This window comes from Pseudomonas bharatica CSV86, assembly GCF_000319305.2.
Lineage (GTDB): Bacteria > Pseudomonadota > Gammaproteobacteria > Pseudomonadales > Pseudomonadaceae > Aquipseudomonas > Aquipseudomonas bharatica.
Window position 1 is genome coordinate 1,655,185 of sequence record NZ_AMWJ02000002.1, and the last position, 89,816, is coordinate 1,745,000.

68 protein-coding genes, 2 rRNA genes and 7 pseudogenes (2 of these 77 only partly in view) are annotated in these 89,816 nt (G+C 63.7%); 30 read left to right on the top strand and 47 right to left on the bottom strand.

Annotated elements, in window-relative coordinates:
- From proB to rplU, 4 genes are all read right to left on the bottom strand, one after another.
- Window positions 1-174: the 5' portion of a glutamate 5-kinase gene (gene proB / locus CSV86_RS21495; protein WP_009398993.1), read on the bottom strand. 945 nt of this gene lie to the left of the window's left edge; only the first 174 of its 1,119 coding nucleotides appear in the window; the start codon lies at window positions 172-174; the stop codon falls past the left edge of the window.
- A gap of 84 nt (window positions 175-258) precedes the next feature.
- Window positions 259-1,482 carry an Obg family GTPase CgtA gene (cgtA, locus tag CSV86_RS21500; protein WP_009398992.1) on the bottom strand — a complete coding sequence of 408 codons (1,224 nt, stop codon included), beginning with the start codon at window positions 1,480-1,482 and terminating at the stop codon, window positions 259-261.
- Between the two features lie 186 nt (window positions 1,483-1,668).
- Entirely contained in the window at window positions 1,669-1,926 is a 258-nt protein-coding gene (rpmA, locus tag CSV86_RS21505) for a 50S ribosomal protein L27 (protein WP_009398991.1), read from the bottom strand.
- Window positions 1,927-1,961: 35 nt separating this feature from the next.
- Window positions 1,962-2,276 carry a 50S ribosomal protein L21 gene (rplU, locus tag CSV86_RS21510; protein WP_009398990.1) on the bottom strand — a complete coding sequence of 105 codons (315 nt, stop codon included), beginning with the start codon at window positions 2,274-2,276 and terminating at the stop codon, window positions 1,962-1,964.
- Between the two features lie 249 nt (window positions 2,277-2,525).
- On the opposite strand from rplU, the gene CSV86_RS21515 reads away from it, so the two are divergent.
- The 3 genes from CSV86_RS21515 to CSV86_RS21525 all read left to right on the top strand — a co-directional run bounded on the left by CSV86_RS21515 (window position 2,526) and on the right by CSV86_RS21525 (window position 4,318).
- Window positions 2,526-3,494, top strand: coding sequence for a polyprenyl synthetase family protein (locus CSV86_RS21515; RefSeq protein WP_009398989.1), 969 nt, complete (start codon window positions 2,526-2,528; stop codon window positions 3,492-3,494).
- Window positions 3,495-3,593: 99 nt separating this feature from the next.
- The gene (locus CSV86_RS21520) at window positions 3,594-3,935 is read left to right on the top strand and encodes a zinc ribbon domain-containing protein YjdM (protein ID WP_009398988.1); all 342 of its coding nucleotides are present in this window, start codon (window positions 3,594-3,596) and stop codon (window positions 3,933-3,935) included.
- Between the two features lie 134 nt (window positions 3,936-4,069).
- The gene (locus tag CSV86_RS21525) at window positions 4,070-4,318 is read left to right on the top strand and encodes a PA4570 family protein (RefSeq protein ID WP_009398987.1); all 249 of its coding nucleotides are present in this window, start codon (window positions 4,070-4,072) and stop codon (window positions 4,316-4,318) included.
- A 113-nt stretch (window positions 4,319-4,431) separates the two neighbouring features.
- Here CSV86_RS21525 and bamJ read toward each other — a convergent pair whose 3' ends face one another.
- The 5 genes and pseudogenes from bamJ to CSV86_RS21550 form a co-directional block, all read right to left on the bottom strand.
- Window positions 4,432-5,049, bottom strand: a complete 618-nt coding sequence (bamJ, locus tag CSV86_RS21530; protein WP_009398986.1) for a BamJ family beta-barrel-assembly machinery protein — start codon at window positions 5,047-5,049, stop codon at window positions 4,432-4,434.
- An 86-nt stretch (window positions 5,050-5,135) separates the two neighbouring features.
- Window positions 5,136-5,441 (bottom strand): DUF6482 family protein, encoded by a 306-nt coding sequence (locus tag CSV86_RS21535; protein ID WP_009398985.1) that lies wholly within the window; start codon window positions 5,439-5,441, stop codon window positions 5,136-5,138.
- 124 nt (window positions 5,442-5,565) lie between these two features.
- Window positions 5,566-6,054 (bottom strand): TIGR00645 family protein, encoded by a 489-nt coding sequence (locus CSV86_RS21540; RefSeq protein ID WP_009398984.1) that lies wholly within the window; start codon window positions 6,052-6,054, stop codon window positions 5,566-5,568.
- A gap of 93 nt (window positions 6,055-6,147) precedes the next feature.
- Window positions 6,148-6,456, bottom strand: a complete 309-nt coding sequence (locus tag CSV86_RS21545) for a PA4575 family protein (RefSeq protein ID WP_009398983.1) — start codon at window positions 6,454-6,456, stop codon at window positions 6,148-6,150.
- 167 nt (window positions 6,457-6,623) lie between these two features.
- A pseudogene (locus CSV86_RS21550) lies at window positions 6,624-9,061 on the bottom strand (Lon protease family protein).
- A 273-nt stretch (window positions 9,062-9,334) separates the two neighbouring features.
- Here CSV86_RS21550 and CSV86_RS21555 point away from each other — a divergent pair.
- The 4 genes from CSV86_RS21555 to CSV86_RS21570 all read left to right on the top strand — a co-directional run bounded on the left by CSV86_RS21555 (window position 9,335) and on the right by CSV86_RS21570 (window position 12,854).
- On the top strand, window positions 9,335-9,823 hold the full coding sequence (locus CSV86_RS21555; protein ID WP_009398981.1) for a DUF3015 domain-containing protein: 489 nt from the start codon (window positions 9,335-9,337) through the stop codon (window positions 9,821-9,823).
- Window positions 9,824-9,904: 81 nt separating this feature from the next.
- Window positions 9,905-11,758 carry an Lnb N-terminal periplasmic domain-containing protein gene (locus CSV86_RS21560; protein WP_009398980.1) on the top strand — a complete coding sequence of 618 codons (1,854 nt, stop codon included), beginning with the start codon at window positions 9,905-9,907 and terminating at the stop codon, window positions 11,756-11,758.
- A gap of 174 nt (window positions 11,759-11,932) precedes the next feature.
- Complete coding sequence (locus CSV86_RS21565; protein ID WP_009398979.1) at window positions 11,933-12,280, top strand: lipoprotein; 348 nt, start codon at window positions 11,933-11,935, stop codon at window positions 12,278-12,280.
- Window positions 12,281-12,350: 70 nt separating this feature from the next.
- Window positions 12,351-12,854, top strand: a complete 504-nt coding sequence (locus CSV86_RS21570; protein WP_009398978.1) for a GreA/GreB family elongation factor — start codon at window positions 12,351-12,353, stop codon at window positions 12,852-12,854.
- On the opposite strand, the gene gdhA is transcribed toward CSV86_RS21570, so the two are convergent.
- Window positions 12,851-14,188, bottom strand: a complete 1,338-nt coding sequence (gene gdhA / locus CSV86_RS21575; RefSeq protein WP_009398976.1) for an NADP-specific glutamate dehydrogenase — start codon at window positions 14,186-14,188, stop codon at window positions 12,851-12,853. The two genes, CSV86_RS21570 and gdhA, sit on opposite strands and share 4 nt — an antisense overlap.
- Before the next feature lie 294 nt (window positions 14,189-14,482).
- Window positions 14,483-16,147, bottom strand: coding sequence for an energy-dependent translational throttle protein EttA (gene ettA, locus CSV86_RS21580; RefSeq protein ID WP_009398974.1), 1,665 nt, complete (start codon window positions 16,145-16,147; stop codon window positions 14,483-14,485).
- Between the two features lie 329 nt (window positions 16,148-16,476).
- Here ettA and CSV86_RS21585 point away from each other — a divergent pair, with 329 nt between their 5' ends.
- Window positions 16,477-20,319, top strand: a complete 3,843-nt coding sequence (locus tag CSV86_RS21585) for a sensor domain-containing protein (protein WP_009398972.1) — start codon at window positions 16,477-16,479, stop codon at window positions 20,317-20,319.
- 119 nt (window positions 20,320-20,438) lie between these two features.
- Window positions 20,439-21,692: a serine hydroxymethyltransferase gene (glyA, locus tag CSV86_RS21590; protein ID WP_009398971.1), complete on the top strand. Its 1,254-nt coding sequence runs from the start codon at window positions 20,439-20,441 to the stop codon at window positions 21,690-21,692.
- A gap of 105 nt (window positions 21,693-21,797) precedes the next feature.
- On the opposite strand, the gene yjiA is transcribed toward glyA, so the two are convergent.
- The 3 genes from yjiA to CSV86_RS21605 form a co-directional block, all read right to left on the bottom strand.
- Complete coding sequence (gene yjiA / locus CSV86_RS21595; RefSeq protein WP_009398970.1) at window positions 21,798-22,766, bottom strand: GTPase; 969 nt, start codon at window positions 22,764-22,766, stop codon at window positions 21,798-21,800.
- Between the two features lie 80 nt (window positions 22,767-22,846).
- The gene (locus tag CSV86_RS21600; RefSeq protein ID WP_009398969.1) at window positions 22,847-23,044 is read right to left on the bottom strand and encodes a YbdD/YjiX family protein; all 198 of its coding nucleotides are present in this window, start codon (window positions 23,042-23,044) and stop codon (window positions 22,847-22,849) included.
- A 15-nt stretch (window positions 23,045-23,059) separates the two neighbouring features.
- The gene (locus tag CSV86_RS21605) at window positions 23,060-25,126 is read right to left on the bottom strand and encodes a carbon starvation CstA family protein (RefSeq protein ID WP_009398968.1); all 2,067 of its coding nucleotides are present in this window, start codon (window positions 25,124-25,126) and stop codon (window positions 23,060-23,062) included.
- A 182-nt stretch (window positions 25,127-25,308) separates the two neighbouring features.
- Here CSV86_RS21605 and CSV86_RS21610 point away from each other — a divergent pair, with 182 nt between their 5' ends.
- From CSV86_RS21610 to CSV86_RS21625, 4 genes are all read left to right on the top strand, one after another.
- Entirely contained in the window at window positions 25,309-25,692 is a 384-nt protein-coding gene (locus CSV86_RS21610; protein WP_009398967.1) for a PilZ domain-containing protein, read from the top strand.
- 245 nt (window positions 25,693-25,937) lie between these two features.
- Complete coding sequence (locus CSV86_RS21615) at window positions 25,938-27,461, top strand: nucleobase:cation symporter-2 family protein (protein ID WP_037060104.1); 1,524 nt, start codon at window positions 25,938-25,940, stop codon at window positions 27,459-27,461.
- 176 nt (window positions 27,462-27,637) lie between these two features.
- Window positions 27,638-29,173 (top strand): tyrosinase family protein, encoded by a 1,536-nt coding sequence (locus tag CSV86_RS21620; RefSeq protein ID WP_009398965.1) that lies wholly within the window; start codon window positions 27,638-27,640, stop codon window positions 29,171-29,173.
- Between the two features lie 2 nt (window positions 29,174-29,175).
- A complete protein-coding gene (locus CSV86_RS21625; RefSeq protein WP_009398964.1) occupies window positions 29,176-29,988 on the top strand; it encodes a copper chaperone in 813 nt (270 codons plus the stop codon).
- On the opposite strand, the gene CSV86_RS21630 is transcribed toward CSV86_RS21625, so the two are convergent.
- The 9 genes from CSV86_RS21630 to radA form a co-directional block, all read right to left on the bottom strand.
- A complete protein-coding gene (locus CSV86_RS21630; protein ID WP_009398963.1) occupies window positions 29,898-31,247 on the bottom strand; it encodes a TolC family outer membrane protein in 1,350 nt (449 codons plus the stop codon). The genes CSV86_RS21625 and CSV86_RS21630 overlap by 91 nt on opposite strands.
- Complete coding sequence (locus tag CSV86_RS21635) at window positions 31,247-32,566, bottom strand: HlyD family type I secretion periplasmic adaptor subunit (protein ID WP_037060101.1); 1,320 nt, start codon at window positions 32,564-32,566, stop codon at window positions 31,247-31,249. Before CSV86_RS21635 ends, CSV86_RS21630 begins: the two co-directional genes overlap by 1 nt.
- Before the next feature lie 3 nt (window positions 32,567-32,569).
- On the bottom strand, window positions 32,570-32,908 hold the full coding sequence (locus CSV86_RS33910) for a hypothetical protein (RefSeq protein ID WP_512700233.1): 339 nt from the start codon (window positions 32,906-32,908) through the stop codon (window positions 32,570-32,572).
- Window positions 32,869-34,335: a type I secretion system permease/ATPase gene (locus CSV86_RS21640; protein ID WP_512700232.1), complete on the bottom strand. Its 1,467-nt coding sequence runs from the start codon at window positions 34,333-34,335 to the stop codon at window positions 32,869-32,871. Before CSV86_RS21640 ends, CSV86_RS33910 begins: the two co-directional genes overlap by 40 nt.
- Before the next feature lie 168 nt (window positions 34,336-34,503).
- Window positions 34,504-35,109 (bottom strand): heme acquisition protein HasA, encoded by a 606-nt coding sequence (locus CSV86_RS21645; protein WP_009398960.1) that lies wholly within the window; start codon window positions 35,107-35,109, stop codon window positions 34,504-34,506.
- A 101-nt stretch (window positions 35,110-35,210) separates the two neighbouring features.
- Complete coding sequence (locus tag CSV86_RS21650; protein ID WP_080604752.1) at window positions 35,211-37,886, bottom strand: TonB-dependent receptor; 2,676 nt, start codon at window positions 37,884-37,886, stop codon at window positions 35,211-35,213.
- 310 nt (window positions 37,887-38,196) lie between these two features.
- Window positions 38,197-39,195, bottom strand: a complete 999-nt coding sequence (locus tag CSV86_RS21655) for a FecR family protein (RefSeq protein ID WP_009398958.1) — start codon at window positions 39,193-39,195, stop codon at window positions 38,197-38,199.
- Window positions 39,196-39,263: 68 nt separating this feature from the next.
- Window positions 39,264-39,767: an RNA polymerase sigma factor gene (locus CSV86_RS21660; protein WP_009398957.1), complete on the bottom strand. Its 504-nt coding sequence runs from the start codon at window positions 39,765-39,767 to the stop codon at window positions 39,264-39,266.
- A gap of 82 nt (window positions 39,768-39,849) precedes the next feature.
- Complete coding sequence (gene radA, locus CSV86_RS21665; RefSeq protein WP_009398956.1) at window positions 39,850-41,220, bottom strand: DNA repair protein RadA; 1,371 nt, start codon at window positions 41,218-41,220, stop codon at window positions 39,850-39,852.
- Window positions 41,221-41,388: 168 nt separating this feature from the next.
- Between radA and mscL the strand changes: the two genes are divergently transcribed.
- Window positions 41,389-41,802 (top strand): large-conductance mechanosensitive channel protein MscL, encoded by a 414-nt coding sequence (gene mscL / locus CSV86_RS21670; protein ID WP_009398955.1) that lies wholly within the window; start codon window positions 41,389-41,391, stop codon window positions 41,800-41,802.
- A gap of 103 nt (window positions 41,803-41,905) precedes the next feature.
- Here the strand turns inward: mscL and CSV86_RS21675 are convergent, their stop codons facing one another.
- On the bottom strand, window positions 41,906-42,682 hold the full coding sequence (locus CSV86_RS21675; RefSeq protein ID WP_009398954.1) for a ferredoxin--NADP reductase: 777 nt from the start codon (window positions 42,680-42,682) through the stop codon (window positions 41,906-41,908).
- Between the two features lie 248 nt (window positions 42,683-42,930).
- Between CSV86_RS21675 and CSV86_RS21680 the strand changes: the two genes are divergently transcribed.
- Together CSV86_RS21680 and CSV86_RS21685 are read left to right on the top strand one after the other, a co-directional pair.
- The gene (locus CSV86_RS21680; RefSeq protein ID WP_009398953.1) at window positions 42,931-43,635 is read left to right on the top strand and encodes an autoinducer binding domain-containing protein; all 705 of its coding nucleotides are present in this window, start codon (window positions 42,931-42,933) and stop codon (window positions 43,633-43,635) included.
- 84 nt (window positions 43,636-43,719) lie between these two features.
- Window positions 43,720-44,844, top strand: coding sequence for a methyltransferase (locus tag CSV86_RS21685; protein WP_009398952.1), 1,125 nt, complete (start codon window positions 43,720-43,722; stop codon window positions 44,842-44,844).
- A gap of 113 nt (window positions 44,845-44,957) precedes the next feature.
- Here the strand turns inward: CSV86_RS21685 and CSV86_RS21690 are convergent, their stop codons facing one another.
- From CSV86_RS21690 to CSV86_RS21700, 3 genes are read right to left on the bottom strand one after another with little or no spacing between them, the layout of a single operon-like run.
- Window positions 44,958-45,113: a DUF2474 domain-containing protein gene (locus CSV86_RS21690; RefSeq protein ID WP_009398951.1), complete on the bottom strand. Its 156-nt coding sequence runs from the start codon at window positions 45,111-45,113 to the stop codon at window positions 44,958-44,960.
- 13 nt (window positions 45,114-45,126) lie between these two features.
- Window positions 45,127-46,134, bottom strand: coding sequence for a cytochrome d ubiquinol oxidase subunit II (cydB, locus tag CSV86_RS21695; RefSeq protein WP_009398950.1), 1,008 nt, complete (start codon window positions 46,132-46,134; stop codon window positions 45,127-45,129).
- Between the two features lie 3 nt (window positions 46,135-46,137).
- Window positions 46,138-47,577 (bottom strand): cytochrome ubiquinol oxidase subunit I, encoded by a 1,440-nt coding sequence (locus CSV86_RS21700; protein ID WP_009398949.1) that lies wholly within the window; start codon window positions 47,575-47,577, stop codon window positions 46,138-46,140.
- Between the two features lie 379 nt (window positions 47,578-47,956).
- On the opposite strand from CSV86_RS21700, the gene CSV86_RS21705 reads away from it, so the two are divergent.
- The 3 genes from CSV86_RS21705 (at window position 47,957) to trmA (ending at window position 51,851) form a co-directional block, all read left to right on the top strand.
- Window positions 47,957-49,189 (top strand): MFS transporter, encoded by a 1,233-nt coding sequence (locus tag CSV86_RS21705; protein ID WP_009398948.1) that lies wholly within the window; start codon window positions 47,957-47,959, stop codon window positions 49,187-49,189.
- A 284-nt stretch (window positions 49,190-49,473) separates the two neighbouring features.
- A complete protein-coding gene (locus CSV86_RS21710; RefSeq protein WP_009398947.1) occupies window positions 49,474-50,769 on the top strand; it encodes an NCS2 family permease in 1,296 nt (431 codons plus the stop codon).
- Window positions 50,766-51,851, top strand: a complete 1,086-nt coding sequence (gene trmA, locus CSV86_RS21715) for a tRNA (uridine(54)-C5)-methyltransferase TrmA (RefSeq protein ID WP_009398946.1) — start codon at window positions 50,766-50,768, stop codon at window positions 51,849-51,851. Before CSV86_RS21710 ends, trmA begins: the two co-directional genes overlap by 4 nt.
- Before the next feature lie 143 nt (window positions 51,852-51,994).
- Here trmA and CSV86_RS21720 read toward each other — a convergent pair whose 3' ends face one another.
- Entirely contained in the window at window positions 51,995-53,149 is a 1,155-nt protein-coding gene (locus tag CSV86_RS21720; protein WP_037060095.1) for an alkaline phosphatase family protein, read from the bottom strand.
- Between the two features lie 157 nt (window positions 53,150-53,306).
- Between CSV86_RS21720 and CSV86_RS21725 the strand changes: the two genes are divergently transcribed.
- Complete coding sequence (locus tag CSV86_RS21725) at window positions 53,307-54,167, top strand: shikimate dehydrogenase (RefSeq protein WP_009398944.1); 861 nt, start codon at window positions 53,307-53,309, stop codon at window positions 54,165-54,167.
- A 36-nt stretch (window positions 54,168-54,203) separates the two neighbouring features.
- Here the strand turns inward: CSV86_RS21725 and CSV86_RS21730 are convergent, their stop codons facing one another.
- Entirely contained in the window at window positions 54,204-54,872 is a 669-nt protein-coding gene (locus CSV86_RS21730; protein ID WP_009398943.1) for a TetR/AcrR family transcriptional regulator, read from the bottom strand.
- Window positions 54,873-55,075: 203 nt separating this feature from the next.
- Entirely contained in the window at window positions 55,076-56,992 is a 1,917-nt protein-coding gene (gene quiC / locus CSV86_RS21735) for a 3-dehydroshikimate dehydratase QuiC (protein ID WP_009398942.1), read from the bottom strand.
- 286 nt (window positions 56,993-57,278) lie between these two features.
- Between quiC and CSV86_RS21740 the strand changes: the two genes are divergently transcribed.
- On the top strand, window positions 57,279-58,619 hold the full coding sequence (locus CSV86_RS21740; RefSeq protein WP_009398941.1) for an MFS transporter: 1,341 nt from the start codon (window positions 57,279-57,281) through the stop codon (window positions 58,617-58,619).
- Window positions 58,620-58,678: 59 nt separating this feature from the next.
- Here CSV86_RS21740 and CSV86_RS21745 read toward each other — a convergent pair whose 3' ends face one another.
- From CSV86_RS21745 to CSV86_RS21755, 3 genes and pseudogenes are all read right to left on the bottom strand, one after another.
- Window positions 58,679-59,539, bottom strand: a complete 861-nt coding sequence (locus CSV86_RS21745) for a DMT family transporter (RefSeq protein ID WP_009398940.1) — start codon at window positions 59,537-59,539, stop codon at window positions 58,679-58,681.
- Between the two features lie 31 nt (window positions 59,540-59,570).
- Window positions 59,571-60,386, bottom strand: a complete 816-nt coding sequence (locus CSV86_RS21750) for a sugar phosphate isomerase/epimerase family protein (RefSeq protein ID WP_009398939.1) — start codon at window positions 60,384-60,386, stop codon at window positions 59,571-59,573.
- Between the two features lie 367 nt (window positions 60,387-60,753).
- Window positions 60,754-61,529 (bottom strand): annotated as a pseudogene (locus CSV86_RS21755) (IclR family transcriptional regulator).
- A 162-nt stretch (window positions 61,530-61,691) separates the two neighbouring features.
- Here CSV86_RS21755 and CSV86_RS21760 point away from each other — a divergent pair.
- Window positions 61,692-63,407 (top strand): FAD-dependent oxidoreductase, encoded by a 1,716-nt coding sequence (locus tag CSV86_RS21760; protein ID WP_009398937.1) that lies wholly within the window; start codon window positions 61,692-61,694, stop codon window positions 63,405-63,407.
- Here the strand turns inward: CSV86_RS21760 and CSV86_RS21765 are convergent, their stop codons facing one another.
- On the bottom strand, window positions 63,408-63,812 hold the full coding sequence (locus tag CSV86_RS21765) for a VOC family protein (protein ID WP_009398936.1): 405 nt from the start codon (window positions 63,810-63,812) through the stop codon (window positions 63,408-63,410).
- A 60-nt stretch (window positions 63,813-63,872) separates the two neighbouring features.
- Between CSV86_RS21765 and CSV86_RS21770 the strand changes: the two genes are divergently transcribed.
- Window positions 63,873-64,178, top strand: a complete 306-nt coding sequence (locus tag CSV86_RS21770) for a putative quinol monooxygenase (protein WP_009398935.1) — start codon at window positions 63,873-63,875, stop codon at window positions 64,176-64,178.
- A gap of 99 nt (window positions 64,179-64,277) precedes the next feature.
- On the opposite strand, the gene pcaG is transcribed toward CSV86_RS21770, so the two are convergent.
- Window positions 64,278-64,883 carry a protocatechuate 3,4-dioxygenase subunit alpha gene (gene pcaG, locus CSV86_RS21775; protein WP_009398934.1) on the bottom strand — a complete coding sequence of 202 codons (606 nt, stop codon included), beginning with the start codon at window positions 64,881-64,883 and terminating at the stop codon, window positions 64,278-64,280.
- A gap of 11 nt (window positions 64,884-64,894) precedes the next feature.
- Window positions 64,895-65,614: a protocatechuate 3,4-dioxygenase subunit beta gene (gene pcaH, locus CSV86_RS21780; protein ID WP_009398933.1), complete on the bottom strand. Its 720-nt coding sequence runs from the start codon at window positions 65,612-65,614 to the stop codon at window positions 64,895-64,897.
- A 194-nt stretch (window positions 65,615-65,808) separates the two neighbouring features.
- Here pcaH and ypfJ point away from each other — a divergent pair, with 194 nt between their 5' ends.
- From ypfJ to CSV86_RS33530, 3 genes and pseudogenes are all read left to right on the top strand, one after another.
- Window positions 65,809-66,687 (top strand): KPN_02809 family neutral zinc metallopeptidase, encoded by an 879-nt coding sequence (gene ypfJ / locus CSV86_RS21785; protein WP_009398932.1) that lies wholly within the window; start codon window positions 65,809-65,811, stop codon window positions 66,685-66,687.
- 442 nt (window positions 66,688-67,129) lie between these two features.
- Window positions 67,130-68,011: pseudogene (locus tag CSV86_RS33525) on the top strand (methyl-accepting chemotaxis protein); the annotation flags it as partial.
- Window positions 68,012-68,209: 198 nt separating this feature from the next.
- Window positions 68,210-68,914, top strand: a complete 705-nt coding sequence (locus CSV86_RS33530; protein WP_376699770.1) for a methyl-accepting chemotaxis protein — start codon at window positions 68,210-68,212, stop codon at window positions 68,912-68,914.
- A gap of 124 nt (window positions 68,915-69,038) precedes the next feature.
- Here the strand turns inward: CSV86_RS33530 and ggt are convergent, their stop codons facing one another.
- From ggt to mdaB, 3 genes are all read right to left on the bottom strand, one after another.
- Entirely contained in the window at window positions 69,039-70,706 is a 1,668-nt protein-coding gene (gene ggt, locus CSV86_RS21795; RefSeq protein ID WP_170394993.1) for a gamma-glutamyltransferase, read from the bottom strand.
- A gap of 81 nt (window positions 70,707-70,787) precedes the next feature.
- Complete coding sequence (locus tag CSV86_RS21800; protein WP_009397680.1) at window positions 70,788-71,684, bottom strand: LysR family transcriptional regulator; 897 nt, start codon at window positions 71,682-71,684, stop codon at window positions 70,788-70,790.
- Between the two features lie 67 nt (window positions 71,685-71,751).
- Window positions 71,752-72,342, bottom strand: a complete 591-nt coding sequence (gene mdaB / locus CSV86_RS21805; protein ID WP_009397679.1) for an NADPH:quinone oxidoreductase MdaB — start codon at window positions 72,340-72,342, stop codon at window positions 71,752-71,754.
- 184 nt (window positions 72,343-72,526) lie between these two features.
- Here mdaB and CSV86_RS21810 point away from each other — a divergent pair, with 184 nt between their 5' ends.
- The gene (locus CSV86_RS21810) at window positions 72,527-72,841 is read left to right on the top strand and encodes a putative quinol monooxygenase (protein ID WP_009397677.1); all 315 of its coding nucleotides are present in this window, start codon (window positions 72,527-72,529) and stop codon (window positions 72,839-72,841) included.
- Here the strand turns inward: CSV86_RS21810 and CSV86_RS21815 are convergent.
- Window positions 72,831-73,595: a sulfite exporter TauE/SafE family protein gene (locus CSV86_RS21815; protein WP_009397675.1), complete on the bottom strand. Its 765-nt coding sequence runs from the start codon at window positions 73,593-73,595 to the stop codon at window positions 72,831-72,833. The genes CSV86_RS21810 and CSV86_RS21815 overlap by 11 nt on opposite strands.
- 111 nt (window positions 73,596-73,706) lie before the next feature.
- Here CSV86_RS21815 and CSV86_RS21820 point away from each other — a divergent pair, with 111 nt between their 5' ends.
- Both CSV86_RS21820 and CSV86_RS21825 read left to right on the top strand, forming a co-directional pair.
- On the top strand, window positions 73,707-74,594 hold the full coding sequence (locus CSV86_RS21820) for a LysR substrate-binding domain-containing protein (protein WP_009397673.1): 888 nt from the start codon (window positions 73,707-73,709) through the stop codon (window positions 74,592-74,594).
- A gap of 84 nt (window positions 74,595-74,678) precedes the next feature.
- Window positions 74,679-75,023, top strand: coding sequence for a cupin domain-containing protein (locus CSV86_RS21825; RefSeq protein ID WP_009397672.1), 345 nt, complete (start codon window positions 74,679-74,681; stop codon window positions 75,021-75,023).
- A gap of 89 nt (window positions 75,024-75,112) precedes the next feature.
- On the opposite strand, the gene mmsB is transcribed toward CSV86_RS21825, so the two are convergent.
- Together mmsB and CSV86_RS21835 are read right to left on the bottom strand one after the other, a co-directional pair.
- Window positions 75,113-76,000 carry a 3-hydroxyisobutyrate dehydrogenase gene (mmsB, locus tag CSV86_RS21830; protein WP_009397671.1) on the bottom strand — a complete coding sequence of 296 codons (888 nt, stop codon included), beginning with the start codon at window positions 75,998-76,000 and terminating at the stop codon, window positions 75,113-75,115.
- A 10-nt stretch (window positions 76,001-76,010) separates the two neighbouring features.
- Window positions 76,011-77,536: pseudogene (locus CSV86_RS21835) on the bottom strand (CoA-acylating methylmalonate-semialdehyde dehydrogenase).
- A 131-nt stretch (window positions 77,537-77,667) separates the two neighbouring features.
- Between CSV86_RS21835 and CSV86_RS21840 the strand changes: the two are divergent.
- Entirely contained in the window at window positions 77,668-78,615 is a 948-nt protein-coding gene (locus tag CSV86_RS21840; protein ID WP_009397668.1) for a LysR family transcriptional regulator, read from the top strand.
- Window positions 78,616-78,626: 11 nt separating this feature from the next.
- On the opposite strand, the pseudogene recD reads toward CSV86_RS21840, so the two are convergent.
- The 5 genes and pseudogenes from recD to CSV86_RS21865 form a co-directional block, all read right to left on the bottom strand.
- Window positions 78,627-80,707 (bottom strand): annotated as a pseudogene (gene recD, locus CSV86_RS21845) (exodeoxyribonuclease V subunit alpha).
- A pseudogene (gene recB, locus CSV86_RS21850) lies at window positions 80,704-84,392 on the bottom strand (exodeoxyribonuclease V subunit beta). Before recB ends, recD begins: the two co-directional pseudogenes overlap by 4 nt.
- Window positions 84,389-87,864, bottom strand: a pseudogene (gene recC / locus CSV86_RS21855) (exodeoxyribonuclease V subunit gamma). Before recC ends, recB begins: the two co-directional pseudogenes overlap by 4 nt.
- Window positions 87,865-88,008: 144 nt before the next feature.
- Window positions 88,009-88,124: ribosomal RNA gene (gene rrf, locus CSV86_RS21860) — 5S ribosomal RNA — on the bottom strand.
- 136 nt (window positions 88,125-88,260) lie between these two features.
- Window positions 88,261-89,816 (bottom strand): 23S ribosomal RNA (locus tag CSV86_RS21865) (it continues 1,333 nt past the right edge of the window).

Sequence of the window (89,816 nt, forward strand, 5' to 3'; positions counted from 1 at the left end):
AGCCACGGCTCCCGAGGAGACCAGCACCAACTCGACGCCCGCTTCGCGCAGGGCCACCATCTGTTCAACCCAGACACCCATCGCCGCGCGATCCAGGCCCTTGCCATCCGCCGTCAGCAGGGCACTGCCAATCTTCACGACCCAGCGCTGGGCACCTGTCACCTTGCTCCGCATCTTCTTCCAACCTATCGATCTGTGTGGATTCTGTAGATAACAAAACGCCGCTTGAAAAAGCGGCGTTCAGTGTACTGCAACGGATCAGTCGCGCACGTAAATGATTTCCGGGCCGTCTTCGTCGTCCTCGTCGCCCCAGAAGTCATCGTCGTCGCTGACATCGTCGACGCTCTTGACGCCGGTACGGCGCAGGGTGCGTGCATCGTCCAGGGCCTGCAGCTGGGCGCGGGCCTCGTCTTCGATGCGCTGGTCGAGGTCGGCCAGCTCGGCGGCGTAGGCCGGGTCGGCGGCCAGGCGGTCGGCGCGGTCTTCCAGGTAGCGCATCAGGTCGTGGCTGATCTGCTCGGTACCCTGGCGCGAGATGGCCGAGATCAGGTAGACCGGGCCTTCCCATTGCAGGCGATCGACCACTTCCTTGACCCGTGCTTCACGCTCGTCTTCCGGGATCATGTCCGCCTTGTTCAGCACCAGCCAGCGCTCGCGCTCGCACAGCGACGGGCTGAAGCGCTCCAACTCGTTGACGATGACTTCGGCGGCATCGGCCGGGCTGCTTTCGTCCAGCGGCGCAAGGTCCACCAGGTGCAGCAGCACGCGGGTACGCGCCAGGTGCTTGAGGAAGCGGATGCCCAGGCCGGCACCGTCGGAAGCACCTTCGATCAGGCCGGGGATGTCGGCGATGACGAAGCTCTTCCAGCGATCGACGCTGACCACGCCCAGGTTCGGCACCAGGGTGGTGAACGGGTAGTCGGCGACCTTCGGCTTGGCGGCCGAGACGGCACGGATGAAAGTGCTCTTGCCGGCGTTCGGCAGGCCCAGCAGGCCAACATCGGCCAGGACCTTCATCTCCAGCTTGAGGTCACGCTGCTCGCCCGGCTTGCCCGGGGTGGTCTGGCGTGGCGCACGGTTGGTACTGGATTTGAAACGGGTGTTGCCCAGGCCGTGCCAGCCGCCCTGCACCACCATCAGCTTCTGGCCTGGCTTGACCAGGTCGCCGATGATTTCCTGGGTGCTGGCGTCGATCACGGTGGTACCCACCGGAACGCGCAGGATCAGGTCATCGCCTTTCTTGCCGGTGCAGTCGGTGCTGCCGCCGTTGGAGCCACGCTGGGCCTCGAAGTGACGGGTGTAGCGATAGTCGACCAGGGTGTTGAGGTTCTCGTCGGCAACCATGAACACCGAACCGCCGTCACCACCGTCACCGCCGTTGGGGCCGCCGTTCTCGATGAACTTTTCGCGGCGGAAGCTCATGCAACCGTTCCCGCCATCACCGGCCTTGACCCGGATCGATACTTCGTCAACAAACTTCATAAAAACCGCCTCTCGTCAGACCGACGAGCTGAATGACCAGATACGTAAGGCTCTTGCAAAAATGAGCGCGGCTAACCCGTCAAGCGAATACAGCGCCGGCAGCCCATGCGGACAGCTTTGCAAGAGACTCACTCCATAAACGAAAAAGCCCCGTCGCAAGACAGGGCTTTCCCAGCGTTCGCACGATTACTCGGCGACAACGCTCACGTAACGACGACCGAAGGCGCCTTTTACTTCGAACTTGATCTTGCCAGCGATCTTGGCGAACAAGGTGTGATCCTTGCCCATGCCAACGCCGTAGCCAGCGTGGAACTGGGTGCCGCGCTGACGGACGATGATGTTGCCTGGAACGATAGCCTGGCCGCCATACATCTTCACGCCAAGGCGTTTGGCTTCTGAGTCGCGACCGTTACGGGTACTACCACCAGCTTTTTTGTGTGCCATGAGTTCAATTCTCCTGAAGGGGGATTAGGCTGGAATTAAGCCTGAATACCGGTGATTTTGATCTCGGTGAACCACTGGCGGTGGCCCATACGCTTCATGTGGTGCTTACGGCGGCGGAACTTGATGATGCGCACTTTGTCGTGACGACCTTGGGAGATCACTTCAGCAACAACCTTTGCACCAGCAACGACTGGAGCGCCGATGTTCACGTCGTCGCCATTGGCAACCAGCAGAACGCGGTCGAAAGTAACGGATTCGCCGGTAGCGACTTCCAGTTTCTCGATCTTCAGGTATTCACCTTCGGCGACTTTGTACTGCTTGCCACCGGTAACAATTACTGCGTAAGACATGGTATTTCTCCGATAATCCTGCTCACCCAGCGCTTTATAGGAAGAGTATTGGCTGGCATGGCTGCACGAGGCTGGAACGGCCCGGTGCAATTGCGTAAGGCAGGTGCTGCCCAGGAAGTAGGGTGCGCGATTGTACGCAAGCCCGCCGGGCCTTGCAAGTGGCGCCCGGGGCCGCCGGGCCGGGCGCCTTGACAGGCCGGGACCCGCAACCTAGCATGCCGCGCAACCTATATGGAGCACCTGTGGCCGATGCAACCCCAAGCTTTCTACCGCGCGGTAGCGGACGATTTCAGCGCCGTTGACGAGATCATCAAGAAACAGCTGACTTCGCGCGTTCCGCTGGTATCGAAAATCGGCGACTACATTACCTCGGCCGGCGGCAAGCGCCTGCGTCCGCTGCTGGTACTGCTCTGCGGCAAGGCCCTGGGCCGTGAAGGCGACGACCTGCGCCTGCTCGCCGCCACCATCGAATTTCTCCACACCGCCACCCTGCTGCACGACGACGTGGTCGACATGTCCGGCATGCGCCGTGGCCGCTCCACCGCCAACGCCCTGTGGGGCAACGCGCCGAGCGTGCTGGTGGGCGACTTCCTTTATTCGCGCTCGTTCGAAATGATGGTCGAGCTCGGCTCGATGCCGGTCATGCAGATCCTGTCGAAGGCCACCCGGGTCATCGCCGAGGGTGAGGTGCTGCAACTGTCGCGGGTGCGCGATGCCAGCACCACCGAAGAAATCTACATGGACGTGATCCGCGGCAAGACCGCGATGCTGTTCGAAGCCTCGACCCACAGCGCCGCCGCCCTGGCCAATGCCAGCGAAGAACAGCGCGAGGCCCTGCGCACCTTCGGCGACCACCTGGGCGTGGCCTTCCAGCTGGTCGACGACCTGCTCGACTACAAGGGCGACGCGCAGACCCTGGGCAAGAACGTCGGCGACGACCTCGCCGAAGGCAAGCCGACCCTGCCGCTGATCTACACCATGCGCGAAGGCACCCCTGAACAGGCCGCACTGGTTCGCCAGGCGATCCAGAAAGGCGGGATCGAGGACCTGGAGCGCATCCGCGAAGCCGTGGAAGCCTCGGGTTCGCTGGACTACACGGCAAAACTGGCCCGCGACTACGTGGCCCGCGCCATCGCCTGCCTCGAAGTGCTGCCGGCCAGCGAATACCGCGATGCGCTGGTCGAGCTCAGCGAATTCGCCGTAGCCCGCACCCACTGACCCCCCCTCCGGCCCGTCGCTCGACGGGCCTGCTTTTCCTCTGCCGGGCAAAACCCTATACAATGTGGGCTTTCTGCACGCATGACCCGAGGAAACTTAGTGAGCACCTTGCCACCCTGCCCCAAATGCAACTCCGAATACACCTATGAAGACGGCACCCAGCTGATCTGCCCCGAGTGCGCCCACGAGTGGTCGGCCGGCGGCAACGCCGAGGCGGCCAACGATGACGTAGTGAAGAAGGACGCGGTGGGCAACGTCCTGCAGGACGGCGACACCATCACCGTGATCAAGGACCTCAAGGTCAAGGGCACCTCCCTGGTGGTCAAGGTCGGCACCAAGGTCAAGAACATCCGCCTGTGCGATGGCGACCACGATATCGACTGCAAGATCGACGGCATCGGTCCGATGAAGCTGAAGTCCGAGTTCGTCCGCAAGGTCTGAACCCCACCTCATTCCAGGTGCGCGCTGCCATACGGGCGCGCACTTCGGCAGAAAATGCAAACTATTCCCAATTGCCACTTGCTATTTCGATAATAAGAATTATTCTCACTGAAAGTTTTTCAAGGAGAATAGCCATGACTTATCTGATCGACGCCTGGCTGGACCGTCCCCACCCTTACCTGCGCATCCTCCACCGTGAAACCGGCGAAGTCTGTGCCGTGCTCGAAGAAGCGGCACTGGACGAACTGCGTGAACAGGGCGACCTGGATCTGAACGGATTGAATTCGAGTGAGCCGATCGTGCTCAAGGAGCTGGTGAGGAACCTGTTCCTGTTCTGCTATGCCCGGGCCTTGCGCCCGAACACCCCGCATGCGGGGTTCTAGCCCATTTCTTTGCTGGTCTTTAGGGCCTCATCGCCGGCAACGCCGGCTCCAACAGGTTTCGCGGTGTGCAAACCCTGTGGGAGCCGGCGTTGCCGGCGATGAGGCCAGAAGCCTTACAGAACGTCCAGCAACTCGACGTCGAACACCAGCACGCTGTGCGGCGGGATGCTACCGACGCCTTGGGCGCCGTAGGCCAGCTCGCTCGGTACGTACAGGCGCCATTTGCTGCCGGCGTTCATCAGTTGCAGGGCTTCGGTCCAGCCGGCGATCACGCCGCCAACCGGGAATTCGGCCGGCTGGCCACGGTCGTAGGAGCTGTCGAACACGGTGCCGTCGATCAGGGTGCCGTGGTAGTGGGTGCGCACGCTGTCTTCGCGAGTCGGCTTGGCGCCTTCGCCTGCGGTCAGTACTTCGTACTGCAGGCCGGAAGCCAGGCTGGTGATGCCTTCGCGCTTGGCGTTCTGGGCCAGGAATTCCTTGCCGGCCGCTGCAGCGGCTTCGGCCTTGGCAGCCTGCTGGGCCTGCATGACTTCACGAATGACCTTGAAGCTGGCCGACAGGTCTTCTTCGCTGACGCGGCTGGCCGCACCGTTGAAAGCGTCGGTCAGACCGGCCAGGATGGCTTCCAGGCTCACACCCGGTGGCGGGTTGTCACGCAGTTGGCCACCCAGCTGACGGCCGATGCCGTAGCTGACGCGGGTTTCGTCGGTGGACAGATTGATTTCGGACATTGGCTTGCTCCGCAGCAGGGCGCACGACAACCGCGCCCTTTATGAAAAGGGCTCGCAGCCTAGCACACTGCGGCGAAGCGAATCAGCTATCGGGCACTACGGCTGGACAACGGCACTTTAAGGTCTTCCTCGACAACGCTGGCCATCCCGCACATTTCGTCCTGTACCGACCAGTGCACCAGGTGCATCGGCATCTGTGGCAACCCCTCGAGCAGCAGGTGCGCCTGCTCCACCGAATGCACTTTCAGACGCGTGCCACGGGCGTCGGTAAGGGCGTGGGCATGGCCATGGGAACGCGCTTCCAGCAAATAGTCGCCGCCTTCGATGGCGATCAGGTTGAGCTCGTCGATACGGCCCGCTCGGGCCTGGGTGTTCAGTTCGTGCAGGTTCATGGGCGCACCTCGCGACGTTGACCGCTCATTTTTTGTACAGCCCATTGCAAAGCACAAGAGCGAAACGCAACCGCCCGTCCGTTTTGCAACGGACGGGCGGTCGGTGACGCAGGCGACGCCTTGCTCAGTGCTTGGTGACCTTGTCCAGGTAACCCATGGCAAAGGCCGACACCACGAAGGTCATGTGGATGATCACGTACCACATCAGGTAGTTCGACGAGATGTTCTGCGCATCCATGAACACCCGCAGCAAGTGGATCGAGGAAATCGCCACGATCGACGCCGCTACCTTCATTTTCAACGACGAGGAGTCCATCTTGCCCAGCCAGTTGAGCTTTTCCTTGTCCTCGTCGATGTCCAGTTGCGAAACGAAGTTCTCGTAGCCGGAAATCATCACCATCACCAGCAGGCCACCGACCAGGGCCATGTCGATCAGCGACAGCAGCACCAGGATCAGGTCGGATTCGGCCAGGGAGAAGACGTTCGGCAGAACGTGGAAGATTTCCTGGAAGAACTTGAGCGCCAGCGCCAGCAAGCCCAGCGACAATCCAAAGTAGATCGGTGCGAGCAGCCAGCGCGAGGCGTACATCGCATTTTCGATAAAGCGTTCCATTGAGCTAGTCACCTGAAGGCGGGGGAAAATCGGCCGGGAGTATATCAGCCGGACGTGAAGGAAAAAGCCCGCGACGCGCTGCCGCAGGCTCCCTCAGTGATGGACGTGGCCATTGACCCGACGCAGTTGGGCTTGCAGGTGCACGCTCCAGATCTGCGGGTCATCGGCCAGCTGGTAGCCGTGCAGGGTCAGGCTGTCGACGATGGCGTTGAGTACCGACTCGGCCACGAAGGGCCCATGGAATGGTCCCTGGGCCTTGATCGCGGAAGGTTGTTCGCCTGCCATGCCGGCGGCGAAGAGAAGGGTCCACATGCCGTTGTCGCCGGCCAGCGGACGGATGCTGCATTCGATGCGGGTCACCAGACCCAGGCATTGGCGGGTAAGGCTGAGGCTGCGCGGCATGGCGAAGACCCTCGGTAGAACCTCGTTCAGCCTTCGACAAGGCTGTTTCCATCCTGTACCGACGACTATCCATGCTCTGAAGGATAGAAGAAAACCGGCCAGTACAAGCGCCTCACGGGGAACGGGCGCCGAATGGTCATGCCACCGCGACGCCCGCGCCCGGCCCGTCAGGCCGGCTTCACTTCGGCAAGTGCCTGTTCGGCCTGCTCTTTTTCCGCCTCCTTGAACTCCTCCTCGCTGATCATCTCGGCGATCACCCGCAGACGCTCTACCACCCGGGCATTGACGCTGCCCTCAGGGAACTGGCCGTCGGCATCCGGCTCGCCGGCAGGCTCGCCCACCAGCAGGCTCAGGGCTTCGTCGGCCTGGCTCACCGCATAGACATGGAACTGCCCGGCGCGCACAGCCTGGAGCACCCGCTCGTCGAGCATCAGGGTGGAGACGTTGGCTTTCGGGATGATCGCCCCCTGCTCCCCGGTCAGGCCACGGGCCTCGCACAGGCGGAAGAAGCCCTCGATCTTCTCGTTGACCCCGCCCACCGCCTGCACTTCACCGAACTGGTTGATCGAGCCGGTGATGGCGAAGCATTGCTTGAGCGGAGTCTTCGACAGGGCCGAGATCAGCGTGCAGGCCTCGCCCAGGGACGCGCTGTCGCCATCGACATAACCGTAGGACTGCTCCAGGGCAATGCTCGCGGAAATCGCCAGCGGGAACTCCTGGGCGTAGCGGCTGCCAAGGTAGCCGGTGAGGATCATCACGCCCTTGGAGTGAATCGGCTGGCCAAGGTTGACCTCGCGCTCGATATCGACGATCCCGCTGCCCCCGGGTACACCGTGGCGGAAATCCGCGCCGGCACACCGAAGGCCGAATCGCCCACTTCCAGCACTGTCAGGCCGTTGCACTTGCCGACGGCGGCACCCTCGGTGTCGATCAGGATGATCCCGGCGAGCATGTCGTCGAGAATCCGCGCCGAGACCCGACCGGTCCGGGTGGCCTTGGCCTTGAGCGCGCGCTCGATATGACCGACGTCGGTCATCTCGTCGTTGGCCAGGTGACGGATGAAATCCGCCTCGCTGACCAACTGGAACAGATCGCCGATGCGCGCCGACAGACGCTTCTGGTTTTCCGCCAGGCGCGCGCTGTAGGTCGCCAGGCGCGCCACCGCGTCGGCAGTCAGCGGCGCCATGCCTTCCTCGCTGGTGCGGGTCTTCAGCAACTGGGCGAACTGCTCCAGGCTTTCGTCGTGCATCGGGATTTCCTCATCGAAATCCACCAGCACGCGGAACATCTCCTGGAAGTCCGGATCATGGTCCTGCAGCGCGTAGTAGAGCTGGCGCGCGCCGATGATGATGACCTTGACCTGCAACGGGATCATCTGCGGGGTCAGGGTCACGGTGGCGATGCGCCCCAGTTCGCCCAGGGGCGACTCCATCTTCAGCTTGCGCGACTGCAGGGCACGCTTGAGCGCGTCCCACACGAACGGTTCGCCGAGCATCTTCTCCGCTTCGAGAATCAGGAAACCGCCATTGGCGCGGTGCAGCGCACCCGGGCGCAACTGCCGATAGTTGGTGTACAGCGCGCCTTGGTCGGTGCTGTATTCGATGCGACCGAACAGATTGTCGTAGGTCGGATGCGGCTCGAACACCACCGGTGCCCCGCCATTGACCGAATGACCGACCACCAGGCTCGGCGACAACTGCTCTTCGAGCATCTTGCGCGCCACGGCATCGACCTTGCTGTCATCCACCAGCTGTTCGACCACCGTACGCAGCAGGTGCACCTGCATGGCCTGCAGGTAAGCGCAGACCTCGGCATTTTCCGAGTACTTTTCCGACAACGGGCCGAGCAGCGGCTGCAGGGCCAGGGTGATGGTTTCTTCGTTGAGCTGGCGCAACTGGTTGTTCGACTCGCGCTTCCATTGCGGCAGGCTGGCCAGCTCTTCGTTGAGCCGCTCCTCGAGCTCGGCGATGTCGTTGTGGAAGCGCTCGCGCTCGGCTTCCGGCAACTGGGCGAACTCCGCCTCGTCCAGTGCCTTGCCGTCGCTCATCGGGGTGAAGGCGACGTTGCTGCTGTCGCGATACAGCGCCACGTCCTTCTCCAGCGAGGCACGTTCGATGATATCGAGGGCGCGGTCGTAGCGCTGGTTGAAGGCGCGGTCGATGGCGCTCTTCTTCTGCTGGTAGGACGGGTGTTCGAAGACTGCCGGGAAGGTGACCACCAGGTTGTCGATCAAAGCGCCGATATCGGCGATGAAGGTGTTCGCACTACCGGGCGCCAGCTCGACGGCGCGCGGTTCGCGCGGCTCGTCGAAATTGTTCACATAGACCCAGTCGGAAGGCGTCTGCAGGCGCTTGCCTTCGGCCTTGAGGTAGCGTTTGACGAACGAAAAGCGACCGGTCCCCGGTTCGCCCATGACGAAAACGTTGTATCCGGGGCGGGGCATGGCGACACCGAACTGCAGCGCCTCTACCGCGCGTTCCTGGCCCAGCACACCGCGAAATGGCTCCAGATCATTGGTTGTGGAAAAAGCGAACTGTTCAGCGGAAAACGGCCGGGTCAGGGCTTCGGGCGCAAGACGCAGGCTCGCAGCGACAGGATCGGGCATCGGGCTTCCTTACTTCGGCGGGGCAGATGCCGGCATTCTGGCGCTGCCCGCGCCCGGGTTGCAAGGCTCTTGGCGCAATTGCCTACAGGGGGCCAAAACGTGACGCACCGCCTATGTGAACGCAATATTTCGCAATTAACTACGGAACCTCAGGATCGTGCCTAAACTCTACACTGCGCGGCCGGGTAGATAACCGGACCCGATCCGGCAGCCGTTGCAAGGCACGCCGGAAACCCTGACCTTTGGTTTGCAAATCAGAAAGAGAACAAAGCTATGAAACGGATTCTTCTGGGTACTCTGTTCACCGCGGTTTCGATCAACGCCATGGCCCAGGCGCCAGGCGGCCCGGACTGCGGCTGGGGCAACATGCTGTTCGAAGGCCAACGCGGCACTCCCGCTCACTTCCTCGCTTCCACCACCAACGGCACCTCGGGCAACGCCACCTTCGGCATGACCTCGGGCACCAACGGTTGCTCGACCAACGCCGCGCTGACCTACGGTGGCAAATCCTGGTTCGCCATGAACGGCATGATGAACGAGCTCTCCGAAGACATGGCCAAGGGCCAGGGCGAAGCCCTGACCACCTACGCCGTGGTTCTCGGTGTGGCACCTGAAGACCGCGCGCACTTCGCCGCCGTCACCCACCAGCACTTCCAGGACATCTTCAAGACCGCGGACATCACCGCCGAAGACGTTCACAACAACACCCTCGCCGTCCTCAAGTCGGATGCTCGCCTGGCCAAGTACGCTACCCCGGCCTGAGCCTGACCTTGCGTCACCCCGCCTCGGCGACGAGGCGGGTTGTGTTTCCCATCGGCTTCATTCGAGAAGTAGTCGCCCGACATGCTCAAACGCCTCGCCTATCTGGCGCTCTGTGCCTGTGCACCGTTGCACGCGGCACCTTCCATGGACGAATCGCGCCTGCAGGCCCTGGCCGCCGATCCTTACTGGATCGCCCTGGGGCACTATGAAACGGGCAAGCTGGGCGGCTGGCGCAGCTACGTCGATGACGACCGCTTCTTCCTCGCCCAGGACGGTGCCCATCACCCGGATCGCGAGCTCGCCGCCACGCTCGAGGCACTCTACGCCCCGGCCAGCAAGGGCGACCAGCATGCCCAGTGCGTGTACCCGGCACGGACCCGCTGGCTGCGCGAACAATTGCAACTGAGCGATTTGCCCAGCCCTGATTGCGCCGAGTACAAACGCTGGTTCGAGGACGTGTCGCCCCACAGCGCCGTGCTGATCTTCCCCGCCGCCTACCTGAACAGCCCGTCGTCCATGTTCGGCCACACCCTGCTGCGCATCGACCAGGCCGACGTGCAAAGCAACGAGACCGCCCTGCTCAGTTATGCGGTCAACTTCGGGGCCTATATCGAAGGCAACGACAACAGCATTCTTTACGCCTGGAAGGGCCTGATGGGCGGTTATCCCGGCCTGTTCGCCTTCGTTCCCTACCAGGAAAAGCTTTCCGAGTACCGCAGCCTGGAAAACCGCGACCTGTGGGAGTACCGGCTGAACCTCACGCCCGAGGAAACCGGGCGCATGGTCGAGCATATCTGGGAACTCAAGCAGATCCGCTTCGACTATTTCTTCTTCGACGAGAACTGCTCCTACCGCCTGCTGGAACTGCTTCAGGTCGCCCGCCCGAGCCTGGACCTGACCTCGCACTTCCCGCTCACGGCGATTCCCACCGATACCGTGAAGGCGGTGAAGAAGGCCGGCCTGGTGGAACGCGTGGACTACCGGCCATCGCGGGAACGCGAACTGCTGGCCCGTGCCGAGCCACTGGACAAGGCCGAACAGCAACAGGTGCTGGCGGTGGCCGCCGATACCGGCAAGCTGCAAAGCCCCGAATTCACTGCCCTGCCCAAGCCCCGCCAGGCCTTGGTGCAGGATGCTGCCTACCGCCTGGAACGCTACCGCGCCACTGGCCAGGAGCGCGATGCGGACCAGGCCAGGCGCAGCTTCGAACTGCTGCGGGCAATCAATCGCAATCCACCGCCGCCGCTGGAGATCGAGCGCCCGGGCCTGCCCGAAGACGGTCATGAATCGCGCACCTGGCAACTCGGGGTCGGCACCCGGGAAGATCGTGCATTCGCCGAGTACGGCCTGCGCATGGCCTATCACGACCTCAATGACAATGCCTACGGGTTCCCCCTTGGTGCGCAGATCGAGATCCTCCAGCTCAAGCTGCGCCAGTACGAAGGCAATGACTGGCAGGTGCAGCGCCTGGACCTGGCGACCATTCGCTCGCTGACGCCGCGCAACGACCTGTTGAAGCCCTGGTCGTGGCAGGTTTCCGGCGGGCTGGAACGGGTACCGGGCAAGCATGACGACGAGGTGCTGGTCAGCCACGTCAATGGCGGCGCGGGCGGCACCTGGAAACTCGGTGACGACATGCTCGGCTTTGCCCTCGGCACGGTGCGCGTCGAGCATCACAACGACTTCGCCCAGTTCATCGCCCCGGCGGCCGGGTTCAACACCGGTGTGCTGTGGCGCAACGGGCTGGGCAACCTGAGCGTCGAGGCCAAGGGCGATTACTTCACCAATGGCGAGGTGCGGCGCAGCCTCAGCCTTAACCAGCAATGGGAGTTGAGTGACAGCCTCGGGTTGAGGTTGAGCGCCAAGCGCGAGTTCAGCCAGCTGGCGACGGCGCAGAACGAGGTGATGCTGGAATTGAAGTGGTACAACTACTGAGTTTGATGTCGCTCTCCGGGGCCTAATCGCTGGCAAGCCAGCTCCCACAGGGACACTGTGGGAGCTGGCTTGCCAGCGATTAGGCCCTTCCGGTCAGCGAGAGTTTCACGGCCTTTTGACACCACACTGACATTCCCCCACCTAGACTTTCCCCATCATGCGGAGAGTGTTGCGATGCGGCGGTACTGTTTTGTTGTGTTGTTGCTGTTGGCCGGTTGCCAGTCGACCCACCAGCAGTTGCTTGACCAGGGGTATCCGCCTGCCTACGCCGACGGTTTCCAGGACGGCTGCGGCAGCGGCCAGCAGGCCGCCGGGGTGATGGCGGGGGCGTTCCGCAAGAACGTGCCACGCTACCTGCACGAGTGCCAGTACGAAACCGGCTGGGACGACGGCTTCCGCCAATGCCAGGCGATGCGCCAGAACCAGGGCCAGCAACGCTACTACGACCGCCATTGGGACGAACGCGAGGAACGCTGGCAGCAGGAAAAGGACCGCGACGCCGCCAGGGCCTATCGGCGCTGAACAGGTCGTAATCGGACATCCACTGCAACCCCGGGCCTGTCAGCATGGTCTTCTGGCAAAGGAGACCTTCATGAGCCGAGCATTCGTCAACGAAGACCAGGCTGCCAACCAGGCCAGCCAGCCGGTCGAGCGCAGCATCAGCGAGCAGCCCAACTACGTGACCGCCCGCGGCCTGGCGCTTCTGCAGGAGCGCGTCGCGCAGCTCAATCGCCTGCGCAGCGAACTGCTGGCCCAGGGCGAACGGGGCGACAAGCAACGCCTGGCCGATACCGAGCGCGACCTGCGCTACTTCAGCGCACGGCAACAGAGCGCCCAGGTGGTGCCCACGGCGACTTCAAGGGAAAAGGTACAGATCGGCAGCCGCGTGACCTACGTCGATGAGCAGGATCGCGAGCACAGGGTGCAACTGGTGGGGGAAGACCAGGCCGACATCGCTGCCGGCCTGGTCAACTGGGGTTCCCCGCTGGGCCGGGCGCTGCTCGGAGCGGCGCCCGGTGACGAGGTGGTGTGGCGGCGACCGGCGGGCGATCAGTTGATCGAAGTCGTCACCATCGAGCCTGAGCCTGAAACCTAGACCACGCCCTGGGCCAGCATGGCATCGGCGACTTTCACGAAGCCGGCGATGTTGGCGCCCTTGACGTAGTTGATGCGGCCGTTTTCCTCACCATAGTGAACGCAGGCGTGGTGGATCGATTGTATGATGTTGTGCAGCTTGCTGTCCACTTCACCGGCGGTCCACAGCAGGCGCATGGCGTTCTGCGACATTTCCAGGCCGCTGACCGCAACGCCACCGGCGTTGGACGCCTTGCCCGGGGCGAACAGGATTCCCGCTTCGATGAACAGGTCGACCGCTTCCAGGGTGGTCGGCATGTTGGCGCCTTCGGCCACGCAGATGCAGCCGTTGGCCAGCAAGGCGCGGGCATCGTCCAGGTCCAGCTCGTTCTGGGTCGCACATGGCAGGGCGATGTCGCACGGCAGGTTCCAGGGGCGCTGGCCGGCGCGGAACTCCAGGCCGAGCTGGCCGGCCAGTTCGCTCAGGCGGCCGCGCTTGACGTTCTTGAGCTCCATCAGCGCATCCCACTGGGCGTCGGTGAGGCCGGCCTCGGCGAACAGGGTGCCTTCGGAGTCCGACAGCGAGATCACCTTGCCGCCCAGGTCCATGACCTTGCGCGCCGCGTACTGGGCAACGTTGCCAGAGCCCGAGATGGCCACGCGACGGCCATCGATGCGCTTGTCCTCGCGCTTGAGCATTTCCTCGGCGAAGTACACGCAGCCGTAGCCGGTGGCCTCTGGACGGATCAGGCTACCGCCGTAGGTCATGCCCTTGCCGGTCAGTACCGATGTGAACTGGTTGGCCAAGCGCTTGTACTGGCCGAACATGAAGCCGATCTCGCGCGCGCCGACACCGATGTCACCGGCCGGAACGTCAAGGTCGGCGCCGATGTGGCGATACAGCTCGCTCATGAAGGCCTGGCAGAAACGCATGACTTCCGCGTCGCTCTTGCCCTTCGGATCGAAGTCCGAACCACCCTTGCCGCCGCCCATGGGCAGGGAGGTGAGGGAGTTCTTGAACACTTGCTCGAACGCCAGGAACTTCAGCACGCCGATGTTCACCGACGGGTGGAAGCGCAGCCCGCCCTTGTACGGGCCGATGGCGCTGCTCATCTGGATGCGATAACCCCGGTTGACCTGGACCTTGCCTGCATCATCGACCCACGACACCCGGAACAGAATGGCGCGCTCGGGCTCGACCATGCGCTCGAGGATGCCGGCTTCGAGGTAGTGCGGGTTGGCTTCGAGGAACGGCCAGAGGCTGCGCAGGACTTCTTCGACAGCCTGGTGGAATTCGGGTTGGGCAGGGTCGCGTTGTTTCAGCCGTGCGAGGAAGTGATCGACAGATTCAGTCATGAGTAGACATCTCACCGAGGGAGTTGGACTTTTTGGTTTTTTCGGGACTTTACCAAGAAGCAATCGCACTGGAACAGGGCGAAATGTCGTTTTTATGAATTTTTTTGGTGCATTTCTGTAAATGTATACAGAACCTAAGGGCCTCATCGCTGGCAAGCCAGCTCCCACAAGTACGGTGCACGCAGCCCCTGTGGGAGCTGGCTTGCCAGCGATGGGCCACCATCGGCCTGAAATCCAGGCACAAAAATGGGGCCGATTAGGGCCCCATTCCTGTGCATCAATCGACCAGCCTTATCAGGCCAGCTTCTTGTGCCGTACCCGGTGCGGCTGGGCAGCAGCCTCGCCCAGGCGCTTCTTGCGATCGGCTTCGTACTCGGTGTAGTTACCCTCGAAGAACACCGCCTGCGAATCATCCTCGTAAGCCAGGATGTGGGTCGCGACACGGTCCAGGAACCAGCGATCGTGGGAAATCACGATGGCGGCGCCTGGGAAGTCCAGCAGGGCTTCCTCCAGCGAACGCAGGGTTTCCACGTCAAGGTCGTTGGACGGTTCGTCGAGCAGCAGGACGTTGGCGCCCTCTTTCAGGGTCAGGGCCAGGTGCAGACGGCCACGCTCACCACCGGACAGGTCCTTGACGAACTTCTGCTGGTCGCCGCCCTTGAAGTTGAAGCGACCGACGTAGGTGCGCGACGGAATCTCGTAGTTGCCGATACGGATCTGGTCGGAACCGTCGGAGATCTGCTGGAACACGGTCTTGTTGCCGTCCAGGTCCTCGCGGCTCTGGTCGACGCAGGCCAGTTGCACGGTTTCGCCGATCTCGATGCTGCCGGAGTCCGGTTGCTCCTTGCCCATCAGCATGCGGAACAGGGTCGATTTACCCGCGCCGTTACCGCCGATAACGCCGACGATCGCGCCTTTTGGCATGACGAACGACAGGTTGTCGATCAGTACGCGGTCGCCGTAGCCCTTGGTCACGTTCTTGAATTCGATGACCTTGTCGCCCAGGCGCGGACCGGCCGGGATGTAGATCTCGTTGGTTTCGCTGCGCTTCTGGAATTCCTGCGACTGCATTTCCTCGAAGCGTGCCAGGCGGGCCTTGGACTTGGACTGGCGAGCCTTGGCGCCTTTGCGCACCCACTCCAGCTCTTCCTTCATGGCCTTTTCATGGGCCGACTGCTGCTTGGATTCCTGGGCCAGACGCTCGGACTTGGCTTCCAGCCAGCCGGAGTAGTTGCCCTCGTAAGGAATACCGGCGCCGCGGTCGAGTTCGAGGATCCAGCCCGCGACGTTGTCCAGGAAGTAACGGTCGTGGGTGATCGCTACCACGGTGCCCGGGAAATCGTGGAGGAAGTGTTCCAGCCAGGCGACGGAGTCGGCGTCCAGGTGGTTGGTCGGTTCGTCGAGGAGCAGCATGTCCGGCGCGGACAGCAGCAGGCGGCACAGGGCGACGCGGCGCTTCTCACCACCCGACAGGTGCTCGACCTTGGCCTCCCAGGCCGGCAGGCGCAGGGCGTCGGCGGCGACTTCCAGCTGGCGCTCCAGGTTGTGGCCGTCGCTGGCCTGCAGGATGGCTTCCAGCTTGGCCTGTTCGGCGGCCAGCTTGTCGAAATCGGCATCCGGCTCGGCGTAGGCCGCGTAGACCTCGTCCAGGCGGGCCTGGGCGTCCTTGATCACGCTGACCGCTTCCTCGACCACTTCGCGCACGGTCTTGGAGGGATCCAGCTGCGGCTCCTGCGGCAGGTAGCCGACGTTCAGCTCCGGCATCGGGCGGGCTTCGCCGTCGAACTCGGTATCGACGCCGGCCATGATCTTCAGCAAGGTGGATTTGCCCGAGCCGTTCAGGCCCAGGACGCCGATCTTGGCGCCAGGGAAGAACGACAGGGAGATGTTCTTGAGAATTTCACGCTTGGGCGGAACAACCTTGCTCAGCCGGTGCATGGTGTAAACGTATTGAGCCAAAATGCGGACCTCGCTCGAATCGTTGGAAAAGCCCCGTCCACGGGACAGGGCTGGACAAAAACCGGGTATCGGGGTGGAGCGCCGTGTTCTGTCAGGGCAGGCTCACGGCGGGCACAGGCAGCGGCCTCACCCTCGGTAACGGATAATCGGAACCGCCAAGGTTACCCGAACTGGACGCCGCCGGGCAGGGGCAGCACACCCGGGCAGGTGCCGGCCCGATGAACAGGACTGGCACTTTGCCACAAGTCAGGGCATGCTAGCCGCCCTTCGGGCGTCCGGCTTATAGTGCGCGCTGCGACGACCAGCCAGCCATACCGCAGGAACACCGTTTGACCGACCTCAATCAGCCGCCTTCCTTGCGCAAAGCCGCCGTTGCGTCGGGTCAGCCCCTGCGCGGCTCGCTCAAGGGTGCCCTGGCCACCCTGGCCTTGCTGTTGCTGGCCCTGCTGCTGTGGCAAACCTTCGATCAATACCGCCGCACCGTCACCGAACGCCGCCAGCACAGCATCGATGCCAGCGCCGAGATTGCCGATCGCCTCAACCTGAGCCTGGCCCTGGAAGCCGAACGCATACGCAACCTGCTGCCGGTCGGTGCCACTGCACCAGATACCAACGTCCTGGCGGGGCTGTACGCCCGCCTGCACCAGCGTCAGCCCGCCCTCGCCAGCCTGGCCTGGCTCGATGGCGACGGGCGGATCCTGCGCGACAGCCTTGGCCCGTCGCCGGACCAGGCGGCCATGACCGAACTGCTGCGCCTGAACCACGAGCAGGATCATCACTTCAGCAATGCGCCCGGCAACGAGCGGGTCTATCTGCTGCTGCGCCAGCACGACGGCGCTGGCTACTGGCTGCTGCGCTTCGAACCGTCCTGGTACCAGCAACTGGCCGAACGCCTGGAGCCCGCCGACCATCTCCAGTGGCAACTGGAAAACGGCCAGACCGCCGCGATCATCCACCAGCACCTGCAACGCCAACAGGTGACGTCGCCGACGACCGAAACCGCACCGCTGCAAAGCGTAATGCTGGCCTTCGTCGATAACAGCGACTGGCAACTGCGCGGCTTCCACGATGCCGAGCGCACCCGCGGTGAACTGCTCCCGGCGCTGGTCGGCAAGGCCCTGCTCGGCCTGCTCTGCGCCCTGCTGCCCGTGCTGGCACTGTTCAACATGCGCCGGCGCAACCAGATGCTCCAGGCCGGGCGCCGCCGCTACCAGGACATCTTCGAAAGCACCGGCGTCGCCCTGTGCGTGCTGGACCTGTCGGGCCTGGACCCGATCCTCGACCGCCTGCGCCTGCGCAGCCGCCTGGAACTGGAACAACGCCTGGACGCCGACCCGACCTTGCGCGAGCAATTGCTGCGCGAGCTAAAGGTCACGGAAGTCAACCAGGTTGCCCTGCAGCTGCTGGGCGTCGATTGCTGCGAAGGCACCTGGCGGCACCTGATCGCCGGCAATGCCCTGGAAAACGGCGGCGTCGGCGTGCAACTGGTAGCGGCGGTGCTGGACCGCCAGGCACGCCTGGAACTGGAAGTCCGCTTGCCGACCGCGCATGGCCTGGACCAGCACCTGTGGCTGATGGTGCGCTTCCCCGAGCAACGCCGCGATTATCGGGCGGTGATCCTCAGCATCAGCGATATCACCAGCCGCAAGCGTGTCGAACTGTCGCTGCTGGAGCGCGAGAGTTTCTGGTCCGACGTGGTCCGCACCGTGCCGGACCAGCTCTACGTCCAGGACGTGCAAAGCCTGCGAATGATCTTCAGCAACCGCCATCTTGGCCAGACCCTCGGCTACGAGCGCCACGAGCTGGCGCGCATGGGCGAATTCTTCTGGGAGATCCTGCTGCACCCGGAAGACGCCGAGCTGTACCGCGACCTGCGCCGCCAGCAGCGGGAAAGCGGCTATGTCGAGCAACTGCATTGCCAGTTGCGCTTCCGCCATCACGACCAGCGCTGGCGCCGCTACGACATCCGCGAGCAGGTGCTGACCCGCGATGCCGCCGGCAACGTCACGCGGATCATCGGCGTGGCCAAGGACGTCACCGACCAGTTGGAGGCCAGCGAATCCCTGCGCGATAGCGAACAGCGCTATCGCATGCTCGCTGAAAGCATCAGCGACGTGATCTTCTCCACCGACGACCGCCTCCAGCTCAATTACGTCAGTCCTTCGGTGCAATCGGTGCTGGGCTACGACGTCGAGTGGATTTTCAGCAACGGCTGGCAGTCGACCATCGCCAACCCGGCACAACTGGCCGGGCTGTATACCCTGGTCGAGCGGGTCAACCGCGCGCTCGGCGATGCCGCGCAACTGGCCGCGCTGCGTACCCAGGTGCCGACCCAGTTGTTCCTCTTCGACTGCCTGCGCGCCGATGGCCGCAAGATCCCTATCGAACTGCGCCTGGTGCTGGTCTGGGACGAACATGACCAGTTCGGCGGGATCCTCGGCGTCGGTCGCGATATCAGCCAGCAGCGCCGTGCGGAAAAAGACCTGCGCATGGCCGCGACGGTCTTCGAGCATTCCACGTCGGCGATCCTGATCACCGATCCGGCCGGCTACATCGTCCAGGCCAACGAAGCCTTCAGCCGGGTCAGCGGCTATGCCGTGCGCGACGTGCTCGACCAGGTACCGAGCATGCTCACGGTCGACGGCCAGCAGGACTCCACCCTGCGCTACATCCTCAAGCAACTGCACCAGCACGGCACCTGGGAAGGCGAGATCTGGCTCAAGCGACGCAATGGCGAGCACTACCCGGCGTGGGTCGGCATCACCGCGGTGCTCGACGACGAAGGCGACCTGGCCAGCTACGTGTGCTTCTTCACCGATATCAGCGAGCGCAAGGCCAGCGAACAGCGCATCCATCGCCTGGCCTACTATGACGCCCTCACCCACCTGCCCAACCGCACGCTGTTCCAGGACCGCCTGTACACCGCGCTGCAGCAGGCCGAGCGGCACAAGTCGTGGGTGGTGCTGATGTTCCTCGACCTCGACCGCTTCAAGCCGATCAACGACTCCCTCGGCCATGCCGCCGGCGACCGCATGCTCAAGGACATGGCCGAGCGCCTGCTCGATTGCGTCGATGACGACGACACGGTGGCGCGCATGGGTGGCGACGAGTTCACCCTGCTCCTGCAGCCGCGGGCGACCCGGGAAATGGCGCTGCACCGCGCCGTGCATGTGGCCGAGCAAATCCTCACCAGCCTGGTGCGGCCGTTCGTCCTGGAGAACCGCGAGTTCTTCGTCACCGCCAGTATCGGCATCGCCCTCAGCCCGCAGGACGGCAGCGAGCTGAGCCAGTTGATGAAGAACGCCGACACCGCGATGTACCACGCCAAGGAACGCGGCAAGAACAACTTCCAGTTCTACCAGGCCGACATGAACGCCAGCGCCCTGGAGCGCCTGGAGCTGGAAAGCGACCTGCGCCATGCCCTGGAGCAGAACGAATTCATCCTCTATTACCAACCGCAGTTCAGCGGCGACGGCAAGCGCCTGACCGGAGCCGAGGCCCTGCTGCGCTGGCGGCATCCACAGCGCGGGCTGGTGCCGCCGGGGGATTTCATCCCGGTGATGGAAGAACTGGGCCTGGTGGTGGATGTAGGCGACTGGGTCATCGCCGAAGCCTCGCGCCAGCTCAAGGCCTGGCACCAGGCCAGGGTGCGGGTGCCGAAGGTCTCGGTGAACATCTCGGCGCGGCAGTTCTCCGACGGCCAGCTGGGCAACCGCATCGCCGCCATCCTCAAGGACACCGGCCTGCCGCCGGCGTGCCTGGAGCTGGAACTGACCGAAAGCATCCTGATGCGTGAAGTCCACGAGGCCATGCAGATCCTCGACAGCCTGAAGAACCTCGGCCTGAGCATCGCCGTCGACGATTTCGGTACCGGCTATTCGTCGCTCAACTACCTCAAGCAGTTCCCCATCGACGTGCTGAAGATCGACCGCACCTTCGTCGACGGCCTTCCCGAGGGCGAGCAGGACGCGCAGATCGCCCGGGCGATCATCGCCATGGCCCACAGCCTCAACCTGGCGGTGATCGCCGAGGGCGTGGAAACCCATGAACAGCTGGAATTCCTCCGCGAACATGGCTGCGACGAAGTCCAGGGCTATCTGTTCGGCCGGCCGATGCCGGCCCACCAGTTCGAGGCGCAATTCAGCAACGAAACCCTGTTCATGCTGGAATAGCAGCCGGTTTTCCCCTGCTTGAATCCCATTTGTCCGCCAGATGACGCCCTTTCATATGCCAGACAAAAGTCTATGGGGTAGAATGCCGGCCTATTTCAGCCCGATCCTTGAGGACCGCCATGTTCAGCCGTGATTTGACCATTGCCAAGTACGACGCCGAGCTCTTCGAAGCCATGCAGCAGGAAGCCCAGCGCCAGGAAGAGCACATCGAGCTGATCGCTTCGGAAAACTACACCAGCCCGGCCGTGATGGAGGCCCAGGGCTCGGTCCTGACCAACAAGTACGCCGAAGGCTACCCGGGCAAGCGCTACTACGGTGGTTGCGAGTACGTCGACGTGGTCGAGCAACTGGCCATCGATCGCGCCAAGGAACTGTTCGGTGCCGACTACGCCAACGTCCAGCCGCACGCCGGTTCCCAGGCCAACGCCGCGGTCTACCTGGCCCTGCTGTCGGCTGGCGACACCATCCTCGGCATGAGCCTGGCCCACGGTGGCCACCTGACCCACGGTGCGTCGGTAAGCTCGTCGGGCAAGCTGTACAACGCCATCCAGTACGGCATCGACGGTAACGGCCTGATCGACTACGACGAAGTCGAGCGCCTGGCGGTCGAGCACAAGCCGAAAATGATCGTTGCCGGCTTCTCGGCCTACTCGCAGGTCCTGGACTTCGCCCGCTTCCGCGCCATCGCCGACAAAGTGGGTGCCTACCTGTTCGTCGACATGGCCCACGTGGCCGGCCTGGTTGCCGCAGGCGTCTACCCGAACCCGGTTCCGTTCGCCGACGTCGTCACCACCACCACCCACAAGACCCTGCGTGGTCCGCGTGGCGGCCTGATCCTGGCCCGTGCCAACGCCGACATCGAGAAAAAGCTGAACTCCGCAGTCTTCCCGGGCGCCCAGGGCGGCCCGCTGGAGCACGTGATCGCGGCCAAGGCCATCTGCTTCAAGGAAGCGCTGCAGCCTGAGTTCAAGGCCTACCAGCAGCAGGTCGTGAAAAACGCCCAGGCCATGGCCAGCGTGTTCATCGAGCGTGGTTTCGACGTCGTTTCCGGCGGCACCCAGAACCACCTGTTCCTGCTTTCGCTGATCAAGCAGGAGATCTCCGGCAAAGATGCCGACGCTGCCCTGGGCCGCGCCTACATCACTGTCAACAAGAACTCCGTGCCTAACGACCCGCGCTCCCCGTTCGTCACTTCGGGCCTGCGCTTCGGTACTCCAGCCGTCACCACTCGCGGCTTCAAGGAAGCGGAGTGCAAGGAACTGGCTGGCTGGATCTGCGACATCCTGGCTGACCTGAACAACGAAGCGGTGATCGATGCCGTTCGCGAGAAGGTCAAGGCCATCTGCAAGAAGCTGCCTGTCTACGGCAACTGATTCAGGGTTGTACTGAAAAAACCGATGCCGGGTGACCGGCATCGGTTTTTTTGTGGCTGGAATTTGCGGTGTGGCTGATGGCCCGGGCCTGCGGTGTTCTCTGGATCAGCGACTCAACGCCTCGAACCCCGCCCGGATCTTCTCTTCCGGCAACTGATCGGCGATGAACACCATCACGCTTTCCCTCGTTTCGCCCTCGGCCCACTCGGTGTCCCAGTCGAAGCCATACAGCTTCAGCACGCCCTGGAACACCAGGCGCCGATCCTCCCCGGCGATATTCAGCACGCCCTTGTAGCGCAGCAGCTGCTTGCCATGCTCCTCCAGCAGCTCGTTCATGAACTCGCTGAGCCGGTCGATATCCAGAGGCGTTTCAGTGCGCAGCACCAGGCTGGAAATCCGGTCCGGGGTGGTGGTCGCCAGTACCGGCCGCAGGCTCATGCCGCCACCGAGGTCGGCATTGAGATTGAAACCCCGCACATCCAGCAATTCGGCCAGGTCGATCTGCCCGTGGTCCACCACCCGCACCGGCGCGCGACGGTTGATCCGGCCGAGCCGTGCCGTCAGCGCCTCGACCGTGGCGTCGTCCACCAGGTCAGTCTTGCTCAGCAGCAGGCGGTCGGCGAACCCGACCTGGGCCTGGGCGATGGCCTGGGTCAGGTGCAGGTCGGCATGGGCCGCGTCCACCAGGGTGATGATGCCATCGAGGATGTAGCGATCACGCAGTTCCTCATCGATGAAGAAGGTCTGCGCCACCGGCGCCGGGTCGGCCAGGCCGGTGCATTCGATCACCAGGCGGTCGAAGGCGATCTCACCGCTGTCCAGACGCTCCAGCAGCAGGAACAGGGCCTTGGTCAGGTCGGTGTGGATGCTGCAGCAGACGCAGCCGTTGGCCAGGGTCATGACCTCGACCGGCGCGTCGCCGAGCAGTTGGGTGTCTATGCCGGCATCGCTGAATTCGTTTTCGATGACGGCGATCTTCAGGCCGTGCTCCGCCTTGAGGATATGGCGCAGCAGGGTGGTCTTGCCGGCACCGAGAAAACCACTGAGCACGGTTACGGGAATGGGGGAATGCACACGAATTCTCCTGACGCTGAAAATGACTGTGGGAGCCCGGCGCCCCGGGCTCCCACAGGTTTGTCGCTAGCGGCCGAAGCTCAACAGCACTTCGGCCCACTCTTGCCGCCGTAACGGGCTTCCTGGCGTTCGCGGAAGAACGCCTCGTAGCTCATCACCGGCTGGTCCGGGTGCTTCTTCTGCATGTGCTCGACGTAGTTGTCGTAGTCGGGCATGCCGACCATCAGGCGGGCTGCCTGCCCCAGGTACTTACCCAGTCGACCCAGGTCGTTGAACATCACTGCATTCCTCTATCAAGCTTCCGGCTGGGCCTGGAACGGGGTTTCCTTGTCGCTGCGCTCCTTCTTGCCGAGGGCGGCGTAGCCGACCTTGAGGGCGAAGAACAGGATGCTGAAGACCACCACCAGGAACAGCACGGTCAGGGTTGCGTTGGTGTAGGCGTTGAAGATCACGTGCTGCATCTGCCCGATGTCCTTGGCCGGGGCCAGGACCTGGCCAGCGTCCAGCGCGGTGCTGTACTTCTTGGCCAGGGCCAGGAAGCCGACCGCCGGGTTCGGGTCGAACAGCTTGATCAGGCCCGCCGTGGTGGTGCAGATCAGCAGCCACACCGCAGGCACCAGGGTGACCCAGATGTACTGCTGGCGCTTCATCTTGATCAGCACCACGGTGCCGAGCATCAGGGCGATGCCGGCGAGCATCTGGTTGGAGATGCCGAACAGCGGCCACAGGGTGTTGATGCCTCCCAGCGGATCGATCACGCCCTGGTACAGCAGGTAACCCCAGAGCGCTACGCAGCCGGCAGTCGCGAGCAGGTTGGCGCCCCAGGACTCGGTACGTTTCAGCGCCGGGACGAAGCTGCCCAGCAGGTCCTGCAGCATGAAGCGACCGGCACGGGTACCGGCGTCCACCGCGGTGAGGATGAACAGCGCCTCGAAGAGGATCGCGAAGTGGTACCAGAAGGCCATGGTGTTTTCACCCGGCAATACCTGGTGGAGGATCTGCGCGATACCCACTGCGAGGGTCGGCGCACCACCGGCACGGGCCAGGATGGTGTGCTCGCCGATGTCGCGGGCGGTCGCTTCCAGTTGTTCGGGGGTGATGGTGAAGCCCCAGCTGCTGACCGTCTGCGCCACCGACACGACGTCGGCACCGACCACGGCGGCCGGGCTGTTCATGGCGAAGTAGACACCCGGCTCGATCACCGAGGCGGCGACCATGGCCATGATGGCAACGAACGACTCCATCAGCATGCCGCCGTAGCCGATGTAGCGGGCGTTGACTTCGTTATCCAGCAGCTTCGGCGTGGTCCCCGAAGAGATCAGCGCGTGGAAGCCGGACACCGCGCCACAGGCGATGGTGATGAACAGGAACGGGAACAGGGTGCCCTTCCAGACCGGGCCGGTACCGTCGGTGAACTGGGTCAGCGCCGGCATTTTCAGCTCTGGCGCGATGATCAGGATACCGATGGCCAGGCCGACGATGGTGCCGATCTTGAGGAAGGTGGAGAGGTAGTCACGCGGTGCCAGCACCAGCCATACCGGCAGTACGGCGGCGACGAAACCATAGCCCACCAGCATCCAGGTGATCTGCACGCCGGTGAAGGTGAATGCAGGGCCCCAGACCGGATCCGCGGCAACCTGGCCCCCCAGCCAGATGGACAGCAGCAGCAGGACCACGCCGATGATGGAGATTTCACCGATGCGGCCCGGGCGGATGTAGCGCATGTAGATGCCCATGAACATCGCGATCGGGATGGTCGCGATCACGGTGAACATGCCCCACGGGCTTTCAGCCAGGGCTTTCACCACGATCAGCGCCAGCACCGCGAGGATGATGATCATGATCAGGAAGCAGCCGAACAGGGCGATGGTGCCCGGGATCCGGCCCATCTCCTCGCGCACCATGTCGCCCAGGGAGCGACCGTTGCGACGGGTGGAGAGGAACAGGATCATGAAGTCCTGCACCGCACCGGCCAGCACGACGCCGGCGATCAGCCACAGGGTGCCGGGCAGGTAGCCCATCTGTGCGGCAAGCACCGGCCCGACCAGCGGCCCCGCGCCGGCGATGGCCGCGAAGTGGTGGCCGAAGAGGATGTGCTTGTTGGTCGGGACATAATCCAGGCCATCGTTGTTGAGCACCGCCGGAGTGGCCCGGCGAGGGTCCAGCTGCATCACCTTGGTGGCGATGAACAGGCTGTAGTAACGGTACGCGACCAGGTAGATCGCCACCGAGGCGACGACAATCCACAAGGCATTGATGGCTTCGCCACGCCGCAGGGCAACCACCCCGAGCGCACAGGCCCCTAGTACTGCCAGCACCAGCCAGGGGATATGGCGGGCCAGGCTATTATTGTTGTTCATGGTTCGCTTCCAGCAAATTGATTAAAGGTAGCGTTTCGAGTCTAGCGACACTGGCCGGAAAGGCCAGCCCCCACGTTGGTCTAGAGCCTCTGAAGCCCTTCGCCACTATCGAAGATTGCGCCCCTTGGGCGGTGCTGGCAAGGGCTGGACTATAGTTGTCGAACCCACCCGGAGGGCCGAGCATGAGCGAGCAGAACGAACGTCGACGCTTCAAACGCATTGCCTTCGATGCCCCTACCGAATTGATCCAGGGCGCCCGGCGCTGGAAGGCCGCGCTGGTCGACATCTCCCTCAAGGGGCTGCTGGTGGAGGTCCCGTCCAGTTGGGATGCCGATGGCGAACAGTTGTTCGACGCCGAGGTCACCCTCAGTCCCGACGCGAAGGTGCTGATGCAGGTGCAATTGCGCCATATAGAGGAAACCCAGCTGGGCTTCATCTGCCTGCACATCGACCTGGCGTCGATGGAGCACCTGCGCCGCCTTGTGGAGCTTAACCTGGCAGACCGCACCGAACTGGAGCGCGAATTCCATCAATTGATCGAAGATCAAGATCTTTTAGCGCCCTAACCTTTTCGCCCCGCCTGCATTTCCTGTCCAACCAGACAGCTTATTTAGCGCTGTACACGGTTTTTTCCTACACCGTGGTACAGCGTCTCGCCTTTTTGGAACGATTACTGCAACCGCAACCAGGCCAAATCAATGGCCTTACTGTTCCTGAGCCAATCGATAAATTGTATACAATTCCTCTGGCAATGTTTGGCAACAGATGTCTACAGTAGCGGCACAACAATAAATACCGAGATCCTGCTCCCATGAATACGTCCTCACCAAGCACGTCTTCCACTGCGCCTCGTCCGGAAGATGAAAACCTCGGCCTGGGTGCCAACGTCGCTTATGGTCTGCAACACGTTCTGACGATGTATGGCGGTATCGTTGCGGTGCCGCTGATTCTTGGCCAGGCTGCCGGCCTCGGCCCTGCCGAGATTGGCCTGCTGATCGCCGCATCGCTGTTCGCCGGTGGCCTGGCGACCCTGCTGCAAACCCTCGGCCTGCCGTTCTTCGGTTGCCAGTTGCCGCTGGTGCAGGGCGTGTCATTCGCCGGTGTGGCGACCATGGGCGCGATCCTCTCCACCGAAGGCGGCGGCGGCTTGCCAGGCGTGCTCGGGGCGGTGATGGCCGCCTCGTTCCTCGGTTTCCTGATCACCCCGATCTTCTCGCGCATTACCAAGTACTTCCCCCCGCTGGTGACCGGCATCGTCATCACCACCATCGGCCTGACCCTGATGCCGGTCGCGGCGCGCTGGGTGATGGGCGGCAACAGCAAGTCGCCGGAATTCGGCAGCATGGAGAACATCGGCCTGGCCGCCCTGACCTTCACCTTCGTGCTGGCGCTGAGCAAGCTCGGCAGCGCCTCGATCTCGCGCCTGTCGATCCTGCTGGCCATGATCATCGGCACCCTGATCGCCTGGTCGCTGGGCATGGCCGACTTCAGCAAGGTGCTGGACGGCCCGCTGGTGGCGATGCCGTCGCCGTTCCACTTCGGCATGCCGACCTTCCACATCGCCGCGATCCTGTCGATGTGCATCGTGATCATCGTGACCTTGGTGGAAACCTCGGCCGACATCCTCGCCGTCGGTGAAATCATCGACACCAAGGTCGATTCGCGCCGCCTCGGCGACGGCCTGCGCGCCGACATGGCGTCGAGCATCCTGGCGCCGATCTTCGGCTCCTTCACCCAGAGCGCCTTCGCCCAAAACGTCGGCCTGGTCGCAGTCACCGGCGTGAAAAGCCGCTACGTGGTGGCCACCGGTGGCGTGATCCTGGTGATCCTCGGCCTGCTGCCGATCATGGGCCGGGTGATTGCCGCAGTACCGACCTCGGTGCTGGGTGGCGCGGGCATCGTGCTGTTCGGCACCGTGGCGGCGAGCGGGATCCGCACCCTGTCCAAGGTGGAATACAAGAACAACATGAACCTGATCATCGTCGCCGCCTCCCTGGGCTTCGGCATGATCCCGATCGCCGCGCCGAACTTCTACGATCACTTCCCCAACTGGTTCGAGACCATCTTCCACTCGGGCATCAGTTCGGCGGCGATCATGGCGATTTCCCTGAACCTGCTGTTCAACCACTTCAAGATCGGCAACTCCGACCAGCAATCGGTGTTCGCAGCCGGTTATGAGCGCACCGTGGTCTATTCCGACATCTCCGCCCTGCGTGACGGCGACTACTTCAAGGACGGCAAGCTGTTCGATGCCGACGGCAAGGAAATCCCGATGGTGGCCGAGGATGAGCATGCCGCAACGGCGCCGCGACGAAAGGCCGTTGCCGAGCACTGATTACACGGCAGTCCCCAAGGGGCCGATGCGCAAGCATCGGCCCCTTTTCGTTTGGTTGGTGCACGTATATTTCCTTCAACATCCCGATGCGCGGATATGGCACTTTGATGCCACAGGCCTATCGTGAGCAGGCCCGTATGGAACATCCCCTCACATGGAATATGGAGAGCGTGAACATGACGTATGTGCGTAAGGATCTGTGGGATCTGGGAGACGGCTGGAACGACACCATGTTGTGGTACGCCAAGGCCGTACAGGAATTGCAGAAGCGACCGATCACCGACAACACCAGTTGGCAATTCCTCGGCGCTATCCATGGCTTCAAGAAAGACCTGTGGATCAGCCACTGGCAGATCGACGAAGAAACGCCCCTGCCCACGCAGAAGGACCAGGATCTGTTCTGGAACCAATGCCAGCACCAAAGCTGGTACTTCCTGCCCTGGCACCGTGGCTACCTGCTGGCGTTCGAAAACATCGTGCGCGAGACGATCATCAAGCTCAATGGCCCATCGGACTGGGCCCTGCCCTACTGGAACTACAACGAGATCGGCACCCGGTTGCACAGTGTCACCCTGCCGCACATCTTCTACGAAGCCAAGCTGCCCGACGGCACCGACAACCCGCTGGCCCTGCCGAAACTGCGCTTTGGCAACACGATCGACGGGCGAGTGGTTATCAACCCGCTGAAAATCAACCTCAAGTCCCTGGACATCGCCCTGTTCACCGGCGGCGCCACGGGCGGTACGCCTGGCTTCGGTGGCCCGGAAACCGTCTTCCATTTCGACGGCGACGTACAAGGCGGCCTGGAAAACAACCCGCATAACCCGGTGCACATCGCTGTAGGTGGCCACATCAACAGGCCCGGCGAGAAAGACCCGTTCGAAGGCCTGATGTCTGACCCGCAAATGGCCGGCCTGGATCCCGTATTCTGGCTCCACCATGCCAACATCGACCGCCTCTGGCAGGTCTGGCTCGATCGCAATCCGGCCCACAAGAACCCGGTCGATGATCCGGCCTGGGCCGAGGGTCCTCCTTCGGGTGGCCGCCCGTTCATCATGCCGGCACCGGACGGCAGCACCTACACCTATATCGTCTCGCAGATGCTCAGCCTGCAAGACCTGGGCTATACCTACCAGGACCTTCCAGCACCACCCCAGGCGAACCTCGCCACCGCGAAAGTGGAGGCAACGGCAGTGGCCGATACCAAAGTCACCGAACTGCTCGGCGCCAATGCCCAGCCGATCAAGCTGCTCGGCAGCCGTTTCGAAAGCCCTGTACGCCTGGACAAGCCCGGTATCGCCAAGGTCGCGCAGAAACTTGCCGCGCGCGGGCTGCTGACGGCCGGCAACGCGGCGCCGTTACCAGAGGAGCGGGTCTACCTGAACGTGGAGAATATTCGTGGCAAGCTCAACGCCGTGATCCTCTCGCTCTACGTCAACCTGCCCGATGGCGCGTCGCCGGAGGCCCATCCCGAACTCTACGCAGGCGACATCGGATTGTTCGGCGTACGGGTAGCCAGCCAGAAGGATGAAAGTCACGCCGGGGCCGGCCTGACAGCGGTCCTCGACATTACCGACATCGTCAACCGTCTGAATGTACAAGGTGACCTGAACCTGGATCATCTGCACATCAGCCTGTTCGCCAGCACCGACCTGACCCCGGCGGCCGATATCTCCATCGGTCGCATCAGCGTCTACCGCCAGGGCCAGTAACGATGTTCAACCGGCAATTCGCAGCGAGGCTGCTGCACGGCCCATGGCCCTGGCTGGCCGTGGCCAGTCTCGCCGGTTGGGCGGCAATGCTCGGGGCACCAGCACAGCTGATGCTCCCCGCATTCTGCGGTTCGGTGGCTTCGCGGGTCTCCGATGGGCTGTGGTCCGCCTGGACCCTGGCCCTGGCCTTCGACCCGCAAGGCCTGCTGGTCGCCTGGCTGCTGATGCTGCTGGCGATGATGCCGCTGTTGCTGGGGGGGCCGTTGGTCTACCTGTGGAAGCGTAGCCTGCGCCGCCGTCGCCCCTTGGCCATCGGGCTGTTCTTGCTCAGCTATTGCCTGGTGTGGACTGCCGCCGGGGTGCTTATCGCCCTGCTCAGTGTCACCGCGCAGTTGCTCGGCAGCGACAGCCCGTGGCTCATGCTGGGGCTGGTGTTCGTCCTGTGCATGCTCTGGCAGGCCTCGCCGACCAAGCAGCATTGCCTGAACAACTGCCACTATCCGCCGCGGATATCCGCCTTCGGCTGGCCCATGCTGCGGGATTGCCTGCGCTACGGGCTGACCAATGGTTTCTGGTGCATCGGCGCCTGCTGGCCGGCGATGCTGCTGCCCAGCCTGGTGCAACAGGGCCACAGCCTGCTGATGCTGGCGTGCATGGCCTGGCTTGCGTACGAGCGCCTGCTCCCGGCCCGCAAGGCTCGCTGGCGCTGGCCGTTGCCGGGCGGTCAACGGCTGGCGGATGCCCTTGCACCACGGCTGGCGAAGTACCTGTCCAGCCGCTGCAAGTCACTGGCCTCCAGGGTCCCCGCCAGATAGTGAACCTGCAACCAGGCCCGCAAGTAGTCATGGCGGGCCTGGGCCAGGTCACGCCGGGCGCCGTACAACTGCTGCTCGGCATCCAGCACATCGAGATTGACCCGTTCCCCGCCGGCCACGCTCTTGCGCGTCGCTTCGATCAGGCGATCCGCCGAGTCCACTGCGAGTTCATAGGCACGGATCTTCGCCACGCTGCTGGCACACAGGTTGAACTGCTTGCGCAGCTCGTTGAGGGTCTCGTTCAGCAGCCCATCCAACTGGTACTGCACCTGGTCGCGCTGCGCCGCCGCCTGCCGGGTCGCCGCCGACACACCGCCGCCGGCGAACAGCGGCACGTTCAACTGGATGCCGATGCTGTCGGTGTCATAGCGCTGGTTGTAGGTGCTCTCCGAACTGGAGCTGGAGCGCCCGGTACTGGCATAGGCGCTGAGGCTCGGCAGGTGTCCGGCGCGATTGCGTTCGATGCCCTGGTCCGCCGCTTCCACGGCATGTCGCTGGGCAATGAGCTGGGCGTTGTTGCTCACCGCCAGGTTGCGCCAATGTTCGAAATTGCCCGGCGCCAGCGGCTCCACCTGAAAGTCGTCCGCCAGCGGTGCAAGATCCTCCACCTCCAGCGGCTCGCCGACGATGGCCTGCAACGTGCGCAACGCGGCACCGAGATTGTCCGTAGACTCGATTTCCTGGGCCTTGGCCAGTTCATAGCGGGCGCGGGTTTCCAGGACATCGGTGCGGGTGCCCTCGCCGCCTTTGAGCAGCCGCTCGTTGAGGGTCAGTTGCTCGGCATAGGCCCGGCGCTGGGCCTGGGCCAGGGCAATCTGCTCGTTGGCGAACAGCGCCTCGCTGTAGGCCTGGAACAGACGCACCGCCAGTTCCTGCCCGCGCCCACGGAACTGCGCATCGGCCAGCAGGGCCTTGGCCACGCCCTGGCGATACTCGGCCCAGGCGCCGTAGTCGAACAGCGGCTGTTGCAGGGTCAGGGTCGAGGAGTAACTGCGGTAGTCGCGCTGCTGGGTGATATTCCCGGCGGTGGTCGACTGGGTCACCTCGGAGTCATTGCGCGCGCTGTTGTAGCGGTACGACAGGTTGGGCAACAGTTTCGCCCGGCCAATGGCCCGATACTCCAGTCCGGCATCGCGCTCGGCGATGGCGGCGTGGAAAGCCGGATCGTTGCGCAGGGCCAGGGCGAAGGCATCCCTCAGGTCGACTGCCGCAACCGGCAGGCTCAGGCCCAGCAACATGAAGCAGGACAGCAAACGCATCATTCCTCCGCCAGGGCAACATGGGCCCGGTCGGTCAAGGGCTTGAACAGGTAGTTGAGCATCGAGCGTTCACCCGTACGGACGAAGGCCTCCACCGGCATGCCCGGACGGATGTCCTGGCCGGCCAACTGCCCCAGCCCCTCTTCGCCAACCCGTACACGCACCTGGTAGTAAGGCTGTCCGCTGTGCTCATCGAGCAGGCGATCGGCAGAAACCAGGATCACCTCGCCCTCGACCCGGGGCGTGGTGCTCTGGTTGAAGGCAACGAACAGCAGCTCCACCGGCAGCCCCGGATGCAGGCGGTCCACCAGTTCCACCGAGGCCCGGGCATCCACCAGCAGCGGCACATCACGGGGGACAATTTCCATCAATGACTGCCCACGGGCGATCACCCCGCCGTTGGTAAACACGCTGGAACCGACCACCGTGCCGCTGGCCGGCGCCTTGACCTCGGTACTGGCCAGGTCGAAGGCGGCGCTGCGCAGGCGGTTGTCGAGATCGGCGGCAGTCGACTGCGCCTCGGCAAGCTGCTGGCTGACCTCGCGCCGGTACTCCTGCTGACGCTGGGCGATGCGCAGCTTCAGCTCCTGCAACTGGCGACGGGTGCGGCCGATAGTGCCCAGGTCTTCGGCAATCGATCCGTTGACCTGGGCGAACAGGCGCTCGTTTTCCAACAGCCGGTTGCGCGGGATATAACCGTCCCGGGCCAGCTCGCGCAGGCCGTGCAACTGCTCTTGCAAGGCGCTGCGCTGCTCCTGTTTTGCGGCCAGCGAGCCTTGCAGGCCGTCGAGGCTGGCCTGGGCGCCGGCGATGCTTTCGCGTACGCCGTCGAGTTCCATGTCCAGGGCCTGGCGGCGGCTGCTCAACAGTTGCCGCTGGGTCTCCAGGATCGCCGCCAGCCAGGGTTCGCTGGCGTCCTTCTGCAATTCGGCCGGGTACTGCACCGTCCTCTGCCCGTCACGCTCGGCGCTCAGGCGGGCCTGCATGGCCCGGGCAGTGAGCAATTGCACCCGCAACGACTCGTACTGGGCCCGGGCCTGGGTCGGATCCAGGCGCAACAGCACCTGGCCGGCCGTAACCTGGTCACCATCGCGCACCAGCAGTTGCTCGATCACGCCACCTGCAGGGTGTTGCACCGCCTGGCGGCTGCCAGCGACCACCACGTTGCCGGACAACGGCACCCCCTTGTCCAGCGGCGCCAGCGCGGCCCAGAGCATGAAGCCGCCGAAGCCGGCGATCACCATCCAGCGCCCGATACGCGCAGGGCGGCGCTCGTCCATGGCGAGGACATTGTTGGGAAGAGAAGCGGTTGCAGTCATCGATCAGGCTCTCGGTGTGCCGTAGCTCATGCTGACGCTGGCCGGGCTGCGCAGCGCGGTGGGGCCGGGGACCACGGCGGGACGGGCTGCTTTCTGCAGGTCCTGGAGCACCCGCACGGTGGGCCCGAAGGCCTGCAACTGGCCGTTCTGCAGGACCAGCAACTTCTCCAGGCCAGACAGCAATGCCGGCTTGTGGGTGATCAGGATCAGCGTGCGACGCGCTTCGCGCACCTTGGCCACCGCTGCGAGCAAGGCCTGTTCGCCGGCTTCGTCGAGGTTCGAATTGGGCTCGTCGAGGACGATCAGCGCAGGCAGCCGGTACAACGCCCGGGCCAGGCCGATGCGCTGGCGCTGGCCGCCGGAAAGACCGCTGCCGCCCTCCCCAGCACGGTGTCGTAGCCGGCCGGCAGCTTGAGGATCATGTCATGCACCCCGGCCAGTTGCGCCGCAGCGACCACGGCATCGGCATCCACCTGGCCAAGCCGGGCGATGTTCTCGGCGATGCTGCCGGCGAACAGTTGCACGTCTTGCGGCAAGTAGCCGATGTGCTGACCGAGCAGGCTTTTGTCCCAGCGTTGCAGGTCGGCGCCGTCGAGGCGCACCTTGCCGTCGAAGGGATTGGCAGCCCCCACCAGCAAGCGGGCCAGGGTCGACTTGCCGGAGCCGGACGCGCCGATGATGCCCAGGGAATCACCGGGCTCGAGGGCGAAGGCGAGATTGCTCAGGCAAGGTTTGCGCATTCCCGGCAGCAGCGCGGTGACCTGCTCGACGCACAGGCGGCCGCTGGGCGCCGGCAGCGGCATGCCCTCGGGACGCGGCGGCCGGGCCTGCAACAATTCAGTGAGGCGGACATAGGCCTGGCGTGCCGAACCCCACTGGCGCCATACCGCGATCAACTGGTCGATCGGTGCCAGTACCCGGCCCATCAGGATCGAGCCGGCGACCATCATTCCCGGACTGACCTGCTTCTCCAGTGCCAGCCAGGCACCGAGGCCAAGGACCAGGGATTGCAGGGTCAGGCGCAGGCTCCTGGATACGGCGGCCACCGCGGCGGCGCGCTCGCTGCCATGGTTTTGCAGACCGAGAAAGCCATGGTGCAGCACAGTCCAGCGCTGGCGCACCGCATCGAGCATGCCCATGGCTTCCATGGCCTCGGCGTTGCGCAGGTTGCCGCTGGCCTGCACACCGGCCTGCTGGGAGAGTCGCCCGGCGTCGGCGAACGGCTTCTGCGTCAGGCGTTCGTTCAAGCATGCCAGGGCAATCAGCAGCAGCGCGCCGGCCAGCGCCATCAACCCCAGCCAGGGGCTGAACAGGAACATCACCGCGAGGTAAACCGGAAACCACGGCGCATCGAAGAAGGCGAACAGTGCCTGGCCGGTGGCGAACTGACGCAGGCTGGTCAGGTCCGCCAGCACTTGCCCGGCGGCCCCCTTGCTGCCGGCCAGGCTGGCTTCATAGGCGGCCTGAAACACCCGGGGATTGAGGCCCAGGTCCATCTGCGTGCCGAGGCGGATCACCACCAGGCTGCGCACCCACTCCAGCAACCCCATGAAGGCGAACAGGCCAACGACCATCAGGCTGAGCATGAGCAGGGTCATCTCGTTGCCCGAGGACAGCACCCGGTCGTAGACCTGCAGCATGTACAGGGCCGGCGCCAGCATCAGCAGGTTGATCACCGCCGTGAACAGGCCGACATTGGCAAAGCCGGCGCGGCAGGCCTTGAGCGCCTGGCGCACTTCGTTGTTGGCCGAAACGGGAGCGGTTCCCATTGCTTGGATTCCTCGCAAACGGCGACGGCGGGCGATTGCAATCGCCGTACCCTCGCCACAGAATTCGCACCACCGCAGCCTGGGCCCGGCAAAGACACGGGCTGCGGGGTAATGCAGCAGATCAGCGAATGCCAGGGCAACCTGCCATTCGCTTTTTATTGACCGCTATCAGGCCGCCAGGGCGAGGTCGTCGACCTGCGCCTGGACGCCGACGGCGGTGGCCGAGGCCGCATTCAAGGCCGCGGTGATTTCGGCGAAGGTGTTGTCGGTAGACACGCTGTAGCTGGCCAGCAGGCTGTCGAGCACGCCTTCCAGGGCGGAGGTGTTGCCCTGCATCAGGCCGTAGATCACCTGGTGCACCTCGTTGCCGGTGCGGCCGGCACCCAGCACCGAGTCCAGGTCCAGGCCGGAGAAGGTCACAACGTCGTTGCCCAGCGCGAAGTTGCTGCCGTTGCCGCCAGACAGGTCATAGCCCAGGGAAACGTTGTCCAGCGAGCCATACAGGTAATGGTTCTGGTTGCTGCTGGCCGGCAGGGCCGGGTTGAACACGTAATGCAGGCCATTGGCGGTATCGCTGCCGGCAATGAACGCGTAGTCCGAACCGTTGGCGCCGTGGGTGGCGTACTGGCTACCGTTGAAACCGCCGTTGTTGAAACCACCGGTGTTGCTGGTGCCATGGCCTGCGGTGGCGAATCCGGTGGCCCACTCCGCCAGGTACTCGTCGACGGTGTAGTTGGCGAAAATGGCGGCATCGTAAGTAACGGAAATGCTCATGTCTGTTCCTCTGAACGTTGGGGTGGATTGACGAAGGCGCCTGCCTTCGTTTTTGTCCCGAAGGACAAAAGCGTTGCCAGCGGCCCGGGGGCCGTGTCATTTCAGAATCGGTATTCCAGCATTCCGGTCAGGGTGCGACCGCGAGCCAGGGACAGGTTGTTGACATCGCCCATGGCCACGAAATAGGCCTGGTCGGTGGCGTTCTCCAAGGCCAGCGACAGGTTCACCTGTGGCGTCATCCAGTAGCTGGCGAAAAGGTCGTAGACCTTGTATTTGGGCCACAGCGCCTGGTCGAGGGTGGCGTAGCCGGGGGTGTCGAGGTTGGCGCCATTGCCCTTGCTGTAGCGCAGGCGACCACCGACATCCAGGGTGTTGTCGAAGAAGCGCATGCCCAGGGTCAGCGAGCCACGGTCGGCGGGCATGTAGGTGGCATTGCCCATGATGTTGCCGCAGGTGATCTGGTTGCTCATGGCGTCGTTGGCCTGCGCCTCGCTGACCGGGAACTGGCGCATCACGATGCGGTTGCCAACCTGCACGGGGCGGGTCACGGTGCCGACCCTGACCACCTGCTTGGCGCCGCCCATGTAGAACTGCCGGGAACAGAAATCGTTGCTGCCGATCATGTGGGTGTAGGCCAGGCGTCCGTACCAGGCCCCGGCGTCGTAGTCCAGCGAGTACTCGACGCCCCGGAAGCGCGTGGTTTCCTCGTTGTTCTGGTAAGCCATGCGGCCCAGGCCGGTGCCCGAGGAGGTTTCGTCCGGCAGGTTGACGTTGACGTCGAGGAACGAGAAGTTGTCGATCCGGGTATCGAAGTAGGCCACCTTCAGGCCGAAGCGGTCACCGTCGCGCAACAACGACTCGCGGAAGATGTTGAAACCCAGTTCCCAGTCGTGGGAGGTCTCGGGCTTGAGGTACGGATTGGGGTAGACCATCTCGGAGGCGTTGCCGGCGTGCGGACGCCCGGTCATGAACACCTCGGTGACCGCCGGCGAGCGCCAGCCTCGACCCCAGCGGGTGTACAGCTGCAGCCAATCGACACCCGGTTTTACCGCGATGCCGAAGGTCGGCGAAAAATGCCCCTGTTCCGTCGTGTCATCGAAGAGCAGGGTTTGGCGGGTCTTCGTCGAAGCAGCACCTTCCCAGGTGCCCTCGGGGTACATCCACAGGGTCATGCCACTGGCGCCACTGAGGCGATAGAGGTCATAGCGCAGGCCGGCGTCGAGGGTCAGCCAGTCGCCGTGCTCATATTGAGCATTGGCGAACAGGCTTGCGGTCAGCTTCTTGCCCTCCGGCGTAGCACCCTCGACATACGGCAGCGCCTGCTCGTTGGTCGCGGCCACGCGATCGGTCGCCGGCTTGAAGCGGTCTTCGAAGAGCTCGGTACCGTAGTTGATGGTCAGCTTGTCCGCCGCGCCGATATAGAAGCGCGAGGTGTTCTGCAATTGCAGGCCCCAGGTGTCGGTCTGGAAACGGTCGTTGTATGCGCCGAACCAGTTGCCGCTGCCGGGGCTGGCGGTGCTCGCGGCGTTCCAGCGATCCATGCGGGTGCGCACGAAATAGACCTTCGCCTGCACATCGATCAGGTCGTTGTCGGGCGTGAAGCTGTAGTCGATCGAAGCGTTCTTCGCGTTGAGGTCGGTGGCGCCGCTGCGCTGGTAGTAAAAGGCGCTGAGATCGTCGGTGGGCCAGGTCCAGGCATCCTTGCTGTCGGTGTCGGTCTCGATGTAGTTGAACTGCAGGCGCTGGTCCTGGGGCAGGTTGACGCCGAGCTTGAACAGCCGCGAGCGGGTCACGCTGCCCATGTCGCCGACCTCGCTTTCCAGCCAGTTTTCCCAGGCCTGGGGCCAGACTTCACGGGCTCGGATCTGGGTGCCCAGGTTGTCCTTGTCGTTGGTACCGGCGCGGTAATCGCCGAAGTGGCGTTCGCTGACGCCAAGCAGCAGGTCGCCCGCTTCATTGCCGAAGGCGAACAGCGCGCTGCCATTGAAGTAGGTGCCATTGCCCAGCTCGCCAATACCGTGACCGGCACGGATACGACCACCGTACTCCTTGTCCGGCCCAAGGAATTCGCTGGCCTGCACGGTATTGAAGCTGGCAATGCCACCGAGCACGCCGGCGCCGCCCATGCCCGATTGCGAGCCCTTTTCGATTTCCACCGAGCTGATGAACTCCGGGTCCACCACCATGATGCCGTTGCGCTGCTGATGGCCGTTGACATTGAAGTTCTGGCGCATGCCGTCGATGTTCATGTTGACCCGACCGTAGTCCTGCACGCCGCGGATATTCACCGACAGGCCGGGGTCGCGCTGGTTGACCGCGGTATAGACACCGGCGGTTTCCTCCAGCATGTCGGCAGCATGGCGGGGCGGGCGCTTGTCGATCTGCTCGCGGGTGATCACCGCCACCGAGCGCGGCGCGGTGTAGACCCAATCGCCGTCACTCACCGAGCGGATCCGCGTGGCGCCCAGTTCCAGGGCCTTGCCGTCATCGCTCAGGCGCTCCAGGCCGACCTGGTCATTGCCGCCGAAGCGGTAGCGCACCGGGTTGGCCCCCAGCAGCAGGGCCAGGCCCTCGCGCGAGGTATGTTCGCCGTGCAGGCCTTCGCTGCGCAGGCCGGCCAGCTTGCGGCTGTCGAAGAACACCTGGACCTTGGCCTGCTCGGCGAAGGCCAGCACGGCGCTATCGAGGGGCTGGGCCGGGATATCGAAACGGATCAGGGCGCTGCGCTGGCTCGCGTCCGGGCCCGGCTCGGCCGCCTGTACCGCGCCGATCCCCATCGGCAGGGTGCAGACGCTCAGCAGCAGATTGCAGGCCAGGGCAATCCGGTTGAGGTGCAAGGGTCGTTGTTGTGGAGTGGTCACTTAAGGTGGCTCGCTGTGTTGGCATTTTCTAGTAATGAAAATCAATCTCAACAGTCAGACGAGCGGGGTGGGGAAAGTCAGTAAATAAATTTTGGGGAATTTTCAGCAGGGGGATTTTCGAGGGCCTCATCGCTGGCAAGCCAGCTCCCACAGGGTCAGCGGTGCATGCAATCCTTGTGGGAGCTGGCTTGCCAGCGATTACGCCCGAAAGAGCGACGAAAAGTTTTCAATAGATCAAGGTCAGCCCAGGCAAATCGACCCGCTTCACCTTCAGCTCTTCGGTCAGCATCACCAGCGCCTGGTCCAGGTTGTCCAGGCGGAACATGCCACTGACCTCCCGCCGCGCCAGCGCCGAATCGGTAATGACCACATGCCCGCCACGGTAGCGGTTGATCTGTTCGGCTACCTTCGCCAGCGGCTCGCGCTCGAAGATCAGCAGCCCGCGCTGCCAGGCACTGGCGCGGCGTACATCCTGTTCCGGCCAGGCGCGGATGCCATGCTGCGAGTCGTAGCGCAGGCTCTGGCCCTCTTCCAGCAGCCGCTCGGCAACGCCCCTGGCCGGCGGCTCGAGCAGGCTCACCCGGGTGCTGTGCTCGAGCATGCCGACCCAGCCACCCTGCCCTTCCCCACCGACCACGAAACGCGTGCCAAGCGCACGGGTCGTGGCGCCGGCGTATTCGACGACGAAAGGCCGCGTTTCCTTGCCACCGATCGGCACTGCGTCGAACAGCGCATCCCCCGACCACAAGCGCACGCGCCGCTCGCTATCGCTATAGGCCAGGCTGATGGCGCTGCCACTGTCGAGGTCGACCTTGCTGCCATCGGGCAGGACGACCTGGCGGATTTCCCCACGACTGGTGACGTAGTCGGCGTTCAGGCGCTGGACGGTATCCGGCCCGCGAACCACGGCGAACACCGCCAGCAGCACCGCCGCCGCACTCGCCGCCAGGCGCAGACGCGACCGGCGACGCCGGCCAGTGACCGGCCGCGGCAGTTGCGGCAGCAGCAGCGCCGCAGGCTGCGGCTCGTCCAGGGATCCCAGGCGTCCAAGATCGGCCCAGGTCGCCCGGGCGAACGCCAACGCCCGCGCATGACGCGGATCGCGTTCACACCATTCGGCCAATGCCTGTTCCTGCCCGGGGCTCAGGCATCCGGCCTCCAGCAATACCGCCCACTCGGCGGCCTGCTCGCGAATCGCTTGCTCTGGCGGGATCTGGCTGCTCACACGGTTCTCTCGAATTCTGCTTATGTAAGGGCTGACGTCCGAAGGCGTATTTCCCAGTAAACCGTTCGTCATCCCGGTTCCTGAAGACACTGCATGACATAGGCCAAAGCCTTGGAAAGGTGCTTCTGCACCGAGCTGTCGGAAATATCCAGGCGCCTGGCAACCTCGGCGTGGGTCAAGCCCTCGAGGCGGTTGAGGCGGAAGATTTCCCGGGTTCGTGGCGGCAACTCGTTCATCGCCGCACGCAGGCGGCGCATATGCTGCTCGGTCGCCGTGCTGTCTTCAAGGCCGGGGCTGTCTTCGACGATGCCTTCGAGGGCTTCGTGGGGAACCAGGTCGGTCTTGCGCCGCTGTTGCTGGCGCAGGTGGTCGATCATCAGGTTGTGCGCCGTGCGATAGAGATAGGCCGGCGTGTTGTCGATGCGCTCGCCGGCCTTCTGCTCGACCAGGCGCAGGAAGCTTTCCTGCACCAGGTCGGCGGCCAGTTGCGGGTCGCGTACCTTGCGTGTGAGCAGGCCCTGCAGGCTTTTCGCGTGCTTGAGGAACAGGCGCTTGAGGTCGGACTCCGCCACGCGAACTCCAGAGGGCTATCGGGATGGAGGCGCCATGCTACTCGCTAGTGAGAATCACTTGCAAGAAGGCCTTGCCGCCGCCCTACTCCTCGAAGAGTGCGTCGAGCGCCTGCTCCAAACGAGTAACGGCGATCACCTGGAGGCCCGCCGGCGCTTCCTTCGGCGCGTTGCCCTTGGGCACGATGGCACGCTTGAAGCCGTGCTTGGCAGCTTCCTTCAAGCGCTCCTGGCCGCTCGGCACCGGGCGCACCTCGCCTGACAGACCGATCTCGCCGAACACCAGCAAGCCCTGGGACAGTGGCTTGTTGCGCAGGCTGGACATCACGGCCGCGATCAGCGCCAGATCGGACGCGGTCTCCAACACCTTGACCCCGCCAACCACGTTGAGGAACACATCCTGGTCGTGGGTGGGAATTCCGCCATGCCGGTGCAGGACCGCCAGCAGCATGGCCAGGCGGTTCTGGTCGAGGCCGAGGGTCACCCGGCGCGGGTTGGCCAGGTGACTGTCATCGACCAGGGCCTGGACCTCCACGAGCATCGGCCGGGTACCCTCCCAGGTGGCCATGACCACGCTGCCCGGCACTTCCTCCTGGGTCCGGGTGAGGAAGATCGCCGAGGGGTTGGACACTTCCTTAAGGCCACGATCGGTCATGCCGAACACGCCGAGTTCATTGACCGCACCGAAGCGGTTCTTCACCGCCCGCAGCAGGCGCAGGCGGCCATCGGATTCACCTTCGAAATACAGCACGGTATCGACCATATGCTCCAGCACCCGCGGGCCGGCCAGGGCGCCTTCCTTGGTGACGTGGCCGACCAGGAAGATCGCCGTGCCGCTCTGCTTGGCGTAGCGCACCAGCAGCGCCGCGCTTTCACGCACCTGGGCAACCCCGCCGGGGGCCGATTGCAGTTGCTCGGTGAAGATGGTCTGGATCGAGTCGATCACCATCACCTTGGGCTTTTCGCTGCGCGCGGTGGCGATGATGCTTTCGATGCAGGTCTCGGTCATCACCCGCAGCTTGTCCAGCGGCAGGCCCAGGCGGCGGCCACGCATGGCCACCTGTTGCTGGGACTCCTCGCCGGTGACGTACAGCGCCGGCATGCGCGCGGCGATGTGGCAGAGGGTCTGCAGGAGGATGGTGGATTTGCCGATCCCGGGATCGCCGCCGATCAGCACCACCGAGCCGTCCACCAGGCCGCCGCCCAGGACGCGGTCGAGTTCGGCGCTGGCGGTGGAGAAGCGCGGGATTTCTTCGATGGACACTTCGGCCAGGGTCTTGATCTGCGCCTGCTGCCCGGCCCAGCCAGTGCGCCCGCTGGGTGCCGCCGCCCCGCCGCTTTCGATCATGGTCTCGGTGAGTGTGTTCCAGGCGCCGCATTCACTGCATTGGCCGGCCCATTTCGGGAAGGTCGCACCGCACTCGGTGCAGCCGTACAAGCGCTTGGCCTTGGCCATGGGCAATCTCCTGGAAAAAGTCGCCATGATAGCCGCCGTGCCGGGAAAGGTGCCAATCGCGACCAAACCATTGGCTATCAGCGGGGTCATTTGTTGCGACGCAGCGCATTAAGCCAGCAGCTGAATTACACTGCGTTGACCCCTTTCAATTGTTACAAGGAATAAACCATGGGCCTGATCAGTGAATTCAAAGCCTTTGCGGTCAAGGGCAATGTCGTCGATATGGCCGTCGGTATCATCATCGGCGCGGCATTCGGCAAGATTGTTTCCTCTTTCGTCGGCGATGTGGTGATGCCGCCGTTGGGCCTGTTGATTGGCGGGGTGGACTTCAGTGACCTGGCAGTGACGTTGAAGGCCGCCGAGGGCGATGCACCGGCGGTGGTGCTGGCCTATGGCAAGTTCATCCAGACGGTGGTGGACTTCGTGATCGTGGCGTTCGCGATCTTCATGGGTGTGAAGGCGATCAACCGCTTGAAGCGTGAGGAAGCCGTTGCGCCGTCGGTGCCGCCTGCGCCGACGCCGCAGGAGACGCTGCTGACCGAGATCCGGGATTTGCTGAAACAGCAGAACAACAAACCCTAAGATTTGCACGTACCCTGTGGGAGCGGGTTCACCCGCGATACGGTAGTGAATTCACCGACGTCATCGCGGGTGAACCCGCTCCCACAGGGGTCAGCGTACAGACTTACCAGTAAGTCTCGACCGCCACCTGCCCCGGCCGCCGGCTCAGGCTCAGGTTCAAGCCCCGAGCCTTGAGTACCTGCCGGGTGTCGTCGATCATCTGCGGGTTGCCGCACAACATCACCCGCGAGTGCTCGGGGCTCAGTTCCAGGCCCGCTGCCTGCTCCAGCTCGCCGTTCTCGATCAGGGTGGTGATCCGCCCGTTCAAGGCTCCCGGGTGCTGCTCACGGGTCACCACCGGAATGAACTGCAGCTTGCCGGCATGTTCGGCCAGGTACTCACGCTGCTCCAGGCCGGCGATCAGGTCCAGGTAGGCCAGTTCACGGGCTTCGCGCACCGAATACACCAGCTTGATGGTTTCGAAGCGCTCCCAGGCTTCGAAGTCCTGGAGGATCGAAAGGAACGGCGCGATCCCGGTGCCGGTCGCCAGCAACCAGAGATCACGGCCATCGACGAACCGGTCCAGGGTGAGGTAGCCGAACGCCTGACGATCGACCAGCAACTCGTCGCCCTCGCGCAGACGGCTCAGTTCGCTGGTGAACTCGCCGCCGGGCACGACGATGGAATAGAAGTCCAGATGCTCGTCGAACGGCGACGAAACCATCGAATACGCCCGCCAGACCACGCTGCCGTCGGCCTTGGCGACGCCCAGGCGAGCGAACTGGCCAGCACGGAAACGGAAACCGGCATCACGGGTGGTACGCAGGCTGAACAGGCTGGACGTCAGCGGCTGGACGTCGAGCAGGGTCTGGCGGGTGTATTTCTCCGCGCTGGCAGTCATGGTTCGCTCCACAAATCAGGTGCGCCCAGTTTCGCCCAAAGCCGTATGAATAAACACCACCGGTTTGTAGTGGCTTGCCAGAGTTGAGGGCGGAAACGCATACACATCGCGTTTACCCCAACTACACGTTACCGATCATGACCTGGATCAACTTATAGCGAAAAAAACCAATCATCTTGTAGGACGATTTCTATACTCAGCAGACGAAAAAGCGCAAGTTGGATCCATTCAAAGGGAGCGACACTCAAATGGCGCATTGGAAGCAGGAGCAGCTCGAAAGCCTGATCGCGGAGCAGGAACCCGAGCGCATCTTCGAATCCGCCCTGTCGCTGGCGCAGCAACTGGACATGGAGTACCTGAGCCTGGTGGTACAGAGCCAGGCCAGCGGAATGACCGCGCAGATCATCATGTTCAACAACTATTCGGCCGAGTGGAACACCCATTACCAGGCGTGCAACTACCTCGCCCAGGATCCGACCTTTCAGCACTGCCGGCACTCACTGATACCCCTGCTCTGGGAAGACGCTGTATTCGCCGAAACGCCCCAACTGCGTGAAGACGCCAGGACTCATGGGCTGACCCATGGCTGGAGCCAGGCCGCGCACGATATCCGCGGCAACAACAGCATGCTCAGCCTGGTGCGCAGCACAGGGGCGATCGACAGCTGCGAGTTCTACGACAAGACCGGCCAGGCCCTGTGGCTGTGCAATGTCATGCATACCGTCATGGTCGAACGCATCAACCCGTTACGCCCCAACGGCTTCGGCCTTTCCGACCGCGAGCGCGAAGTGCTGAAATGGTCCGCAGCGGGCAAGACCGCATCCGACATCGCCTGCATTCTCACCCTGTCGCAAAGCACGGTGAACTTTCATATCCGTAGCGTCATCACCAAGATGCGCGCCAACAACAAGGCCGGCGCCGTGGCCATCGCCGCCATGCACGGACTGCTCTGACCCCGCTATACGGCAAAGCCCTGTAGAATCGGCGCCTGTCTGACACTGCCCGGCAGTGCCACCCATGCCCCAGAGCCTCGTACCATGCCTTTGCTGACCAGCCCCTTCGCCGAACTCGACCTGATCCGCCAACCCGAATACGCCAACGATCCACTGCAAGCATTCGACGCCGCGGACGAATACCTGCTGGAGCATCTGGCGGCCCGCAACCTGCCGGCCAGCGCCCGGGTGCTGGTGCTAAACGACAGCTTCGGTGGCCTGGCGATCAGCCTGCGCGAGCGTTTCCCGGTAACCAGCAGTGGCGATTCGTTTCTCGCCCGCCTGGGCCTGGAAAAGAACCTTCCGCGCAATGGCCAGCCGTGGGATGGCGTAGCCTTCGTGCCGGCCAGCGAAGCGTGGCAGGGGCCTTTCGATCATGTATTGGTGCGGGTGCCAAAGACCCTGGCGCTGCTTGAGGAGCAACTGATCCGCCTGCAAGGGCACCTGACGCCAGGCGCGAAGGTGGTGGCCGGGGCGATGATCAAGCACTTGCCGCGGGCTGCAGGTGACTTGCTGGAGAGGTACATCGGCCCGATGCAGGCATCCCTGGCCCAGAAAAAGGCGCGCCTGCTGGTCGCCACTTTCGAAGAAAAACCTCGCGCCAGCTCGCCCTACCCGACCCGTTACCGGCTGGACAAGCCAGCGCTCGAACTGGTGAATCACGCCAACGTGTTCTGCCGCGAAGGGCTGGATATCGGTACTCGCGCCTTCCTCCCGCACTTGCCGCGCAACCTGGGCAATGCGCGGGTCGCCGACCTTGGCTGCGGCAACGGTGTATTGGCGATCGCCAGTGCACTGGAAAACCCGCAGGCGCACTACACGCTGGTGGACGAGTCGTACATGGCGGTGCAATCGGCGCAGGAAAACTGGCGAGCGGCCCTGGGCGAGCGCGAAGTGCAGATCCGTGCGGCCGATGGGCTGGCCGGACAGGCCGAGCAATCGCTGGATGTGGTGTTGTGCAACCCGCCGTTCCACCAGCAGCAGGTGGTCGGCGACTTCCTCGCCTGGCGCATGTTCCAGCAGGCCCGGGAGGCGCTGGTGGTGGGCGGGGCCCTGTATATCGTCGGTAACCGGCACCTGGGGTATCACACCAAGCTGGCGCGGCTGTTCCGTGGGGTGGAGCAGGTCGCGGCGACGCCGAAATTCGTGGTGCTCAAAGCGCGGAAATAGGCTGCGGTCGTACTGGCCCTATCGCTGGCAAGCCAGCTCCCACAGGTACTGCACAGACCTCAAGATTTGTGCTGACCCTGTGGGAGCTGGCTTGCCAGCGATAGGGCACAAGGTCAGTGTGTACTCAACCCCGCCGCACTCATGAACATCCGCATCAGCCACGCCACCACCGCCAGGCTCGCCACGCTCAGCGTCCAGATCAGCGCCAGCCAGCCGAGCCGCTGCCACAGCGGCTTCTTTTCCGGCTCGAAGGTGTCTTTCCCGGTCATGACCTGAACCCTCCTAGTGGTAACCATGCTCGTGGGTCACCTTGCCGCGGAACACGTAGTAGCTCCAGAAGGTGTAGCCGAGGATGAACGGCAGGATGAACAGCGTCCCCACCAGCATGAAGCCCTGGCTCTGCGACGGCGCGGCGGCGTCCCAGATCGTGATCGACGGCGGGATGATGTGCGGCCAGAGGCTGATTCCCAGCCCGCTGTAGCCAAGGAAGATCAGCACCAGGGTCAGCAGGAACGGCGTGTAGTGGGCGTTGCGCTTCACCGCCTGGAGCAAACCGTAGAAGGTGACCAGCACCAGCAACGGCACAGGCATGAACCAGAACAGGTTGGGCATGCTGAACCAGCGCTCGCCGATCTGGGGGTAGGCCAGCGGCGTCCACAGGCTGACGATGCCGATCACCAGCAGCAGCACCAGCGCCAGCGGCCGGCCAAGCGCGTGCATCTGCTCCTGCAGCTTGCCCTCGGTCTTCATGATCAGCCAGGTGCAGCCGAGCAGTGCGTAGGCCACGATCAGCCCCAGGCCACTGAAGATGCTGAACGGGGTCAGCCAGTCGAGCGTTCCGCCGGCATACTGGCGATCGACCACCTTGAACCCTTCGATGAAGGCGCCGAGGGCCACGCCCTGGAAGAAGGTCGCGGTCAGCGAGCCCCAGATGAATGCCTTGTCCCACAGGTGACGCTTGTCGGCCTTGGCCTTGAAGCGGAACTCGAAGGCCACGCCACGGAAGATCAGGCCGACCAGCATCAGCATCAGGGGCAGGTACAGCGCCGAAAGCACCACCGAGTAGGCCAGCGGGAAGGCGCCGAACAGCCCCGCGCCGCCGAGCACCAGCCAGGTTTCGTTGCCGTCCCATACTGGTGCCACGGTGTTCATCATCACATCACGGTCCTGCTCGCCCTTGACGAAGGGAAAGAGGATGCCGATGCCCAGGTCGAAACCGTCCATGACCACGTACATCATCACGCCGAAGATGATGATCACGGCCCAGATCAGTGAAAGATCGATTCCCATGATTCAGTGTCCTTCTTTGTTCAGGCTGACATCGCCGATGTCGTGTTCGTCCTTCGCCGCCGACAGCGGCCGCGCCGGTGTACGGGGCTGGCCAGGGCCGCCCGGGTTGCTCTCGTCGCCCTCGCCGGTCTTCGGCCCCTTGCGCACCAGGCGCATCATGTAGCCAAGGCCGGCGCCGAACAGGGCGAAATACACCACCACGAACATGATCAGGGTGAAGCCCAACTGGGCGTAACTGTGGTTGGAGGCACCGTCGGCGGTGCGCATCAGCCCGTAGACCACCCAGGGCTGGCGTCCGACCTCGGTGGTGAACCAGCCTGCCAGGATGGCGATAAGCCCGGACGGCCCCATCCACAACGCCAGGTGCAGGAACGGCCGCGAACTGTAAAGCGTGCCGCGCTTGCGCAGCCACAGGCTCCACAGGCCGACGAAGATCATCAGCATGCCCAGCCCGACCATGATGCGGAACGACCAGAACACCACGGTGGAGTTGGGCCGGTCCTCGGGCGGGAAGTCCTTCATCGCCGGCACCTGCTTGTCCAGGCTGTGGGTCAGGATCAGGCTGCCCAGGGCCGGTATTTCCAGCTTGAAGCGGGTGGTTTCGGCCTGCATGTCGGGAATGCCGAAGAGAATCAGCGGGGTCGGTTCATCACCGACGTTTTCCCAATGGCCTTCGATGGCGGCGATTTTCACCGGCTGGTGCTTGAGGGTGTTGAGGCCGTGGAAGTCGCCGATCACCGCCTGGATCGGCGCAACGATCAGGGCCATCCACATGGCCATCGACAGCATCTTGCGGATCGCCGGGTTATCGCGGCCACGCAGCAGGTGCCAGGCCGCCGAGGCGCCGACGAAGAAAGCGGTGGCGACGAAGGCGGCAGTGGCCATGTGCATCAGGCGGAACGGGAAGGACGGGTTGAAGATCACCGCCAGCCAGTCCACCGGGATCACCCGGCCGTCGACGATCTCGTACCCCTGGGGCGTGTGCATCCAGCTGTTGGACGCAAGGATCCAGAAGGTCGAGACCAGGGTGCCGAGGGCCACCATCACCGTGGAGAAGAAATGCAGGCCGCGGCCCACGCGGTTCCAGCCGAAGAGCATGACACCGAGGAAGCCGGCTTCGAGGAAGAACGCGGTCAGCACCTCGTAGGTCAGCAAGGGGCCGGTCACCGCGCCGGCGAAGTCGGAAAAGCGGCTCCAGTTGGTGCCGAACTGGTAGGCCATGACCAGCCCGGAGACCACGCCCATGCCGAAGTTGACGGCAAAGATCTTCGACCAGAAATGGTAAAGGTCGCGGTATACCGCTTCGTTGGTTTTCAGCCACAGGCCTTCGAGCACCGCCAGGTAGCTGGCCAGCCCGATGGTGATGGCAGGGAAAAGAATGTGAAAGGACACGGTGAACGCAAACTGCATTCGGGCGAGATCGAGAGCCTCTGATCCGAACATGGTGCTTCCTCTGTCAGGTAAACCGGCGTCAGGGTCCGTTGCCTTGACGTCAACTTGCCCCCTTGGTGGTGGAGTGCACTCGGCTGGATTTGTTCTGATTAATTTCCCACCGCAGGGATTGGCGGCCTGAATGGCCCGGCGCCGCTGATCAATCGTTGCAGATACAAGTATTGATACAGATCAACGTCAGGAGAAAAGGATAGTCCCGAAAGCCCCGCAGGGTTGTGTGGTCGTTTGCCGCGTGACCGGTTGCCTCACCCTCTTTACCGAAGGACGGATCGGTGCGCTGACCGCACGGGTTTTGCCGCTTCATGCAACCTTTTGTTACAGCCTGGTGTTACGCTGCAACACCCCTTCCCCGATAAAGACCCCGCGCTCGATGTCCGATCAGGCTCCGTTGTTGTTGCGTCATCACCGTCCGTTCCTGTCCTTCTGGCTGGCCCGGGTGTTTACCGCCAGCGGTTTCCAGATGCTCACCGTGGCCATCGGCTGGCACCTTTACCAATTGACCGGCAACGTGCTCGACCTGGGGCTGGTCGGCCTGGTGGAGTTCGCCCCGCGGGTGCTGTTCATGCTGCACACCGGGCATGTTGCCGACCGCTACGACCGGCGCCGCGTGGCCGCGCTGTGCCAGAGCCTGCAGGCGCTGATCGCCCTGTCGCTGGCGCTGGCCAGCAGCACCGGCTCGGTGACCCGCGAGCTGATCTTCATCCTCGCCTTCCTCCTTGGCGCCGCCCGCTCCTTCGAGATGCCCGCGACCCAGGCGCTGCTGCCCAACGTCGTCCCGCCAGGCCTGTTCCCCCGGGCAGTCGCGGCGTCGGCTTCGGCCATGCAATCGGCAACCATCGTCGCCCCGGCGCTGGGCGGGTTCCTGTATGCCTTCGGCAGCGTCTGGGTCTACGGGCCGACCGTCTGCCTCTACGTGATCGCCTGCTGCCTGACCTTGAGCCTGGCCTCGCGCCAGGTCCCGCTGGCCCAGGGGCGCGCCAGCATCGAGTCGCTGCTGGCGGGGATCCGCTTTATCCGCAGCCGCCCGGACATCCTCGGGGCGATCTCCCTGGACCTGTTCGCCGTACTGCTGGGCGGCGCTACCGCGCTGTTGCCGGTATTCGCCAAGGACATCCTGCTCACCGGCCCCTGGGGCCTGGGCCTGCTGCGCCCGGCACCGGCGGTGGGGGCGCTGCTGATGTCGCTGTGGCTGGCGCGCTTCCCCGTGGAACGCAAAGTGGGCCGGGTGATGTTCACGGCGGTCGGGGTGTTTGGCGTGGCGACCATCGCCTTCGGCCTGTCCACCTCGTTCTGGTTCTCGCTGGCGGTGCTGGCCGTGCTGGGTGCGGCGGACATGATCAGCATGGTGATCCGCGGCGCCTTCGTGCAACTGGAGACGCCGGACGAGATGCGCGGCCGGGTCAGCGCCGTGAACGGTTTGTTCATTGGTGCCTCGAACCAACTGGGCGAATTCGAGTCCGGCGTGACCGCACACTGGTTCGGCACGGTACCGGCGGTGGTGCTGGGCGGCGTCGGCACGCTGGTGGTGACCGGGGTATGGATCAAGCTGTTCCCGACGCTGGCGGGGCGGGATCATATGCATAGCCGGCGGTCGGACAACTGACTTCAGAACCCTGCAAAACCTGTGGGAGCTGGCTTGCCAGCGATAGGGCCGGCAGGGGCAAAGATGTTGTCAGCCCGGGCCTCATCGCTGGCAAGCCAGCTCCCACAGGGGCCAAGGTGTTCTCTCCTGTCCTTCCTGTTGGACGCATTACCCTCGGCCAGCCATGCTGGTATCATGCGCGGCTTTTTTCCGGCCCGGTCGAAACAGCACCAATGCGGTACGCTTTGTGCTTTCCTGACCGGGTCGACAATTTTTGGCGCCGATCGCGCCACGGGGAGCAGGACATGCTGGAAAGGCTGTTTCAACTGAAAGCCCACAATACGAATGTGCGGACCGAGATCCTGGCGGGCGTGACCACATTCCTGGCCATGGCCTACATTCTATTCGTCAACCCGAGCATCCTCGGCGAGACCGGCATGGACAAGGGCGCGTTGTTCGTCGCGACCTGCCTGGCTGCGGCCATCGGCTCCACCACCATGGGCATCATCGCCAACTACCCGATCGCCCTGGCCCCGGGCATGGGCCTGAACGCCTTCTTCACCTATACCGTGGTCCTGCACATGGGCCACACCTGGCAGGTGGCCCTGGGCGCAGTGTTCATCTCGGCGGTGCTGTTCTTCCTGCTGTCGATCTTCCGTATCCGCGAATGGATCGTGAACAGCATCCCGCTGCCGCTGCGCTCGGCCATCGCCGCCGGCATCGGCCTGTTCCTTGCGCTGATCGCGCTGCATAACGCCGGTATCGTCGTCGATAACCCGGCCACCCTGGTGGGCCTGGGCGACCTCAAGCAACCGGCACCGATCCTCGCTACCCTGGGCTTCTTCCTGATCGTTGCCCTGGAAGCCATGAAGGTCCGCGGCGCCGTGCTGATCGGCATCCTCGCTGTCACCATCGCCTCCATCGCCCTGGGTGTCACCCCGTTCGGCGGCGTGGTGTCGATGCCGCCATCGCTGGCCCCGACCTTCCTGCAACTGGACATCAAGGGCGCCCTGGACGTCGGCCTGGTCAGCGTGATCTTCGCCTTCCTGTTCGTCGACCTGTTCGACAACTCCGGCACCCTGATCGGCGTCGCCAAGCGCGCCGGCCTGATGCGCAAGGACGGCCATATGCCGAAGATGGGCCGCGCCCTGATCGCCGACAGCACCGCGGCCATGGCCGGTTCGCTGCTGGGTACCTCGACCACCACCAGCTACATCGAATCGGCAGCGGGCGTCAGCGCCGGCGGCCGCACCGGCCTGACCGCCATCGTCGTCGCCATCCTGTTCCTCCTGGCGCTGTTCTTCGCCCCGCTGGCCGGTAGCGTGCCGGCCTTCGCCACCGCCCCGGCGCTGCTGTTCGTCGCCGTGCTGATGGCCTCGGGCCTGGCGGAAATCGACTGGGAAGACATCACCGAAGCCGCTCCGGTAATGATCACCGCACTGGCCATGCCGCTGACCTACTCGATCGCCAACGGCATCGCCTTCGGCTTCATTTCCTGGACCGCCATCAAGCTGCTGTCCGGCCGCCGCCAGGACCTCAACCCGGCGCTGGTCATCCTCTCCATCCTGTTCGTCATCAAGCTGGGCTGGTTCAACGCATGAGTGCTGTCTTCGACCCCTCCACTTACGACCAGCAGCTCGCGGCCAAGGTAGAACGCCTGCGTGCGCTGCTGGCGCCGTTCGATGCGCCGCAGCCGGCCGTCTTCGACTCGCCCCGCGAGCACTATCGCCTGCGTGCCGAGTTCCGCCTGTGGCGCCAGGATGGCCAGCGCCACTACGCGATGTTCGCCCCGGGCGAGAAGCATACGCCGATCCTGATCGAGGATTTCCCCATCGCCAGCCAGCGCATCAATGAACTGATGCCGCGCCTGAAAAGCGCCTGGCAGGCCAGCGAAGCGCTGAGCAACCGGCTGTTCCAGGTGGAGTTCCTCACCACCCTGGCCGGCGATGCGATGATCACCCTGTGCTACCACCGTCCGCTGGACGAGCAGTGGGAAGCCGAGGCGCGGCAACTGTCCGCCGAGCTGGGTGCGAGCATCATCGGTCGCTCCAAGGGCAAACGCCTGGTGATCGGCCGGGATTACGCGGTAGAGGAACTGCAGGTCGCGGGCCGCACCTTCCGCTATCGCCAGCCGGAAGGGGCCTTCACCCAGCCCAACGGCCAGGTCAACCAGAAGATGCTCGGCTGGGCTTATGAAGCCTTGGGCCAGCGCCAGGACGACCTGCTGGAGCTATATTGCGGAAACGGCAACTTCACCCTGCCGCTGGCAACCCGGGTGCGCAAGGTGCTGGCCACCGAAATCAGCAAGACCTCGGTGAATGCCGCGCTGCACAACCTCGATGACAACGCGGTGGAAAACGTGCGCCTGGTGCGGCTGTCGGCGGAAGAACTGACCGAAGCGCTGAACGAAGTGCGGGCGTTCCGCCGGCTGGAAGGGATCGACCTGAAGAGCTACGCGTTCGGCAGCGTGTTCGTCGATCCGCCGCGGGCCGGGATGGACCCGGACACCTGCGAGCTGACCCGGCGTTTCGACAATATCCTATACATCTCCTGCAATCCGGAGACACTGGCGGCGAACATCGCACAGTTGCATGACACCCACCGGGTGGAGCGCTGCGCCTTGTTCGACCAGTTCCCGTATACCCACCATATGGAGAGTGGGGTTCTGCTGGTTCGGCGCTGATCTCTTGGGCCTCATCGCTGGCAAGCCAGCTCCCACAGGGGTCGCGTGCACCGCCAAACCTGTGGGAGTCAGAGCCTGCCAAGTATTTTGTGATCAGCGCGGACACTGTGGGAGCTGGCTTGCCAGCGATGAGGCCCTGACAGTCAACACATCAACAACGGCACCACCTGGTCGGCATCGGCCAACGCCCCATGATGCCCCTGCCAGCGACTCGCCGCCGGCTCCACTACGCTGCGAATGATCCCCCCGCCAGCATTCGGCACCACGATCAGGTCGCCGATCCGCCCTTCCGCCTGGCTCAGCATCACATCGCCGAACAATCCGCCGGCGATCGCATTGGCCTTGCTCAGCACCGTGTAATTGTCGCCAAGCCGGTCCCGCCAGCGTTCCAGCACCCGGTCGTGCCGCGCAGCATCGATATAGACATGCCGCGCGCGGATATCCCCGGCGATCGCCAGCACATCCTCCTGCAACCCGTACTCAAGGTCGAAATCCACCACCTCGGCGCTGTCCAGGCCGAGCATGCCGTGGTCGGCGCTGACCAGCAGCCGCGCGCCCTGCGGCAGTTGCCGGAAGATCGCCTGGGCCAGCCGGTCGGCGCTGCGCAACTGTTCCAGCCAGGCTTCGGAGCCGGGGCCGAACAGATGGCCGGCGAAGTCCAGGTCGGCGAAGTAGGCAAAGCAATAGGCCGCAGCGTCGACAGTCAGCGCTTGGCGCACCAGCAGCGGATAAGCATCAAGGGACGGCGCCCCGAGAATCTGCGAACCGCGGTAGACGGCCCGGGTATAGGGCGAGTCGGCATAGCGCGCCGGCATCACCGTGCTGATTCGCAGGCCCTGCTCGCTGGCCTGTTCCCAAGCGGTTTGCGGCACGATGAAGCGCTCCGGTGGCGGGGCCAGGGTTGCTAGCTTTTCTTCGGAGAAGGGCGAACAGGTCCAGGTCAGCGGCGAGAATTCACTGTCGGCATCGAGGGCAAAGGTGCAACCGACGATGCCGTGCACCCCGCTGGCCATGCCCGAGGACAGCGTTGCCAGGCTCGCCGCCGTGGTCGCCGGAAAGCCCACGCGAAACACGCCCCCAGGTTTCGCCAGGGCCGCCAGGAAAGGCGCCTGTTGTGCATGTTCCTGCAGCAAGGCATGCCCGAGCCCGTCGATCAGCAGCAGGCAGGTCGCCGACGACGGTGCCAGCTCGAAGGCATTGCGAAAGCCCACGCCGCCCAGCGCGGCAAGAATCGACTGGCTCAGGTTGGCCAGCCCGGGCCAGGTCGGCTGCCGGGTTACGTCCATTGGCACTGTCATGTACGCCCCTCCTCCATGTTCGAAGCACAAGGTTTAGCACGAGCCTGTTCGATCAGCGAACACTAAACGCGGCAGCCGGTTGATTCCTGTTAACCAAACGGTACATTTTGTCGGAACTCCTCTTCCAATCGCCAAGAACAACAACGGAGTCTTACCGATGAATCTGGCCAAACCGCCCGGCATTCTCGCCGGCCTGATCGGCGCGGGCATCCAGGCCTCGCGCACCCCTGCGCTGCACGAGCACGAAGGCGCCGCCCAGGGCCTGACCTACCTTTACCGCCTGATCGACCTCGACCAGTTGAAGCTCGACAGCACTGCCCTAGAAGAACTCCTGACCGCCGCCCAATACATGGGCTACACCGGCCTGAACATCACCTTCCCCTGCAAGCAGGCGATCCTGCCGCTGCTGGATGACCTTTCGCCGGAAGCCCGTGGCATCGGCGCAGTCAATACCGTGGTGCTCAAGGACGGCCGGCGCATCGGCCATAACACCGACTGCCTCGGCTTTGCCGAAGGTTTCCGTCGCGGTCTGACCGACGTTTCACGGCAGCGCGTAGTGCAGATGGGCGCCGGTGGCGCAGGTGCCGCCGTCGCTCATGCCCTGCTCAGCGAGGGCGTGGAACAGCTGACCATTTTCGATGTGGAAAGCGAACGGGCCCAGGCCCTCGTGGATAACCTCAACCAGCACTTCGAGGGCACCCGGGCCAGGGTCGGCCATGACCTCGACAGCGCGATGAACAGCGCCTGTGGCCTGGTCAACACAACGCCCATGGGCATGGCCAAGCTGCCGGGCATGCCGGTGCCGAAGACATTGTTGCGGGCAGATTTGTGGGTGGCGGAGATCGTCTATTTCCCGCTGGAAACCGAACTGCTCAAGGAAGCCCGGGGCCTGGGCTGCCGCACCCTGAACGGCGCCACCATGGCGGTGTACCAGGCGGTCAAGGCGTTCGAGCTGTTCACCGGCATTACCCCCGATCCGCTGCGCATGACCGAGCACTTCCACAGCCTGGGCAACTGAAGACAGCGACACCGCAGGGCAATCCTGCGGTGTTCATCAAGCCTGCAGGTAACGCAGCACCGACTCGCAGATCATTTCCTTGTGCCGGGCCTTGATGGCCTGGTCTTCGAAATCGATCTGGAAGATTTCGCCGAAGGTGTGGCGGTTGGACACCCGGTAGAAACAGAACGAGCTGATCAGCAGGTGCACGTCCAGTGCATCCAGGCCCTTGCGGAACAGCCCCTGGTCCGCGCCCCGCCGCAGGATCTCGTCCAGCGCGCGCAGCACCGTGTTGTTCATCGAACGGATGGCCGTGGACTGCTTCACGTATTCGCCGTGGTGCATGTTCTCGTTGCACACGATACGCACGAAATCGACGTTGCGGTCATGGTGGTCGAAGGTGAACTCGATCAGCCGACGGATGCCGGTACGCGGCTCCAGCTCGTCCAGGTGCAGGTTGCTTTCAGTGCTGCGGATATCGCCGTAGAGCTTTTCCAGCACCTCGACGTACAACTGCTCCTTGCTGTTGAAGTAGTAGTAGATCATCCGCTTGGAGGTCTGGGTACGCTCGGCGATGGCGTCCACCCGGGCACCGGCCAGCCCCTGGTGGACGAACTCGGTGATCGCCGCCTGGAGAATGTTCTCGCGGGTTTTTTCCGGATTGTTCTTGCGACCTTTGCGCGGAGTGCTGTCCGTCGCCTCGGCAAGTGCAGGGGTAGTCGTCATACGGGACTCGTGGCCTTCGATTAACGGCGCAATTATGGGCCCGGGTTGCACCAGAAGATAGCCTTGGGGTTGTAGGGGGATTTACCCCGATCATTGTGGGTGCTGCTGATGGCCTCATCGCTGGCAAGCCAGCTCCCACAGGGCTAGCGGCGCACCCTCAATCCCCTGTGGGAGCTGGCTTGCCAGCGATGAGGCCCTCAAGCTTACAACTTGGCGTGGCGCAACCCACCACTACGCGCCTTGGCCATCGCTGCCAGCCTCACCGCCACGTTCGCCGCACCATACCCGGCATAGCCATTGCGCCGCTGGATCACCTCGAAGAAGAAGCGATCCTCGAACGGCTCGGTGTACACGTGAAACAGCTCGCCGCCATTGGCGTCACGGTCGTACAGCACGTTGTAGTAAGCCAGCTCGCTGAGGAACTCGTCATCGAAGTCGAAGCGCGCCGCGAGGTCGTCGTAGTAGTTCAGCGGGATGTCCAGCAATGCCACGCCCGCCTCCTTGGCTTTTTTCACGGCGGTGAAGATGTCCTCGCAATCGAAGGCGATGTGATGCACGCCCGAACCGCGATAGTGGGACAGCGCGTGGGAAATCGCGGTGTTGCGGTTCTCCGAGATGTTCAGCGGCAAGCGGATGCTGCTGCACTGGCTGCGCAGCGCGCGACTCTTCACCAGGCCGTAAGGGTCCGGCAGCACCACTTCGTCGTCGGCCTTGAAGTCCAGCAGGCTCTTGTAGAACAGCACCCAGGTATCCAAGCCGTCGGCCGGCAGGGCCATGGCCATGTGGTCGATGCGGGTCAGGCCGAGGCCGTTGTCCGCGACCCCGCCGCTGAGGCTGAAGTCGGTGTCGTAGATGGTCTGGCCATCGGCCCCCTGGTCCACCAGGTAGATCAGGCTGCCGTCCGGCGCACGTACCGCCGCCAGTTCGCGTTCGTTGGGACCGACCAAGCCACGATAGGGCTGGCCGTGATAACCCACGGCACGGGCCAGGGCCCTGGCGCTGTCCTTGACCCGCACGGCAGTGGCGCATAGCGACGGGCCGTGGCTTTCGAAGAAGTTGTGAGCGAAGGAATACGGCTCGGCGTTGAGGATCAGGTTGATATCGCCCTGGCGCAGCAGGCTGACATTCTTCGAACGGTGCTGGCCGACCTTGGCGAAACCGAGGCCTTCCAGCCAGCCACCGAGCTTGGCACCGGACGCATCGTCCACCGCAAACTCAAGGAATTCGACACCGTCATAGGTATCCGCCGCCGGCGGGGCGAACAGCAGGTCCGGCTCGGCGGCTACCGCTGGAGCGGTCTGCAGCAGGCGCTCGCGGGTTTTCTCCTCGAGGTACAGCAGCGAACGCAGGCCGTCGGCGGCATTGGCCCGCGGCGGCGCGGCGCGGAAGCCGTCGTTGAAGATTTCCAGGGACAGCGGGCCGCGATAACCGGCCTTGAGGATCGGCGCAAGGAACGCCGGCAGGTCGAACTCGCCCTGGCCCGGGAAGCAGCGGAAATGCCGGCTCCACTCCAGTACGTCCATGGCCAGGATCGGCGCGTCGGCCATCTGCACGAAGAAGATCTTTTCGCCCGGGACGTCGGCGATACCGCTCGGGTCGCCCTTGATCGAATAGGTGTGGAAGCTGTCGAGGATCATGCCCAGCGCCGGGTGGTTCGCCTCGCGAACGATGTCCCAGACCTGCTGCCACTGGTTGACGTGCCGCCCCCAGGCCAGCGCTTCGTAGCCGATGCGCAGGTTGCGCGCGCCGGCACGCTCGGCCAGCAGGCCGAGGTCATCGACGAGAATCTGCTTGTCGCCCAGGGCATCGGCGGCGACGTTGCTGCATACCAGCACCAAATCGGTGCCCAGCTCCTGCATCAGGTCGAACTTGCGCTCGGCGCGGTCGAGGTTGCGGGCCAGACGGTCGCGGCGGCAGCCTTCGAAGTCGCGAAATGGCTGGAAAAGGGTGATATCCAGGCCCAGGTCGGCGCAGCGCTGGCGGATTTCACGGGGGCTGCCGTCGTAGTAGAGCAGGTCGTTTTCAAAAATCTCGACACCGTCGAAACCCGCAGCGGCTATGGCTTCGAGCTTTTCCGGCAGGGTGCCGCTCAGGGACACGGTGGCAATCGAACGCTGCATCTTCAGTCTCCTACGGGCAGGCAGTGCCCAAACTATGAAGAATTATTGGCCGGGGCCAAAATCCGCTCAAGAAAAAGGTACGAACTGGTTAGTTTTGTGTGCGATTATCGCCCGAAATGCGTTGAGACGAATTGACCCTTTTTTGAGCAGTGGCGCACCATTTCCAACCATGAAGCAGGCTACTCGGCCAAACTGCGGCGCCGATCCTGCCAAATAACCTGTAATGCCCGCTTTTCTTGCGTCACCCAGGCTTGACCCATAAACATAAAAATACGGGTAACCCACGATGATCCACAGCTCCAGCACTCCCGTTGCTCAGACGCTGAGCAGCAACCCGCACGCCGGTATCGGCGACAAGATCCGCGGCGCCATGGCCGTCGGCAAGACCCGCTGGGTCATGCTGGCCTTGGTCTTCTTCGCCACGACCCTCAACTACATCGACCGTGCCGCCCTCGGCGTGATGCAGCCCATCCTGGCCAAGGAGATGAGCTGGACGGCGATGGACTACGCCAACATCAACTTCTGGTTCCAGGTCGGCTACGCGATCGGCTTCGTCCTGCAAGGCCGGCTGATCGACCGGGTCGGTGTGAAGCGCGTGTTCTTCTGCGCCGTGCTGCTCTGGAGCCTGGCAACCGGTGCCCACGGCCTGGCCACCTCGGCGGTCGGCTTCATGGTCTGCCGCTTCGTCCTCGGCCTGACCGAAGCCGCCAACTACCCGGCCTGCGTCAAGACCACCCGCCTGTGGTTCCCCGCCGGCGAGCGCGCCGTGGCGACCGGCATCTTCAACGCCGGCACCAACGTCGGTGCCATGTTCACCCCGATGCTGCTGCCGCTGATCCTCACCGTGTGGGGCTGGCAGGCCGCGTTCATGGCCATGGGCGCGCTGGGCCTGGTCTGGGTGATCTTCTGGGGCCTGAAGTACTTCAACCCTGAAGACCACCCAACCGTGACCGACGCCGAACGTGCCTACGTAATGGGCGAAGCCGAACCCGAGCAGAAAGGCGTGCCGTTCTCGCGGATCCTGCGCATGCGCGGCACCTGGGCCTTCGCCCTGGCCTACTCGATCACCGCGCCGGTGTTCTGGTTCTACCTGTACTGGCTGCCACCGTTCCTGAACCAGCAATACAGCCTGGGCATCAGCGTTACCCAGATGGGTATCCCACTGATCGTCATCTACCTCAGCGCCGACTTCGGCAGCGTCGGTGGCGGCATCCTGTCCTCGTTCCTCATCGGCCGCGGTATGGCCCCGGTCAAGGCGCGCCTGCTGTCGATGCTGATCTTCGCCGCCACCATCATCGGCGTGATCTTCGCCGCTGGCGCCAGCAGCTTGTGGGTCGCGGTCATCGCGATCTCCCTGGCCATCGCTGCGCACCAGGCCTGGACCGCCAACATCTGGAGCCTGGTGATGGACTACACGCCCAAGCACATGATGAGCACCGTGTTCGGCTTCGGTGGGATGTGCGCGGCCATCGGCGGCATGTTCATGACCCAGATCGTCGGCTACGTGCTGACCACCACCAACAACAACTATGCCGTGCTGTTCACCATGATCCCGACGATGTACTTCATCGCCCTGACCTGGATGTACTTCATGGCGCCGCGCAAGGTCCCGAAGGTCGAAGACTGACCCACCCTGCGTAACCCCGGGCGGGGCCTGTCCTTCGGTGGACAGGCCCCGCTTGCGTTTCAGCGGCGCCTTTGCAGCCAGGCTGCGGCGAGGCCGCTGAGGCAGACGATGGCAATGCCGATCACGCCCCAGCGGTCCGGGCTCTGGCCGAACAGCACGATGCCCATCAACCCCGCGAAGACAATCTGGCAATAGCTGAACGGCGCCAGCATGGCCGGCGGCGCATGGCGGAAGGCCTGGGTCAGGAACAGATGGGCGAGCATGCCGAAGGTACCCAGGGCCAGGGTCATGAGGCCGTGGGTCAGGCTTGGCACGATCCAGAACAACGGCACCAGGGCGCTCATCACCAGGGTGTTGAACAGCCCGGTGAAGAAGTTGGTGGCGGTCGGGCTGTCCACCTGGCTCAGCTTGCGGGTGAGGATCTGGTAGAAGCAGAAACAGGTCGCCGAGCCGAAGGGCAACAGCACCGCCGGGGTGAACAGCGCCCCACCCGGATGGACGATGATCAGCACCCCGACGAAGCTCGCCAATACCGCGACCCACTGCCCCTTGCTCACCGACTCCTTGAGCAACGGCACCGACAGCGCCGTCACCATCAGCGGGGCAAGGAAGTTGACTGCGGTCGCCTCGGCCAGCGGCAGGTACTGCAAGGCCTTGGTGAACAACAGGCTGCAGCCGAGCAGGCACAGGGCCCGCGCCGCCTGCAGACCGGGCCTGCGCGTATACAGCCCGCGCAGGCCGGCCTGGGGCAGGAAGATGCCAAGCATCAGCAAGGTGTGAACCAGATAGCGCGCCCAGACCACCCAAACGATCGGATAGAAGCCCGACAGGTACTTCGACATGGCGTCGTGGCTGGAAAACAGGAAGGTCGCCAGGACGACCAGGAGGATGCCTTTGAACGGTTGACTGACAGAGGGCATGGGCGCGACTCGGGACGTTGGGCTCGGGGCCTTAAAGGGGGCTCAGTACGGAACGGGCCTTGTCCAGCGCCCATTGCGCCCGCTGCAACGCGGACACGCCCTGCTCCAGCAACTGCCGGGTGGGGATTTCCAGGCTCAGTGGCATATCGGGCGAAACGCTGGCGAGCAGGCCGCGCAGGTCACAGTCGCCGTCGCCGGGGAACCGCCGCTCGTTGCGCGCCTGGCGCAGGATCTCGGCCATATCGTCGGGACGCGGCCCGGCAACGTCGCACAATTGCAGATAGCGCATGCGCGAGGCCGGAATTTGGCGCAGGTCCTCCAGGCGCGAGGCGGAGCGGTCGAAGTGGAAGGCATCGATCAGCACGCAGGCATTCTCGCGGTTGGCGGCGCTGACGATATCCCAGGCCTGGGTGAGGTTCCTGCAGTCGGTCCAGGGCATGAACTCCAGGTGCGGGTAGATGCCGTACTTCGCGGCGAGGTCGCAGAGCGTGGCGAAGTTGTCGGTCAGGCGGGCCTGGTCGGGGTCGTTGCCGGCCACCAGCAACTCGGTGGCGCCGAACCCTGCGCCAACGGCCAGCAGGGCATCGAAATCGTCGACGCGGGTTTCCGGCTTGAGCCGGAGGATCTCGATATCGAGCACCTTGATGCCGGTGTCGCGCAGGCGCTCGGCGGTCTGGCGGCGCAGGCCGGCATCGCCGACCAGAGGAAAGTGATGTTCTTCGGCGGTGGCCGGTTCCAGGCGCAGGCCGACATGGCTGTAGCCGGCCCGGGCAGCGACCTCGACCATGTCCGGCGGGGACAGCTCGAGCACGGTCAGGGCGGCCAGGGAGAAGATTCGTTGGCTCATTTTCGCGGGGGTCTCTTGGGGTTGTTGTTCTGACGCAATTATTTAGAACTTGGTTCCAGATTCATTGCAAGCAGAAAAACAGGGAGACCCTGGCATCGATGGGTTTCTGAAAATGGTGTACTGGTTTTGAGGGCCCTATCGCTGGCAAGCCAGCTCCCACAGGTTTTGCGGTGCACTCGATCCCTGTGGGAGATTCATTGCAAGCAGAAAAAACGGGGAGACCCCTGGTATCGATGGGTTTCTGAAAATGATGTGCTGGATGTGAGGGCCCTATCGCTGGCAAGCCAGCTCCCACAGGTTTTGCGGTGCACCCGATCCCTGTGGGAGCTGGCTTGCCAGCGATGAGGCCCGAGAGATCAAAGCAAAATTAGCTGAACAACTCGGATGCCGGACTCGCCGCCGCCAGCTCCTCAACGGTTTCCAGCAGATAAGGCGCCAGTTCATGCATCCGCGCCTCGCTCATCCGCGCCGTAGGCCCGGCAATGCTGACCACCCCGACCGCCCGGCCATCCCGGGATCCGCCACCACCGCCGCCAGCGCCGACATGCCTACCGCCGAGCTCTCCACCACCCAGGCGTAGCCACGCTCCCGGGCCAGGCGCAGGCGCTCCAGCAATTCGGCATTGGATTTGGGTGCGTTCGGCCCGAATTCCTCGGCCGGGCCCACGCCCTGGCGCTCCACCAGCAGCAGGGCCTGGGCATCGCTCAGGCTGGCCAGCCAGGCATGTCCCGAAGCGCTGTAGAACAACGGTGCATCCCGGCCCATGTCCGGATCGTACTTGAGCCCCGAGCGCGCGCCCTGGGACTTGGCGATCCAGGTCTGGCGCTCGCCTTCGATCACCCCGAGGCGCACCAGCTCGCCGCTCTTGCGCGCCAGATCGTCAAGGATCGGCTGGACGATGTCCGCGCCGCTGTTGGCGAGGTAGCGAAAGCCCATGGCAACCAGCCGGGTGCTGAGCAGGTAGCGGCTGTTCTCCGGATTCTGCCGCACGTAGCCCAGCCGGATCAGCTCGGCGAGCATGCGGTGGGTCGCGCTTTTCGGAATGTCGAGCTGCTCGGCCAGTGTCTGCATCGGCAGCCCGCGAGGCTCGCTGGTAAGGCTTTCGATAAGGCTCAACGCGCGTTCGATCTGACTGCCGGCCATGGTCACGGTCCTTGGAAATGTGGGGCGAATTCTAAAGAGCGCCAGACAAAGCGCAAACCACTGTTCGATCTTCGCCCAACTTCGATAACGGAGGCTTGGCACCGTCCGCGTCATTAGCGATTATGGAATCAAGTTCCAAAAATAACATCCCGAGGATCGTCCATGACAGCTCTGCCCACCCCATCCCGCACCGTTGCGTGCGATGTTCTGGTGATAGGTTCCGGCGCCGCCGGCCTGAGTGCCGCGGTTACCTCCGCGTGGCACGGGCAGAAGGTCATCGTGGTCGAGAAGGACCCGGTGTTCGGCGGCGCCACCGCGTGGTCCGGCGGCTGGGCCTGGGTACCGTGCAATCCGCTGGCCCGGCGCGCCGGTATCGTCGAGGACCGTTCGGCGCCGCGCACCTACCTGGAACACGAGTTGGGCGAGCGCTTCAACGCGCCGTTGATCGACGCCTTTCTCGACGCCGCGCCACACATGGTCGGCTTTTTCGAAAAGCACACCCGCCTGCAGTTCGCCGATGGCAACGGCATCGCCGATATCCATGGCGACACCCCCGGCGCCGGCACCGGCGGCCGCTCGGTGATCGCCGCGCCCTATGACGCTCGCGAAACCGGCAAGTTGCTCAAGCGCCTGCGTCGCACCCTGCGCGAAACCGCGTTCTGGGGCATGCCGATCATGGCTGGCAAGGACCTCACGGCCTTTCTCACCCTGACCCGCTCGTGGCGCTCGGTGCTGCATGTGGGCAAACGTGTCACCCGCCACCTGATCGGCCTGGCGACCCACGGCCGCGCCTTGCAGCTGGTCAATGGCGTGGCCTTGGTGGCGCGGCTGGCGAAGTCCGCCGAGGACCTGGGCGTGTTGCTCTGGGAGTCTGCTCCGGCCCGTCGCCTGCTGCGTGAGGACGGCAAGGTGAGCGGCGCCGTGGTGCAGACGGCCAAGGGCGAAGTGACCATCAAGGCCCGCGCCGTGGTGCTGGCGGCGGGTGGTTTCCCCAACGATATCGAGCGGCGCAAGGCGATGTTCCCGCGCACGCCCACCGGTCACGAGCACCTGGCCCTGCCGCCGCTCTCGGCCGATGGCGACGGCCTGCGCCTGGGCGAAAGCGCGGGCGGCAAGGTCGCCGACGACCTTTACAGCCCGGTAGCCTGGGCGCCGGTGTCCAAGGTGCCGTACAGCGACGGCAGCAGCGGCCATTTCCCGCACATCATCGAGCGCGGCAAACCGGGGATCATCGGTGTGCTGAGCAACGGCCGGCGCTTCGTCAACGAGGCCGGCGGCTACTACGATTACGTCAGTGCGATGGTCGCCGCAGCGCCCGGGGAAAAGGTCGAGTCCTGGCTGATCTGCGACCACCGCTTCCAGCGCCGCTATGGCCTGGGCATCGCCCGCCCCTTCCCGCTGCCCACCACGCCGCTGGTGCGCAGCGGCTACCTCAAGCGCGCCGACAGTCTCCAGGAACTGGCCAACCAGTGCGGCATCGACGCACGCGGGCTGATCGACACCGTCACCGAGTACAACCACCACGCCCGCCTCGGCGAGGACCCGCAGTTCGGCCGTGGCAGCACCCTGTACAACCGCAAGCAGGGCGATGCGCTGCACGGGCCGAACCCCTGCGTGGCGCCCATCGAGCAGGGGCCGTTCTATGCCGTGAAGGTCGAAGCCGGCTGCTTCGGCACCTTCGCCGGGCTGCGCACCAACGAGCACGCCCAAGTGCTGGATGGCGACCGGCAACCGATCGCCGGCCTATATGCGGCGGGCTGCGACATGGCCAGCATCATGGGCGGCCACTACCCGGCGGGCGGTATCAACCTCGGGCCGGCGCTGACCTTCGGCTATATCGCCGCCCGCCATATCGCCGGCGTCACCGACTACGAGTGATCAGGTGAAGCGCTGGCCGGAAATCGCCGGGTGATAGATCGGCTGGACCTTGTTCCCCGCAGGGTCCAGCAGGTGGAAGCTCCAGGTCCCGTCGCCGTGGGCGAACGGGGTGTCCAGCAGAGTCACCCCGCATTCCTTCAGATAGGCATGCCAGGCATGCAATTCGTCGAGGCTGTCGACCACGAAGCCGTAGTGGTCCACCGCCTGCACGCCGCTGCTCGGGGCGAAAGCACGTCCCAGGGAGAGATTGTCGTTGCCGCAGGTGAGGTAGACGAGATCCTCGTTGGCGCGATGCAGAACCTCCATGCCGAGCACCTCCACGTAGAAACGCTCGCAGACTTCGAGATTGGGCACCAGGATCGCCAGATGGCGCAGGCCGTTGAGCCGGCTTGGACGGGCAGGCATGGTTTCGACTCCATTTTTGTATACAATTTTGCGCAAATATAAGACAAAAAGGAGTTCTACGTGTACAGCCTTCTACTCAAGACCCAATTGCAGCCCGGCACCCTGGAGCGCTTCATGGACGCGATGCGGATCAATGCGGCCAGTTCGGTGAGGGACGAGCCGGGATGCCTGGTGTTCGATGTGATCCGCGACTACAGCGATCCGGACCTGGTCTGGCTGTACGAGGTGTACGAAAGCGAGGCGGCGTTCGAGGCGCATATGCTGACGGCGCATTTTCTCGCCAGCCGGCCGTTGGTGGAGCCGTTGATCGTGCGGCAGGAAGTGGTGGAGGGGGAGGTGCTGGCCTTCAATGGCAAGCAGATCTGAGGGCCTCATCGCTGGCAAGCCAGCTCCCACAGGGTTCTGTGGGAGCTGGCTTGCCAGCGATGAGGCCCTGGGCAGCAACACAACTGCCCAGGCCATGCATCAGAAGTCGAAGAACACCGTCTCCCCTTCACCCTGGATACGGATATCGAAGCGATACGCCGTTTTCCCGTTCACTTCGCAGCGCTTGGCCACCAGGGTCTCGCGGCGCTGTGGCTGCTCGATCAGGTTGAGCACCGGGTCCTTGGCGTTGGCTTCGGCCTCGTCATCGAAGTAGATGCGGGTCTGCAGGTGGATGTTGATGCCGCGGGCGAACAGGCTGATGTTGATGTGCGGCGCCATCGGCACGCCGGCGGCATTCTTCGCCACGCCCGGCTTGATGGTGTGCATGGTCCATTCGCCGGCGTCGAATGTGGTGGCGGTACGGCCGAAGCCGTTGAAGGCGTTCTCCAGGTTGTAGTCGGTCTGGTAGGCACCGGTGTGGTCGGCCTGCCAGAACTCGACGAAGGAGTCGCGCACCAAGTGGCCGTTGCCGTCATAGACGTTGCCGAACACCAGGATATGCTCGCCCGGCGCGCCGTCCTTGGCCATCCGGCTCCAGATTTCCTGGTCGCGGGTCGGGTTGCCGGCGGCTTCCAGGGCCAGGCCGATGTGGACGTAGGGGCCGGCGGTCTGCGAAGGGGTTTCCGGCAGCAGTTCGATAGGCATGACGGGGCTCCTCAGCGGTTTTCGAAGTGAGTGGCGCGCTGGCCGCGCAGGACGATATCGAAGCGGTACGCCAGGCAGTCCATCGGGTTGGCGTTGCTCATGTCGAGACGGGCGATCAGCAAATCGACCGCCGCCGGATTGGCGATGCTCTTGACGATCGGGCACAGCGGGATCAGCGGATCGCCTTCGAAGTACAGCTGGGTGATCAGGCGGGTCGAGATCGACGGGCCGCTGATCGAGAAGTGGATATGCGCCGGACGCCAGTCGTTAGGGCCATTGCGCCATGGGTACGGGCCCGGCTTGATGGTACGGAAGCTGTAGCGGCCTTCGCTGTCGGTCAGGGCACGGCCGACGCCACCGAAATTCGGGTCCAGCGGCGCCAGGTAGCGGTCGTTCTTGTGGCGATAGCGGCCGCCGGCGTTGGCTTGCCACATCTCAACCAGGGTGTTGGGGATCGGCTTGCCGTACTGGTCGAAGACCCGGCCGGTGACCAGGATGCGCTCGCCAACGGGCAGGCCACCGTTGTTGAAGTTCAGCAACAGGTCGTTGTCGTGTTCGCCGAAGCGCAGGTGGGAAAAGTCCGGGCCGGTGCTCTCGCTGATCGACTGCGGAATGCTCACCAGCGCCTGGCGTGGCGAACGGGCGACGGAAGTCTTGTAGTCGGGGGTGAGGGCTTTAGGGTGCCAGTTTCGATCACGGATAACGAAGCGACTGTTGTCTGTAGCAGACATGCCGTTCTCCTGTTCTTGGATTTATGGAGAGCCCGATCAGGACGGGCAGGTGGTGCGGCGAAGTGTCTCTCGTGACGAACCCGGCGAAAACTGAATTGTCCTACCTGACTCATAACCAGATGGTTATGTGTAACCTGATGTCTCCCGACTGGACTAGTCTTAGGGCGACGACACCACCCCGTGGAGAACTACCCATGCAATGGCGAAAAGGCAGACGCAGCGACAACGTGGTCGACGCTCGGGGCGAGAGTCCGGGCGGCATGCGCATGGGCGGCGGCAAGGGCCTGACCCTGGGCGCCGTGGTGCTGATCGTCGGGATCGGCCTGCTGACCGGGCAGGATCCGATGCAGATCCTCGGGCAACTGGCCGGGCAGATGCAGCAGGGCGCGCCCACCCAGTCCCAGACGGCGCCGCGCCCGGCGGCGAACGACGAGGGCAGCCAGTTCGTCGCCAGCATCCTGGGTGATACCGAAGACACCTGGCGGGCGATCTTTGCCCAGGCCAACAGGCAGTACAAGGATCCGAAGCTGGTGCTGTTCAGCGGCCAGGTGAATTCCGCCTGCGGCTTCGCCACTTCTGCGACCGGGCCGTTCTACTGCCCGGCAGACCAGCAGGTGTACCTGGACATGAGTTTCTTCCGCGAAATGGAGCAGCGCTTCGCCGCTGCGGGCGACTTCGCCCAGGCCTACGTGATCGCCCATGAAGTCGGCCATCACGTGCAGACCCTGCTGGGCATCTCGGCCAAGGTCAACGACGCGCGGCGCAGCGGCCAGCGGGTCGAGGGCGCCAGCGGCCTGCTGGTACGCCAGGAACTGCAGGCCGACTGCCTTGCCGGGGTCTGGGCCTACCAGGCGCAACAACGGCACAACTGGCTGGAGCCGGGAGATGTCGAAGAGGCCCTGAACGCGGCCAATGCCATCGGTGATGATCGTTTGCAGCAGCAGGGTCAGGGCCGGGTGGTACCGGACTCCTTCACCCACGGGACCTCGGCGCAACGGGTGAAGTGGTTCAAGGCGGGGTTCGACAAGGGTGATATCAACCAGTGCGATACCTTCACGGCCAAAGTGCTGTGATGGTGTTCTTGAGGGCCCTATCGCTGGCAAGCCAGCTCCCACGGGGACCGAGTGCACCACTCCTGTGGGAGCTGGCTTGCCAGCGATAGGGCCGCAAGCCTCACCACAAGAATCCAATCCAGAAAACATCCCCCCAGGCCCCGCATTTGCGGGGCTTGTCACATCTTGTTGAGTATTTTCGTCGGTTTTATTGAAAAAGCGTTTCAGCCTGCCGGGTTTACGCCGATAAAGCGTCCTCTACACACGCTGGCCTCCAAGAAAAAGAACTTTCAGCGACCGCCGATCACACCTTTTCTGGAGGGAACCCATGAACAGTTGGTTTGCCAACATCAGTGTCAATCTCAAGCTCGGGCTCGGTTTCGGCCTGGTCCTGGTGCTCACCGCCCTGCTCGCACTCACCGGCTGGAGCAGCCTGGGCAGCCTGATCCAGCGCAGCAACTGGATGAGCGACATCACCCGCCTGAACAGCGACCTGACCAACCTGCGGGTCGCGCGCCTGCAGTACATGCTGGCCAACGGCGACGACGCCACCGCCACCAACGTGCAGGCCAAGCTCAATGACTTCAACCAACAGCAGCAGCATTTGCTGAAGACCTTCAAGAGCCCGGAAAACCTCAAGCTGCTGAACGAGCAGGCGCAGATCATCGCCGCCTACCAGGTCACCCTCGACCGTATGCGCGCCACCTACAAGGCCAGCGCGGTGGCCCGTACCGATCTGGAAACCACTGCCGCCGCCGCGCTGCAACTGATCGATAACATCAACCGCGATGTGCTCGGCCAAGGCGAAAGCGATGCCGCACGCCTGGAGCAATACCGCGCGGCCAGCGCCGCCAAGGAGCAGTTGCTGCAAGTGCGCTTCGAAGTGCGCGGCTACATCGCCGACAACTCGACGCAGAGCGAGCAGACGGCGCTGCGCCAGCTGGACAACGCCCTCGACTATGCGCGCAAGCTGGGCCAGGTGCTGCCCAACGAAGCAGCGCGCATCCAGCAGTTCGAGGCTGCCGTGGTCAGCTATCGCGATGCCTTGAACCGCTACAAGGCCGCCATCGCTGACATCGCCGCCGCCCGTGCGGAAATGACCACCCAAGGCTACGACATCGTCAGCCGCAGCGAAGCGCTGTACAAGATCCAGCTCGAACGTCGCGACGCCGAAAGCGCCGAAGCCCGTACCCTGCAATTGATCGCCACGCTGCTGGCCCTGATCGTCGGCATTGCCGCCGCATTGATCATCACCCGCCAGATCGTCCGCCCGCTGCGTGAAACCATGACCGTGGTCGAACGTATCGCCGCCGGCGACCTGACCCACGAACAGCGGGTCACTCGTCGCGACGAGCTGGGCGTGCTGCAACAGGGCATCCAGCGCATGGGCGCCACCCTGCGCGAGTTGATCAGCGGTATCCGCGATGGCGTCACCCAGATCGCCAGCGCTGCCGAAGAGCTGTCGGCCGTCACCGAGCAAACCAGTGCCGGCGCCAACAACCAGAAGAGCGAGACCGATCAGGTCGCTACCGCCATGCATGAAATGGCGACCACCGTGCAGGAAGTCGCGCGCAACGCCGAACACGCCTCGGCAGCGGCCACCGACGCCGACCGCCAGGCGCGTGCTGGTGACGACGTGGTCGGCCAGGCCATTGCCCAGATTGAAAAGCTGGCCGGCGAGGTACAGCGCTCCACCGAGGCCATGGCCGAGCTGCAGAAGGAAAGCCAGAAGATCGGCAGCGTCATGGACGTGATCAAATCGGTCGCCGAGCAGACCAACCTGCTGGCCCTCAACGCCGCCATCGAGGCGGCCCGTGCCGGCGAAGCCGGACGTGGTTTTGCGGTGGTGGCCGATGAAGTACGCGGGCTGGCGCAGCGCACGCAGAAATCCACCGAGGAAATCGAAGAACTGGTGGCCGGCCTGCAGGCCGGCACCCAGCAGGTGGCCAATGTCATGCTTGGCAGCCGCAGCCTGACCGACAGCAGCGTCGAGCTGACGCGCAAGGCCGGGACCTCACTGGAGAGCATCACCCGCGTGGTCTCCGACATCCAGTCGATGAACCAGCAGATCGCTGCGGCAGCCGAGCAGCAGAGCGCGGTGGCCGAGGAAATCAGCCGGAGCATCCTGAGTGTGCGGGACGTGTCGGAGCAGACCGCTTCGGCCAGCGAGGAGACGGCGGCGTCCAGTGTCGAGTTGGCGCGGCTGGGGAATCAGCTGCAGATGATGGTCAGTCACTTCCGGGTCTGACCGGAAGGGCCAATCGCTGGCAAGCCAGCTCCCACAGGGTTCTGCAGCGCCGCGAACCCTGTGGGAGCTGGCTTGCCAGCGATGAGGCCCGAAAGAACACAGCAGTCTTCCGGGTCCTGGCACCTTATTTAACTACCTGCCCCACTCCCCTGCCCCTCGGATCCGAAGCCGTTTCCAGCTTGCCGCCACTGACCCGGATGGCCTGCACATCCCCCATCTCCCAGCCCTGATCCTCCAGGGTATATCCCATCTTCTTCAGCTCCTGCGCCACCTCTCCGGTCAACGGCGCATAGGCATCGAAATAAATGGTGTCCTTGGGCAGCAACTGGTGATGCACGCGCTGCGCGGCCACGGCTTTGTCCAGTGGCAGGTCGTAGTCATACAGGTTGTTCAGCACCTGGAAGATCGAGGTAAAGATCCGCGAGCCACCCGGCGTTCCCAGCACCAGGGTCACCTGACCATCGCGGGTCACAAGGCTCGGACTCATCGACGACAACATGCGCTTGCCCGGCTCGATGGCATTGGCATCGCCACCCACCACGCCGAAGGCATTGGCGACACCCGGCTTGGAACTGAAGTCATCCATTTCGTCGTTGAGCAGGAAGCCCGCGCCCTTGACCACCATGCCGCTGCCGTAGTCCCAGTTCAGGGTGTAGGTATTGCTGACCGCATTGCCCTGTTTGTCGACGATGGAGAAGTGGGTGGTCTGGTGCGGTTCAAGGCCCGGACGGACTTTCGCGGTTTCGGAAATCGCCGTCGGATTGATCTCTTTCGCGCGCTTTGCCAGGTAATCCGGCGCCACCAGTTCGGCCACCGGCACCTTGGCGAAGGCCGGGTCGCCCAGGTAGTCGGCGCGGTCCGCGAATACCCGCTTCTCGATCTCGGCCAACAGGTGGATATAACGTGCCGAGTTCAGCCCGACGCCCTTGAAGTCGGCCGCACGTTGCTCCTTGATGCCCAGCAACTGGGCCAGCGCTATGCCGCCCGAGCTGGGCAGCGGCGCGGTGTACACCACGTTGCCGCGCCAGTCGATGCGCATCGGCTCACGCCAGACCGCCTTGTAGTCCTTGAGGTCCTCCTTGCTGATCAGGCCGTTGCTGGCCTGCATCTGCGCCACCAGCAGGTCGGCGGTCCTGCCCTGGTAGAACTCGCTGACGCCCTTGTCGGCGATGCGCTCCAGGGTCTGCGCCAGCTCGGGCTGCTTGAAGGTTTCGCCGACCTTCATGTGACCGAAGTAATCGTTGAAGTTGGTGCTGTCCTTGAACAGACCCTGGGCGTCCTCGCGGTACTGGTATTGCTTCTCGGCGACCTTGAAACCGTTCTTCGCATAGCCGACGGCCGGGGTCAGCAGCTCCGACCAGGGCAGCTTGCCGAACTTGCTGTGCGCCTCCCACAAACCCATCACCGTACCCGGTACGCCCGCCGCACGGGCGCCTACCAGGCTGAGGTTTTCGATGATCTCGCCCTTGTCGTCGAGGTACATGTTGCGCGTGGCAGCCTTGGGCGCCACTTCGCGGTAGTCGAGGAAATACGCCTTGCCGTCCATGTACAGGGTCATGAAGCCACCGCCGCCGATGTTGCCGGCCTCGGGGTAGGTCACGGCGAGGGTGAAGGCGGTGGCGACGGCGGCATCCACCGCGTTGCCACCCTTCTTGAGAATGTCGGCGGCAACCTGTGCGCCATATTGATCGGGTGCGGCGACAGCGCCGCCTTCCAATGTCACTGCGTAAGCCGCAGAGCTGGCGAGAATCGCCGCGGAGAAGCCCAAGGTTCGAAGCATCACTACGCGCATAAAACGTCCCTGGTGTTGTTTTCGTTGAACACTCATTAAGGCCCATGAAGGAAGAGTTATCAAACGAAGTGGGATGTTTCCTCAGCAGGCGTAGGCAGCGAGCTTGTGCTGGATGAAGTCGAGGAAGCACCGGATGCGCAGGGCCAGCTGCGAGTTGCGGTAGTACACGGCGTGGATCGGCTGACGGTAGCCGCTGTTGGCTTCGCCCAGCAGGACCTGCAGACGACCGCTGCGGATATCCTCGTGGGTCATGAAATGGGACAGGCAGGCGATGCCTTCGCCAGCCAGGGCCAGGGCGCGAATGGTTTCGCCGCTGGACGCACACAGGGTCGGACGGATCAGCCAGCGATCGCCCTCGGCGTGGCGCAACGGCCAGTGGTTGAGGGTTTCGGTCTGGGTGAAGCCGATCAGGGTGTGCTGCGCCAGATCCTCGACCCGTGCCGGCACGCCATGGCGCTCCAAGTAGAGCGGGCTGGCCAGCAAGTTCAGCGGGCTGCAACCCAGGGAGCGGGCATGCAGGCTGGAGTCGGCCAGCTCACCGATACGGATCGCCACATCGGTGCTCTGCTCCAGCAGGTCGATGATCAGGTCGTTGGTGTTCAACTCCAGCTGGATCTGCGGATACAGCGCACGAAACTCGCCGACCCAAGGCACGATGGCATGGAGCATGAACGGCAGCGCGGCATTGACCCGCAGGCGCCCGGACGGGGTCTGGTGGTGCTGGGAGAGGTGTTCCTCCAACTCGTCCATCTGCTGCAGGATCGCCTTGGCCCGCTCGAAAAAGAAACGCCCTTCCTCGGTCAGGTCCATGCGCCGCGTGGTGCGGTTGATCAGGGTGGTGCCGAGCTTGCTTTCCAGGCGCGACAGGGTCCGGCTGATGGCCGAGGGCGTCTGCCCGCCCTGTTCGGCGGCGGCGGAAATCGAGCCACACTCGATGACCGAGACGAACACCTGCAATTCATCGGACCTGGCTTTCACTGAAGGACTCTCACGATCGGCAACCGGCAGAGTCATAGCCCGTCGCCGCGCGATACGCAAGGCCGGATCAGGCCTTGCCAGGGAATACCCGGGCCAGGTGCGCCTCGTAGGCAGCGACGGTCGCCGGCACATCGGGACGTTTCATCACGTCTGTGGCGAGGAAAGTCGGCAGGCGGCTCATGCCGAGGAATTCATTGGCCTTGTGGAACGGGAAGTACACCGCGTCCACGCCCTTGCCCTCGAAGAACTGGCCCGGCTCATCGAACGCCTCCTGCGGGGCGTTCCAGGTCAGCGACAACATGTATTGCTTGCCCTGGATCAGGCCACCGCTGCCATATTTCTTCGAGCCGTCGGCACGGGTTCGGCCATCGCTGGCATACAGGCTGCCGTGGCCGGCGGTGAAGACCTCGTCGAGGTATTGCTTGACGGTCCAGGGCGCTCCCATCCACCAGCCGGGCATCTGGTAGATGACCACATCGGCCCAGAGGAACTTCCCGACTTCCTCCTGGGTGTCGTAGCCGCCGTCGATATAGGTGCTCTTCACGTCGTAGCCAGCGCGGTCTAGGAACGCCACTGCGGTTTCATGCAGGGTTTCGTTCAAGCGGCCATCGGAATGGGCGAATTGCTTGCCGCCGTTGAGCAACAGGATCTTTTTCATTGCGCAGCCTCGTCGTTCGTTCGGGTCCGCCTCGAAGGGGACCGGGATAACTGGATGGCGGCAGATTAATCGGCAGCCGACGAGGGAAAAACCGCCCCACGAGCAAAATACTTTTGACCTTAAAGCACAAATTGGCTGCCGATTATTGAAATAGAATCAGCTCTTCACTTTCCGGAGATTTCCCATGAGCGAACCCTACGGCTTCATTCTCAAAGCCAAGACCCGCCCGGAACAGGCCGAGGCCTTCGAACGCCTGTTCCGCGCCTACATCGAACCGAGCCGCGCCGAGCCGGGCTGCATCGAGTACCACATGCTGCGCGACAAGGAAGACCCGACCCTGTTCGTGTTCTATGAAGTCTGGGCCAGCAAGGAAGCGCTGGACGTGCATTCCGCCCTGCCGCACATGACTGAATTCTTCGAGCGGCGCATGGACTACCTGGAGCGGGATTTCGACATCCAGTTGATCGAGATGCTCAGCGAGTCCTCGGCTAACCGTTGATCATCAGGTGCGCGCCGAGCAGCGCCAGGCCGATGAAGAAGCAGCGCTTGAAGAGCTGGGCGCTGATGCGCTGGCGCAGCCACTGGCCGACGAACATACCCAGCAGCGCAGGCGCCAGCACCAGCAACGACGCACCCAGGGCCTGACTGCCGAGGGCGTCCTGCCCGGCCAGGCCGATGGCCAGTGCGACGGTGGAAACGGTGAAGGACAAGCCCAGGGCCTGGACCCGCTCATCGCGATCCAGGTCCAGCGCACCGAGGTAAGGCACCGCCGGGATCACGAAGACACCGGTAGCGGCGGTGATCAGTCCGGTCAGCGCGCCACACACGGGCCCCAGCCACACTTCCTGCCGCGGTTTCAGGCTGAACGGCGGCAACCACAATCCCACCAGCGCATACAGCAACAGCGCCGCGCCCAAGGCATGGGCCGCCCAGGCGCCACTGCTGATCCCCAGCCAGGCGCTGCCGGCCAGGGTGCCGAGGAAGATCATCAGCAGCATGGGCCACAAACGATTGATCAAGCCGCGCAGGTGTCCGCCGCTTGCCAGTTGCCAGATATTGGTCAGGGTCGAAGGGACGATCAGCAAGGCCGCTGCCTGCGCCGGAGGCATAGCCAGGCCGAGCAGGCCCATGGCAATGGTGGGCAGACCGAGCCCAATCACACCCTTGACTGCGCCGGCGAGGAGGAAGGTGAGGAGAACCAGCAGGGTAAGCGCTGGGCCGATTTGTTGGTAGAAGGCGAGGAAGGTTTGCATGGGGAAATAGTGCCCGGATAACCATCAGTAGCCTATTCGTAAATTCGGCAGCCAGCCTATCGTATGGCAATAGGCTTCTCTAAACTCAACCAATTTCTGGCGGCCGCTCCCATGCACTTCGACCTCACCGACCTCCGCCTTTTCCTCCATACCGTGGAATGCGGCAACATCACCGCCGGTGCGCGGCGCAGTCATTTGTCGCTGCCGGCAGCCAGTGCGCGGATCCGGGCGATGGAGAGTTCACTGGGAATCGCCCTGCTCGAACGCAATCGCCGGGGCGTGCAACCCACGCCAGCGGGACAGGCGCTGGTCACCCATGCGCGGCAGATCGGCCTCCAGGTCGAGCGCCTGCGATTCGACCTGGCGCAGTACGCTAACGGCCTGCAGGGCCAGGTTCGCCTGTTGTGCAATACCGCGGCGCTGACCGAGTACCTGCCGGAACTGCTCGCCGGGTTCCTGCGCCAGCGTCCGCAGATCGATGTGGATATCCAGGAATTGCCGAGCCTGCGCATCGTCCAGGCGCTCGGCCAGGGCATCGCCGATATCGGGATCATCTCGACGGCAGTGGCTTGCGGCGACTTGCAGACCCGGCCATTCCGCGATGATCCGCTGGTGCTGATCATGGCGCCCGACCACCCGCTCGCGGCTGTGGACAATCCCGACTTTCCCCGCTCACTCGAACACGGCTATGTCGGTCTCGGCGCCAGCAGCGCCCTGGCCCTTCATCTGGAAGAACAGGCGCTGCACCTGGGCCGACGCATGCAGGTGCGAGTAAGGGCCGAGGGCTTCGACGGGGTGATCCGCATGGTCGCCCACGGTGCCGGGCTGGGCATCGTGCCGCTGGCGGCGGTGCGCCGTTGGCAGGGCATGCTGCCGTTGCACAGTGTGGCCTTGCAGGAAGAGTGGGCGCAGCGCCGGTTGCTGCTCTGCGCACGGGATTTCGCCAGCTTGCCCGGTCAGGCCCTGGCCCTGCTTGAGGCCCTGGCGCCGCGCGTTTAGACAACTGGACGTCGAACACAGGCAATTGCCGTGCAGACCGGCCCGCTAGGCTGCGGACTCTTTCAATTGCCTGACGGAGCCCTTATGAGCAAGCCAATCGTGGTCCTTCGCGATACCCATCCGCTGCCGGTACTCGACGCCTGCAAATGGGAAAAACTGGCGGGCGATCCGCACACCGTCAATCTCAACGCCTACACCAGCGAAGACGGCAGCAAGATCATGGGCACCTGGATCTGCACCCCGGGCAAATGGCGAGTGGCCTACGAGAAGTGGGAGTACTGCCATTTCCAGGAAGGCTATTGCGTGATCACCCCTGACGGCCAGGAGCCGATTCACCTACGCGCCGGGGATATCTTCATCGTCGAGCCGGGAATGAAGGGCACCTGGGAAGTGGTCGAGACGGTGCGCAAGTATTTCGTCTTTGCTTGATCTTCGAGGGCCTCATCGCTGGCAAGCCAGCTCCCACAGGTTCGCGTGGTAGCTGGCTTGCCAGCGATAGGGCCCCCGAGAACACCACATCATTCGGGTTTACGGTAACTCTCCACTATCGCCGAAAAGTCCTTCCCGCCATCCCCGCGCAAGCTCATTGCCTGGTAGATCTGCTGTGCCACCGCTCCGAGGATCACCGGCTGATGCGCCTGTTTCGCCGCTTCGGTCGCCAGGCCCAGGTCCTTGAGCATCAGGTCCGCCCCGAAGCCCCCGGTATACCCGCGAGCCGCAGGTGCGGTATCGATGATTCCCGGCCACGGATTGTAGGTGTCGGAACTCCAGCATCGCCCGGTTGAGCTGTTGATAATGCCCGCGAGCACCTTGGTGTCGATGCCCAGCGCATTGCCCAGGGCCATGGCCTCGGACACGCCGACCATGGAAATCCCCAGCAGCAGGTTGTTGCAGATCTTGGCGATCTGCCCGGTACCGACATCGCCGCAATGCACGATATTGCGTCCCATCTGCGCCAGTACCGGCTGCAGGGTGGCGAACAGCGCGTCGCTGCCACCGACCATGAAGGTCAAGGTTCCTGCCGCGGCGCCACCAGTGCCTCCCGACACCGGCGCGTCGCCCATGTCCACGCCCTGTTTCTTCGCGGCAGCGGACACGTCACGGGCGGTCTGCGGATCGATGGTGCTGCAGTCCACCACCGGCGTGCCAGCACGGACACCGGCCAGTACCCCGTTTTCACCCAGGTAGACGCTGCGCACATGAGCCGCGGCAGGAAGCATGGTGATGACCAGCTCGGCGCTGCTGGCGGCATGCCGCGGCGAATCGCTGATATGCCCGCCCAGCCCGGCCAGTTCGGCGAGAACGCTGGTGTTTAGGTCGAACAGGTCGAGGTGGTGCCCGGCCTTGATCAGGTTGCGCGCCATCGGCGCGCCCATGTTGCCCAGTCCTATGAATGCGATACGCATGATCGACTCCTTAGCGCAGGCTGATGGTGGTGTTCACGCCGTCGTTGACGCTGTCGTCATCGAACCAGCGGGCAGTGACCGTCTTGGTCTGAGTGTAGAACTGCACCACCTGCTTGCCGTACGGGCCGAGGTCGCCGAGCTTGGAGCCACGGGATCCGGTGAAGCTGAAGAACGGCACCGGCACCGGAATCGGGATATTGATGCCGACCTGGCCGACGTCGATCTCCGCCTGGAACTTGCGCGCTGCCGCTCCGCTCTGGGTGAACAAGCCGGTGCCGTTGCCGAAGGGGTTGCGGTTGACCAGGGCAATGGCTTCGTCGAGGGTGTCGACCTCCAGTACCACCAGCACCGGGCCGAAGATTTCCTGGGTGTAGATCTGCATGTCGGTCGTCACCCCGGAGAACAGGGTCGGGCCGACGAAGTTGCCGTTCTCGTAGCCCGGCACCTTGACGTCGCGACCGTCCAGTTCGAGCCTGGCGCCCTCGCGGATACCGCTTTCGATCAGGCCCAGCACACGTTCCTTGGCGCGCTTGGAGATCAGCGGGCCGACATCGGTGCCCGGCTCGTTGCCGGCATTGACCTTCAGCTTCGCAGCCAGGGCCTTGAGGTCCGGCAGCCACTCGCGGGCCTTGCCTACCAGCACCGCCACCGAGGTCGCCATGCAGCGCTGGCCGGCGGCACCGAAGGCCGCACCGGCCAGGGCGTTGAGGGTCTGCTCGCGATTGGCGTCGGGCAGCACCACCGCGTGGTTCTTCGCCCCATCATCGACTGCACGCGCTTGCCGTGCTGGCCGGCCAGGTTATAGACGTGGGTGCCGACCTCGGTAGAGCCGACGAAGGAAATCGCCTTGATATCGCTATGGGTGCACAACGCATCCACCACGTGCTTGCCGCCGTGCACGACATTGAGCACGCCGGCCGGTACCCCGGCTTCGATCGCCAGTTCGACGAGCATCATGGTCGACAGGGGATCCTGCTCGGACGGCTTGAGCACGAAGGTATTGCCGCAGACGATGGCCATCGGGAACATCCACAGCGGGATCATTGCCGGGAAGTTGAACGGGGTGATGCCGGCGCACACACCGATCGGCTGGCGCAGGGTGTAGGTGTCGACCCCGCCGGCCACGTTCTCGGCGAACTCGCCCATCTGCAGGGTGCCGATGCTGCACGCATGCTCCACCACTTCCAGGCCGCGGAAGATATCGCCTTCGGCGTCGGCGATGGTCTTGCCCTGCTCGGCGCTGAGGGTCACGGCGATGCGCTTGGAATGTTCACGGATCAACGCCTGCAGGCGCAGCATGATGCGCATGCGAGCCCCGATCGGGGTGTCCTTCCAGGTCTTGAAGGCGCGTTGGGCGGCAGCCACGGCGGCATCCACTTCCTCGGCGGTGGCAAAGGGCACGCGCGCCAGCACTTCCTGGGTGGCCGGGTTGACGATGTCTCGCCATTCGCTGGTTTTCGACTCGACCCACTGGCCGTCGATCAACAGGCGGACCTGATCGACCTTGGTTTGGCCGGGCGTGAGGGATGCGTTCATGGGGGCTTCTCCTGGACATTATTGTTAGCGAGAGAATCGGCCGCGCCGCTGCTAGGCGCTTGGGGCCTGGGGTGTTTTGGAGTATAGATGTGCAAATCTCCAACAAAAACGCACATAAAAACCGGTCCAACATGCAAAAAAACATCACCTCCCTGGGTTCGCTGAACTGGGACGACCTGAAGTTCTTTCTCGAAGTGGCGCGCACGCGCAAAGCCAGCAGCGCGGCCAAGCGCCTGAACGTGGACTACACGACCGTGTCGCGGCGGATCAATTCGCTGGAGCAGGCACTGGGCACCTTGCTGTTCGAGAAGTCGCGGACCAACGGCTTCGTGCTGACTGCAGAAGGCCAGCGCCTGCTGACCTATGCGGAAGCCATCGAAAGCACCCTGCATATGGCCTGCGAACAGGTTTCCGGTTCCGGCGTGGCGCTTTCCGGACATGTGCGGATGGGCTGTACCGAAGGTTTCGGCAGCTTCTTCATCACCCCGCAGCTCAGCCACTTCGTCGATACCTGGCCGGCGATCTCGGTGGATATCCTGCCGCTGCCACACTTCATCAGCCTGTCCAAGCGCGAGGCGGATATCGTCATCGCCCTGGAGCGGCCGGAGCATGGGCCTTATGTCTGCTGCAAGCTGTGCGACTACCGCTTGCGCCTGTATGCGACCCGGGACTATCTGGAGCGCCATGCCCCGATCCGGCAGATCAGCGACCTCGCAGAGCATCCCTTCATCAGCTATGTGGACGACCTGGCATTCAGCTCGGAGCTGCTGTACCTCAACAACCTGTTGCCCAATGCCAGTGCGCACCTGCGCAGCACCAGCGTGATCGCCCAGTACGTGGCAGCGCAGCAGGGCCGCGGGCTGGCGATCCTGCCCTGCTTCCTGGCGGCGCAGGACCCGGGGCTGGTAGCGGTGTTGCCGGAGCAGGTGGAGATCACCCGGCAGTTCTGGATGTACTGCCGGGAGGATCTGCGCAAGTTGAAGCGGATTACCTTGTTGTGGGATTACATCCGGGATGTGACGGAGAGGAACGGCGGGTTGTTGATGGGGGAATCGCGGGAGATGGTATTCCCGCAGTAATACCCGGTCGCCTAGGTCCTCTCCAGCATCAACCCCGAAATCCGCTTCACCTTGCGCTCCACCGCCTCTTCCAGCACGCCCTTGCGTGGCTCGACCAGGCTGAACCAGTGCTTGGCCCGGGTGATGCCGGTATAGATGAGTTCCTTGGTCAGCACCGGGTTCAAGGCGTCCGGCAGCACCAGTGCGGTGTGGGCGAATTCCGAGCCCTGGGATTTATGCACGGTCATGGCGTACACGGTTTCCACTTCGCTGAGCCGGCTGGGCAGGACGAAACGTACGCCGCCACGGCCGTCGTTGCGCGGGAAGGCGACCCGCAGGGGGACGTCCTCGGAATGGCCATCCGGCACCCTCAGGGCGATGCCGATATCGCCGTTCATCAGGTTCAGGCCGTAGTCGTTGCGGGTCACCAGTACCGGACGGCCTTCGTACCAGGGCAGGTCGCCGTCGATCAGGCCGGCATGGGTCAGCACACGGCAAACCCGCTGATTCAGGCCTTCCACGCCCCAGGGGCCCTTGCGCACCGCACAGAGCAACTGGAAGCGCTCGAACGCCTTGAGCACGCCAAGCGCCCATTCACCCCAGCAAGGTTCGTCCCCGGCCCGGTCGGCAGGCGGGCGCCCCTGGCGGATCGCATGCAGGTAATCGCGGTAGCCCAACGGGCCCTCCGCCCCTTCTCCAGGCCATCCAGCACCAGTCGGTCAAGGGCACGGTCCTGTTCACCGCGCAGGGTCAGACCGAAGACATCGGCATGCTTGCCCTGCTGGAGCAGTTCGCGCGCCTTGCCCGCCTGCTGGCGATTGACCAGGCGAGCCAGCTCGCCAATCCCGCTTCCCTCGCCGAACCGCCTCGACCGCCGCAACATGACCACCTGCTGGGCCAAGGGGTGCTGTTGCGCATCGCCGGGAAGCAGGCCACTGTTCGCCAGGGACTCGCCACTGACCTGCTCCAGCCAGGCAGCAGTTTGCGGACTGTAGCGACCTTCCTCGGCATCCCGGCAAAGATCGCCGAGCACCGCCCCGGCCTCCACCGAGGCCAACTGGTCCTTGTCACCCAGGAGAATGAGCCGGGCATTGTCCGGCATGGCGGCCAGCAGGTTGGCCATCATCTCCAGGTCGATCATCGAAGCTTCGTCCACCACCAGCACATCCAGCGGCAATTGATTGCCCGCATGGTGGCGGAAGTGCCGGGAGTTGGGACGACTGCCGAGCAGACGGTGAACGGTGGAGACATCGCAGGGAATATGCTCACGTACCTCGGCACTGACCTCGAGCAACTCGACCTGCTGGCCTATGGATTCGGTCAGGCGCGCAGCCGCCTTGCCGGTCGGCGCCGCCAGGCGAATGCGCAAGGGACGCCCTGCTTCGACTGCCGGCGCCTGCAACAAGGCCAGCAACCGCACCACCGTGGTGGTCTTGCCGGTACCGGGACCGCCGGTGATGATGCTGAACGCGCTTCGGGTGGCCAGGGCACAGGCGAGTTTCTGCCAGTCCACCTGCCCGGGTTCGGCGCCATCCTTGAACAGGCTGTCCAGCCGCGCACGCAGATCCCGTGGAGTGGCGTCATGCTGCGCCAGTCGCTGGCGCAGGGCCCCGTCGATCTGCCGTTCGTAGGCCCAGTAGCGGCGCAGGTACAGGCGACCCTCGCTGAGGACCAGCGGCCGGGAAACCTGCTGTGCATCATTACCTGCGGCCACCAGTGCGCTGGCGTGCAAATGCTGCAGCCAGGTCTCGGCGCTCAGGCGCTCGAGCAATTGCGATGGCAACAGCAGGGGGCCCGCCAGGGCATCACCTTCGGGAGGCAACGACAAGGCGAAGTCCGGTTCGGCAAGGGTCTTGTGCAGGTCGAGGCAGACGTGGCCATGGCCCAGCTGGTGGCTGGCCAGCGCCGCAGCCAGCAGCACCAGCGAGCCACCGTGGGGATCGCGGTCACGCAGGAAGCCGACGAAGGCGCGGTCCAGCGAGCGCAGCCAGCCGCGTTCGACCCAGCGATCGAGCAAGGCCAGCAGGTCGTTGCTGTCGGTCAGCGGCGCAAGGGCGGCGAGGTGTTCAGCGTCCAGCGGGGTCGGCAACAGATCGTCGAAGGTACGGATCATGGGACGTCTCCAAACAGGTCCTGTTGCACCCCGTGCGGGGCGCCGCGGAACAGCGCGTCGAGCGCTTCGATCAACGCGCGCGGCGGCTTGACGAAGTACGCGCCCTGGCCCGGTGAATGCGCACCGCGCAGGAACAGATACAGGGCGCCTCCGACATGCCGGTCGTAGTCGTAATCCGGCAGCCGGGCGCGCAGTTGGCGATGCAGGGCGAGCAGGTAGAGGACATATTGCAGGTCGTAGCGGTGCTCGAGGATCGCGGCCTCCATGGCCACCTCGCTGTAGGCAAGATCGTCGGGGCCGAGCCAGTTGGATTTGTAGTCGGCGACGTAGTAGCGCCCATCGTGCTCGAAGACCAGGTCGATGAAGCCCTTGAACATGCCATTGAGCAGCGCTGCCTGGGCGGCTGGTCGCGGAGCACCCTGATGGGTATGGCGGGCCACCAGGCGGTCGAGCTGCAACACGTCGACGCGATGACTGGCGAACCAGAACTCCATTTCGATCTGGTACTGGCCCAATGCGCCGAGGACCACCGGACTACGGTCATTTCCCACAGACATGGGCGTGCTCAGCAAATGCTCGAGCCAGTCGCCGAGGGTATTGATCCAGCCTTTCCAGTCGCGACGGTTACAGCGCTGGGCAATCATCTGGCGCAGTTCACCAGGCGCAGCCGCGACACGTTCGAAACCTTGCTGACCGGCCCATTCCAGCAATCCATGAAGGAAGGTGCCGGGGTTGGGGCCGCGCGGAAACGGTGGATATCCCCGGCGGTCGCCATGACTTCGCGCGCGGCCTGCGGGTCGGGACGCTCGTCGTCCAGCAACTGCTGGGCCTGGGCGACATCGGCATCGAGCGCCAGCGCCTCCTCACCGATGCGCAGTGCGCTGTAGGAAGCGATCCACCAGTTCTCCGCGGCACGGCGTTTCGGCTCACGCGGGGCCAGTAATTCGGCGGTCTGGCGCGCAGGAACGTAAACCTGGTCATCGGCTTCAGGTGGCGGCAGGCGGCTGATCGCATCGCAGCCCTTGCCCAGGTCATCGAGCCAGCCCGCCAGGGCGGTCGAGTCAGCCAGCGGCTCACCGCCCCCGAGCAGGTAGCCGAAGGCACTGCGATGCAACAGCGATTCCTTGCCGGTACCGCGCTTGAGGTCGGCGACGCCCAGCCAGCAGGCGTGCCGGGCCCGTGTCAGGGCCACATAGAACAGGCGCAGGTCCTCGGCCAGACGCTCATCGTCGGCCATGGCGATCTGCTCGTCGGTCGGGCTCAGGGTCAGGTGCGCCACACCCAGCTCGTCATGCCAGCCCAGCGGCAGGCGCTTGCCGTCCACCGGCTTGGCGGTACAGATGAAGGGCAGGAACACCAACTCGTATTCCAGGCCCTTGGACTTGTGGATGGTGACCACCTTGACCAGCTGTTCATCGCTTTCCAGGCGCAGGATCTGCTCCTCGCCGGCCTGCCCGGATGCCGACAGGTGTTCGGCCAGGTGCCGGATCAGCGCCTGCTCGCCGTCCAGCTCGGTCGCGGCCTGCTGAAGCAGTTCCGAAAGGTGCAGGAGGTTGGTGAGCACACGTTCGCCATCAGGGCGGCTCATCAACAGCCCGGGCAAGCGGAAGTCATGCAGCAGGTGCCGCAACATCGGCAGCACCCCCTGGATCCGCCAGATCATTCGATACTGGCGGAACTGCATGACGCGATCTTCCCATAGCATCTCGTCTTCGTTGAGACGGGCCAGGGCACACAGCGACTGGCCCAGGGTGTGGCTGGCCAGCGCAGCCTTGAGCAGGCGTTCGTTGTCCGGTTCGGCACAGGCCTTGAGCCAGGACAGCAAGTCGCGGGCTTCCTGGGCGGCGAATACCGAGTCCTTGTCGGAGAGATAGACGCTACGCACGCCGCGAGCCGCGAGTTCGGCACGCACCAACTGCGCCTCGTGACCATCCCGCACGAGAATGGCGATATCCGAGGGCAGGCAACCGCGCAAGGAGCCGTCGGCCTGGATGAAACCGGCACGGCCCTGCTGGCCGCCATTGAGCAACTGGACGATGCGGGTGGCACAGCCTGCGGCCATCGTCTGGCGATACAGGGTGCTGGAAAGCGGCGTGTCGCTGTCTTGGTGCCAGAGGGTCAGCGCTGGCAGCGGCTGGCCATCGACCTGCAGGTGCTCCTTGTGCCCACGGGCCTTCACTGCAACGAACGGTACCGGGTTGTCGCCCCGCGAGTCACGGAACAGGAAGGCTGCACGTCCCTCCTGACGCTGTTCGGCGGTCATGAACACATGGTTGACCGCCGTCACCATCGGCTGGGTCGAGCGGAAGTTGGTGTCCAGGCTGTGCAGGCGCCCGGCGGTAGCCCGGCGCGCGCCAAGGTAGGTGAAGATGTCGGCGCCACGGAAGGCGTAGATCGCCTGCTTTGGGTCGCCGATGAGGAAAAGTCCTGTATCGCGCGCGTTGTCCTCGATGCGATAGATGCATTCGAAGATGCGGTACTGCACCGGGTCGGTGTCCTGGAATTCATCGATCAGGGCCACCGGGAACTGCTCGCGAATCAAGCCGGCCAGACGCTCGCCGGCGGGGCCGGCCAAGGCCTGGTCGAGGCGCTGGAGCATGTCGTCGAAGCCCATCTCGGCGCGGCGGCGCTTTTCCTGTTCGAAGCGCTGCGAGACCCAGGCGGCTGCATGTTCGAGCAGTTGCGCATCCGGGGTCGGCAGCGCCTTCAACTGTTCGCGCAGGGTGGCCATCACCTCCAGCGCAGGATGGCTCGGCGGCTCGCTCTTCCAGGCTTCGGCCAGGCCGTCGGGCGTGAGCCGGGTGAAACCGGTGCCTATATCGAGATCATGTGCCAGGTCGTCCTGCGCCCAGGCCAGGAGCTTGTCGCACCAGGGTTTGAAATGACGCTCCTGGATCATGCTGCCGTTGACGGCCTTCGCCTTGATCCCGGCGCGGAGGATTTCCAGCAATTCCTGCGACCACTGTGCCCAGGGGGCCTTCAAGGAGCGCAGCAACTCGCCGCGCTGGCGCAGAACTTCACGGATCACTTCTTGCGGCTCCAGCGCCTGCACCTCGGCCGAATGCCGGCCGAACAGGGCGCGCACCCGCGGTAGAAGCTGGTCCGGACTGCCCCAGTTCTCCCGCACCCAGTGCAGCGCATCACCTTCCAGGCCATAGCAGAAACGCCGCCAGTAATCGCGCATGACCTGGCCGAGCAGCTCGCTGTGATCGGTTTCCAGGGTCTGGGTAAACAGGCTGCCGCTGTCGAAAGCGTGCTCGCGCAGCATCCGCTGGCACCAGCTATGGATGGTGGAAACGGCCGCTTCGTCCATCCACTGTGCAGCCACTTCGAGTCGGTTCGCGCAGGCCGGCCAGGCATGGGCAGGATAGTCGTCGCGCAGTTGCGTCAGTAGCAGATCGGCCTCGGCAAGATCGCCACGGAAGAACCGCGCGGCCTCGGCCAGACGGGTGCGGATACGTTCGCGCAACTCCTTGGTAGCGGCATCGGTGAAGGTCACCACGAGGATCTGGGGAGGCAGCAGCTCGCGGCCAAAACCCTGCTCGCCACCATGGCCGAGCACTAGGCGCAGGTAGAGTGCGGAAATGGTAAACGTCTTGCCGGTACCGGCGCTGGCCTCGATCAGTTGGCTGCCGTGGAGCGGGAAGGTGAGGGCCAGTGGCGGCTGTTCGACTGCTGCGCTCATGGACGCACCTCCTCTGCCGCCAGGGTTTGCCACGGGGCCTCGAACATCGGTCTGTACAGGCTTTCGCACCAGCCCTCGAACTCCTCGCTGGAAGTCAACGCCGCGAAGTCGCTGAACTGGCGGGCCAGCGCCGCATTCTCGCTGCGCTCGCCCTTGCGCCGGTCATCACCGTCGTAGGCCTTGGCGGCTTCGGCGAGGGCCTTGTCCGGGTCCTTGCCAGCCAGCCAGGCGAAGGCCGTCTTGATTGCTACCGGCAACGGGGCATTCATGCCGGCCTGGCGGGAAATCAGCAGGTTGCCCAACTGTTCGCTGGCTTCAGCCTGGTCGAGCGGATCCAGCATCAGGGTGACATCGGTGGCGACCACCGCGCTGTGCAGTCGATGGCCAACGGCACAAGCGGCCAGGTGGGTGACCCAGATACCGGTCAACCGATGCCACTTCAGCGTGCGCCCGCTGATGATGCCGTTGGGCAAGGCAGTGATGCTCAGCAGCGCCTGGTCGGCACGCTGCTGCACACGTCCGAGCCAACCCTCGAGCTTGAGCTCACCGACCTCGAAGCGGATCGGCAAGGCGCTGTCGATGCGGGTCGGCCATCCTTCCAGCAGCTTTCGATGACGGCGCAGAAGATCCGGCAGCGGCTCGATCAGTTCTTCGCGCAGGCAATCGCCAAAACCAGCCAGGGGCAGAAGCCCACTGCCCTGCAGACGTCTGGCCTGGGTTAGCAGGGCCGTCTCGCCTTGCTCCGGGTCGAGCATCGCGGCGCCGAGCAGGCTTTCACTCAGGCCGTAGCGCTGGCGAGCATCGAGCAGGAAGGGCTCATCGTCGGCAATTGGATCTTCCACTACCTCAAAAAACACTTTCAGCCGCTGACTGAAGAAATGCCGCACGGGATGGCGGAGAAAGTCCTGCAGCAATGCCAGGGTCAGGGGCTCTTCAGGCCGGAAACGCTCCAGTTGCTCGTCCGTGGCGGCCGCACTTTCACCCCCAGGTGCAGGCCGCGCCATTCCCGCGCATAGCTGAACAGGTCGCCGCCCTGGCGGAAATAGCGCGCGCTGAAAGGCTGTAACGGGTGCTCGGTGGTGAGCTTGTCCAGCAGTTGTTCGCCCGCGTCGTGCTTGTCGTCCTTGCTAGCGCCCTTGAGTCGCCAGCCGGCAGCGATATGGTCGCGCAACTGCCCGATCAGCACCGAGGCAGGACGCTCGCTGTTGTCACGGATACTGCGCCCGACCCAACTGACATACAGCTGGGCGCGGGCCGACAACACGGCCTCCAGCAACAGGTAGCGGTCATCTTCCCGGCGCGAGCGGTCGCCTGGACGGTAGTCGCTGCCCATCAGGTCGAAGTCCAGCGGTGGTTGCGCCCGGGGATAGTCACCGTCGTTCATGCCCAGCAGGCAGACGACCTTGAATGGAATGGCACGCATCGGCATCAGGGTACAGAAATTCACCGAACCGGCGAGGAAACGCTGGGACAGACGCCCCTGATCGAGGCCGGCGAGCCAGGCCTCGCGTACCACGGTGAGTGGCAGCAAGTCCTGCAGGCCCACCGCCTCGCAGGTCTGCAGCCAGTCGTCGCAAAGCGTCTGCAACTGGACCAGCAGATAGTCGTCGTGCTCGCTTTCGGCAAGGAAGAAGACTTGCAGCAGCGCATTGAGACGCTCGCCCCAACGGGTCGCGGTGGCAGGCTGGGATAGCTCGGAGTGTGCGACTTCGAGAGCATCCAGCAAGGCCACCAGCGGACCGATCAGAGCAGCGTCGAGGCCGCCGATCTCGTCATAGGGAACGATCCCGTCGCAGCTCTCACCAGCACCGACCGCATAACCCAGCAGCATGCGACGCAGCCCGAAACGCCAACTGTTCTGTTCCAGTTCGTCCGGCAGGCCGAGACCGGCACGTTGCCCGGCGTTCAGGCCCCAACGGATGCCGGCACCTTCGATCCAGCGGTGCAGGGTCGGCAGGTCGCTTTCCTTGATAGCGAAACGCGCACGCAAGGCCGGAACGTCGAGCAGGTCGAGGACTTCGCTGACCGGGAAGCGGCTATCAGGAAGTTTCAGCAGATGCTCCAGGGCGATCAGCAACGGATCGCGCCCCCTTTGCCCCTGGTCGGTAAGGGTGAACGGGATAAAGCGGCTGTCGCTGCGGTCGAGTTGCCCGAACACCGCGCGGATATGGGGCGCGTAGGCGTTGATATCCGGCACCATGACAATCACGTCGCGGGGACGCAGTTTCGGATCGGCGCTGAAGCGGGCGAGCAACTGGTCATGGAGGATCTCGACTTCGCGCTGGGCGCTGTGGGCAATGTGGAAGCGCACCGAAGGGTCCTTTTTCGGGTCGACATCGGGCCACAGTTCGCGGGTTTCGCCGAGCGGGCGCAGTTCGAGGATATCGTCCTGGAGCTGGCCCAGGAGGTGCTTCGGCTCCTCGTCGCTGAACAGGTCGATGCGGCCATCGCTGAAGGCGGTTCGATAGCTGGCGGGATCGTCATAGCTGTCGAGGAGGTTGATGTAGTCACGCCCCTGCTTGCCCCAGGCGGCCAGCAAGGGGTGTGCGTGCTGGTGCAGGCTTCCGGCGTCAACAGGGCCGGCCATGCCCTGCTTACGTTGTTGGCGCTTGTATTGATGGCGCAGCAGATCCTTGTCGGCGACGATATCAGCCCAATGGTGACGACAGGGGTTGTGCACGCAAAGCAGCACCTGGCTGAAGCGGGCCAGGCCAGCCAAGGCTTCCAGGGCTTGCGCAGGCAGCGAGGAAATGCCGAACACGATCACCCGCGACGGCAAGCCCGGCGGCGCCTGTTCCAGTGCATTGATGCGTTCGATGAAGCGCTGGTGAACACCGGCCCGACTCTGTGCCATCCCCTCTTCCCCCACGTCATGCAGGAGCGCACGCCATAGCTCGGCTTGCCAGCAATTGGCCGGCGACAGTGGCTTGGCTTCGCCGCGGGCATTGATCATGACGTGACGCCCTGCCGCCCATTCCTTCAGCCAGTCGGCGCGATAGACCTGGTACTGGTCGAACAGGTCGGCCAGGCGCTCGGCCAGTTGGTAACGCTTGCGCAGGTCGCTGTCGTCGAGAAGAAAACGCTGCAGCGGCTCGAAGTGTGGGTTGTGGATAAGTTCGGGTAGCAGGCGCATCAGGCGCCAGGTCAGCGGAGCCTTGTCCAGCAACGAGGTTTCCGGGATTTCCTCGCGTCCCAGCACCTTGCGGTAAAGCTGCCACATGAAGCTGCCGGGGAGCTGGACTTCGATTGCCGCAGCGATACCGCTGCCGCCCATGTCGTCGTCCTCCGGGTCCTCGGCCAGCGCCAGTTTCAGCCACTGGGCGATACCGTTGCTTTGCACCAGGACGATCTCGTTTTCCAACGGTGCCAAAGGGTAACGCCGCATCCAGCTCACCACCAGGCTGCGCAGCTCGTCCAAACGGTTGCCGTGGACAACCATGAATCCCGGAAGCAGCTTGCTGGTATGCGACATGAGACGTCCCTGGGCAGTCGAAAAGAGAGGGGAACATAGCATGGAGCCCGTTCCCTGGGTCAGACAGGATCTGGATCGATTTGTGTCGGTCCGGAAAAGACAAAACCCCTACCTGCATACGCAGATAGGGGTTTCGGAATTGAATCTTGACGATGACCTACTCTCACATGGAGAAGCTCCACACTACCATCGGCGATGCATCGTTTCACTACTGAGTTCGGGATGGGATCAGGTGGTTCCAATGCTCTATGATCGTCAAGAAATTCTGTGTGCCAACTCGTCTTTCGACGCTTCGGCAAATCGGGTATGTGACATTTGTGGTTTGCACGAACTTTCGGTTCATTGCGTCTTCACCACCACAATCCGGCCTCTCAGCTCAGATTGCTTGGGTGTTATATGGTCAAGCCTCACGGGCAATTAGTATTGGTTAGCTCAACGCCTCACAGCGCTTACACACCCAACCTATCAACGTCGTAGTCTTCGACGGCCCTTCAGGGAGCTCAAGGCTCCAGTGAGATCTCATCTTGAGGCAAGTTTCCCGCTTAGATGCTTTCAGCGGTTATCTCTTCCGAACATAGCTACCCGGCAATGCCACTGGCGTGACAACCGGAACACCAGAGGTTCGTCCACTCCGGTCCTCTCGTACTAGGAGCAGCCCCTCTCAAATCTCAAACGTCCACGGCAGATAGGGACCGAACTGTCTCACGACGTTCTAAACCCAGCTCGCGTACCACTTTAAATGGCGAACAGCCATACCCTTGGGACCGGCTTCAGCCCCAGGATGTGATGAGCCGACATCGAGGTGCCAAACACCGCCGTCGATATGAACTCTTGGGCGGTATCAGCCTGTTATCCCCGGAGTACCTTTTATCCGTTGAGCGATGGCCCTTCCATACAGAACCACCGGATCACTAAGACCTACTTTCGTACCTGCTCGACGTGTCTGTCTCGCAGTCAAGCGCGCTTTTGCCTTTATACTCTGCGACCGATTTCCGACCGGTCTGAGCGCACCTTCGTACTCCTCCGTTACTCTTTAGGAGGAGACCGCCCCAGTCAAACTACCCACCATACACTGTCCTCGATCCGGATGACGGACCTGAGTTAGAACCTCAAAGTTGCCAGGGTGGTATTTCAAGGATGGCTCCACGCGAACTGGCGTCCACGCTTCAAAGCCTCCCACCTATCCTACACAAGCAAATTCAAAGTCCAGTGCAAAGCTATAGTAAAGGTTCACGGGTCTTTCCGTCTAGCCGCGGATACACTGCATCTTCACAGCGATTTCAATTTCACTGAGTCTCGGGTGGAGACAGCGCCGCCATCGTTACGCCATTCGTGCAGGTCGGAACTTACCCGACAAGGAATTTCGCTACCTTAGGACCGTTATAGTTACGGCCGCCGTTTACCGGGGCTTCGATCAAGAGCTTCGCGTTAGCTAACCCCATCAATTAACCTTCCGGCACCGGGCAGGCGTCACACCCTATACGTCCACTTTCGTGTTTGCAGAGTGCTGTGTTTTTAATAAACAGTCGCAGCGGCCTGGTATCTTCGACCGACATGGGCTTACGGAGCAAGTCCTTCACCCTCGCCGGCGCACCTTCTCCCGAAGTTACGGTGCCATTTTGCCTAGTTCCTTCACCCGAGTTCTCTCAAGCGCCTTGGTATTCTCTACCCAACCACCTGTGTCGGTTTGGGGTACGGTTCCCGGTTATCTGAAGCTTAGAAGCTTTTCTTGGAAGCATGGCATCAACCACTTCGTCGCCTAAAGGCAACTCGTCATCAGCTCTCGGCCTTGAAATCCCGGATTTACCTAAGATTCCAGCCTACCACCTTAAACTTGGACAACCAACGCCAAGCTGGCCTAGCCTTCTCCGTCCCTCCATCGCAATAACCGGAAGTACAGGAATATTAACCTGTTTTCCATCGACTACGCTTTTCAGCCTCGCCTTAGGGAC

Excerpts from the sequence above, each read along its gene's own strand:
- CSV86_RS21635 (WP_037060101.1), bottom strand. The coding sequence starts at position 32,566 with ATGACTGCAACCGCTTCTCTTCCCAACAATGTCCTCGCCATGGACGAG.
- quiC (WP_009398942.1), bottom strand. The coding sequence starts at position 56,992 with ATGCAGCGTTCGATTGCCACCGTGTCCCTGAGCGGCACCCTGCCGGAA.
- mdaB (WP_009397679.1), bottom strand. The coding sequence starts at position 72,342 with ATGAAAAAGATCCTGTTGCTCAACGGCGGCAAGCAATTCGCCCATTCC.
- CSV86_RS21705 (WP_009398948.1), top strand. The coding sequence starts at position 47,957 with ATGTCCGATCAGGCTCCGTTGTTGTTGCGTCATCACCGTCCGTTCCTG.
- CSV86_RS21700 (WP_009398949.1), bottom strand. The coding sequence starts at position 47,577 with ATGTTCGGATCAGAGGCTCTCGATCTCGCCCGAATGCAGTTTGCGTTC.
- glyA (WP_009398971.1), top strand. The coding sequence starts at position 20,439 with ATGTTCAGCCGTGATTTGACCATTGCCAAGTACGACGCCGAGCTCTTC.
- bamJ (WP_009398986.1), bottom strand. The coding sequence starts at position 5,049 with ATGTCCGAAATCAATCTGTCCACCGACGAAACCCGCGTCAGCTACGGC.
- CSV86_RS21560 (WP_009398980.1), top strand. The coding sequence starts at position 9,905 with ATGCTCAAACGCCTCGCCTATCTGGCGCTCTGTGCCTGTGCACCGTTG.
- CSV86_RS21760 (WP_009398937.1), top strand. The coding sequence starts at position 61,692 with ATGACAGCTCTGCCCACCCCATCCCGCACCGTTGCGTGCGATGTTCTG.
- trmA (WP_009398946.1), top strand. The coding sequence starts at position 50,766 with ATGAGTGCTGTCTTCGACCCCTCCACTTACGACCAGCAGCTCGCGGCC.
- rplU (WP_009398990.1), bottom strand. The coding sequence starts at position 2,276 with ATGTCTTACGCAGTAATTGTTACCGGTGGCAAGCAGTACAAAGTCGCC.
- CSV86_RS21615 (WP_037060104.1), top strand. The coding sequence starts at position 25,938 with ATGAATACGTCCTCACCAAGCACGTCTTCCACTGCGCCTCGTCCGGAA.
- CSV86_RS21815 (WP_009397675.1), bottom strand. The coding sequence starts at position 73,595 with ATGCAAACCTTCCTCGCCTTCTACCAACAAATCGGCCCAGCGCTTACC.
- CSV86_RS21840 (WP_009397668.1), top strand. The coding sequence starts at position 77,668 with ATGCAAAAAAACATCACCTCCCTGGGTTCGCTGAACTGGGACGACCTG.
- CSV86_RS21730 (WP_009398943.1), bottom strand. The coding sequence starts at position 54,872 with ATGACGACTACCCCTGCACTTGCCGAGGCGACGGACAGCACTCCGCGC.
- CSV86_RS21565 (WP_009398979.1), top strand. The coding sequence starts at position 11,933 with ATGCGGCGGTACTGTTTTGTTGTGTTGTTGCTGTTGGCCGGTTGCCAG.
- ypfJ (WP_009398932.1), top strand. The coding sequence starts at position 65,809 with ATGCAATGGCGAAAAGGCAGACGCAGCGACAACGTGGTCGACGCTCGG.
- CSV86_RS21525 (WP_009398987.1), top strand. The coding sequence starts at position 4,070 with ATGACTTATCTGATCGACGCCTGGCTGGACCGTCCCCACCCTTACCTG.
- cydB (WP_009398950.1), bottom strand. The coding sequence starts at position 46,134 with ATGGGAATCGATCTTTCACTGATCTGGGCCGTGATCATCATCTTCGGC.
- CSV86_RS21625 (WP_009398964.1), top strand. The coding sequence starts at position 29,176 with ATGTTCAACCGGCAATTCGCAGCGAGGCTGCTGCACGGCCCATGGCCC.
- CSV86_RS21685 (WP_009398952.1), top strand. The coding sequence starts at position 43,720 with ATGCCTTTGCTGACCAGCCCCTTCGCCGAACTCGACCTGATCCGCCAA.
- CSV86_RS21605 (WP_009398968.1), bottom strand. The coding sequence starts at position 25,126 with ATGAACAACAATAATAGCCTGGCCCGCCATATCCCCTGGCTGGTGCTG.
- mmsB (WP_009397671.1), bottom strand. The coding sequence starts at position 76,000 with ATGCGTATCGCATTCATAGGACTGGGCAACATGGGCGCGCCGATGGCG.
- ggt (WP_170394993.1), bottom strand. The coding sequence starts at position 70,706 with ATGCGCGTAGTGATGCTTCGAACCTTGGGCTTCTCCGCGGCGATTCTC.
- CSV86_RS21620 (WP_009398965.1), top strand. The coding sequence starts at position 27,638 with ATGACGTATGTGCGTAAGGATCTGTGGGATCTGGGAGACGGCTGGAAC.
- CSV86_RS21720 (WP_037060095.1), bottom strand. The coding sequence starts at position 53,149 with ATGACAGTGCCAATGGACGTAACCCGGCAGCCGACCTGGCCCGGGCTG.
- mscL (WP_009398955.1), top strand. The coding sequence starts at position 41,389 with ATGGGCCTGATCAGTGAATTCAAAGCCTTTGCGGTCAAGGGCAATGTC.
- CSV86_RS21515 (WP_009398989.1), top strand. The coding sequence starts at position 2,526 with ATGCAACCCCAAGCTTTCTACCGCGCGGTAGCGGACGATTTCAGCGCC.
- CSV86_RS21555 (WP_009398981.1), top strand. The coding sequence starts at position 9,335 with ATGAAACGGATTCTTCTGGGTACTCTGTTCACCGCGGTTTCGATCAAC.
- radA (WP_009398956.1), bottom strand. The coding sequence starts at position 41,220 with ATGGCCAAGGCCAAGCGCTTGTACGGCTGCACCGAGTGCGGTGCGACC.
- CSV86_RS21640 (WP_512700232.1), bottom strand. The coding sequence starts at position 34,335 with ATGGGAACCGCTCCCGTTTCGGCCAACAACGAAGTGCGCCAGGCGCTC.
- CSV86_RS21690 (WP_009398951.1), bottom strand. The coding sequence starts at position 45,113 with ATGACCGGGAAAGACACCTTCGAGCCGGAAAAGAAGCCGCTGTGGCAG.
- CSV86_RS33530 (WP_376699770.1), top strand. The coding sequence starts at position 68,210 with ATGGCGACCACCGTGCAGGAAGTCGCGCGCAACGCCGAACACGCCTCG.
- CSV86_RS21820 (WP_009397673.1), top strand. The coding sequence starts at position 73,707 with ATGCACTTCGACCTCACCGACCTCCGCCTTTTCCTCCATACCGTGGAA.
- CSV86_RS21600 (WP_009398969.1), bottom strand. The coding sequence starts at position 23,044 with ATGTTCAACGACCTGGGTCGACTGGGTAAGTACCTGGGGCAGGCAGCC.
- rpmA (WP_009398991.1), bottom strand. The coding sequence starts at position 1,926 with ATGGCACACAAAAAAGCTGGTGGTAGTACCCGTAACGGTCGCGACTCA.
- CSV86_RS21630 (WP_009398963.1), bottom strand. The coding sequence starts at position 31,247 with ATGCGTTTGCTGTCCTGCTTCATGTTGCTGGGCCTGAGCCTGCCGGTT.
- CSV86_RS21740 (WP_009398941.1), top strand. The coding sequence starts at position 57,279 with ATGATCCACAGCTCCAGCACTCCCGTTGCTCAGACGCTGAGCAGCAAC.
- CSV86_RS21645 (WP_009398960.1), bottom strand. The coding sequence starts at position 35,109 with ATGAGCATTTCCGTTACTTACGATGCCGCCATTTTCGCCAACTACACC.
- CSV86_RS21650 (WP_080604752.1), bottom strand. The coding sequence starts at position 37,886 with ATGGGGATCGGCGCGGTACAGGCGGCCGAGCCGGGCCCGGACGCGAGC.
- CSV86_RS21825 (WP_009397672.1), top strand. The coding sequence starts at position 74,679 with ATGAGCAAGCCAATCGTGGTCCTTCGCGATACCCATCCGCTGCCGGTA.
- CSV86_RS21570 (WP_009398978.1), top strand. The coding sequence starts at position 12,351 with ATGAGCCGAGCATTCGTCAACGAAGACCAGGCTGCCAACCAGGCCAGC.
- CSV86_RS21810 (WP_009397677.1), top strand. The coding sequence starts at position 72,527 with ATGAGCGAACCCTACGGCTTCATTCTCAAAGCCAAGACCCGCCCGGAA.
- CSV86_RS21610 (WP_009398967.1), top strand. The coding sequence starts at position 25,309 with ATGAGCGAGCAGAACGAACGTCGACGCTTCAAACGCATTGCCTTCGAT.
- CSV86_RS21765 (WP_009398936.1), bottom strand. The coding sequence starts at position 63,812 with ATGCCTGCCCGTCCAAGCCGGCTCAACGGCCTGCGCCATCTGGCGATC.
- CSV86_RS21745 (WP_009398940.1), bottom strand. The coding sequence starts at position 59,539 with ATGCCCTCTGTCAGTCAACCGTTCAAAGGCATCCTCCTGGTCGTCCTG.
- CSV86_RS21680 (WP_009398953.1), top strand. The coding sequence starts at position 42,931 with ATGGCGCATTGGAAGCAGGAGCAGCTCGAAAGCCTGATCGCGGAGCAG.
- CSV86_RS21545 (WP_009398983.1), bottom strand. The coding sequence starts at position 6,456 with ATGCCGCGCAGCCTCAGCCTTACCCGCCAATGCCTGGGTCTGGTGACC.
- CSV86_RS21540 (WP_009398984.1), bottom strand. The coding sequence starts at position 6,054 with ATGGAACGCTTTATCGAAAATGCGATGTACGCCTCGCGCTGGCTGCTC.
- cgtA (WP_009398992.1), bottom strand. The coding sequence starts at position 1,482 with ATGAAGTTTGTTGACGAAGTATCGATCCGGGTCAAGGCCGGTGATGGC.
- gdhA (WP_009398976.1), bottom strand. The coding sequence starts at position 14,188 with ATGACTGAATCTGTCGATCACTTCCTCGCACGGCTGAAACAACGCGAC.
- CSV86_RS21675 (WP_009398954.1), bottom strand. The coding sequence starts at position 42,682 with ATGACTGCCAGCGCGGAGAAATACACCCGCCAGACCCTGCTCGACGTC.
- CSV86_RS21710 (WP_009398947.1), top strand. The coding sequence starts at position 49,474 with ATGCTGGAAAGGCTGTTTCAACTGAAAGCCCACAATACGAATGTGCGG.
- CSV86_RS21725 (WP_009398944.1), top strand. The coding sequence starts at position 53,307 with ATGAATCTGGCCAAACCGCCCGGCATTCTCGCCGGCCTGATCGGCGCG.
- CSV86_RS21535 (WP_009398985.1), bottom strand. The coding sequence starts at position 5,441 with ATGAACCTGCACGAACTGAACACCCAGGCCCGAGCGGGCCGTATCGAC.
- pcaG (WP_009398934.1), bottom strand. The coding sequence starts at position 64,883 with ATGCCTATCGAACTGCTGCCGGAAACCCCTTCGCAGACCGCCGGCCCC.
- pcaH (WP_009398933.1), bottom strand. The coding sequence starts at position 65,614 with ATGTCTGCTACAGACAACAGTCGCTTCGTTATCCGTGATCGAAACTGG.
- CSV86_RS21750 (WP_009398939.1), bottom strand. The coding sequence starts at position 60,386 with ATGAGCCAACGAATCTTCTCCCTGGCCGCCCTGACCGTGCTCGAGCTG.